The following is a 110679-nucleotide window of genomic DNA, read 5'->3' on the forward strand; positions in this document are numbered from 1 at the left end:
CCCCTATGCCTGGCCTCTAGTCTTGGCCCACATTCCAAGAACAAGAGGTACACCCCATGACGGCTCCCCTGAGCGGTATCAAGGTGATCGAGATCGGGACCCTGATTGCCGCGCCGTTCGCCGCCCGGCTGATGGCCGAGTTTGGCGCCGAGGTGATCAAGATCGAAGCCATGGGCCAGGGCGATCCGCTTCGCAAATGGCGAAAGCTGCACGAAGGCACGTCGCTGTGGTGGTACCTGCAATCGCGTAACAAGAAGTCCCTGGCGTTGGACCTCAAGTCCCCGGAAGGCCTGGGCCTGATCAAGCAACTGCTCGGCGATGCCGACGTGCTGATCGAAAACCTGCGCCCCGGTGGCCTGGAAAAACTCGGCCTGGGCTGGGACGTGCTGCATGCCCTCAACCCCAAGCTGACCTTGGTGCGTATCTCTGGCTACGGCCAGACCGGTCCTTATCGTGACCGCCCTGGTTTTGGTGCCATCGGCGAGGCCATGGGCGGCATTCGCTACACCACCGGCAACCCGGATTCGCCTCCGGCGCGGGTAGGGGTGAGCCTGGGGGATTCCCTGGCATCGTTGCACGGTGTGATCGGTGCGCTGATGTCGCTGCTGCGGGTCAAGACCGGGCAGGGCGATGGGCAGATTGTCGACGTGTCCCTGGCCGAAAGTGTGTTCAACCTGATGGAAAGCCTGGTGCCCGAATACGACATGCTCGGCCATGTGCGTGAACGCAGCGGCGGTGCCTTGCCGGGCATTGCGCCGTCCAACACCTACCTGACCGCCGACGGCGCTTATGTGGTGATCGCCGGCAACAGCGACCCGATCTACAAGCGCCTGATGACCACCATTGGCCGCGCCGACCTGGCCGAAGCCCCCGAGTTTGCCCACAACGATGGCCGTGCCGCCAAGAGCGGGTTGCTCGACGCCGCGATCACCCACTGGACCAGCAGCCTGCCCATCGATCAGGTGCTCAGCGCCCTGGAGGCCGCCGGCGTGCCAGCCGGGCGTATCTACTCGGTGGCCGATATCGTCAGCGACCCGCACTATCAGGCGCGGGAGATGTTGCTCGATGCCCAGTTGCCGGGCGGTGTCTCGGTGAAGATGCCCGGCATCGTGCCCAAACTCTCCGAAACGCCCGGCGGCGTGAATTGGCAAGGCCCCACACTAGGCCAGCACACCGACGCAATCCTCGACGGCCTGGGCCTGACCGGCGCCGATATCCAACGCCTGAAAACCTCGGGAGTGGTGCAATGATTTCTGATTATTCCGACGCGCTGATCGTGCAGGAAGTGTCGCCGCGCGATGGCCTGCAGATCGAGCCGACGTGGGTTGAGACCGCAGACAAAATCGCCCTGATCGACCAGCTTTCCCGCGCCGGTTTTTCGCGCATCGAAGCCGGCTCGTTTGTCTCGCCCAAGGCCATCCCGGCGTTGCGCGATGGCGAGCAGGTGTTCCAGGGCATCACGCGCACCCCAGGCGTGATCTACGTGGCGTTGATCCCCAACCTCAAGGGCGCCCAGCGTGCCATCGAGTCCAGCGCCGATGAATTGAACCTGGTGATGTCCGCCAGCCAGACCCACAACCTGGCCAATATGCGCATGCGTTGCGAGGCGTCGTTGGCGGCGTTTGGCGAGATTGTCAGCTTTGCCGCCGACCATCCGGTACGCCTCAACGCCAGCATTGCCACCACCTTCGGTTGCCCGTTCGAGGGCAAGATTGATGAGGACCGTGTGGTGCAAATCGTCGAGGCTTATCAAGAGCTGGGCATCCAGGGCATCAGCCTCGCCGACACCACCGGCATGGCCAACCCACGTCAGGTGGAACGCTTGGTAAAACGGGTGCTGGAGCGTGTATCTGCCCGTGATTTGACCCTGCATTTCCACAACACCCGTGGCTTGGGGCTGTGCAATGTGTTGGCCGCCTATGAAGCGGGTGCACGCCGTTTTGATGCGGCGCTCGGCGGCCTGGGCGGTTGCCCGTTTGCGCCGGGGGCTTCGGGGAATATCTGCACCGAAGACCTGGTGAACCTCTGCGAAGAAGTCGGTATTGCCACCGGCATCGACCTGCCGCATCTGCTGCACATGTCCCGCCGATTACCCGCCTTGCTGGGGCATGAATTGCCCGGCCAGGTGGCCAAGGCCGGACGTAATTGCGACCTGCATCCACCCCCGGCGTACATCGCCACGTTGTAACGCCGCACCAGACAACAAAAACAATCGGGCGCCTGTGAGCAGCCCGCTGGAGAGAAAGCATGAGCACTAATACGTTAGAGGCTGGCGCGCGCCCGGCCGCCGAGATCGATGCCGAAAAAGCCCTGGTCAGCAAAGTCGCCTGGCGCCTGATGCCGCTGATCATGGTGTGTTACCTGTTCGCGTTTTTTGACCGCATCAACATCAGCTTCGCCAAGTTCCAGTTGCAGGCCGACCTGAGCCTGAGCGACACCGCCTACGGCTTGGGGGCCGGGTTGTTTGTGGTGGGTTATGTGATCTTTGAAGTGCCGAGCAACATGATGCTGTACAAGGTCGGTGCCCGGCGCTGGATTGCACGGATCATGATGTCGTGGGGCCTGGCCACAGCGGCGATGGTGTTTGTCACTGCCGAATGGCAGTTCTATGGCCTGCGCTTCATCATTGGCGCGATGGAGGCGGGGTTTGCGCCCGGCGTGCTGTATTACCTGACCTTGTGGTTCCCGCAGCACTTCCGTGGGCGGATCACGTCGATGCTGTTCCTGGCCTCGGCCTTTGCCGGCCTGGTGGGCGCGCCGTTCTCCGGATTGGTGCTGGAGCATCTCGACGGCGTGTTGCAGATGCGCGGTTGGCACTGGTTGTTCCTGCTGGGTGGCTTGCCTTGTATCGGCCTGGGCTTTCTGGTGCTGACGCTGCTCAAGGACCGTATCGAGGATGCGCATTGGCTAACGTCTGCCGAGAAGGCCTTGCTGTCGAGCCGTATCGCCAAGCATGAGCCGAACCAGCACGGGGGTTCGCTGTTGTCGGCGATCCGTATTCCGGGTTTCCTGATGCTTGGTTTCATCTACTTCCTGATCCAGGTGGCGTCCTACGGACTGAACTTCTGGGCGCCGCAATTGATCCGCAGCGCGGGTACCCAGAGCCCGGTCATGATCGGCCTGCTCACCGCCATTCCTTATGTGTGCGGTGCCATCAGCATGGTGGTGATCGGGCGGTTGTCGGATGCCACCGGTGAGCGCCGCAAGTTTGTCTGTGGCCTGGTGGTACTGGGGGCGGTGGGTTTCTTCAGCGCGGGGATCTTTGCTGATCACACCACGTTCCTGATCATCGCCCTGGGCATGTTGGGTGCGGGCATCATCGCGTCGATCCCGACGTTCTGGACCTTGCCACCCAAGCTGCTGGCCGGCGCCGGTGCGGGCGCAGCGGGCGGGATTGCGGTGATCAACACCTTGGGGCAGTTCGGCGGCATCGTCAGCCCAGTGATGGTGGGGCGCATCAAGGACCTTACCGGCAGCACCACCCCGGCGCTGTATGTGATTGGCGTATGTGCCCTGTTGGCGGCAGCGTTGTTGCTATGGGGCCTGCCGCAGAAACTGCGCACCCTCGACAAGGGCTGATCAGCCGGCCGTTACCAAGGCGCGGGCAGGCGTGGCGCTGAACTGGATCAACGCCACCCCGCCGATCAACAACAACGCCCCCAACACGCGGGGCGTTGTCAGTGTGCGCTCTGCCAAGCCGAACAGGCCGAAGTGGTCCAGCACCAGCGAAGCCAGAATCTGCCCGGCCATGGCCAGCGCAATAAACCCCGATGCGCCAAGCTTGGGCAGCAGCATCAGCGCCAGGGAAATAAAACACACACCAAACGCACCACCGGCCCACATCCACAGCGGCGCCTTGCTGACAAACGCCAGGCTGGGCAACGGTAAACGCAGTGCCAGGATCACGGGCAACAATACGATGATGCTCACCAGCAGCGACGCCAACGTAGCCCACAAAGGATGGCCCAGCCCACGCCCCAGGTTGGCGTTGATCGCACTTTGAAACGGCACCACCGCCCCGGCGATCACCGCCAGCGCTAACACACCTGCCCAATGCAACGTCGTCATTGCAGTTTCTCCCAGAGGTTTTGCTGGACTCTATGGCATTCGTCACGCAAATTTAAATTCCAAGTTCTTATGCCGAGCATGCAGCTGATGAATGATCTGCGCCGCATCGACCTCAACCTGCTGGTGATCCTGGATGCCTTGCTCACAGAGCAGCACGTCACCCGTGCCGCTGAGCGTCTGCACCTGAGCCAGCCGGCGGTGAGCCACGCTCTGGCGCGGCTAAGGGATTTGCTCGGGGACCCTCTGCTGGTGCGCCAGGGCGGCGGGCTGGTACCGACCGCACGGGCGCTGGAGCTGGCAACACCGCTGGCCGAAGCGCTAGCCCATGTGCAGGCGCTGCTGGCACCCAACCGGTTTGACCCGGCATCGGCCAAGCGCCGGTTTCGTGTGGCGATGTCGGACTACAGTGCGGCGATTTTCCTACCGGGTTTGGTGCGCACCTTGCGTCGGGAGGCGCCCGGCATCGACCTGCAAATCATCCAGGCCAGCCGCGAAGGCATGATCGACGGCGTGCTCAACGGCGATCTCGATCTGGCCGCTGGCGTGTTCCCCGACAGGCCCGTCGAACTGCGCACCACGCCGCTGTTCGAGGAGCATTACACCTGCCTGGTGGACCGCGACAGCCTGCCGAATGATGGCTCGTTGGATCTGGCTACGTACCTGTCCCGTCCCCATGTGCTGCTGGAAATGCGCGGCAGCGGCACGCCGGAAATCGAACGGGCGTTGACGGCGATTCGTGAGCGTCGACATGTGGCGATCAGCCTGCCGCACTGGGGCGTGGCGCCGCAGTTGATCCAGGGCACAGACTTGATTTTGACGGTGTCGTCACGGGGCTTGCTCAACATCGATCACCCAGATCTGGTGAGCGTGCCGCCGCCGTTTCATATCCCATCGTTTGCGGTGGAACTGGCATGGCATGCGCGCCGGGGTGGGGATTCGGGGTTGCAGTGGTTGGTGGGGCGGGTGGAAGGTGTGTTGTCTGAAGATCACCGGTAACCTTGAAGATCACAGGCTGCCGAGCTGACGACCGTTCGTCGCACTGGCAAGTTTTTTCTAAACCTTTGCCGCCCTGAAAATTCGAATTCAGGGCGGGGAGTGTTCCCACGCCCTTATTTTTGCCCTGGAGGAACCCATCATGAGCCGCATGGCTATCCGGTTACGCACCGCCAGTTTCGCGATGCTGCTGGGCCTCGGCGCCAGCAATGCTTTCGCCCAGTCGCCGGCTGAATTCATCGAGCAGGCTTCGGCCAAAGGGATGGCCGATATCGAAACCAGTCGCATGGCCCACGCCAAAACCTCGTCCCAGGAAATCAAGGACTACACCATCGAGGTGATCAACGAGCGCACCTTGGCTAACCAGCATCTGGCCGCTATCGCCAAGAAGCTCGACTTACCGGTGGCACCGCGCGAGAAGATCGTCGACAAAGCTGAAACCCTGATGCCCGAGCTCAAGGACGGCGACTCGTTTGACGCCGCCTACACCGCGCAGCAGGTCAAGGAAAACGAAGACGCCATCGCCCTGTTCAAGCAGGAAGGCGCAGCCTCGGATGTGCCGGAAATAAAAGCACTGGTGGATGAGACGCTCCCCAAGCTGGAAGAGCGCCTGCAAAAAGCCCGCGCCCTGGCGTCGACCTACGGTAAAGGTCATCAAGGCGACGGTTGATCACCTTACTTGAAATAAAAAACGGCAGTTGGATGTGCTCCAACTGCCGTTTTTTTACGCCTGATTCAAATCGGTCTTGCTCGGTTCGGCATCATCGGCGGTAAGCCCGCAGCTGCTGTTGAGGTTTACGGTGCCGGTATTGCCGATGCTGCGGTATTCCTGGCGTAGTTTTTCCAGCTCTTTGCGGTCCAGGCCGTCCAGGCTGAGCACGGCATTCTGCGCGTCTTTGGATACGCGCAGCAGTTCGTCGATCTTGATATGCAAGATGTCGTTGTCGCGGTTTTGCGTGTTCTGGATCAGGAACACCATCAGGAAGGTGATGATGGTGGTCGAGGTGTTGATGATCAGCTGCCAAGTGTCGTTGTAGTGGAAATACGGCCCGCTCAGGCTCCATACCAGGATCAATATCACCGCTGCGTAAAACGTCCGTGGGCTGCCGGCCCAGCGGGACAGGGATTGGGAGACTGCGGAGAATTTCATGACCGTTTTCCTTGAACAGGGTGGGTGATGAAAGTATGGACCGCAGGGAATCTTTGAAATTTCTTTTTACAAATACTCGAGCGAGTGGCGTTGAGTGCTGTGGCTCAGAAGGCCAACTGCGCTTGGCCCGTGCCTTCCAGTGCGAGCAGATATTGCTTGGCTTGCAGGCCTCCGGCGAACCCGGTCAGGCTGCCTGATGCGCCGATCACCCGATGGCACGGCGCGATGATCGAGATCGGGTTGCGCCCATTGGCCGCGCCCACTGCACGCACAGCTTTCGGATTGCCGATCTGTTGGGCGATCTGGCTGTAGCTGCGGGTTTCACCAAAGGGGATGGTGAGCAGCGCATGCCAGACCTGTTTCTGGAAGTCGGTGCCGTCGAAATCCAACTCCAGCTCGAAATGATTGCGCGTGCCGGCGAAGTACTCCGTCAACTGGCGCTCGGCTTCCAGTAGCACCGGGCTGTCGTTGGCTTCGAACAACTCTCCAAGGCGGACGCGGTTGGCGCGTTCGACTTCCCACAGGATCGCGGCGAGTTTGCCATTGCGCGCCACCAACGTGAGTTGGCCGACGGGGGAGGGCATGAGTGTGTATTCGTATGACATGGGCGTAATCCTTGAAGATGTACGGTGCCACTATCCATCGTGCAAGCGCTTGGGAAAACCCGTTTCTTGCGGTCTAAATTCTGCGGCTGTCAAAAGCGCCAGTGAATCCAACTGCCCGACCCATAGGCCCAGGCAACATGGACGATAAACCATACTATCGAAGGCGGCGACAGCAACACCCATGAGAAGAAATTGAGTAGCGCTAGGGCCCCAGCACTGATGGCCACTCCTCGGCTGGTATGTTGCCATGCATACCAGGCGCCATAGAACGACCCTGCAAGGGTTGCGATCGAAGGTAGGCCTCTCAGGTCGAACGGAATTTGCATAAACGGTAACAGCAGCGGGATGATCAGCACGAACCCCACGACTTTCCTGACGGCTTGCCTCGAAGCTTTTTGGACAGGTGTGCGCATCCTGATTCGTCCTGTGGATGGATAGGGCACGTTACATATTAATAGTCTGAATCCCTCGTGCTTGTAGGCGCTGACTGAATCACTGTTCCTTCTGAAGCACCTTCAATGCCGCCGACGCCAGAAACCCCGACCGGCTTTTTTCTTCTGGATGCTGCAGTACGTACTCGTCAATACGGTTCAACAAATACCCAGGCAACGTGATGTTGAGCTTCTGCGCCTTGCCCAAATACTTGGTGACATCAATGTCCACTACCGCCCAGGTACAGCCGGCGTACTGTGGGTTGGCGGCATGCAGGGTGACTTTCTGTGCGTTGGGAATCGGCGCGCCGTCTTCGGCGAGGATCTCGAAGTGCCCTTCGATGGCTTCGCGGGCCATGGCCATGGCGTCGTCCAGGTCATCTCCGGCGGAGTAGCAGCCGGGAATATCCGGTACTTCCACGCCCCAGGCGTGGTCGTCGTCGCCGGTTGAAATTGCGATGGGGTAAAGCATGTCTGTTGTCCTCCACGGACGGTTAACTCAACAGAGCCTGTTTCAAAATACTCTTGGCGGTCTTGTCCAACAGGTCCTTCTTTGGATGGGGAATCGTCACCAGCCCGGGCTTTGTCGGATGCTTGAAGTGATGGTGGCTGCCCCGGATGCGCACCAGATACCAGCCATCTGCAACGATGTGTCCTATCAAATATCGGCTATCCACAGCACCTCCTTGTGGTGTGTGTTGGTGGTGACTATAACCACTGAAATTAATTTATCAACACTCTACCTACCGGTGGTAGATGACCGGTATTTCGATAGGCAGTAGATGCAGTGTATGAGCGCGCAGGAATGGCGCCTGGGAGAGGTTTTGCGAGGTTTTGCATTGCGTTACAGGGTGTGTAGGCCGTACGCAAAGGTGAATCTTAAGACGTTGCCTACATGACCATCGGAACGCCGTGGGTTGTGCGCCAGAAGCTCGCTACTTAAGGTTTGTCGGGTGCTCAATGGCAACTGTGCACAGGCCCCTAAAGCGTGTCGGTATCCCGAAAGCTGCCCGGCCTGCTCACCTGTGCGCAGCTGCCGCCTTCATCAAATCAGCAAATTGAGCGCATAAAAAAACCGGCCACCAAGGGCCGGTTTTTTATGTATCCCTCGCCTAGAAACTACTTGGCACGAGATCAGAATCTGAGTGGAGCGGGTAGAGGGGGTCTAATGGGCAACGTGGTGCGCGGGTTTCAGGGCTTTTTTTCGGTTCGCTATACAAGCCGCTATACAAGAATTTTAGGGTCGGCTGACCCAGTGCCGTCTGTCATGACACCATGCGGCTGGAGTGATGACGGTCCGTGGATGGGTTATTTTAAATATAAGCGACTTGCCTATACTTTTGCTTATGAAAACGATCTTCTTCGAAACCACAAGCTTCACCGCCAGGGTCGGTGACTTCCTGACTGACGATGAGTATCGCCAGCTTCAGACCGAAATTCAGGTGAAAGCTGCGATTGAGGCAGAGCTGAAAAAACGAGGTAGAAAATGAAAAAGCGCGATCTGTTTGCGGAACTGATGCCGGGTGTTGGCGAGATGGCTGAACACCGGCAGGGGAAGATTACGCTTCGTCAGTACGAAGTGGAGGCCCTTGCTCCGCCAGAGGTGACGGCTGCTGAGATCATTTCCATCCGTGAAAAGCTGCACATGTCACAGCCCGTATTCGCCCGGCAGATCAGGACCAGTCCTGACACGCTGAAAAACTGGGAGCAATCGAAGTCCAAGCCCAATGCTCAGGCTGCGCTGTTGATTAAGCTGGTTGAGCGCTTCCCGGATATGGTTGAGCGGCTGAACGCTGTTTGAATGTTTAGCCCAGCGCCCGGCCTTGTGTCGGGCTTTATCTAGGGCGTTTATCCGGTGGTCGCTTGCGCCTGCCGATCACGTTGTTCCTTCTTGGCTGCGATCCACTGCTCAATTTCCGCAAGATCAAAACGCACCTTCGCCTGTCGTGCATCGCTGGTCTTGATGGGTTTTGGAAAGGTCTTGTCCCGCACCCTGAGTTTGTTCAGGCCGGAGATGCTTTGCATCCCCAGCATTGCCTGAACCTCGGGGTTTCCGATCAGTTGGGTGTGTGGTCGTGATTCCATAATGCGATACCTCTATTCAAGCCCAATTCGAGCGCCTGACGTTTCTCCGATCACAGTGCCTGATGTCCATTTCTCAATTGCGTTTTAGATGTCGACGAAAACAACGCCTCTGCCAAAACGTTGGTCTAGCTATTGCGCTTATATCGGCCCATCAGTTGGTCCAGCTCTTTGATCGCTGCGTCTCGTTGTTTGTCGATGTAGTTAGCCAAGTCGCTCAGGTGAATTCCTAATGCGGATTTCTGGGAGCGCCCCCCTAGCCGGACGATAGGCAGATCCAACTCGCCTGCCAATTGCTTGCGTTTCGCTTGTTCGTAGCTCAGGTTCAAATAGTCCCGACAAACAGTTTCCAAAGGGATGACGGCTTGGCCGTTGTATTGGGCCATCAGCATGAACAAGGTGTTCATAGCCGATTCTCCTGTCCTGCAATGCTGTTTGGTGGAGGCGCGCAAGAATCTAGATAGTCCGCCAGGTCATGCAGATAAATCACCGGCGCAGATCTGATAGACCCATGCAGCCGGGTATACCTGACAGGAATGCGACCGGAGTTGATCTCATGCAGCATGTACCGGTCAGTCTTGATGTGCGGAAAGTACCGCTGACGCACAGCCGACAGCGTGGGGCAGGGTGTGCTCCATTCGCGGCGTAGTTGGTCGAGGGTTGGGCTCATGTTGTTTACCTCCCGTCATCGCGCTCCTGGGCGTTGACGTGCAGTGGTTTAGGCGGCATCGCCACCCCAGGGATCAATGTCATCCTGGTAGACGATAGGCATTGGTGGTTTTGGCCCATTTGAACGCTGGCCGCTGATGATCAGTAATTGGCCGATGCGCTTTTGAAGGGCTTCAATCTGGGCGCGCTGTGAGACGGCCGGGTGAAGGTACACCTGCGGTGATTTCAGTTTTTTAGTGTTCATGATCGCTACACCTCAAGCAGCGAAGTGATGATGGCTAAAAATTAGGATCACTAATTTATACTGTCAACTGCGCTTTCAGTGCGAGTTGTATAGGTCATGGGGAAATGTTGCCGGTTTGGCTGAAAGATTTTTCTGATCATCGCGCTAGATAAGCGCTGAATACCAGAAGACCTTGCCGAGAATTCGGATATTTTTCGAAACAAAATCGCCGTCTCGATTTTCCTCAGGGTACTCATCGCTGTTGTAACTGCGCAGTCGCAATCCGTTTGCTGGCAGTTTGTAGACTAGGCGTAGTCGGAGCTGGCCACTGTAATCGAGGAGGTACATCTTCCCGTCATGGATCTGTGTTGCAGAGGTATCAATTGCAACTCGGCTACCTTCGGGCAGCACTGGTTCCATACTGGTGCCTTCAACAAAGAATCCCGCCACAGATTCAGGCGTGATTTTCTTCAAGTACAGGTCGCGACGGCTGCAAGGCATCGTTCTTCCGCCACCCAGCTTGACCACGGAGCCCTTACCGTCGGCGCGATTAACCTCGTGATAGAGGTCGACTTCGATATCACCAAAAGCCAGTGGGATTTTGTTGTTTAAGCCAGAGGGTGGTGGCGAGTTCACGTCGGTTTCACCCAGGGCACGAAGGAAGGAAGCGCCGATGTTAGTCGGCAGAGTGCCAATGTTGAAACCTTCAGTCGGGACGTCGGGGAAGAGGCGGGTGCTGACCTCGGTGGGTTGAAACTCCAATAGGGCGGCGAATTTCAGCAGCGCTGGCATGTTTAAAGGAATCCTCCCTGTCATGTACTGGCTGACGACGCTTTGCCCCTCCCAGCGACATTTTTCCCCTAGCTTTTTCTGTGTCAGAGCTGGATACAGACGCTTTCGGTCCTTGTAAATTGCAAGCAGGCGAGCGGCTTCTTCGCGAATGTGTTCTGGCTGATCTGACATAGGCTAAAAATATAAGGGCGGCTTATTTCTGCATACTTTTACATCCTGGGAGTTGAGATGTAAAAGAAGGATTACTAATATTCATAGTCCAAAACCATTCGAGGCACTGAGGAATGGACGACGATTTTGGTATTCCACTGAAGGATTTTGCTCAGGGTCGCACCCAGCCGGAACTCGGAAAGCTGCTGGGCGTTTCGCAAAGCGCAGTGTCACAGATGCTGAGCTCGGGTCGTGATATCCGCATTCAGATCGATGAGCAGGGCCGCTACTTGGCCTACGAGATTCGACCTGTCGGCGGGCGTAGAAAGTCTACGGCCGCGTAGGGTTGTGCGATGCAACGGCCAACATCCTCTGACTGGGCAAAGCGCTACGTTGAACTGTTCAACCTAGCCCTCGTCCCCATTGAGCCTCGTCAGAAAGCGCCCAAGGGCAATGCCTGGAATCAACCAAGTGGCTATCTCACCGACGCCCAGGAGGCTGCGGACTTCTGGCGTGACCATCCAAAACACAACATGGGCGTGGTCCTGGGGCCGAGCCGTCTGTGTTCGTTGGACGTGGATGATGTGCAGTGGACGCGGCAAGTTTTGTTTGATCAGTTGGGCCTTGATCTGGATGAGATGGCGAACGCCTTCCCGTGCGTAATTGGTAACCCTGCTCGTATGAGGATTCTGTTTCGTGTGCCGGACGAAGTGGAGCTCAGCCGACACGCGTTAGCGTGGCCACGTGAAAACGATCCTGATGGTTCGAAATTCAAAAGCGCCATCGCGATGGGAAAAGAAGCCAAGGCTTCAGGGGATCAAGCTGCTGAAGCGGCGGCGAGGACGCTTGCCGACAAATACAAGGCGTTCACGGTGTTTGAGTTACGAGGCGGGCTCGTTCAGGACGTGCTGCCACCCTCCATTCACCCCGGAACAGGCAAGCCTTACCTCTGGAAGAACCCACCGTCGGCTGATGGTTTTCCGGTGTTGCTTCCAGAGCTGCTCAAAGCTTGGCAGAACTGGGAGCTGTTCAAGCGTGATGCCGATGCAAGTTGCCCGTGGAAGCCCAGAGCAAACCTGCCTGTACTCAAACCAAAGCAAACTGAGCCAAGAGCCGGTCCCTCGGTAATCGATGAGTTCAACAGAGCCCATGACGTCGAGGTAATGCTGGCCGATCACGGCTACACCAAACATGGGCGAAAGTGGCTCTCCCCGCACAGCAGCACAGGCTTGCCTGGTATCACGGTGACTGACGGCCGTGTGTATTCGCATCACGCGTCGGACCCGCTCGCCAACGGCCACCAGAACGATGCTTTCGCGGTGTATTGCCTGCTTGAGCACGACGGTGACGTATCGCGGGCGGTGAAAGCAGCCGCGAAGCTGTTAGGTCTAACGCCTACAGAAAAAGCTCCAAAATCGCGCAAGCGCCCGAGCGCTGTCCCCGTCGAAAGTGATGATTGGAGAGCGCTTCTACGGCGCACGGAGGAGGGCGCCTTACGGTCCCAGCTCGCCAATGCTTATTTGATCCTCAAGTACACACCCGAATGGCAGGGCGTCCTTGCCTACAACGAATTCGCCGACCGCATCGACAAGCTCAAGCCTCCTCCTACACCCGACGGTGAAAAAGGCCCATGGCAGGATGTCGATGCCAGCAAGACGCTGGTGTGGCTGCAAATGGTGTGGAGCCTGCACCTGCGCAGCAGTGCTGTCGCCGACGAGGCCGTGCGGATGGTTGCCTGGGAGCATCGCTTTCACCCCGTACGCAATTGGCTTGAGTCCCTACCGCCTTGGGATGATCAGCCCCGCCTGGAGATGCTGTTGCCCACGGTGTTTGGCGCCGATATCAACCCCTACACCGCGCACATCGGCCAATCCATTCCTGTGTCCTCGATTGCGCGGATCTTCATTCCAGGCTGCAAAGTCGACGAAATGGTGGTGCTGGAAGGCGGGCAAGGGCAGGGCAAGTCCTCTTGTATCGCTGAGCTGTTTGGTTTCGAGTGGTATCTGGAAACCAGCGAGCCACCGACCAACAAAGACTTTTACGTGACCATGCAGGGCAACTCTGTGGTCGAGATCGGCGAGATGCAGAGCTTCTCCAAGGCCGATATCAACCAAGTGAAAATGGCGATCACTCGGCGCGATGACAAATACCGTGCGCCCTATGATCGCCATGCGCGCAGCCATCCACGGCAGTGCATTTTCATGGGGACTACCAACGCCGACGCCTACCTCAGCGACCCTACCGGGGCACGACGATTCCTACCGGTGTTGTGCCGCAAGGCCGACGTCGCCTATATCCGGCAATGGCGTGATCAGCTTTGGGCTGAGGCGTTGCACTTGTACTGCACTGGCTTTCAATGGTGGAACTACCCGCAAGATCTGGCCCGCGAAGAGCAGGATTCCCGCTATGTGGAAGATCCGTGGGAGGAGCCAATTATCAAATACTTGGAAGGCCACGCACCGCAGCTTCATTACCCCGATGGGTTGTTTGGACCGATCAACGAAGTGACGGTCATGGGCTTGCTTAAACACGCTTTGCAAATGGACTTGGCGCGAATGAATAAACCGGAGCAGCGGCGGGTGGCAGACATCCTGCGACGGTTGGGTTGGGTGAAGGAAAAGCAAAAACGCGTCGCCGGAACCTTGGAGCGTATTCGCCCCTATGTCCGGCCAGTGGCGGAGGATCGAGCAGCGTAGATGTCACTGGCGTCACCGGCTGTGTCACCAGCTGATGCTCCGAAAAAGCGTTGTAGATCAACGGTGTCACCAATGTCACCAGTGTCACTGCGGCTTCGCGCACGCGTACACCGAAGTCCCGTCATCGGCTGTATACCGTGTAAATCCTTTTTAACTGGTGACAGTTGTGACACTGGTGACAGTTTTGAATTTAAAGGCGTTTTTACGTCACCAGTGCGTCACCAATGTCACCAGATCAATGAGCGAGGTGAAGACGATGATTCCTGAGATCGAAACCCTGATGCGCCATTGGGGAGAACAGACTCGACGCTGCAATGCGGAACGCAGTCTTGGTAGCCCGCTGGGTACGCTGATGCGCTTTGGTGGGCTGATGCCTCGTGGCACGCCGGGCGCGCGCGATTTGCTCGTTGGAGCTGGTCCCGATCACATAGCGAGGGAAGTCGAAGCGGCGTTGGCCTGGTTGCAGCATCAAGGCGAACAGGGCCAGCGGTTAGCCAAGTTGGCGAGCCTGCGCTACTTACCGGAGCGGGAGCTGTCTGTTGCTGAACAGATGCGCTTGCTTGGGTTAGAGGCGGCGGCAGATAGAACCTATCGCAATTGGGTGCAACGGATGCATGAGCGGGTCATGTCGGAACTGTCACGGCGTGCGGAGCGACGTGTTGCCTGACCATCCGTCTGGTGGCAATACTTCAACCCTGTATCGAGGCCGCACCAAACAGGCAGTAAAAAGAATGGCCGTTTTTTTCGCTTTGCTGGTTTTCCGCTGGGGCGTAGAACGTTGCTAGGTTGTACGCTCTGCGTCAGAGGCGTCACTCAACCGGCCAATGCGTTCAGCACATGCACCGGGTCATTATGGATCGCCTTCAGCAACGCCTTAGCTGGCCCCGTTGGGTCTCGACGCCCTTGCTCCCAGTTACGCAGCGTACCCAGTTGAACATCAATCAACGCTGCGAATTTAGCTTGGGTCAGCCCGGTCGCCTTACGAATTTCTTTGACCCGCATTGCGTCAACGTGAAACTCGCGGGAAGGCTCACGTTCACCGCGCAGGATCTCGTTCATTTCCTCAACGCTTTCCATCAGTTCATCAAAAAATTTGCTCATGGTTATCTCCAGTGTTCGATTGCAGCCTTCAACGATTTACGCTCGTCAGCGGTGAGTTCTTGCTGTTCGTTCTTGGGGTAGATCATCAAAAAAACGATCTTTGATGCCGAGACGAAGTGGTAGTAAATCACTCGCGCTCCACCTCGTTTGCCGTGGCCCTTGGCCGCGATCCGAATCTTGCGCACTCCGCCTGTGCCTTCAATTACATCACCGGCTGATGGATTCACGATCAGCACATTCTGAAATGCCATATAGGCATCGTCGTCGATCAGTTCTTTAACGCGACGGGTGAAACCTGAAGTCTCGATGAAAATCATAGCTAATGTACGCCATTGGCTTAGTTTTCGGCAATGCTAATCCCGTATACGTCAGCGTGCATCCGATGAGTTGTAACTGGTTTTTAACGAGTCTTGATGCATCGGAGGACTGTCGATATGCCATCCAGTAAAGACCCCACCGCGTGGGCCGTTGCCCTCGCATGGCTGGCTCAACATGCCCCAGTCATCTACGCCACCAGCTTGTCAGCATTGATTTCTGCGCTACGAATCATCTACCGAGGCGGCACCCAAAAAGCGGTTCTGCTGGAGTCGGTTCTCTGTGGTTGCATCACTCTGGCAATCCTCTCCGGGCTAAGCCTGCTAGGGCTCCCACAAGAGGCGGCAGCGTTCGTGGGGGGCATGGTTGGGCTACTCGGCGTCGACAAGGTGCGCAATCTGGCCGAGCGCTTCGCTGGTGCCAGAATCACCCGACGCGACGACGATGGATGAACACATCCGCCCAGCGCGGCTACGGCTACCGTTGGCAGCAGGCCCGCCTCGGCTGGTTACGACGCCATCCTCTATGTGTTGAATGCGAGCGCCACGGCCGTATCACCCAAGCTTCAGTCGTCGACCACATACACCCCCACCACGGCGACACGCAGCTCTTCTGGAACCGCACCAACTGGCAATCCCTCTGCAAACACTGCCACGACGCCCACAAACAACGCTTCGAAAAATCCGGCGTAATCCTAGGCTGCACAACCGACGGCCAACCCATCGACCCCAACCACCCATGGAACCAGGGGAGGGTGGGGTGAAAGTTGCGCAGCCTCCAGCTTCAAGACCCCGCCCCCCGGTTTCTATGCAGCGGCGGGAAAAATGAGGGGTGCCCCTTTCACGCACTAGGCGCTCCCTGGTGAAATCTGAGGTGAACAATGGCCGGTAATCAAAACTCTGGACGCCCAGCCAAGCCCGCCATCGTCCACCTGCTAAACGGTAACCCCAGCAAGCGCAACCGCGAACAACTGGTGCGCGAGCAGGCGAAACCGTTGGCGCCAGTAGAAGCCCCCGCGATACCCGATTGGCTGAGCGACGAGGCTCGCTCCGAATGGGAGCGCATCGTGCCCGACCTGGAATCCCTCGGCCTGATCTCCCGCCTGGACCGCCAAGCCATGGCACACTACTGCGAAGCTGTCGCCGAATACCGCTTCTGGACCCTGAAAATCCGCGAAATGAGCCAAGGCCAATCCCTGCGCGGCGACGTACAAACCTACCGCAGCGGCGCCCAGGACTTGTCGGTGTGGCGCAAGCTGCGCAACGACGCCGAGCGCCGTGCCAATGAAGCAGGCGCCAGGTTCGGCCTGTCGCCATTGGCTCGCCGCTCTCTGAAAGCACCAGCGCCTCAAGGCGAGCTATTCCCCAATGAGCAAAAGCGCATCGCGGACAGGTATTTCTGATCGCGTCAGCGCCTTTGCCCTGGAGGTTATCGAAGGTCGTATCGTCGCCGGGCCGGATGTTCGCCACACCTGCCAGCGTCACCTAAACGATCTGGAAAACGGCGCTCAACGAGGCCTGCGCTGGGATCAGGGCGCGGCCAACCGAGCCATCGGCTACTTCGAAGACGTCCTCTGCCTTAACGGCGGCGAGTACGAAGGCCAGCCGTTTTTGCTGCTGCCCTGGCAATCCTTCATCGTCGGCAGCCTGTTCGGTTGGAAAGGCCCGGACGGTTTTCGCCGCTTCCGCACCGCCTACATCGAAACCGCCAAAGGCTCCGGCAAGTCACCGCTGGCCGCAGGCATCGGCCTGTACGGAATGACCTCGGACGCCGAAGCCCGCGCTGAGATCTACGCAGCCGCGACAAAAAAAGACCAGGCGATGATCCTGTTCCGCGACGCGGTCTCGATGGTCGATCAGTCAGCGTTGCTAGCCGAACGCCTGGAGAAATCCGGTCGCGGCGAAAAGGTCTGGAACCTGGCCCACTTTGCCTCCGGCAGCTTCTTCCGCCCCATCAGCGCCGACGATGGTCAATCCGGCCCGCGCCCTCATATCGCGCTACTGGACGAGATCCACGAACACAAAACCCGTGTCGTGGTGGACATGATCCGCGCAGGCACCAAGAGTCGTCGCCAAGCGTTGATCGTGATGATCACCAACAGCGGCCACGACCGCACCTCGGTCTGCTACGAGTACCACGAGTACGGCCGAGCGATCTGCTCCGGCCAGCAACACGACGACAGTTTCTTCGCCGTCATCTGCTCCCTGGACGAAGGCGAAGACCCGTTCAAAAGCGAGGCCTGCTGGTACAAGTCCAACCCGAGTCTAGCGTTCGGCCGACCCGGCGATGCCAACGGCGGTCTGCCGGGCTTGAAGTACCTGCGCGAACAAGTCACCGAAGCGCGGGGTATGCCTGCCAAGGAGTCGAGTGTTCGACGGCTGAATTTCTGCCAGTGGGTGGATGCGGAGAATCCTTGGCTCTCGGCTGATGTCTGGCTGGCTTGCGAGGTCGATTTCGCCCTTGAAGACATCCCCCAGAACGAGCCCTGTTATGGCGGTCTGGACCTGTCCGGTACCCGCGATCTCACTGCTCTAGCGTTGTACTTTCCGCGATTGCGTAAGGCCCTGGTCGAGTTCTGGACCCCAAAAGATACTCTGAACGAACGCGCCCGCACCGACCGCGTGCCCTATGACGTCTGGCTACGCGAAGGCTACTTGCACGCAACACCCGGCAGCGCGGTGGACTACGGCGCAGTCGCCACACGTCTCGGCGAACTGGCCGCATGGTTCAACATCGTCGGTGTGGCATTTGATGCCTACCGCATCAAGTACTTCCTGCCGGAACTGGAAGCACAGGGCATCGACGTCCCGCTGTTCGCCCACGGTCAAGGCTACACAGTCGCCAAGGATTCCGGCCTCTGGATGCCGCGCTCCATCGAGCTGACAGAAACCTTGCTCACCGAGCAACGCATTCAGATCAAAGCCAACCCGGTATTACGCTGGAACGCCGCCAGCGCCGTGCTCGACGCTGATCAGAAGGACAACCGCATCTTCGCCAAACGCAAAAGCACTGGCCGCATTGACGGGGTGGTAGCGCTGGCGATGAGTATCGGTGCCTCCGAGCTGCAACTGGCAGAGGTCGGCGACCGTGACGGTTTCTTCAACAACCCGATCATGGTGGGCGTTTGACCGTGAAACATATGCTCTATCCACTGAGTGACACTTGATGTTGTAAGCTCAGGCCTGGTGAATCAAAGGGCTGAGTCAGGTATGACACCAGAAGAATTAGCTATCGAACATGCTGCTTTTGAGTACGCCAGAGCGAACCGGACAGCTCTGGCCCGTCAGATCGCCGACACCGAGATGTACTTCAGCGAAGAGGCACCCCTTACGGTATTCATGGCCGGATCGCCCGGCGCTGGTAAAACGGAAGTGTCGAAGGCTATGGCGCAAGGCTTGGATGAACAGTTAAGCCCTTATTCCAAGCGAGTTCTTCGTATCGATCCTGATGAATTTCGCAGCTTGATTCCTGGGTACGATGGCCGTAACTCTTACCTTTTTCAGCGCGCAGTGACAAAAATCCTGGAAAAGGTTCTGGACCGGGCTTTTGACAAGAGGTTGTCGTTCATTCTGGACGGCACCATGGCCAATTTTGAGGTCGCCAGACGAAATATCGACCGAGCCTTGGGAAACCGCAGAAAAGTCCAGATCATTTATGTTTATCAACTGCCAGAACTGGCGTGGCAATTTGTTCAGGCTAGAGAGCTTACGGAAGGCCGGAATATCCCACTCCCCGAGTTTGCCAGACAGTTTATCGCTGCCCGGAACAACGTCATTGAGCTTAAGCGCCTGTATGGGGAACAGATTCATATCGATCTACTGATCAAGAACTTTGTCGGCGTCGACAAATGGTCAGAGCTCGACGCAACTGCCGACGCGATTGACGCTCTGATTCCCCAGATTTATGATCAGGTTCAGCTCGTTGAGCTGTTAACAGAGGCACGAAATCAATGAGTACGGAAAAAGTTAGGAAAACCAGCGCATTGACTGAGTTTTTCACCAAAACGTCTGACGAAGACCGACGGGCGTTTTATATGGGCGTCATTGACAAAGCTAACGCCTCACAGCGCGAAGTCGTACAGAAAGCAGAGGCGATCAAAGCTGCGCGCGTTGCCGTTCAGGATTCTTGAGCTTCGCTTTCAACTTCAGGTACTGAGCTAATTCATCGTCAGCTAATAAATCCGGGCTCCCCATAAGAGCACCGGATTTTTTGTGCCTGCCATTCCTGGCTGGCCGAAGTCGGCGACCGCGAAGGCTTCTTCAACAACCCGATCATGGTGGGCGTCTGACCGTGAAACTTTGGAAACCCGGACGACTGCGCGCCGCCTTGCAGCAGTGGCTCGGCGTGCCCATCGGTCTAACCGACAAGGCGTTCTGGCAGGAGTGGTTCGGCACCTCCAGCAGCGGCAAAGCCGTTTCGGTCGATTCCGCTATGCGCCTGTCGACAGTCTGGGCCTGCGTGCGCTTGCTCTCGGAGTCGGTCTCCACCTTACCGCTGAAGCTCTACCGCCGACTGCCCGATGGCTCCCGCGAGCCCGCCACGGACCATCCGTTGTACCGTGTGCTGTGTCGCTCACCCAATATCGAAATGACCCAGCAGCGCTTCATGCTGATGGTGGTCGCCAGCCTCTGCCTGCGCGGCAACGCTTTCATCGAGAAGAAGGTCATCGGCTCACGCCTTGTGGCACTGGTGCCGTTGCTGCCGCAATGCATGACGGTCAAACGTCTGGACAGCGGTCGATTGCAGTACCTCTACAACGAGGCCCAGGGCCAACGCGAGATCCCGGAAAAGCATCTGGTGCACATCCGTGGCTTCGGACTGGACGGCATCTGCGGCATGTTGCCAATCACCACTGGCCGCGACATCTTCGGCGCCTCGATGTCGGCAGAGGAGGCCGCTGCCAAGGTCTTCGCCAACGGCTTGCAAGCCTCGGGCTTTCTCACCGTTGAAGGCGGCGCCGCGCAAGGTGCAGGCACCCTGACCAAAGAACAACGTGAGCTCCTGCGCAAGAGCCTGGAGGAATTCAGCAGCTCGAAAAACGCCGGAAAAACCATGGTGCTGGAAGCTGGCCTGAAGTACCAAGGCATCACCATGAACCCCGAAGCCGCGCAGATGCTGGAGACCCGCGCCTTCAATGTTGAAGAGATCTGCCGCTGGTTTCGCGTGCCGCCGTTTATGGTGGGACACATGACTAAGCAGAGCAGTTGGGCCGCGAGTGTCGAGGCACAGAACCTGCATTTCCTCACCAACTGCTTACGCCCGTTGCTGGTGAATATCGAACAGGAAATCAACCGCTGTCTGATCGATGAAAATGACGCGGAACAGGTCTTCGTCGAATTCTCTGTCGAAGGTTTGCTACGCGCCGACAGTGCTGGTCGCGCTGCTCTCTACATTGCTGGCTTGGACCATGCCTGGTTCAACCGCAACGAGGTCCGTCGCTTTGAAAACCTGCCACCGATCCCTGGCGGCGAAATCTTCACGGTCCAGGCTGCAATGATTTCTTTGGAGCAACTGGGCAAACAAAACGCCGCGTAACACGGAGTCCCCATGACCCAAAAAGCCCTGCCGCTCGCGCCGCAGTTGCAGCCGTGCGCCCAGCTATCCGGCGAGGTTCGGCCCTTGGCGCTGGAGCGTTGGAACCCATCCATCCGCGCCGCGAATGAGGATGAGCACAGCATCTCAATTTTCGACCCCATTGGCTTCGATCCTTGGACAGGCGAGGGCGTCACCGCGAAACGCATCGCCGCCGCGTTACGCACACTCGACGGCGCTGACGTTACGGTGAACATCAACTCGCCGGGCGGCGACATGTTCGAAGGCTTGGCGATCTACAACCTGCTGCGGGAGTATTCCGGCAACGTTGTAGTCAAGGTGTTGGGACTGGCCGCATCGGCAGCGTCGATTATTACGATGGCCGGAGACGAGGTACGCATCGCCCGCGCCGGTTTCCTGAACATCCACAACTGCTGGGTCGTTGCCATGGGCAACCGCTTTGACCTGATGGAAATGGCCGAGAGGTTGGCGCCGTTCGATCAGGCCATGGCGAATATCTACGCCGCCCGCACCGGCGACTCCCAAGACGCGATGCAACACCTGATGAACGCCGACAGCTGGATCGCCGGCAGCGCCGCCGTCGAGCAGGGTTTTGCCGATGACTTGCTTGCCTCTGACGCTATCAAGCAAGGCGCGAAACCCGCCGGCCTGCTGGCGCGCCGTTACCTGAACCGCTTGCAGTACACCCCTGTAGCTGAACTGGAACTCGCCCTGGCCCGGCTTCGGGCTGCCATCCCACTGAAACCGGGAGGATAAATCATGTCCGACACCACCCACGACCTGCTCAAACAGGTCTCCGCCGAGCTGGAGCGTGCTTCCAGCGCTTTCAGCAAACAGGCCGAGGAGGCCATGAGCGAAGCGCGTAAGGCAGGCGGTCTATCTGAACAAACGAAGGCTGCAGTCGATGAACTGGCGCTGAAATTCAACAGCCTGACCGAAGCCGAAATCCAACTGAAAACCCGGCTTGGCGAGATCGAGCAGGAATTCGCCCGGCTGCCCAGCCCGACGGCGTCCCCGTCTCAGGACAGCCTCGGCGCCTGCGTGGTCAAAAGCGAAGCCCTCAAAGCCTTCGCCTCCAGCGTCGAGGGCGGCAAGCGCATCAGCATTCCGGTGAATGCCGCGTTGCTTTCCAAGGATATTCCCGAAGGCGTCGTCGAACCCCAACGTCTCCCCGGCATCGATGCCTTGCCCAAACAACGCCTGTTCATCCGCGACCTGATTGCCCCAGGTCGAACCACTGCCCCGGCGATTTTCTGGGTGCAGCAAACCGGCTTCACCAACGCCGCCGCTGTTGTGCCAGAGGGGCAAGCCAAGCCCTATTCGGACATCAAGTTCGACATCAAAATCACCGCCGTCTCCACCCTGGCGCACATGTTCAAAGCCGCCAAGCAGATCCTCGATGACTTCACTCAACTGCAATCCACCGTCGATATCGAAATGCGCTACGGCCTCAAATATGTGGAAGAGGAGGAGGTGCTGTTCGGCGACGGCACGGGCAATCACCTGATGGGTATCGTGCCCCAGGCATCGGTGTATGCCCCAGCCTTTGCGGTGGAGCAGCAATCCGGCATCGATGACCTACGCCTGGCAATGCTGCAAGCCCAACTCGCACGACTGCCCTCCAGCGGCCACGTCCTGCACTTCATCGACTGGGCCAAGATCGAGCTGACCAAAGACACACTGGGCCGCTACATCCTCGCCAACCCTCTGGGCCTCGCTGGGCCTGTATTGTGGGGCCTGCCGGTGGTGGCGACCGAGGCCAGTGGGTTTGAAGGCAAGTTCCTGACCGGCGCCTTCCGTACTGGCGCGCAGTTGTTCGACCGGGAAGACGCCAATGTAGTGGTCAGCACCGAGAACGCGGATGACTTCGAGAAAAACCTGATCTCCATCCGCTGTGAAGAACGCGTCGCCCTGGCGGTGAAGCGCCCAGAGGCCTTTATCCATGGCCCATTCACGGTGCCTGCGCCAGAAGGGCGCCGACTCAAAGCGGCTTGATCATGAGCGTCATCGATATCGAAACCGCGATGCTCCATTTGCGAGCTGAACCGGTTGATCAGCCGTTGGTGCAACGCTATCTGGATGCTGCAGAAGATGCCGCGATGCAGTACGTGCAGCGGTGTTTCTTCGCCAGCACATCAGATCTGGAACAGGCCGTTCTCGCGGGTGATGCCGGGCACGACCCAATGCTGATCACCCCATCGATTCTCGCCGCCTGCCTGCTGATCCTCGGGCACTTTTACGACAGCCGTGTCGACCTGTTCAGTGAAACCGGCCGCACCGACTTGCCCACTTGCTCGCGATCCTTGCTCGCACCGTTCCGCCGAAATTTAGGTGTGTGATGCGTGCCGGTCGCTTGCGCCATCGGGTGACGCTCCAACGCCTGACTCGGGTGCAAGACGATATCGGCGGATGGATCGAAATCTGGCTGGACGTCGGCGAAACCTGGGCCGAGATCCGCCCAGTCTCCGGCAGAGCCTGGATGGCAGCAGCTCAGGAGCAACGGGAAGTGACGGCGGAAGTGTTGATCCGCCCGCGCCAGGGCATCGTCTCCGGCATGCGCGTGGTGAAGGGCGACACCTTCTACCTGATCGAAGCGGCCCTGCTGGATTACGCCCGATGCGAACTCAAGCTGATGTGCAAAACGGTGAAGGCCAATGCTTGATACTTCGCTACGCGTCATGGGCCTCGCAGAACTGGAAGCCGACTTCCAACGCCTGGCCAAAGCCACCTCCAACAAAGTGGTGCGCGACGCCACATTGGCCGGAGCCCGCGTAGCCCAGGACCGCACCCGTAAGAGCGCGCCCATCCGCAGCGGCAAACTGCAAAAACATATCGTTGCTAAACGCCTGCGCCAGCGGGCCACACCGGGTGCCGCCGTGGCGGGTGTCAGCGTGAGACGCCCGAAGAACTCACCGGCACCTTTCTACTGGCGCTTTCTGGAACTCGGCACCTCAAAGATGACCGCCAAACCCTTCATTCGCCCAACCTGGGACCGCAGCCTTCCTGATATCGAAGGCGCAGTGCGCAGCAAACTCGCCCAGGCTATCGACCAGGCACTGCTCGCCCGATGATCGAAACCGCCATCGCCGCCCGCATCGGCACGCTGGCCGACGGCCGCGTCTACCCGGAAATCGCCCCGGCTGACGCCGCGTCCCCACGCATCACCTGGACCCTGATCAGCGGCGGCGCAGGCTGGACGCTCTCCGGCTGGGACGGCTCAACCGACGCGCAAATCCAGATCGACGCCTGGGCGCTGAGCAAACGCGAAGCGATCCTCCTGGCCGAACAAGCCTTCGACCTGATGTCCGCCAGCGGCCCCGAGTTTTGCGTCAGCGAAGCGCTGCGGCTACCCGATGATTACGAGCCCGACACTCGCCTGTTCCGCGTGAGCTGGGAGTACACCCTGCAACCCTAGGAGGCACCATGGCCAGCCAGACGCCGACCAAGTCCAAGTACGTTAAATCCCAAGGCACGCAGGTCAGCGTGTCGAAAACCAGCACCACCGACCCTGCGGACGACACCCTGGAATTCGCTGACCTCTCGGTGACCATCAAACAACCGCAGTTCCAGGGCGGGCAGTCCGACGAGATCGAAACCACCACCCTGGCCAGCGACGCTAAGGAGTTCACCACCGGCTTGGCGGACAACGGCACCTTCAGCATGTCCGGCAACTGGAAGGCAAACGACGAGGCGCAAACCGTCTTACGTGAAGCGCGGGATGACGGTGAGCCGCGTGCATTCAAAGTGGTGTTCAAGGACAAAACCAGCTCGCTGTTTCTGGGGCTGGTGACTCAGTTCACCTGGGACGCCGCGCCGAATAGCACGGTGAATGGCACGTTCAATGTGCGGATCACCGGGGCGGTTAGCTTTGATACCGGCAATGGAGGTGCGTGATGCCGCGTGCAAGAACCAGCGATAGCGACCTGCGCGACAAAATCCTCGACCCCCTACGCAATTTCAAACATGAGAGCGTGCAGGTTGATGAGTGGGAGGGCGCCACGGTGGTGATTCGAGCGCTGAGCGCGGGTGATTGGTTGGAGTATCGACGGCGGGCGTTGGAGCAGGTTCGGCAGGCGCGTGTGGCGGCGGGGTTAAGTGAGGAACGGCCTGTTGGTGATGAGGGCGATCAACCCCAGGAGCCGCTGATTGAGGTGTTCAGTGTGCCGTTGTATGCGTTTGTTTTGGCTCGGACGTTGTTTGAGTTGTCGGGTCGCAGGTTGTTTGGTGATGACGATGTCGATGAATTGGCGGAGGCGTTTAGCCCTGTGCATGATCGGTTGGTGGCTAAAGCGTTTGAGTTGAGTGGGGTCAGTGTTGATGCGGGCTCATCTGATCCCGTGGACGCGGCGGGAAACGGATAAACGCTGAGCCGGAGTTGGGATTCCTCATGGCTTTGGCTTTGCGGCTCGGTAAGACCCTGCATGAGTTGGTGGGGCAATTGAGCGCGGAGGAGCTGTTCCTGTGGCAAGCCTACAACCGTGAGTCACCGATTAGTGATGTACGTGGCGATATGCAAACGGCCGTCCTGGCAGCCGCGATTTATCAGGCACAAGGTGTGAAAGTTTCGGCGTTTGACCTCATACCAAAATGGAGTTTTGGTGCCCAGGAGCAAGGTGCTCTGGACGATGGGGAAGTACAACTCCAGCGTTGCTTGGCGAGTTTTGATGAAGACGAGACTGACAGAGCAACGCCCCAACAGCCGTGAGATGCATCTGATTTGCTCGCTAGCCGTTGAAGCGTGCGAGAGCTGTTTCCTATATTCACGGGCCAAAGCCTTGGCATGAGGACAGGAGCAGCGCATGACTCTACTTACAAAACTGTACGCATTACTCGTGCCTCTGGCGTTCGTGCCAAGTTCATTTGCGATCATTGATGGCAAAGACGTTCCTGATGATCGCTACCCATTCATGGTGAGCGTCCAATCGACCCCTTTGACAGGCACCGGAACAGACGCCCGCAGCCGACATTGGTGTGGCGCAACCTTGATATCACCATCATGGGTGCTGACGGCCGCGCACTGCGTCGAAACTCAACCTAACGAGCCGGGCACTCCGGTCAAATCTTCAGATCTTCAAGTATTAGTGGGACGTACGAATTTGGTCGATGATCAAAAAGGAAGATTGGTCAGTGTAAGTGCCATTCACTTGCATCCCCGGTACGGCTCAAAAGAGCACAACAGTGATGCTTACGATGTGGCTCTCCTTCGTCTCTCGGACCCGGTGCAAAATGTACGACCTATAGCCCTGGCTGTAAGGCAGAGTACCGAGTATGAACAAGTGGGGCGCGAGTTGAGCGTAATTGGCTGGGGCGACGTAACGCCTCAGCCGGATGATGATTTACCTGATGCTCCTAACCCCAGCGTGTATGTGAACCGGCTACAAGAAGGGGTACTTCCCTACGTCCTTCACGAGGTCTGCGCGAGTATCAGTCCGAAGGCCAACGTTATGAACGGCTTGCAGATCTGTGCCGGTGGTACCGGAGTCGACGCCTGCCAGAGGGACTCTGGCGGCCCTTTGTTTGTGTCGAATGCAGACGGTGAATTTGAGCAACTCGGTGTCTTGAGTTATGGGCTCAGAGGCGGTTGTGGGACGGTAGGTTCGCCTTCGGTTTTTACCCGTGTTGCTTCAATAGATGTCGCTGATTTCATTGAGAGTGTTTGGACTAGGGACTAGCACTCAACCAAGGGAGAATGCTCGTGCGGTCGATCAGCAGGCGTTTTCTTTTGAGTTTTGGTGGGCTGTTACTTCTTGGCGTTTTCATTGTTGCTGTGGGCTTTTATCGCTTTGGCAACGACCCACGTCTTGCCTTCGTGCTGCTCGAAAACTGCGAGGCCGCCGTTCTGCGGCTGGTGAAGACGCCATCTGCAATGACACTACTCAACGCCCGGATCTACAAAGGCGGCAACCTGAGCATTAGCGAAGATGATCAGCGTGCCTTCAAAAGCAGCACCGCCTATGCCGAAGTGGTTGCCCGAGGCGACGGGCGCTTCTTTTATCCGGCAGTCAATCTGGAAATCGAGGCGCTCAACTCCTTCGGGGTGAAGCAGGTCGATACCGTGCTGTGCCGCTATGGCGGAGTGGAGTATAAAAACGGAGCCTTGCTCAGTCTGCGGTTGATGACCTTGGATCTTGGTTCCGGAATTCTTCGAAACCCCTTTGTGTACAACAATGCGAAGTTTGCTGAGTGGGCGAAACTCGGGATCATCGATGTGGCGAGCGTTGATGAGTTCACCTGGACTGAACACTGGCGGCACTTCTTTGATCTCAAGATCAAAGTGGTGGATCTGGACGGGGAGGTGTGATGCCTAATCGTTGGAAGTACCCATGGCCGGACAAACCTTACGCTCCCTAATCGTCAGCGTCTCCGCCGAAACCAGCGCCTACCAACGCGAAATGGCCCGCGCCGGTCGAGTAGGGCGCGACTACCTACGCGCCGTCACTGCCGGCAACCGTGAAGCCTCCATAGGCTGGCGCGCTCAGGAAGCTGCAATCCGTGCCCAGGAGCGAGCCCTCGGTTCACTCTCCGGCACCGTTGGCAGTTATGTCCGCGTAATGGCCGGAGCTCTGGCCGTCGGCAACCTGATCGCCATGGCCGACCAATGGGGCCAAATCGCCTCCCGCCTTCAACTCGCCACCGACTCCCAGGCCGACTTCGCCGAAGCCCAATCCCGTTTGATGGACATCGGCCGCGTCACCTTCAAAGCCTTCTCCGAAAACGCCGAGCTTTTCATCCGCACCGCTAGCGTGCTCAAGGACTACGGCGGTACCGCCGAAGACGCCTTGAACATGACCGAAGCCCTATCGCTGGGCCTGACGGTCAGTGGCACCAAGGCCCAGGCCACGGCCTCGGTGATTGATCAGGTCAGCAAGTCCCTGGAGCGCGGAAAGTTGCAGGGCGACGGTTTCAACGCGGTGGTCACGCAGGCGCCGCGTCTGTTGCAGGCGTTGCAGGATGCCCTCGGCAAGAACCGCGATGAGCTGCGCTTGATGGCGTCCGAGGGCAAGTTGACGGTGGATGTCGTCGCCAAGGCCTGGGTCAGTCAGATCGACCGCATGCGCAAGGAAACCGACGGCATGGCAACCTCGGTGGCGGATGCGGGGCTGCGTCTGCGTGATGCCTTTATGCAGTACATCGGCACTGCTGACAGCGGCTCGCAGGTCACGGCGAAGTTGGCGCAGGCGATCAATTATGTGGCAGACAATCTGGGCGCACTGTCGGCCATCGCCGTCGGCACTGGGTTGGGCTGGATCACTCAGACGGCAGCGGAAAGCATCAAGGCGCTGTATCAGCAGGTAGACGCGGCGCGGCTGGCGTATTCGGCTGAGTTGGGCCGTGCGCGGGCGGCGTTGGATACTTCGGCGATGATCGCGCGCGTGACCCAGGCCGAGGTGTTGTTGGCCGAGCAGCGTGTGGCTGCGGCGGTGACGGCGCAGCAACTCAACACCGCAACACGGGCGCTGACGGCAGCGAAGCTCGCGGATCTGGAGGCTTCTCGCGCTGCGACAACGGCTCAGGCGGCTTATGCGGCTGCGAGTTCATTGTCGGCGCGGGCGATGTCGGGTGTCGCGGCGGTGCTGGGTGGGCCGATGGGGTTGGCGTTTCTGGTGGGGACCACGGCCACCAGTTTTCTGTTGTTCAGTGACAATGCGGACAAAGCCCGCGTTTCAACGGTGGATTTGCAGCGTCCTTTGGCCGAGCTGCGCAAGGAGTGGGAGGCCCTGAGCAATGCCCAGCGGCGTCCGATTTTCAAGCAGTTGCTCGACCAGCAGAACGAAGCGCGCAAGGCCGCTGAGCAAGCACTCCGCGATATTCGCCAGCGCGCCCAGTTGTTGGATAAATGGGGCGATAGCTACAGCGCCAATCCCTTTGCCAGAGACCGTGCGGTGGCGGCGTTTCGGAACGCGATAGCTGGCGGGCAGGATATCGATGCGGCGACTCAGGCGCTGATCAAGGCCATTGGGCCGAGTCAAAAGCTGCGTGATCAAATCGAAGGCCTGGCCGGTGCCTATGCCCGCAGTCAGCAGCAGGCCGATGAGGCAGGCAAGCGTATCGACGCGTTGGACGGCATATTGCGCAACGCCCAGAGCGCCGCTGAAGGGGTCAGCACGGGACTGCAAAGCATCAAGCCACCAGATGCCGAGCTGACCGCTGCGTGGGAGCGGCGTATCAACAATTTGGTCGAGCAGATGGCCCGTCTGCGGGACAGCTCGGCCCTTGGTGAAATCAATCGACAGGCCGATCGGGATCAGCTCAACCAGACCGAAGCCGGTCGCGCATTACTCGCCCGCGCACAGGCCGTCGCCCAACTCAAGGACGCGCAAGAGGCAGCTAACCGAGCCCAGGAAGAGGCGAACCGTCAAGCTCGCCAAGCCGCTGAAGCCGCCCAGCGTGAAGCGCAAAGGCTTCAGGATAGTTACGAGCGAACCCTGCGTTCATTGCGCGAGCAGCTCCAGCTAAGCGATCAGAAAACCGAACGCGCCCGCATTGAGTACGAGATCAATCAAGGCTCACTGGCTCAGCTCGATCAGTTGAAAAAAATCAAGCTGCAACGGGCGGCGTTGGCGGTTGATCAACTCAATACGCAACGCGGCTATCAGGACCTGTTGGCGGAGATTCAGCAGCAGGAAGACAACCTGCTGGTCAGCACACGTAAGCGCTTTGCCGAACTCGACCGACTGCAAAAGCAGGGCGGTTTATCGGCGGATCAGTACCGCACCGCAGCCGATGCAATCTCTGGTGCATCGGTCGGCAAAGCGCCGGCCTTTATGGGGCTGGACAGCTCCGTCGGTGGCCCAAGCGCTGAGCTGATTCGCCTCACCGAAGTGGAGCGAGAACTGCAGCAATGGCGCGACAAAGAGCTGGAGCGTCAGCAACTGTTCTTCGACCAAAAACTCACCAGCGAGCAGCAGTACCTGGACCGAGTTGCCGAGATCAACCAACAGAACAATGACCGGCTCGCCGCGATTCAAGACGCCTATAGCTCTGCCACACTCGGCGTGTTTAGCGAACTTACCGGTAACGCAGCCGACCTGTTCAAGCAACTCGCCGGTGAAGGTTCGGCAGCGTACAAACTGCTGTTTTTCGCCAGCAAAGCAGCGGCCATGGCCCAGGCGATCATCAACACCGAAGTGGCAGCGACCAAGGCTCTGGAACTGGGGCCAGCCGGTCCGGCAGCGGCGGCGTTGGTTCGGGCGCTGGGCTATGCCTCGGTGGGCATGATCGCCGCGACTACCTTGGTCGGCATGGCCCACGAAGGCATCGACACGATTCCGAAAACCGGCACTTGGTTGCTGCAACAGGGCGAGCGTGTGGTGGACGGTCGCACCAATCGCGATCTCAAACAATTCCTGGCCCAGGCACCGCCCGGCAGTGCGCAGCCAATGCCTTCGGTTAGCGTGAACATCAACGTCGATGCGCGGGGCAACAGTGCAATGTCCGTCACCTCCCACGCGGGCGCCCAGCAGTTCGCGCAGCAGATGGGACAGGCGATTGAAGAGGCCGTCCGGCAAGTCATCCGCCAGGAACAACGGCAAAACGGTTTGCTCGATGTCTCTGGCAGACAGTTTAGGTGAGCTGCGTTATCCAGGCGTTTGCCAACTCAGCGCCGCTGCAAAGTCCGGAAAATCATCCAGACGAAGAAGCTTAAAACCGCGTTCGGTCACTTCAGCAGGTACGTTTAGGCCGTAGTCATCAGCAGCAGACACATTGCGAATGCCAAAGCGCTCCATGTCTTTGATTGATACCGTCCATTCCTGGGCTGCTTTGAGCTGCTGCCCCATGACCGTGATGCGATCATCCATGCCGATTTTCTTGAAGAGCGCGTTTTGCCTCACTTTGGCGTCTTCGACATAGCGAATTGCTTCGCCCCGCAGGCTTTCTAACAAGGCTATTTTGTCTTTCTCAGATAACGCGGCGCCGTCCTCGAATTTGATGTCCTCAAGGGTAGGGCCTGCCATCAGACCTTCTTGAATGGGTGATCCGTGCCAAATCACGACAGCGCCGGATGTGACCTGTTTGTGTTTGCCAGCAGGGAAGACGTAATTGGCGCAAGAAGAGGCGCAGAGCCGTTTGACGATCACATCAAGTTCTGCGGCCAATACGATCTCGGCGAGATCCATTCCGACGTTGACATCACCGCCACCGGAATCAATTACCAGTTTGGCGACGGTTCCGTTCGACGCTTTTACCAGGTCGGCCAGCTTGGCGACGGCGTCGGTATTCAGATCGCCGGTGTAATGAACGGCGTCACCGGTAACCTCTACCGTCACTGGCGAGGCTAAAGCCAATGCAGCCGGAACGGTGGTGAACAGGGATATTACGAGCAGTGCTTTTTTCATTGTGTATAGCTCGCTGCGAGAGTTGACCGCAGGAAAACTACCACTGACTCGGCGCTGGTTGCCGCACCCTTGACGAGGGAGTTGATTCAAAATGCTTCTTGAGCGGCGTACGTTTTTATCAGTGGCTCATGTGCGGTTTAGATGAGATGGAAACGTTCACTTGGCCCGTGCGCCTTGGCTCATCCGGGCAGATCGAGCAGCGCGTGCAGACCAATGAGTTTGGCGACGGCTACGTGCAGGTGATCGGCGTTGGCCTCAACAATCAAGCCGAAGCCTGGGACGTTTCCGTGACCGGTGTGCTGGCCAAGATCCAGCCGGTGCGAGCATTCCTCGATCTGCATCGCGGCTCACGCTCTTTCCAATGGACACCACCAGGTGGCAACGCAGCGCGTTTTCGCGCAACCGGATACCGCCTGCTGCCCCACGGCAAAGGTATCTACACCCTGAGCTGGACCTTCCAACAAGTCTTCTACCCCTGACTCGCCATGGCCATCAACACCGACGTCCAACTGCTGGAGCCGGGTGACGCAGTGCGCTTGTACGAAGTCGACGCCACCCACCTGGGCGGCGACCTGATGCGCTTTCACGGCCACATGCAGGACGGCACGATCATCTGGCAGGGCCAGGCCTATGAGCCGATCAGCATCGAAGCCAAAGGCCTTGACCTCAACGGGGACGGTCGCCCCGCACTGCCAACGCTGACAGTCGGCAACGAAATCGCCGGTATACGTGGCGCCCTCTCAGCGCTGTGCCTGCATCTGGACGACCTGGCCGGCGCCAAAGTGACCATCCGCGAAACCTTCCGCCATTACCTCGATGCCGCCAACTTCCCCGAGGGCAACCCGCAGGCCAGTGACCAGCAGCGGGTGATGAGCTGGTTTATCGAACAGAAAACCGATGAAGACGAGATGCAGCTGGAGTTCCAACTCTCCAGCCCTGCGGACTTGCAGGGCATCAAAGTCCCCACGCAACAAATCACCAGCCTGTGCCGCTGGGCCTGCATGAACCAGTACCGAGGCGAGGCCTGCGCGTACATCGGCACGGCGTTGTTCACCAAGCACGACGAACCCACTGATGACCCCGCACAAGACCGCTGCGCCGGGCGCTGGCGCAGTTGCAAGGTGCGCGGCAACACCGCGCGGTTTGGTGGGGCGCCGGGTTCGAGTTTGATTATTCGGAGGTAGCCATGCGAATCAGCCGCGCCCTGGAGGCGCAGATGCGGCAGCACGCCGAGGCAAGGTATCCGGAAGAGGCGTGTGGGTTGTTGATCCGCACCGGCAGCGGTCGCGTGTATTGGCCGTGTCTCAACGCTGCTGCCAGTGCCTCGGAGCATTTTTTGATCAGCCGCAATGCCTGGTGCGAGGCCGAGGATCAAGGCCAGGTGCTGGCGGTGGTGCATAGCCATAACAACGGCAGTGCTCGGCCCAGTCAGGCGGATCGGGTGAGTTGTGAGTTGCATGAGTTGCCCTGGGCGATTGTGGCTTGGCCGGGTGGCGAGATCGGTTGGCTCAAACCCGAGGGCTACACCGCGCCGCTATTGGGGCGCGACTTCACCCATGGCGTGTTGGATTGCTACACGCTGATTCGCGATTGGTATGCGCGGGAGTGGGGGCTGACCTTGCCTGACTACCCGCGCACCGACCGTTGGTGGGAGGACAAACACGGCCCGAGCCTCTACCAACATCACTTTGCCGAAGCCGGGTTTGTGCAGGTCGACAATCCCCAGCGCGGCGATGTGCTGATCATGGAAATCGGCCGTACCTATCACCCCAACCACGCGGCGATATTTTTAGGCACGGACGGTTCGCTCTCCAGCGAACGGGCGCCCGATTTGGGTGGCAGTGGTCCGTTTTTTATTCATCACCTGTACGGGCGCAGTTCGACCCGCGAGGTGTATGGACCGGATTGGGCGCAGCGCACGCGGTTGATACTGCGACATCGCGAGGCACGCTTATGAGCCAGCGCACGGTGCGGTTGTATGGCGTGCTGCGTAAGCACTTTGGGCGGGACTTTCCGCTGGAGCTGTCCAGCCCCGCCGAGGGCATCAGTGCGTTGTGCTATTTGATGCCGGGCTTTGAGCGCTTTCTGCGGGATGCCGAGTCGCGAGGGTTGGTGTTCTCGGTGTTCGCCGGCCAACGCAATCTGAGCGAGCAGGAATTGCCCCTCAGCACTCGCGACGACAGCGTGATCCGCATCGTGCCGTTGGTGGTTGGCAGTAAAAGTGCGGGGCTGTTCCAGACCATCCTCGGCGTCGCGTTGGTGGCGCTGGGGTATTTCAGCTTCGGCACCACGTCACCTTGGGGCATGGGCCTGATCGCAGCGGGCACCGGCGCGGCTGTCGGCGGTGTGATGCAGATGCTTGCACCGATCCCGAAGCCGGGTCTGGGCCGAGACGAGGAGGGCAATCGCGCCAGCTACGCGTTCGGTGGCGCGGTCACCACCGTCGCGCAGGGTAATCCGTGGCCGGTTTTGTATGGTGAGCGCGAGATTGGCGGCGCGGTGTTGAGTGGCGGCATCTACGCCCAGGATCAGGTCTGACGCGGCCATGGGCAGTTATGTCGTCGGCGCCAAGGCTGGCAGCAGCAAGCCCAATCGTCCCTATATCGCCAGCGACAGCGCACCCTCCATCGCCACCGCGAAACTGTTATACGCCTTTAGCTGGGGCGAAATCGTCGGTCCGGTAGATGGGCTGAAATCCATCAAGCTGGACGGCACGCCTCTCCAAGCTGCCGATGGCACCGTGAATTTCCCTCGGGCGCGTTGGCAGTTCCGCTCGGGCACCTTGAATCAGGATCGCCTGGTTGGCTTCCCCGAAATCAACAACGAGATCGTCATCGGCGTCGAACTGCGCTCCGAGGCGCCTTGGGTGCGTTCGGTCAGCAATGACGAGATCAATGCCGTGCGCTTGCGACTGTCCTGGCCCCAGCTCCAGGCGCAGGACGCCAACGGCAATATCAACGGTTACCGCATCGACTACGCGGTGGATATCGCCACCGATGGCGGCGCTTATTTGCCAGTGCTGACCGCCTTCGTCGCACGCAAAAACACCACCAAATACGAGCGCTCTCATCGCCTGGAATTGCCCTCAGGTAGCGAGTGGACCCTACGCGTCCGCAGGCTGACCCCCAACCAAAACAGCAGCCTGATCGCCGACATGATGCGCGTCGAGTCGATCACCGAAATCATCGACGCCGAACTGACTTACCCCCTCACCGCCGTGGGCGGCATCGAATTCGATGCCGAGCAATTCAACAACGTGCCCAAACTCTCGGCCCTGATGCGCGGCCGCATCCTGCGTGTGCCCAGCAACTACGATCCGGAAACCCACACCTACATCGGCATCTGGGATGGCACCTTCAAACTCGCCTACAGCAACAACCCCGCCTGGGTCTGGTACGACCTGGCGCTGCACTCCTATTACGGCCTCGGCGAGCGGCTCAACGCGGCGATGGTCAACCGCTACGCCTTGTACCGCATCGCCCAGTGGTGCGACCAAATGGTCCCGGACGGCAAGGGCGGTACCGAGCCGCGCTTCACCTGCAACCTCTATCTGCAAACCCAGGAAGAGGCGTACATCGTCCTCGAAGACATCGCCTCGATCTTCCACGGCATGGCCTATTGGGACGGCAGCCAGATGGTGGTCAACGCCGACATGCCGCAAGACCCGGTCTACAACTTTCATCGCGGCAACATCATCAGCCTCAAATACCAGGGCGTGCGCAAACGGGATCGGCATACGCGGGCGATGGTCAGTTGGGACAATCCCGACAACAGCTTTGAGACCGAGCAGGAGCCGGTGTTTGTCGAGGACGGCATCGCGAAGTTCGGGATTCAGGATTTGCCGCTGGGCGCGGTGGGTTGCACCAGTCGCGGGCAGGCGCAGCGGGCGGGGATGTTTGCGTTGGTCAGCGAGCAAACGCAGACACGCCCGGCGACGATGCGTGTTGGCCTGGATGGACAGATACCGCGTCCGGGGCAGTTGATTCGTTTGAGTGATGAGCTGCTGGCGGGGCGCGCCAATGGTGGGCGGGTGTCGGCGGTGGCGGGGCGGGTGGTTACGTTGGATCGGGATGTGGAGATTCCGTCTGGGTCGCGGTTGATTTGCAACTTGCCCAGTGGTGCGTCCGAGTCGCGGTTGATTGCGCGGGTGAACGGGCGTGCGGTGACGGTTGCCGCCGAGTACAGCGAGCTGCTGCTGCCGGAGTGCGGTTGGGTGATCGATGCTGATGACCTGGCGACCCTGCAATTCAAAGTGCTGAGCATCACGCGACCGGAGTGGCAGCAGTTCCAGCTCACGCTGATCCAGCATGAACCGGGCAAATACGATGCAGTGGACTACGCGAGCAAGATCGACCCACCGCCGGTGACCGTGATTCCACCCGGCGTGCAGGCGCCGCCCAGTTCCGTGCTGATCACGCAAAGCATCTCCACACAACAAGGGCTGGCGGTGACCACCATGACCATCGCCTGGCACGCCGCTGAGTATGCGGTGGGCTATGACGTTGAGTGGCGGCGCGGCGCCGGGGATTGGGTACGGATTCCGCGCACCGGAGAACTGTTGGTGGATGTAGTGGGCGTGTACTCCGGCCAGTACCTGGCGCGGGTGCGGGCGGTGAATGTGCTGGATGTCTCCTCCATACCGGCCAGCTCGGTGTTGACCACCATTGAGGGCAAGATCACGCCGCCGCCTTCGGTGGCGTTTTTGCGTACCCAAGACAAGTTGTTTGGGATTGATTTGCAGTGGGGCTTCCCTGCCGGGGCTGAGGATACACAGCGCACAGAGGTTTGGTCCTCGCAGGTGCCCGCGTTTGAAAATGCACAGAAACTTGGCGACTTCGCTTATCCGCAGGCTGCGCATGACTTGCAGGGGCTGGCGGCGGGGGCTCGGTTCTACTTCTGGGCTCGGTTGGTTGATCGCACTGGCAATGTCGGGCCTTGGTATCCCGTTGGCAATGGTCTGGCCGGACAAGCCAGCGCCGAGGCCGGGCCGATTCTGGATTTGATCGCGGGGCAGATTGGCGCCAGCCAGCTGGGTCAGGAGTTGCTGGGTGAGATTGGATTGATCACTGGCGATGGGCCTGGCTCGGTGAACGACCGGCTGGAGAAGACCCGAGAGGAGCTGAAAGAGCTTTTCAGCGAGGTGAGCGATGCCTTGGCGTATGACGAAACCAAGGCCTATTCGGCGGGGGAGATTGTTCGCCTGGGCAGCCGCCTGTTCCAAGCCAGAGAACCGGTGCAAGGCGTGGCCCCACCCGATCCCGATTATTGGCTGGACATCGGCACCGTTGCCGAGACCGCTGATGCACTGGCCTATCAGGTCGAAGCGAACTCCAGCAGCATCGAACAGCAGGGCGAGCAGCTCATCGCCCAAGCCCATCAACTGAATACCGTCGTCGCCTCAGTGGATGATGCGGTGGCTTCGGTGCAGCAGGTCAGCCAAGCCCTGGCCAGCACGGATGACAAGCTCCAGGCCATGTGGGCGGTGAAGATGGAGCTGAACCAGGACGGGCAGTATGTGGCTGCTGGGTTTGGGTTGGGCATCGAGAATACCGAGGCCGGGCTGCAAAGCCAGTTTCTGGTGAGTGCGGATCGGTTTGCCATGGTTAACACCTTGGCGGGTGGGCAGGTATTCACGCCGTTTGTGGTGCAGAACGGGCAGATGTTTATCAATCAGGCGTTCATTGAGAACGGCTCGATTACCAACCTGAAGGTAGCCGCTGCTGCGATTGGCTCCGCGCAGATACAGAACCTGGCAGTCACCAGCGGGCATATTCAGGATCTCGCGGTGGATACGTTGAAGATTGCAGGTCGGGCTGTGACGCTGCCTGTTTCTTACTATGCGGCTGAGATGATGACTATCCGCCCCTCGGGAACGGCGCTTAATTGGCAGCCGGTAACTTCGTTGAGTTATGTCGGTTCTGGAGAGTCAACATTGCTCAATTCAACTATCCAGTTTTCTTCCAATGGAAGCTTCGCACATTGGCGGCTTGTGGTGAATGGTTCAATTTTGACTTCAGGGTTAATGAGTGGTGTTAGCACCACTACAGGCGATCCGCGACCGTTCAATACACATGCGATATCAGTAATAGTCGGTATTGCCGGTACGGTGACAGCTCAGTTGCAATGTACGCCAGCGGCGGGCGGATATTACATTCTTTGGGTTGCAAATCGGGCGATGACGATTCTGGAGGTTAAACGATGAATATCGTTGAATATGATCTATCCGGGAGAATTCTCTCAGTCATTTCGTACCCCAACGCTGATCAGGCAGTGATGGAACTCTATTCCGGTCGATTGTTTCTTGCGCATGAGGCTGTGATCGACCAGTCGAGAGATTACATAGACGATTGCACGCTAGTGGCCAGGCCACCTAGCTCTGTCAGCCTGAACGGGCAGTCGCTTAAGGGGGTGCCCGTGGATGCGTTGATATGGGTTGACGATCAATGCTATTTGGCCGACGGAACCGATGTGGAAATAGGCATAAGCCAGAAAGGTGTTTATCAGATAAAAGTACAAGCGTGGCCGTTTTTAGACTTCGAGACGGTATATGAGAATTGAGCACAAAATAAGTTACAAAAAACTTCGTGCGCAGAATTATCCTCCGATAGAGGATCAGTTGGACATGTTGTGGCACGGAATGCATGAAGGGAAACTGTCTAAAGTTGAACCCTTTTACTCTACGATCAAACGGATAAAAGAAACCTACCCAAAAGACGGGGTGGTGCCATGAATAAAATAATCGTGATCGCTACAGTTCTATTGTTGGCTGCTTGCTCTGGTTGGAGGGAATATGCTGTAAGTAATAACTGTCAGGCGACAGATCAAACGTTGCAGAAGCCTCGTGCCGAGATGTCGAGCATGTCGTATATGGCCATGGGGCGAGACTTTATGACCATCCCAATGAGCCCCTCTACGATTTATGTAAGGTATGAAAGCTACAGGCTTTATCAGTGCGATAACGGACCAATTTGGGGGCCAATGTAACCGTGTGACTCCAGTCGAGGCCGAAAATGAACATCACCGAGAAACAGCTGCAGCAAATCTTCCCCAACGCCCGCGAACAAGCGGGCGTTTTTGTGTCCGTACTGAACGATGCCATGGGGCGTCGAGAGATCAACACCCGACAGCGCCAGGCAGCATTCCTGGCGCAGATTGGCCACGAGTCGGGGCAACTGCGGTATGTGCGGGAGCAGGGGAACGACACGTACCTGAGCCGCTATGATACCGGGGCTTTGGCGAAACTGCTGGGCAACACACCAGAGGCTGACGGTGATGGCCAGCGCTACCGAGGGCGCGGGCTTATCCAGATAACGGGCCGACGTAACTACCTCAGATGCAGCTTGGCGCTGTTTGAAGATCTGCGCCTGCTCAAGCAGCCGGAGTTGCTGGAACAACCTCAATGGGCGGCTGAATCGGCAGCTTGGTATTGGTGGGCGAATGGGTTGAATGCATTGGCTGATCAGGATGATTTTGTTGGCATCACCCGGCGCATTAACGGTGGCACGAATGGTCTGGAGGCGCGTATCGACCTGTGGATCTGGGCAAGGGCGGTTTTGTGCTGAATGCGCGGGGAGTCGTTCTGGTTGTCTTGTTTGTCATCTGCGCCGCTGGCGGGTGGCAAATCCAGACTTGGCGGTACGAACGGAAACTGGCCGAACAAGCACAACTCCACACTGAAACGCTCAAAGAGCTGGCCTTCGCCTCATCATCACAGCATCGCAGCGAATTCGACAAACGCTACGCCCTGGAGCAGCGCCTGCAAGCCAACGACCAAACCCACCAGAGGGCTCTGACCGATGCCAAACAACGCCAAGCACGCCTTATGGATCGCCTGGCTACCGCTGATTTGCGGCTGTCAGTCATCCTCGCCCAGCCGCCCTTTGTCAGAGGTGATGCAGTGCCTGCCGCCACCGGTGCCGGCGGGGTGGTTTATGGAGGAGAGAGAGCCGAACTTGACGGAGCGTTTGCTCAACGAATTGTCAGGATCGCCGAGGAAGGGGATGAGGGACTGATTGCGTTGGCGGGGTGTCAGGCATATGTGCGAGCAACGAGTTATGCCCGCAATACACCTGACAATGTTGTTAGACCGCTTCTTGCGCCTCCTCAAGTTCTTCCTGAGGCTCAAACTCAAGTTGGTGGCGCGTCCACTGCTGCGCAATGACCGGATTCTCTAGAATCTGCTGTTCAAGTCGGATGGTTTCGCGGAACTCATGTGCATCAGCCGCCATGGTCCAATGGGTTTCGACTCCCAGGCTTTCCAGTTCGGCGCGAATCTCCGTCAGCTCCAACCGGAAAAACTCTTTCCGTGGATTAACCTTGTTCATCTGACGACGCAGGAAGTGGCGGTGCAAAGTCTTTTCAAGGCCAGGAGCGTCATCACTGAAGATCATTGCGTGCACGTCAAACTCAAACGGTACGCTGGCATCGCCAAGTTCGCGGATACGGTCCTTGGGCTCCAGGCGCCGGGTCATGCCAATCTTGAACACTTCCTCACCGAAAGATCCAATGTTGGAAATCACATACACGTGGCCGGCTCTGGTCTGCTGGGCCATTGATAGCGCACGCTGGTTCTTTTCCTCGGCAACTTGGAGTTTGCTTTCCAGTTCCCGAAGTTTGGCCTCGTATTCGGCACGTTGAGCATCGTTGGCGGTAGCGACCTGCTGAAGAACCTTGTCCATCGCCTTTTTGATGGTTTCTTCTTCTTTCGCGGCGTCTTTTATTGCGCGTTCAAACTCGCGACGTGCTTTTTCTTCCTCCCGAATTTGTTCGCGCAGTTGCCGTTGCTCTTCGCGTTCCTGGTCTTTCAGCGCTTGTGCGGTGGCTGCCCACTTGAGCTCTTCAAGCCGGGAGGCGAGGTATTCGTCAGTAATCCGAGCGTTTCTAAAGGCTGTGCCGTTATGGTTGACCAGCGCGAAGGCATCCCGGATTTCCTGCTCCAGCTTACCGTGGTTATCAGCTTTGTTCCTTGAGAGGATCGAATCGACTTTGCCGTTAAAGGCATCGATAACAAAACGGATCGCCGTTCCCTTTCGATTGGCTTCAGCATAATCACAGTTTGCGGCCCTACCGGATTTGACCATCGAGCGAGTTGCATCGCGGGCGGCTTTGAGCTTTTTCCCCGCGTCAGTAAAGGCGAACTCTTCGGCTAGGTCATCCAGCAGGTTATAGGTTGGAACGATGTACGCGTCACCATAACCCTCGACAATGTTTTTCATTGCTTTGGCGGTTTCTGCAAATTCCTTGGCTCGGTTCATTGCTGCGTAGGCTTCGCCGGCAATTTCTTCGGCTCGCTTGTTGGCCAACTCGATAATCCGGTCAGCAGCCAACCTGGCTTGCTCCAGCTTCTCTTCGGATTGCTCGATTCTGGTTTTTGCAGCGAGATTGGCGCTTTGGCGTTCCTGGGCGGCGTCTTGTTTGGCTTTAGCCAACTCAAGTTCCGCTTCGAAAATGAGCTTTTTAGCCCATTCTTCCGCGTCGATGATGCTTTGATATTTCGATAGAGCAGCAACACGGCTTAGCAGGTCGAGGTTTTCCTGTTGCTGCCGGGCGATTACTTCTTCCCGTTGACGCAGGTCTCCTGTCAGCTTGGCAATAATCTTTGCGGCTTTGAATCGAAGAGTCAAAAGCGCAAGGATGCAAGCGGCAGCAATGATGAGCAGTAGCTCCATGTGATCCCTCACAGATGGTCTGATTGAATATTGGAGCTGGACGCTATCCTTTAGCCACTACTGTGTCCACACACATTCTGATTCAGATTTTTTCTCTGTTGAGATTTGTGCCAGTTAGAGCTGGGCACGAAATGTAAGGAGAGCGATCAATCCGGATGCAGCAACATCCCGACTGACCGCCAAACCCGCAGACCAAGCCTGCAAGTCCAGCCAAGGCTCCCCGCTTTGCGCGCAAAGCACAGCGAGCCTAGCACCTGTTTCTGCACACAGAGAAGGCTTGCACATGACGACTCCCATCATCCCCTGGATGGGCGGCAAACGCCGCCTGGCCGACCGCCTCATCCCACTGTTCCCACCCCACGAGTGCTACGTCGAAGTCTTCGCTGGCAGCGCTGCCTTGTTCTTCCTACGCCCCCAACCCGCACCTGTTGAAGTCCTCAACGACATCAACGGCGATCTCGTGTGCCTGTACCGCGTCGTACAGAACCACCTGGAAGAATTCGTCCGCCAATTCAAATGGGCGCTCAGCTCCCGGCAGGTATTCGAATGGCAAAAGATGACCCGCCCGGAAACCCTCACCGATATCCAACGTGCGGCCCGATTCTTCTACCTCCAACACCATGCCTTCGCTGCCAAAGTCTCCGGCCAGACCTTCGGTACGGCAACGACAGCGCCACCGATCAACCTGCTACGAATCGAAGAAAACCTTTCCGCCGCATGGCAGCGGCTCGCCGGAACCTATGTGGAAAATCTGCCATGGCTCGACTGCGCTCAGCGCTACGACCGGCCACACACCTTCCACTACATGGACCCACCGTATTGGCAGGTCGCAGGCTACGGTGTGGAGTTTTCCTTTGATCAATACGAACAGATGGCCGAATTTATGCGTCGCTGCGAGGGGAGGGTGATGGTCAGTATCAACGACCACCCGGATATCCGGCGGGTGTTTGATGGCTTTCACTTTGAGACTCTGGATGTTCGATACACCTCAGCTAACCAGCGCCAAGCGACGACAGAACCGACCGGTGAGCTGGTGATCATGAACTGGGAGCCTGAGGTACTGGGCGGATTGTTTTGAACCAAGCACAAATCGGATAGCCGCTCTTTAGCGAGACGGCTACCCGGGTTGGATTGCTGTTAGCTCGCAGATGGGCTCTCTCGTTCCAGTACCATTTCGATCAGTAGTCGAGCGTCCTCAATCAGTTGAACGGCACCGAAGGCTTGCTGGCGCGGTACCTCATCCAGATTGAAAACGCATTCGTAGGCGATCGCGGTGGCTGATTGGAGAAACTCACTGGCGTGAACGAGCGCTTTTTCGGTGGTGATATCCGAGCGGACGTTGAAAAGGCCCTGTGAGGTATCTGCGATGTTGTCGTTGGTGTTCATAGGCAAACCTCCCGTTGCGGGTGGCGGTTTTTATCACGTGCGGATGGGGATTTCCGTCGACTCAATAAGCTGACGGAAAATTCCGATATGTGTAACAGACTATTGATTAGACGTAGTGGGCGGTGCCCTGGCGCGAAAGGGGGATAAGTCATCTCCATACCCTCGGACAGTGATAACCCTGTCACCCGCCGTTCTGACACGGAATGGGTGGCAGACCGTACGGGGGTCAGAAAACCGGCGTCCGAGGGAACCGGCCAGGCCGAAGCCTGCCCCGCACGGCCCGCCATAGCAATGCAGCGGCAAGATGCTGAGGCACCTGGCTGCTAGAGAAGGGCGTTACCGCGCTTCGGACGTTCGGGGTTCTGACTCCCGGCTGCAATAGTTTACTGCAGCGGATTTAGCGTACCGTCGCGGAACGCTCCCATCAAGGGGGAGAATGGCTCCTCTAAGTACCGGCACTAGTTTTTAACGCTGACGTTGATTACATCGTAGAGAGGGGGGCAAAGGTGAATACTGGAATTCCTAAAAGCTTGACCTCGATCAGAGCTCATAGTGTTTGCTCTCTGCGATATTAAAATGGCATCATGACACTGGTAACGTACCGCTGTTTTCTCAGCTGAACCAAAAAACTGATTAATCAAATTATAAGTTTTGGAGTGACGTGCTCGCATGGAAGAAGTATGCAGTGTGACTGACGTATTTGGATTGCGTCGAGATGTCCTTTCTTATGTTGAACGTGATCATGTAGATAAGTTGTTTAAGATCGCACTTCAAACAGATAAACAAATACTTGTATATGGTGCTTCGAAGCAGGGCAAGACTGCCTTAGTAAATAAGCACTGTCCGCCAGAGCAAACAATAACTTATCAACTTACTCCTGAGACGCAACTCGTTGATATTTATCAGTATGTCCTAAGGGAGGCGGGGGTTCTAATACGTACCGAATATACCGAGGGTGAGGGCGGTAGTGCATCGATTAGTGTGAAGGCTAAAATCAAGGCTACATTTGCGATATTTGCAAGTGGTGAGGCGGCTTTAGATGGTGGGGCAGGGCTGAATTATTCTCAAACAAGCAGAAGTCAAGAGTTGCCATTTAATATTGAGCAGCCTCAGCAAGTGTCAAGTCTTTTAAAGAAAGTTAAGAATAAAAAAATAATAGTGCTCGATAATTTTCATTATTTAACGCTAGAAACCCAGAAAGCATTTTCATTTGATTTGAGAGCTTTTCAAGAGTTGGGCGTTAGATTTATAATTTTGGGTGTTTGGCGCGAGCGGAATAGGATGCTCCAATTTAACGGTGATCTCCTAGATCGAGTCAAAGAAATTCCTGTTGAGCCTTGGAGTCACACTGACTTTGAACGCATTCTAGCAAAAGGAGAGTCTTTGCTGAATCTAGAGTTCTCGAAAGAAATTGCTAGTGATTGTTGTGAGCTTTCATTTTCGAGTGTTGGTGTGTTCCAAGACTTGCTTCAAGGCGTATGCTTAGCTGCGGGCATATATTCGAAGTTAGAAAAAAAGGTAGTTGTCGATCAAAGTTCAGCTCTAAGATTAATTGTGCATGAGAAGGCGGAAAGTTACGGAGATAGGCACAAGCGATCCTTTGAGTCTATCGCATCATGCACCAAACAGTCCGGGGGGATGGAGAGATATTACTATACAATAATAGATATTATTTTGGAGGGAGGGTTTGCAGCAATTGAAAACGGAATAACGCATGATGCAGTATTTGATAAGATTGTGAGTCGCTCGCAGGGAAAGGCACCAGGAAAGGTGATGATAAGAAATGCTTTAGGGCAGCTGCATAAAATACAGTCTGAAAAGTCGATCACTCCGCCAATTCTGTATTTTGATGAAAACACAGATACATTAAGTATTTCTGACTCAACCTTATATTTCTTTTTGAAAAACTCTAATTTGAAAGAGTTCAGAACTAGGCTGAAGTCTTCTTATGGTGGGAAAATTTAAAGAAAGTTAGTTTAGGTAATGGCTGACAGTTGCTAAGATTTTTTGTAGACGCTGTCAGTGTTTTCTTGTTTGTAGGCTGAGCATGCAGTCTTGGTTTACCATTCATAACGAAAGACTAGTGATGTTGTGAAGGTTAGTGCTTAGCTAAATAATTTTTCATTTTGATTGTGGTGTAACAAAGTGGCGAAGGTCACTAAGTCTGTCTATGCTCTGATATTATTGTTGAATAGTAGAGAGCTTGTAAAAGGGGCGGCCAAGAACTGTGTTAGTAAATGCGTGCCGCTGCTCGAAAACTACTAGTAATGGACTTTCGATTTGCTTCTGCATCTTAATGTAAGTGTCATGGATGTGGAAACTAAGTCGGCGAGTCTTCGCTTGGAGGATTGTAATTAAAGGGAAAGCAATAAGGATGCGCGTGTTACGGCAATTTTTAATTTTTTGGAGGAAGAAGCTGAAAAGTGATTGATGCCCTAATGAGGGCATCAAAAATAATTTTATTTACAAGAAGCAAGCACTTCGAGCTATGTAATTGATTAGGGGTAAATCGCTTGTTGTTCGCGCCTATGAGCACGCGGAGGCTTCGCAGCCTGAAGGTGAATCACCTTTTTTTATTGCTTCTTCAGGGAAAAGAGCCGGAGGGATACGGGGTAGACCTGGACGTTGGCCATATGCTGCATATCGCTGGAATAGTCTTGTACTGAACGGGGCTAGTAATCGACCTATTCGCTCAGGCTGTATTGTATTCCATTGTTTTATTTTTAAATCGTTAAAATTAAAAGAAATTGTTCTGCCTTCGTACATTGCAAAAATTGTCGCCTGGTTATCCCTCTCAGGTAGATTTCCTAGTAAATTGCTCACACCGTCCAGCGGGTTTTGAATTTCACGACCTTTAAGTAAATATAATTCTGGATTGCTCGTCTTTCCTTTGCGAATAACTAAGTCGCATTCCGCTCTTACATTTACGTAATAAGTCGGGCTTCCAGTTTGGTTTTGTACTAAAAATACGTCGCCTGGCACCGGTCTCGATGGCTCAATTCGCTCATTTCTAACAAAGCGCTCACCTTCTAGTACTTTCATTATTGCAGAGGTGTATTGCTCTGGATTAGTCTTTTGTGCGTCAGTGGCTAACTGTTCAAATCCAGCTAAGTCTATGTTAAGGGGCTTCATTCTAGAGGTTACTAGGCGAGTGATTAAGCGCCCAAGTTCTTCTGACGGATCTATTCCGTCAGCAGCAAATGTCTGCCATAGGATTACAGGCCAGAATCGACTGCGATCATGAAAGTCTACAAAGAGTGCGTTAAGTGCTTCAAGATGATTTTTTTCCCAATTCTTTAATGCTATAACGGATGGTACTTCTTGCGCCCAATCGTTTAGTATTTTATAAACTTGGTCGCCTACATCTGATTTGTTTTTTACTAGTATGTGTGATTCTTGTGCATTGCAATATAGTTCTTGATGTAGCTGTAGCACAGCTTCTACCTCAGCTACACTATCGTTTGTGAATATGAAAACTGGCGCATGTCGGTGCTGTGCGAGTCTCTTCAGAAAGTCAATGTTAAGATCCGCTTGGCTATTTTTCAAACCAGCCGGCATGTTAATCCCTAACATCGTAGTTGAGCTGGTGGGTGGCTCCCCTAGTGCATTAGCTACCGCCGTTCCCGATAAATCCCAATCCATAATGAAAAAGGCGGCATTAGCAAAATTGCCTAAGTCAACATCTTCATTTGGAAGGGCGTCAAGTGTGATGACATGTCCGCCACCATCTCTAATCGATTTTACAATTGTAGTTATTTTGTCTCCACCAACATGCACCATATCGTCGATGACCACAGCGACGCCTTTGAAAAGGCCTTGATCAATATAATTCATTAGTTTTCGTCCTTGATAAAGGTTACTGCTATGTTCGCGCCGCCTAAGATGGAATCGGACCGTTCCGCTATATCGATTGTATAATCTTGCCGCTCAAGGAGTTGCTTGGCAATATAGAGACCCAATCCTCTGCCATCTTCACCTTTTCCAGAATAAAAAGGTTCAAAGATATAAGGGATGTCCTCTTGCCTAAAGCCAGGGCCGCTATCTGCAAATATTAATTGGCCATTTGTTCCATCAAGTAGTACCTCAATTTTTCTAGGGTGATTAGTACCTTGCAGCCAGTAGACGGCGTTGTCAAATAGGTTAAGGAATAGTTGTAAAAGCACTGCCTCAGTGGTTTTTGCTACTAAAGGTGATCCAGTGTTTTCTATAGAGAACTCTATTTTTTCTTTGTTTAGCGTAGTTGAATATATTTTATAAACTTTTTCTAGCGTGTCTTCAATTCTTATGGATTTTTTTCTTTGCTTGCTAGATCCAAATAGTTGTTGCATGTCTTTCATTTGCATTTCTACGAATGAGAGAAGTCCACGAATGGAGCTTAACTCGCGCTGCAAAAACTCAGGGTCCAATATGTCGCCACGATTGGCCTGTTTTAGAAGTGCATCTAGAGCAGACGTCGATCTGGCCATTGCTAGCATCAGGTCGTGTGATGCGGCCTCTACGGACAGCCCGACACCTGCAAGATGTTCTGTTGTTTCCGCACGTTGAACAAGATATCGCTTTTCAGCTTTATACTGTCTATTCGCTTCGCTGATTTTTTTCTGAGCATCTATTTTACTGCCATTTTCTATTGCTTGAGATGCCTCATCAAAAGATTTTTGTACAGCTTCTTTTTTGAAAGTGTCTACATCATCTTTTTTCTTTTTTTGTATTAGATGAGTTCCATACGGGGTTTTCCTTACCCAAGCAAGAAAAATCTGTAGTAGCGCTCTAAAGTCGTCGGTTGCGTTTCCTACATCAACCAGGCCTTCTCGACTTGTTTTGTCCTGAAGATGCGGGTTGCCAGACTGTGAGATGTTTACATATCCTACAACTTGGTCATTGCTAAGAAATTCGCTAGCTCTGACTGTACCTCGACGAACGTCAATCAACAGCCAGTCATCATCAGGATCGCCGTAGGGATATACTCGAATACCATCACGATAAAGATAGATTCGATGTTCTTTGATAAGTTTTCGGTCTTGGTCATCAAGTTCGAATTTTGCTGCAGCATCAGGGCTAAAGTCAAATACGTAAAATTTGAACTTGAATGAGCCAGACTCCGTTCCTCTACTTTCTAAAATCTCCCCATTCTTACCGAAATGATCTCTAAATACTTTTAGACCCGTTATCCGTGCGTCACTCAAAGATATCGTGTCCCGCCTGCCATTGAGTGCGAAGTCAAAGCATCGTTGTTCTTGTACGTAGGACCCCTCGATGTTTAGGACTGTTCGGCTCTCTAGCAGTTCACCAAGCCGATCTTTTCGCTGCTCGGCAAATGGTTCAAATTCATTACCTCTGTATATGAATACTTCAAACTTGTCGTCTCTTTTTCCAGATTCCGTTGCTTCGATTTCTTCTTCGGATGATTTAAAATCAAAAATTGACTGTAGTCGAGCCAAGTCTTCATAAACTTTGGCAACTTTACCTTTCGACCAAATCCCTGGTAAATGGGAGATTTCAATCTTTGTTCCATAGGGGCGGCGCTTGACTACTGTTGCACCCATTCGAATCGCTTTAGGAATTATTATTTCTGCGGGAGAATTTTCTCGGAGAGTCAAAGCTAGATCGTCAAGGAATAGAGCCTTGTCGTTCGCATCAATGAAATCGTTTTCAAATTTTGACACATCAAGGCCGAGAATGAATTCAGAATCGTTTCCTATGGCTCGAGTAGTAATGGATACTTTTTTGCCAATTTTTAGCAAAGCAAATCGACCGATTCCTTTCTCCCCTTGAATAATCCGGCCTCGCTTTGTCGTTGCTGTAGTCTTCTTTCCGACCAATTTGACGGGAGTAGCAGGATTTGCCCAATGATTGACTATGACGTCATAGGTCATTCCTCGACCATTATCCTCAATGATTATTTTTGAATCTGAGGAAGCTTGAAAGTCTGAGCTAAAACCTTCGAATGTGACCTTTACCCACGTTGCATCTGCATCGTATGCATTTTTAATCAGCTCAACTAGAGCTACCCTCTCGTTTTTAATTAACTGATCGCCCAGCATTGTAAGTAGTCGAGCGTATGGGCGGATTTTTAAAGTGGTAGGCTTAAATTTTGTCATGGTTGGGCTATGATAATGAATTCGTTAGAGTAAGTTTGTTTGTCGGTTATGATTTTACTGAATCGGCCTGTACCGTCCCGGTAGGGGGTAGAACATTTGTTCGTAATTCGTCTTTTGGCGACGTTGATGCTCTTGTATCCAGCATTGAGCAGTGATTCGGTAAAGTGTGAAGCATTGTCAATTTCTACTCCGTGATATCGAGTATTGCCTATAATGAACACGGCTAGTCCATTGGGAGATAATATTTCTTTACTGCGACTAGCTACTAGTTGCATGTCTATGTAATAGTTGGCTACTGCTTGGGATGCTCTGCGATCTTTGTTGAATAATGAAAAAACAATTTGTGTGCCAATAGCATTTAGATTTTTTATTTCTCTTTTTAGGTTGATATTGTGCTGTTTACTTCCAATTGATCCAGCTCTTAAATCTCGGTGGTCGGAAGCGAATCCTAACCACATAGAAGAAAGTTGATGTATGTCTGCATATTCGTACGAGGTGACGTATGGTGGGCTGGTAATTATCAGGTCAACGGTGTTTCTTGGGACTTCTACCTCAAGGATGTTTCCTAAGGTGATTTTTGATTTATTTTGAGGTTGTTTTGTTGTTTGATTAAAAGCGGTTGTGAATTTTTTATATTGTGTGATGAACGCTTTTAGAGTTTCTATTGGCTTTTTGTTGAGATCTAGGGTGGGTTTTATAGAGCGTTGTTTCCACTGAGAGCAAGGCTTTAGAATTGCGGAGAATAAGCAGTGGTATACTTCTCTATATTTTGTGTTGTTAGGAGTGTTCTGGTTAATGCAGTTTAGTAGCTTTGAAAGTGATGTGAGGTTTTTTGGGGAGTACCATCTTTTTAAATTTTCTTGTGCGTTTACCGGCAGCGCATTGAGCTCAGAGGTCTGTTCAAAGGACGATATTATTTTTGAGAAATAATATTCAAGAATTAGAGGGTTGAAATCGTTGCTTTTAGTTTTCGCGATGAGAGTTGCTACTGGGTTGATATCGCACCCCCAAAAGTCGAGCCTCTCTCTACGAGCTTCATATGCGACCGTGCCGCACCCACAAAAGATGTCTGCAATCAACCTAGGTCTTTTCCCAACTTTCCTCATATATTCGAGTGCGCGGCCCGTTAAAAAAGCTGGAAATTTGGCGGGGTAAGAATGAATCTTATGGATTTTCGGCTCTGTTACCTCAGGGACATCCCACAAGGGATTATGGGGGGCGTTCATCAGTCGAAATCGCTTGATATGATCTACATCCGTGATAGTTAAAAACTTTTCGTCCATGTTGCCTCCGCGGCACGTGGTTCAGGTAACCACCTTCGGGCATGATGCCGTTATGATATCGTTTTTCGCAATACACTGGCAGGCACTGCCAGTCTCATGGGCTCTTAGATCAACTTCGGTGAAATAAGTCAAGCGTTTTTAGGGTTTTTTGACTTTAAGTCTTCCGTTTTGTCTTTTTGACTGCGTCCTCGATTGGTATCCTGTACCTTACGCTTCGAAATTTACGTTCTTCATGTAGCTATTTTTAACCCTGTTTTGGGTTTTTGGCTGGAAGCCCTAGTCGCATTGATCTTCCGTTATTTTTATCTTATTTTTGGGCAACATAGATGCAGATTCGAAATGTACATCCTTTTCCCGCGCGCATGGCTCCAGAGCTAGCTCTGAATTCCTTGCAGGCTTTGGCAAAGGGGAGCACGATTTTGGACCCTATGTCAGGCTCGGGCACTGTCTTACGCCAAGCTGCTGAGCTTGGTCATCATGCTGTTGGTTTCGATATGGACCCGCTTGCGGTACTGATGAGCAAGGTTTGGACCGCTCCAGTAGATAAGGCAGATGTGGAGCAGGAGATGCTTGCCGTTCTTAAAGATGCCTCTCTGCTGGACCCCGAAAGCTGTGTCCTTCCATGGCAAGATGAAGAAACACTACGTTTTATTTCTTATTGGTTCGATACGCCTCAACAACATGCTTTGTCCGCGCTTGCATTTGCACTGAATGTACGACGAAGCCGGGTCGGAAGCGTTAAGTCTGAAGCTGTTTTGAATGTTCTCCAAGTTGCTTTAAGCCGTATAATCGTTACAAAGGAGCAGGCCGCGTCTTTAGCTCGTGACACTTCTCACAGTAGGCCTCACAGGGTTTCTCTGAAATCCACCTATGATGTATTTTCTAATTTTTCGAAGTCGGTTCAGCAATTAGTTCGGCGTCTCGACTCTCAGCCAAATCAGATTGTATCGGTAAATGTTGGCGATGCGCGGGCAATCAAACTTAATGATTGTAGCGTGGACGCAGTTGTTACCTCGCCGCCATATCTCAATGCGATTGATTATATGCGTGGGCATCGAATGTCACTGGTTTGGTTAGGGCACTCTATTAGTGAGTTGCGATCAATTCGTTCTAATTCTGTCGGAGCTGAGCGTGCCGCAGACAAGCAAACTGATACTCGAAGTGATGAAGTTGTAAAGGCTATGTGTGATGTGGATTTATTGCTTCGTCGTCACCAAATGATGATTCACCGATACGCAATTGATTTGATTGAAATGTTGGGTGAGGTTTCTAGAGTTTTAAAGGTGGGAGCGCATGCTACCTATGTAGTTGGCAACTCTTGCCTTAAAGAGTCTTTTATCCGGAACTCTGATGGTGTGGGCAGGGCTGGTGAAGTTGCTGGACTGATTTTAATCAATAGCGTAGAGCGTGAGTTGCCTATGGGGAGCAGGTATCTACCTATGACTATTAACGGTTCTCTGTCTAAGAGGATGCGCACTGAAACTGTTCTGACCTTCAAGAAGGTCTAGCTTCATATAATGTGCATTATTTCGGGCGGAGTGCGTTGCGTCATTGTGAGATAGCTTGAGAGCATTCAAGTTAATACTCTTCGGGTATCACTTTGGGGTAAACCTCAGCCCTACACAGGCTTTCCCATGCCATGCAGAATAGATGGACTGAAGCTGCCTTGGGGGCCGCTCCAAAGCGTTCGAATCCCTATCCATGTCAGGTAGCTATGTTTTCCTTGGAAAGCTTAATAGGGTCTTTCCATTCGATTTCGAAATTCACTCGTCCTCTCAGCTAAGCTCCCTGCTTCCAATGCTTCAAGATAATCCGCATACCACTGCACCATCCTCTGCCGCTGCGGCAGAAATACCGCCTTGTCATACACCCCCTTCAACCCCGGCTTCTTATGCGCCAGGTGCATATCCCGCCAATCCTCCGGCCACCCATGCTCCGAGAGCAACGTGTCGCACGTATGCCGACTCCCATGCCCAGTCATACGCCTTTTATAACCAATCAACGCAAAGCACTTATTAATCGACCCGTCAGAAATCACCGGCACCTTTTCCCCACTGGACGGAAACAGGTACCGCGAACAACCGGTCCGCTTCTGCAGCTCCCTGAGTAGTTCAACCGCCTGAGTAGGCAACGGCACCAGATGATCCCGCTTCATCTTCATCTTCGCCCCAGGAACGCTCCACAATCCGTTATCCAAGTCGAACTCCGCCCATTCCGCCCAGCGCACCATCCCCGGCCGTGACGCAGTCCACACAGTCAGCCAAGCCGCCGTTTTCACAATGGCGCCGCTGTCTGACGCACGCAGCGCCTTGAGAAAGTCTGGCAGCTCCTCTTCTAACAAATGCGGATACTGATTCTCCGGCGGCGCCTTCTCGGCAATGGCAAGCAGATTGCTGGCAGGATTGTTTTCAGTCATACCCTTAGCGATGGCCAGCGCAAATATCTGATTCACCCACACCCGCACCTTTTCCGAAGTGTTATGCGCCCCACGTTTCTCGATGCGCGCTTGCAGGTTGGCGCAGTCACCACGGGTGATGTGATCAAGCGGTTTATGCCCAAGGGCAGGAAGGATGTCGTTCTTCAACGCGCCGTTAATGCCTTTGAGGGTTTTCTCAGCGCGACCATCTTTGATTTTCTTTTCCAGCCACAAATCAGCCGCCACTTTGAACGTATTGGCCTCCGCGACGGCCTGTGCCGCTTTCAGGGCAGCTTTGTGCGTAATGGGGTCTACGCCATCAGCATTAAGCTTCAGCGCAGCACGCGCCTTTTCTCGGGCGTATTTGGCGCTGACATCAGGATAGGTGCCCAACCCATGCCAGCCCCATTTCCCATTGGGCTTTTTGTACCGCAGCACCCAGCGCTTATGACCAGCACTGGTCACAAGGAAGTAGAGGCGGTCAGCCCCGTAGTTTTGGTAGTAGTCCTTCGCCTCAGGCTCCAATGCAGCCAACACCGTATCGGCCAAAGGCAGGCGCTTGATATCAGTACGTTTCATGGCGTTTGTATAGCGTGGTTCGATCTAACTCCACTATACAAACCGCTATACAAAAAATTCCAGACTGAAAAGACAAACGGCGGAGTGCGAGGGAACGTATGGAATCGCTGAAAGCCCCGTATTGACTGGGCTGGTCGCTGATGTGGAAATTTGGGGGATGATGCGGAAAAACGAGGGAAAAGCAGAAGTGGAGCGGGTAGAGGGAATCGAACCCTCGTCGGAAGCTTGGGAAGCTACTGTTCTACCATTAAACTATACCCGCTCAGAGCGGCTGACTTTGTACCAGATGTTCGCAGGGATTTGAAGTTTTTCTTCAAAAATGTGTGGGTTACGTGCCTCACGCACGCTTGTGTTGGAGCTGGCTTGCCTGCGATAGCTTCACTTTGGTATGCCTGCCACACCGAGGTGCCTGCATCGCGGGCAAGCCCGGCTCCCACATAAGCGGGCGTTTGCCGGGTTGTTCATTTCAAATCGCAAATGCATGCTGTGTCTGGCCCTGGTGGTAGCGTAATCGGCTGATTTGCCGCTCTGGTCTCAGAAACCCCACCACTGCCTCGCGAGTATCCCGGCACGCCGCTTTGTGTTCCATGTCCAAAAAGTGCCCCGTGGCCTGTACGGTGCTGAAGCTGCTTTTGGCCACGTGCTGGCCAAACAGCTTGGCATCCTGGGCGCTGGTGTATTCGTCCCATTCGCCGTTCAAGAACAACACCGGTATATCAATCTGCTTGGCGGCCTTGAGGTAGCACAAACGGTCGCTGTTAAGCACTTGGCTGATATGGAAGTGCATCTGCCCATATTCATGCTCGGCCAGGCTGCTCACATGTTTGTAGTTGAAGCGCTTGAACAGCGACGGCAAGTGCTTGCCGATGGTGCTGTTGACCAGGTGGCCGACGCGGTCGCGGTCGAGGTTGCCGAGGTAGTCGACGCCACGTTCCAGGTAGTCGCGCATCGGTGCATTGATCACCGGTGAGAACGAACTGATCACAGCCTTCTCCACGCGCCGTGGGCGGTGGGCGAGGGCGACCAGGGTGGCGGCGCCGCCCCAGGAGAATGACAGTACATGTTCGGCGGCGAAGTGGTCGATGAGTTCCAGGAGGATCTGGCCCTCGACTTCCTTCGTCAGCATTTTCTCGTGGCGGTTATGTATTTTTGACCGGCCCGCGTAAGGCTGATCGTACAAGACCACATTGAACTGTGGGTGCAGGCTTTTGACGGTCTGGGCGAAGGATGCCGTGGTGGCCATGGAGCCATTGACCAGGATGATGGTCTTTTCAGCCTTCTCCGCGCGATAGAACTCCGTGTAAACCCGATACTGACCCTGTATATCCAACACAGCGATTTCTGGCCTCATGTCGTAAGACTCCTGGCAAGCGGGTAGTGCGCGCAGATAACGGTGCGCGCGGATAACTCTGCACGAGCTTTGTGACAGGTAGGCATACGCCTGAAAGGAAGGCCCATGTCGATCCGGTGAAGGCTGGCCGACGGGTGTTGTTATGGCGGGCATTTTGCCGAAGGTGCCCGCAGATCAAGCCTTGCGGACGGGCAAAGTGTTTCTTGGAGGTATAGGCGACTCGCCAGTCATAATTTGGCTGGTGATTTTGATTCAAGCAGCAGAGATGCCACCTCGCAAGGCGACAAAGCGGTTTTTTGCCATCACCGGCCGAACGGTCGTCAGACCTGTCGGATTTCGTCGTCAGTCAGCGCCCGGTATTCGCCCGGTGCCAGGTTCGCATCTAGGACCAGCGCGCCCATTTGCTCACGATGCAGGCCGATCACCTTGTTGTCGAAATGCCCGAACATGCGTTTTACCTGGTGATAACGCCCTTCGATGATGCCCAGTCGTGCAGTGGTCGGCCCCAGCAATTGCAGATCGGCGGGTTGGGTGGTGAGGTCTTCGAATGCGAAATACAGGCCTTGCGCAAAGGTGGCCGCGTACTCGGGGCCAATCACATGTTCTGTCTCAACCAGGTAAATCTTGGGCAACTTGGTCTGCGGTTGCGTCAGGCGCCGCGACCACTGGCCATCATTGGTGATCAGCATCAGGCCGGTGGTATTGAAATCCAGGCGACCAGCGATATGCAGTTGGTCTTTGTCCGGCTCATCCAGCAGGTCGAGCACAGTGGGGTGCTGCGGGTCCGACGTGGCGCTTACACATCCCTTGGGTTTATGCAGCATGAAGTACCGCGCCAGCTTGCCGGCCTGCAGCACCTCATCATCAACGCGCACTTGGCTGAATTCGCGTACTTCATGGTGAGGGTCGCTGACCGTCATGCCATCCACCTTCACCCGTCGCTCAACCAGCAACAGGCGCACTTGTTTGCGATTGAACCGAGGGAGGTTGCTGAGGAAGCGGTCAACGCGCATTTTGATTTTTCAACTGCTCGTCAACCTTGGCGCAACGCGGGCACAGGCAAGCAGTGTTGCGCAGTTCGTCGGGCAGCGCTTCAAGCACTGCCGGGTCGATGGTGACGCTGTAGCACCAGCAGGCTTGATCGGCAGTGCGCGGGTCGGCCAAGGAACAGTCGTTGCGGGCACCGCAGGCGGGGCAGAGGGTTGGCGTGGTCATCGGTCAATTCAGGCTTGAAGGTGCAAGGCCCGGGTGAGCCCCGGTCTGCCTTGCACGATACAGCGCAGCTGCGACGCAGGCTACTTACAGCTGGAACTTGCTCACCAGCACATTGAACGAGGTGGCCAGGCGCGACAGGTCTTGGCTGGAGGCGTTGGTCTGGTGCGCACCGGCGGCGGTCTGGGTGGACAGGTCCTGGATGTTCAGCAGGTTGCGGTCCACTTCACGGGCCACCTGGGCCTGTTCTTCGGAGGCCGAGGCGATCACCAGGTTGCGCTCGTTGATCTTCGCCACGCTGGCGGTGATGCGCTCTAGCGCTTCACCGGCATTCTGCGCCAGGCCCTGGGTGTTGTTGGCCCAGGTCAGGCTTTTGTTCATGGCGGCCACGGCATCATCGGCGCCGACTTGTACTTCGCCGATCATCTTCTCGATGTCCACCGTGGAGGTCTGGGTGCGATGGGCCAGGGCCCTTACTTCGTCGGCCACCACGGCAAAACCGCGACCTTGCTCACCGGCCCGTGCGGCTTCGATGGCGGCGTTGAGGGCCAGCAGGTTGGTCTGGTCGGCGATGCCACGGATCACATCGATCACCTTGCCGATCTCACGGACCTGGCCGGCGAGGTCGGCGACCGACTGCGTCGAATCGTTGATCTCGCCCACCATGGAACGCATGCCGGACACGGCCTGTTCCACTTGCTGGCGGCCGTCCTCGGCTTCGGTGGTGGCCTGGCGTGAGGCTTCGGAGGTGGAGACGGCGTTGCTGGCCACTTCATCGACCGCCGCTGTCATCTGGTTGACGGCGGTGGCGGCTTGTTGGATTTCGTCGTTCTGGCGGGTCAGGCCACGGCTGCTTTCATCCGTGACCGCGCTGAGTTCTTCGGCGGCCGAGGCGAGTTGGTCGGAGGCGTTGGCGATTTCCACCAGGGTGCTTTTCAAACCGCCCTGCATATCCGCCAGCGCCAGCAGCAGGTGCCCGGCTTCATCGGTACGGTTGGTGACGATGGCTTGGGTCAAGTCGCCCTTGGCAATGCGCTGGGCGCTCTCCACCGCTTGGGCGATGGGGCGGGTGATCAGGCGGGTGATCAACACACCGATTATGATCGCGATGATAAAGGCCAGCACGATGCCGCTGATCATCCAGGCGAACGCGCTGCTGCGCAGGTTATCGGCGGCGATGGCGCCCTCTTGGATCTGGCGGTTGTTGGAGTCGATCATCACGCGGATCAGCTCGCGGGCCTGGCGGAACAATTCGTTGTTGGTGGAGTTGAGTTGGCTGCGGGCTTGTTCGACCTGGCCGCCGTCGAGCATCGCGATGACACGCTCGGAGTTGCTGATGTAGGTGGGCCAGATCAGGTCGAGCTTGTCGCCGGCCGCCCGTTCGTGGTCTTCCAGGGGCGTCGCGCGGTAGGTGGCGTAGGCCGCCTGGCTGCGCTTGAGTTCGTTGCTGATGTCTTGGCGCACGCGGTCGCGGTCTTGCGCGGCGACGTCGCCTTTGCTGGCATCCATCAAGCGGTACAGGCCACGGTTGTGGGCAACCAGGCCGTTGAGGGTGGCGGCCGTATTACTGACGGAAACCAGGTTGTTGGAGAAGGTCAGTTCCAGGGCCGTGGCAAGCCGCGCGACCCCTTTGATACCCAGCAGGCCAACCCCGAGGGTGACCAGTGCACACATAAGAAACGAAAGCAGCAGCTTGGTGGCGATTTTCATGGCTCGAATCCGGCGATGTTAGCGAAGGACGCACGCTAGAGCCTCCCTGGCCTGGTGCAGTGTCATTGTGACATCATCGCAACCGGCAAAGTTTCGAGCCACATAAATTTACTGAATCGATAAAGCTTCTTGATAGGCACACCCTATCCAGGCGTGGCTTTATGGGGCTGTGTCCGTTCATCTACATAGATGTATCAAGCTGTTACTGAAACGCACCAGATTCGGTTTTTGCTGTCAGATGTTTCGTCATTTGGTGAAAGCTGAATGCCGCCCCCCAGCGTCGCTGGTGGTGCTCTTTCGCGGTCCAGGAGGCCGCCATGTATCGACGACTGCTGCTCAGCGCTTTACTCGGTCTAACCCTTTCGGCTTGTGTGCCCTACTACGATGGAGGCCAGAGCTACTATCGATCCGAGGTCTACACCTCACCGGCGCCGGTGTACTACTACGGCGGTGGCACGGCGTATCAATACCGCCGCGATTACTACCCTGCACCGCGCTACTACGCGCCACAACCGCGTTACTACTCGGCACCGCGCTATTACCAGCCGGCACCGCGCTACTATCCGGCCGGACCCCGCGCCGGGTATCGCCCGTATCCGAACCAGGGCTGGGGCGATCACGGTGGCAATGGTGGGCACGGACGCGGTTCCGATCATGGAGGTGGCCGCGGCGGTCACCGTTGACGGGCCTGTATTGCAAGCGGCGCATGAAGCGCCGCTTTTTTGTGGGTAAACGTTTTAGTAGTCCGACAAGTCCGCCAGCGGGTGCCGGCCTTCCCACGCCTTGTGAAAGTGCGCTTCGACCACCGCTTGTGGGACGCTGTTGATGTCGGGCCAATGCCAGTGAGGCGTCTGGTCCTTGTCGATCAAGCGCGCACGCACCCCTTCGCTGAACTCCGGGTGACGGCAGCAATTGAGGCTCAAGGTGTATTCCATCTGGAAGACCTGAGCCAGGGACAGGTGGCGCGCACGCTGGATTTGTTCCCATACCAGGTGCGCCGTCATCGGGCAGCCTTCGCTCAAGGTTTTGCCGGCACGCTTGAACAGTGGGTCACTGTGCTCGCGCAGTTGGCTCAAGGCGCGCCAGGCACACTGCACATCGCCCACGTCCAGCCAGTCGTCGATCTGCGCGCGGCGCGGCAACCACTGCGCCTCCGGTTGCTGGCCCACGGCTTCCTGGGCCAGCGCCTTGAGCAGGCTGTTGAGCTGTAGGGCGGTCTGTTCCTGCCAGTTCAGTTGCAACAGGCCGTCGAGCAACTCGTCTTGTTGATCATCACGCAGGAAGCGATCGGCCAGGCCCAGGTCCAGGGCATCGCGCCCGTTGATATGGGCGCCGGTCAGGCCGAGGAATAAACCGAGTTTGCCGGGCAGGCGCGACAGGAACCAACTAGCACCCACATCGGGGTAAAGGCCGATGCTGACTTCGGGCATGGCCAAGCGGCTGCTCGGCGTAACGATGCGCACCGCCGCGCTTTGCAGCAGGCCCATGCCGCCGCCCAGCACGTAGCCGTGGCCCCAACAGATCAACGGTTTGGGGTAGGTGTGCAGGCGATAGTCGAGGCGGTATTCCGCAGCAAAAAACTGCGCGGCCAAGTCGGGTACGACACCGGGTTGTTCAAGGCAGGCCAGGGCCAGGCTGCGCACTTCGCCGCCGGCGCAGAAGGCCTTGGGCCCATTGCCGCGCAACAGCACACAGACGATGTTCGGGTCTTTGGCCCAGACATCCAGGCGCTCGCCCAAGGCCAGGATCATCGGCAAGGAGAGGGCGTTGAGGGATTTTTCAGCGTCCAGGCTGGCGATGCCGATGCGGGCACCGTCGCTGCCGGTCAGCTCTTCGAAGTGCAGGTTCATCGTGACCTCATTCGGGGAAGTGAAGGATCAGTATGATCTCTTGGTAGGAAACTGCCGGTTGTGTGTCAGATCAATTGACAAGCGGGGTCGGCTTTCCTAGGGTTCGCCTCATTCTTTTTTACAAGACAATTCAACCATGACCGAAGACGACCGTATCAAACTCGAACCCAGCTGGAAACACGCCCTGCGGGATGAGTTCGAGCAGCCGTACATGGCCCAGTTGCGCGAGTTTTTGCGCCAGGAACACGCCGCCGGCAAAGAGATCTACCCGCCCGGCCCGCTGATTTTCAACGCGCTCAATTCCACACCACTGGACAAGGTCAAGGTGGTGATCCTGGGGCAAGACCCGTACCACGGCCCCGGCCAGGCCCACGGCCTGTGCTTTTCGGTGCAACCGGGCGTGGCGACGCCGCCATCGCTGGTCAATATCTATAAAGAACTCAAGCGTGACCTGAACATCGACATCCCCAACCACGGCTGCCTGCAAAGCTGGGCCGACCAGGGCGTGCTGATGCTCAACACCACCATGACCGTGGAGCGCGCCAACGCCAATGCCCACGCGGGCAAGGGCTGGCAGTTCTTTACCGATCGGATTATCGAAGTGGTCAGTCAGCACCAGCCGCATCTGGTGTTCCTGTTGTGGGGCGCCCATGCCCAGGGCAAGCAGAAGCTGGTGGATGCGACCAAACACCTGGTGCTGACTTCGGTGCATCCGTCGCCGTTGTCGGCGTATCGGGGGTTTTTGGGTTGTGGGCATTTCAGCCGCACCAACAAGTTTCTTGAGCAGAATGGCGAGACGCCGATTGAGTGGCGGTTGCCGCCGGTCTAACGGCTGACCAATCCAATGTGGGAGCAGGCTTGCTCCCACATTTGGATCCTTACAGGGCTTTAAATATTTTCTGGCTGGCGATTCCAACGCCTGAACAACGGCTCCGCCAAAAACAACACAAACAACAACCGCATCACCTGCATCGCTGTCACCAGTGGCACCGACAGTTGCAAGGTCTCCGCCGTCAAACTCATCTCGGCAATCCCGCCCGGCATCATGCCCAGCGTCAGCGAGCGCAGGTCCAGGTGGGTCAGGGCACTCAAGCCCACCGCCGCCAGCGTGGCCAGGGCCATGGTCAGGGCCGTACCGAGCAAGGTGCGCGCCATAAACGAAGGGGCGCGGCGGAAGAACTGCCGGTTGAAGTGGCAACCCAAACCACTGCCGATCAACCATTGGCCGATCTGGCTGCCGCCATCGGGCAGGCCGATATGCAAATCCCACACGACGCTGGCGGTCGCGCTCACCAGCAGCGGCCCGAACAGCCACGGGTTTGGTTGACGCAAACGCTGCCAGCCCCAGGCCACCAGCGCACCCAGCGGAAATAGCATCAACAACCACGGCCAACTCACCGGTGCGGGATGAAACTGCGGTGTACCCCCTTCAAGCACGTATTTGAAGATCGCCGGCACACACAGCACCACCACCAACACCCGCAAACTCTGCCCCGCCGCAACGCGACTAAGCACCGCGCCATTGCGCGCGCCGAGGTTGACCATCTCACCGGAGCCGCCCGGCATGCTGGAGAAAAACGCCGTAGCGCGGTCTTCACCGCTGCGCCGCATCAACCACACGCCGACAATGCTCGACAGGCTGGTGACCAGCGCGCCGAAGAAGATCAGCCCGAAGTGGCTCATCACCTGCTCAATCACCACCGGGGTAAAGTGCAGCCCGATCCCAATCCCCACCACCCATTGGCCGCATTTGCGCCCGCCGGGGATTTCCGCCAACTGCCACGGCGTGAGGCAGCGCACCAGGATGATCGCCAGCAACGAGCCGACCATGTACGGCAAAGGCCAGCCAACGAGGCTGGCCAGGTAACCGCCGGCCAGGCCGACCAGCGGTGTTGCCCACCATTGTTTAAAGGTGACCTCAGACATCGGCCACGGCACGACGCTGCAGGGAACGTTTGCGGTAGATGCGTACCAGCGGGAACATCAGCATCAGCGCGGTCAGCACCCACACACCAAAGGTGATCGGGCTCGACCAGAGGATGTCCAGTGCGCCATTGGAGATCGACAGCGCACGGCGCAGGTTCTGCTCCATCAAACCGCCGAGGATAAAGCCCAGCAGCACCGGCGACAGCGGGAAGTCGAGTTTGCGCAGGATGTAGCCGAAGATGCCGATACCCACCATCAGGAACAGGTCGAAGGTGGTGGCATGCACAGCGTACACACCGATCGCGGTGATGATGGCGATCACTGGCACCAGCGCCCAGTTCGGCACAGCGAGGATGCGGGTGAAGATGCGGATCATCGGAATGTTGAGGATCACCAGCATGATGTTGGCGATAAACAACGAAGCGATCAGGCCCCAGACGATGTCCGGTTGCTGTTGGAACAGCAGCGGGCCCGGGGTGATGTTGTACAGCGACAGCGCGCCGATCATCACCGCTGTGGTGCCCGAGCCGGGTACGCCGAGGGTCAGCATGGGTACCAGAGCACCGCAGGCAGACGCGCCGATCGCAGTTTCCGGAGCAGCCAGGCCGCGCATGTCGCCTTGGCCGAATTTGCCGCTGGCACCGGCCAGGCGTTTTTCGGTCATGTAGGCAACGGCCGAAGCCAACGTAGCGCCAGCACCGGGCAATACGCCCATGATGAAACCCAGCAGGCCGCAGCGGATGTTAACCACGAAGACAGCGGACGCTTCCTTCAGGTTGAACATCATCCGTCCGGTGGCTTTCACGGCTTCCTGGCCACGGTGGGTTTTTTCCAGCAGCAGCAGGATCTCGCTGATGGAGAACAGGCCCAGCACCAACACCACAAACTGGATGCCATCGGTGAGGTGGATGTTGTCGCCGGTAAAACGGTACACGCCGCTGTTGGCGTCGATGCCCACGGCCGACAGAAACAGGCCAATCAACGCGGCGACAAAGGTCTTCAACGGCTTGTCACCGGCCATGCCGCCCAGGCAGACAATCGCGAACACCATCAGGACGAAATATTCCGCCGGCCCGAAGGCAATCGCCCATTTGGCCAGCAGCGGCGCAAACAACACCATGCCGCAGGTGGCGATAAACGCACCGATGAACGAACTCCATGCCGACAACGACAGTGCCACACCGGCCAGGCCTTTACGGGCCATTGGGTAGCCGTCGAGGGTGGTCATTACGGTGGAGGCTTCGCCCGGAATGTTCAGCAGGATCGAGCTGATACGGCCGCCGTATTCACAGCCCAGGTACACGGCTGCCAGCAGGATCAGCGCCGATTCCGGCGGCAGGCCCAGGGCAAACGCGATAGGGATCAACAAGGCCACGCCGTTGATCGGGCCCAGGCCCGGCAGCAGGCCGACCACGGTGCCGATCAAGGTGCCGCACAGTGCGGTCACCAGGTTATACGGGGACAGTGCAACGCCGAAGCCCTGGCCCAAATAGCTGAAAGTATCCATATCAGTTCTCCAGAACGTCGAGCAGGCCCAGGGGCAGCGGTACATCCATGGCTTTGTCGAACAGCAGGTACAGGCCGATGGCCATGAGGCTGACGATCACCACGCTCGGCAACCAGCGGCCGCCATACAGGCGCGCCATGGGGATGCCGATCAGCATGCTGCTGAGGATGAAGCCCAGAGGCTCGAAGGTGCCGGCGAACACGATCAGCAAGCCGACGCAAATGCCGATCTTGATCAGGGTCTCGCGGTCCAGCGCGGGTTCTTCTTCGGTGTGCTTGGTGGGCTGCGGGCGAATGATCATGTAGATCAGGCCCAGGCTCATCAGGCCGAGCATCAGCAACGGGTAGGCACGCGGCCCCACCGGTTCGTAGGAAAATGCAGCCTGATACGGCCAGGCCATCAGCGCGAGGCCGGCACAGACCAATAACATCACGCTGGCGAAAATGCGTTGTAAAAGCATAGGAAACTCCTAGGCCGCTTTTGTAGGAGCGAGCTTGCTCGCGAAGAACGAAAGAACACCGCGTTTATCCAGGCAGCACGCGTCATCGTTGACGTTTTTCGCGGGCAAGCCCGCTCCTACAGAGGGGCGATTACTGGATCAGGCCAAACTCTTTGGCCAGCACTTTGTAGTCAGCCACTTGTTTCTTCACGTAGGTGTCCAGCTCCGGGCCGGTCATGGCGAACGGGAACAGCTCGCGCTGGTCACGCAGCTTGTCGAACTCGTCGGAGGCCAGCAGTTTGTCGAAGGCTTCTTTCCACCAGGCGTAGTCGGCATCGCTGACTTTTGGCCCGAGGTAGAAGCCACGCACCACTGGCCAGACGATGTCGTAGCCTTGCTCTTTGGCGGTGGGAATATTCTTCATTTCCGGCTCGTCCAGGCGCTGTTCGGAGAACACTGCCAGCAAGCGCATGTCACCGCTCAAGATGTGCGGCATGGAGTCGGAAATGTCGGTGCTGCCCACCTGGATATGGCCACCGAGCAGGGCGGTGGCGATTTCACCGCCGCCTTCGAGGGCCACATAGCGCAGCTCACGCGGGTTGATTCCGGCGGCCTTGGCGATCAGGGCGGTTTGCATCCAGTCCTGGCTGCCGACGGTGCCGCCGGAACCGATGACCACGCTGCCTGGATCTTTCTTCAGGGCTTTGACCAGATCGTCGAGGGTCTTGTAGGGCGAATCGGCTTTCACCGCGATGGCACCGTAGCTGGTGCCGACCGCTGCCAACCAACGCACGGCGCTTTCATCGAAGCGGCCGAACTTGCCTTGGGCCAGGTTCAACAGCGAACCGCTGGACCAGGCCACAAGCGTGCCAGCATCCGCCGGGCGCTGTGCAACCACGGCGTTGTAGGCCACCGCACCGACGCCGCCGGGCATGTAGGTCACGCGCATCGGCTTGCTCAGCAGTTTCTCGTTGACCAGCGCGCTTTGCGCCAATTTGCAGGTCAGGTCAAAACCACCGCCGGGGGAGGCCGGGGCGATGCACTCAGGGCGCTTGGGTTCGTCGGCGGCCAGCAGTTGGCCGGCGAACAGCATGCAGCCGGCGGCGAGGGCCAATTTACGCAGTGAAAGAGTCATTTTTTATCTCCGTCTTTGTTGTTATGAGTGGCTACTTACCAAAGTGCGACGCTGTAACTGACCAGCAAGCGCATTTCATCGGCATCACGGGCTGAATAGTTAGAGCGATACGTGGCATTGCGCAGGCGCACGGCCACATCCTTGAACGTGCCGCTTTGCACCACGTACTTGATCTCGCTGTTACGCTCCCACTCTTTGCCGGTGTCGCCGTTCTTGAGCTTGATATTGTCACCCGAGAGGTAACGGCTCATGAAACTCAAACCGGGAATACCCAGCTTGACGAAGTCAAAGTCGTAGCGCGCCTGCCAGGAGCGCTCCTCGGCGCCGGCAAAGTCGTTGATCTGCACGAAGTTGACCAGGTACGGGTCGCTACCATCCACGTATGGGAACGCGCTGTCGCCGGACATGTGCTGGTAGCCGGCGCTGAGCTTATGGCCATTGAGGGCATAGCTGAACAGGCCGTTGAGGGAGGTGTTGTCGATCTTGCCGCCACGGGCGCTGCCTGTGTCATCACTGATGGCCAGGCGCAGGTCGGTGGAGAAGGTGCCAGGGCCCATCGGGAGGGCGGCCACCAGGCCGAGGAAGTGCTGGCGGTACACGTCGTCGAGCTGGGCAAAGTGGTAGCTGCCGGTGATCTTGTCGGCAAACTTATAGTCGGCGCCACCGAAGTTGAAGTGCTTGCCGGTGGCGGCGCTGGAGAAACGGCTGTTCTTGTTGTTGAGGGCGATGTCTTCGTAGTTGCTGTCGTCGCGGTCCTTGGCTTTGTCCAGGCGGCCGCCGGTGAACACCAGGTTCTTGAATTCCTTGGAGGTGATCAGGCCACCGTTGAAGGTCTGCGGCAGGATACGGCCGTCATTGGGCTTGAGGATCGGCAGTTCGGGGATCAGCGAACCGATCTTCAACTCGGTGGCGGAGATCTTCACTTTGCCAGTCAGGCCCAGCTTGGAGTACGAGTCGGCGGCGCGGCCATCGTCGTGTGTGGGCAATAGGCCAGTGCCGGTGCGGTCGGGGCTGGAGTCGAGCTTGACCCCGAGCATGCCCAGCGCATCCACGCCAAAGCCGACGGTGCCATCGGTGTAGCCCGATTGCAGGTTGAGCATGAAGCCCTGGGCCCATTCGTCGCGCTTGGATTGCTGGGCGCTGGTGCCATCGCGGAAATCGCGGTTGAAGTACATGTTGCGGGTTTCCAGGGTCGCGCTACTGTCTTCGAAGAAGGCAGCCTGGCTAAGCGGCGCAAAGCCGGCAAGGGCAGCGGCACTGGCGAGGGCGGTCTGGGTGAGGCGAGAGAAACGCACAGGCGGGAGAGCCTGGGGCTGTGTCGACAGCATCGTGGTGTACTCCGTTATTGTTCTTATTTTGGCGAAAACGCTTCGAGGCGTTTTTCGGGCGCGACGGATCAGGTCGCTGGGCAGGCATGACCTACCGTGGCTGGATGCTAAAGGGCGAACCTTTCACTAACCTTTCAAACGCCTTTCAATGTTTTCGGGCTTCACAGGGCAGGCGGCGCCTGTAAACTGCCCGGCAAAGTGTGGCGTTGACCACTCCTGAACGAGGTAGAAATCCATGCGTGTCCTCCTGGTTGAAGACCATCTGCAGCTTGCCGAAAGTGTCGCCCAGGCGCTCAAGAGCACGGGTTTGACCGTCGATGTATTGCACGACGGCGTGGCGGCGGACCTGGCCTTGAGCAGCGAGGAATACGCGGCGGCGATCCTCGATGTGGGGCTGCCGCGCATGGATGGTTTCGAGGTGCTGGCGCGTTTGCGGGCCCGCGGAAAAAACCTGCCGGTGCTGATGTTGACGGCGCGCAGCGATGTAAAAGACCGCGTGCACGGCCTTAACCTCGGCGCCGATGATTACCTCGCCAAGCCCTTTGAACTGACCGAACTGGAAGCACGGGTCAAGGCGCTGTTGCGGCGCAGCGTGTTGGGTGGCGAGCGCCAGCAGGCCTGTGGCGTGTTGGTCTACGACTTGGACACACGGCGCTTCACGGTCGGGGGTGAGCTGATGACGTTGACGTCTCGCGAGCAAGCAGTGCTTGAAGCGCTGATTGCCCGTCCTGGCCGGGTGATGAGCAAGGAGCAACTGGCGTCCCAGGTGTTCGGCCTGGATGAAGAAGCCAGCCCTGATGCCATCGAGATCTACGTACACAGGCTGCGCAAGAAACTCGACGGCCAACCCATTGCCATCGTGACGTTCCGTGGCCTCGGCTACTTGCTGGAAGCCCGCGATGCATAAGCCCAGCAGCCTGCGCTGGCGGCTGCTGTGGAACCTGGCGCTGTTGCTGGTGCTGTTGATGTTGGCCAGCGGCATGAGTGCCTACTGGAACGGCCGCGAAGCCGCCGATACCGCCTACGACCGCACGCTGCTGGCATCGGCGCGTACCATCGCCGCTGGCTTGACCCAGGTGGATGGCACCCTTAGCGCCAACGTGCCGTATGTGGCCCTGGACACCTTCGCCTATGACAGTGCCGGGCGCATTTATTACCAGGTCAATGACATCGACCAGAAGCTGATCTCCGGCTACGAAAACCTCCCCGGCCCGCCGCCGGGTACGCCGCGCACCGATGATTATCCGGCGCTGGCGCGTTTCTACGATGCCGTGTACCAGGGCCAGCCGGTGCGGGTGGTGAGCTTGCTCAAGGCCGTCTCTGAGCCGAACATGAACGGAATGGCGGAAATCCGCGTGGCCGAAACCGATGAAGCGCGCGTGAGCATGGCCCGCAGTCTGATGGCCGATACCCTGTTGCGTCTGGGCATGCTTGCCGTGGGGGCATTGTTGCTGGTGTGGTTTGCCGTGAGTGCCGCACTGCGCCCGCTGGAGCGCTTGCGTACGGCGGTGGAAGAACGCCAGCCGGATGACCTGCGCCCGTTGCCGCTGGTGGAAGTCCAGCACGAGTTCGGCCCGTTGGTGCGCTCGCTTAATCACTTCACCGAGCGCCTGCGTGGCCAGTTCGAGCGTCAGGCGCAATTTATAGCCGACGCTTCCCACGAATTACGCACGCCGTTGGCAGCCCTCAAGGCCCGCTTGGAACTGGGCCTGCGTGCCGAAGACCCGCTGGTCTGGCGCAGCACCCTGGAAACCGCTGCCCAAGGCACCGACCGCCTGACCCATCTGGCCAACCAGTTGCTGTCCCTGGCGCGCATCGAAAACGGCGCCCGGGCGATTGCCGAAGGTGGCGCGCAGTTGCTGGATCTTAGCCAGTTGGCCCGTGAACTGGGTATGGCCATGGCGCCATTGGCCCATGCGCGCGGCGTGGCCCTGGCATTGGAAGCCGACGAGCCGGTGTGGCTGCGCGGTGAGCCGACACTGCTGAACGAGTTATTGAGCAACCTGGTGGACAACGCCCTGGCCCACACGCCTCCGGGCGGCAATGTGATCTTGCGGGTGACGGCGCCGGCGATATTGGAAGTCGAAGATGACGGCCCCGGCATTCCAAAGGATGAGCGCGATCGTGTGTTCGAGCGTTTCTATCGCCGCAGCCAGCAGGGCATGGGTTCGGGCCTGGGCTTGGCGATTGTCGGCGAAATCTGCCGGGCGCACCTGGCGCAGATCAGCCTGCACGATGGCGAGCAGGCGGGGTTGAAGGTGCGGGTCAGTTTTATCGCCGGTTGATCAATAGAACATCGAGCGGGCTTCATCCAACTCGGCGCGCAAGGCCTCGCTGTAGGGGTCGACCCGCAGTTTCTTAAGTGCCGGCAGGGTGGAGACGGGGAAGTCCGCCAGCGGATGATCGGTGCCGCGATGGCAATACAGCACGGCGATCTGCACCAGGTCGATGTAGTCGAGGCTGGCCGAATCCCGTTCCAGGTTCAGGTACTGGCCGGGCAGGCTGGCGAGCATTTCGGGGAAGTCCCAGCCGCGCAGTAGCTTGTCCCCCAGCAACGGGTGAATGCTGTCGATCACATGGTTGAGGCTGACCGGATCGGAGAGCAACTCGTAGTGGTCTTCGGCGTATGTGAGGATCGGCAGCACGCCGATCTGGTGCACCAGGCCGCCGAGGGCCGCCTGGTCTGGCTTGAGCTGGCTATGGCTGCGGCACAGGGCGTAGCTCACGCCGGCCACCTCCAGGCTGCGGCGCCATACGTCACGCATCTTTTGTTCCACCGCTTCGGAGCGGGCGTGGAAGATCTGCTCCATCACCAGGCCAATCGCCAGGTTGCTGCTGTAGTTGGTGCCCAGCCGGGTGATGGCGGTGTGCAGGTCGGTGACTTCCTGGGTTGCGCGCAACAACGGGCTGTTGACCACTTTGATCAGGCGTGCCGACAGCGCGGTATCGCGACCGATCACTTTGCTCAAGTGGCTGATGCTGATCTCCGGGTCTTCGGCGGCCTGACGGATTTCCAGGGCCACTTCCGGCAAAGTCGGCAGAACCAGGTCATCGTTGTCGATGGCCGTAACCAAAGCCTGTTGGACTTTTTCCGCCAGCTTGTTCATTCATGCTCTCTAGGGTGTTGCAAAAAGGTACGGCGACTAACGCTGGATCTCTCGATCACGGTCGAGCGTGTAAGGCAGGTCGAGCAGTTGCAGGCCGGGGCCTTCCAGTGTGCCGAGGTGCACATCGCCACTATCGGCTGCTTCGGCTTGCAACACGGCCAGAAGTTCAATCACTTGGTCAGCTTTTGCCGCGATGACCACCTCGCCGATCGAGCTGTTATGGCTGGGTGAAAACAGCGGGGTGCCAGGCTCGGGCATCTCGGCCGAGTTGAGGCTCAGGCGGTACAGGCGGCGCTTGAGTTTGCCCAGGTACTGCATGCGCGCAACGATTTCCTGGCCGGTGTAGCAGCCTTTCTTGAAACTCACGCCGCCGACGGCTTGCAAGTTGAGCATCTGCGGGATGAACAGCTCGCGGGTTTGCGGCATGACCTGGCCGATGCCGGCGCGGATCTGGCCTAGCAGCCATTCATTCAGAGGTTTTTCGTCGAGATGCGCGGCCAATTGGCTGCGTACGGTGTCGGCGTGCTCGGCTGGAATCCAGAGCTCGGCACGACCTGGAGATACGCGTATGGCGACCAAGGTCTCGGTGCGCACAACGCTGTCGGTCTCGGCAGGCAGCTCAAGGCCAAGGCTGGCCAAGGCCTGATCGGCGTTCACCAGGCCAAAACGTACCCAGGCGGCGCTTTCGTCAGTGAGCTTGGATTTGGAGAACACGGCGTATTTCTTCAGGTCTGCCAGTTGCGGTTCCAGCAACTCGGTGGCCATGGCCAGTAGCACGCCATCACCTTGCAGCAGGATGCGAAAGCTCGACTGCATGCGCCCTTTTTGCGTGCAGCGCGCGCCAAGGCTGGCCTGGGTATCGCTGAGGTAATTGAGGTTGCAGGTCAGTTGCCCTTGCAGGAACTTGGCAGCATCGGAGCCGCGGACGGCGAGAACGCCTTCGTGGGACAGGGGGCAGAAGAACGCAGAGTCAGCCATGGGTCATCGCAGGTCAAAAAGTCATGGGTGCATCATAGAGGGGCGCCCGGCAAATGGATAGTTTCCGTATGGGGCGACCAAAGCCGACTGTTCCACTGCCGTCGGGCCTGTATACTTGCCGCCTATTTGAGGAGCGCTCCATGGTCGAAGATGTAGAAATCAATCGCCTCTACTGGCACAGCCGTCGCGGCATGCTTGAGTTGGATGTGTTGCTGGTGCCTTTCACCAAAGAGGTGTATGCGACCCTCAACCAGGTGGATCGCGACCTCTACGTCCGGCTGCTGACCTGCGAGGACCAGGACATGTTCGGCTGGTTCATGGAGCGCGCCGAATCGGAAGATCCGGAGTTGCAGCGCATGGTTCGGATGATTCTGGATCGTGTCCAGCCCAAGTAACCCCCTCTTTGAATGCCGCTGGCAGGCCTCGCGGCTGTTGCTGGCGGCGTATCTCTTTGCCCAACTGTTCGCATTGGGTGCGCTGTTGTCGCTCGACCTGCCTTATTCAAGCCTTGGCCTGTTGGTGTGCCTGACGCACGCGGCGTGGGTATTGCCGCGTCATCTGTTGCTGACTCACCGCTCGTCGATTCGTGGCTTGCGCCGTGACGAGGATGGCTGGCAGTTGTTCAGTGACGAGCGGGGCTGGCACGCCGTGCAGCTGCGCCCTGATAGCTTGGCGTTGCCGCTTATTGTGGTACTGCGTTATCGGCTGCCGGGTGAGTGGCGGGTACGTTCGGTGTGCGTGCCGAAGGACTCGCAGGCCGCCGATGTGCATCGGCGCCTGCGGGTGCGCTTGAAGTTCAGCCGCCGTAGGTGGTTGGCACCAGGATAGTGTCGCGTGCCTCGGGCAGCATCTCGGGGTAGTCGAGGGTGTAATGCAGGCCTCGGCTTTCCTTGCGCTCCATGGCCGAGCGGATCATCAGTTCCGCCACTTGGGCCAGGTTGCGCAACTCGATCAGGTCGCGGCTGACTTTGTAGTTGCTGTAGAACTCATCAATCTCATCGAGCAGCATGCGTACCCGATGCTGGGCGCGTTGCAGGCGCTTGGTGGTGCGCACGATGCCCACGTAGTCCCACATGAAGCGCCGCAGTTCATCCCAGTTGTGGGCGATGATCACGTCTTCGTCCGAGTCGGTGACCTGGCTGGCATCCCAGCGGGGCAGGGCATCGGGCACGGGGACGTGCGGCAGTTGATCGAGAATGTCCTCGGCTGCCGAGCGTGCATAGACGAAACATTCGAGCAGCGAGTTGCTGGCCATGCGGTTGGCGCCATGCAGCCCGGTGAAGCTGGTTTCGCCAATAGCGTAAAGGCCGGGCACATCGGTGCGGCCGTGCTGGTCGACCATCACGCCGCCGCAGGTGTAGTGCGCGGCCGGCACCACCGGGATCGGGCCTTTGGTGATGTCGATGTTGAACGCCAGGCAGCGTTCGTAGACTGTGGGGAAGTGGGTCTTGATGAAGGCTTCGGGTTTGTGGCTGATGTCCAGGTACACGCAGTCGATGCCCAGGCGCTTCATTTCATGGTCGATGGCGCGGGCGACGATGTCCCGTGGGGCCAATTCGGCGCGTGCGTCGAAGCGCTGCATGAAGCGTTCGCCGTTGGGCAGTTTCAGGTGGGCGCCTTCGCCGCGCAGGGCTTCGGTAATCAGGAAACTCTTGGCCTGCGGGTGATACAGGCACGTGGGGTGGAATTGGTTGAATTCCAGGTTGGCCACCCGGCAGCCCGAGCGCCAGGCCATGGCGATGCCGTCGCCGCAGGCACCGTCGGGGTTGCTGGTATAGAGGTAGACCTTGGCCGCGCCGCCTGAGGCGAGGATGGTGAAGCGTGCGCCGTAGGTGTCCACTTCGCCACTGGCGCGGTTGAGCACGTAGGCGCCGAGGCAGCGCTCGCCTTCAAGGCCCAGGCGTTTCTCGGTGATCAGGTCGACGGCGACGCGTTGCTCCAGCAATTGGATGTTGGGGCGTTGGCGGGCTTGTTCGAGCAGGGTCTTGAAGATGGCAGCGCCGGTGGCATCGGCGGCGTGGATGATGCGTCGATGGCTGTGGCCACCTTCACGGGTCAGGTGGAACTCGAAACCGCCGTCGTCGCTGCCCGCATGTTCATCGCGGGTGAAGGGCACGCCCTGGTCGATCAGCCATTGAATCGCCTCGCGGCTGAGCTCGACGGTGAAACGCACGGCCTCTTCATTGCACAGGCCGCCGCCGGCATTCAGGGTGTCTTCGACGTGGGACTGCACCGTGTCGGTGTCGTCCAGCACGGCGGCAACACCGCCCTGGGCCCAGAATGTCGAGCCGTTGGCCAGGTCGCCTTTGCTCAGTACCGCAATCCGCAGGTGGCTGGGGAGGGTCAGTGCCAGGCTCAAGCCAGCTGCGCCGCTACCAATCACCAGAACATCGTGTTGAAACTGTTGGCTCATTTGAAGGATTCCGCAAAAAGCGATCCGAAGAGGTGGCGCAAACAGGACGCCTGGATCGGCGAATCAAAGGGTCACACGGGCCACTAGTATATAGAGGGGCTGAGCGGCACAATAGCCGGGCATTCGTGGCAATGTGAGATTACGGTGCACGGCTGGGGTAAAATCGGCCAGTTATTGAAGCGGGAACTTTTTGCATAAGCCCCGACTCAATAGCAGGTTGCCCGAAAGCTGGGAAAACGTTGAGTTTATTGGCCCGTCGGGAGCATTGGACGCGTCAGAAAACCGGCGACAAGATTATTCGCGCAGCCGGCGTTGCCCGCGCTGCGTTTTTCGTGTGTGCCAAATCAGTGCGTGCCGGAAACTTGCTTGAAGGGGGAGAACTTTTGCGAAAAGACCGAGTCTATGTTTGCAAGCCTGATCGTTTAGTTATGCAAGCCTCCTTCAAGTACTACGAGGAGTGTTCATGCTAACCCAGGAAGAGGATCAGCAGCTGGTCGAGCGCGTTCAACGCGGCGACAAGCGAGCTTTTGATCTGCTAGTGCTGAAATACCAGCACAAAATTCTCGGGTTGATCGTGCGGTTTGTGCACGACACCCATGAAGCGCAGGACGTTGCACAGGAAGCCTTTATCAAGGCCTACCGTGCACTAGGCAACTTTCGCGGTGATAGTGCGTTTTATACGTGGCTATACCGCATCGCCATTAACACGGCGAAGAACTATCTGGTGTCTCGCGGACGCCGCCCACCGGATAGTGATGTAAGTTCAGAAGATGCAGAATTTTACGATGGTGATCACGGCCTCAAAGATCTCGAGTCGCCGGAGCGTGCATTGCTGCGCGACGAGATCGAAGGCACCGTTCATCGCACAATTCAGCAACTGCCAGAAGATTTGCGTACGGCGTTAACTTTACGTGAATTCGATGGTCTGAGTTACGAAGACATTGCGAGCGTCATGCAGTGTCCGGTGGGGACTGTAAGGTCACGGATTTTCCGGGCCCGGGAAGCCATCGATAAAGCCTTGCAACCGTTGTTGCAGGAAAACTAAAGACAGCGGCGACAGCCAAGAGAGGAACCGCCATGAGTCGTGATGCCCTGCAGGAATCGCTGTCCGCAGTGATGGATAACGAAGCGGATGAACTGGAACTTCGTCGAGTGCTTAATGCATTTGATGACGCCGAAACCCGTGATACCTGGTCTCGTTACCAAGTCGCTCGGGCGGTGATGCACAAGGATCTTCTAATCCCTCGTCTGGATATTGCTGCGGCCGTTTCTGCTGCACTGGCTGATGAAGCCGTTCCGGCAAAGGCTGCTCGTGGTCCATGGCGTAGCCTGGGTCGCCTGGCGGTTGCTGCCTCGGTGACAGTTGCAGTACTGGCCGGTGTTCGCCTGTACAACCAGGACGAAATTGCCGGTGCCGAACTGGCCCAGCAGACTCAGCAACCGGTTATGGCCGGTCCGCAAGTCAAAGGTCCAGCGGTATTGGCCGGCTACAAGGAAAGCTCGGACACTACAGGTCCCATGGCCAACGGTGTCTTGCAAGGGCAATCCGGCTGGCAGGACCAGCGTCTTCCAGGCTACCTGCGCCAACACGCACAGGAATCGGCCCTGAAAGGCACTGAAAGCGCTCTGCCTTATGCTCGTGCTGCAAGCCTGGAAAACCGCTAATCCGTAAGGAGCTCTATGCGCGCCATACCGCTCCTTACGCTTTTGCTCAGTGGTTGGTTTGCACTCCCCGCCCACGCCGACGAAGCCCAAGACTGGCTGACTCGACTTGGGCGTGCAGAGCAACAGCAAAGCTTTCAAGGTACGTTCGTCTACGAGCGTAACGGCAGTTTTTCTACCCATGACATCTGGCATCGCGTCCAGGATGGTCAGGTTCGCGAGCGGCTTTTACAGCTCGACGGTTCCGCCCAGGAAGTCGTGCGTGTGGATGGCCGGACTCAATGCGTCAGCGGCACCCTCGTCGCCGGCATTGGCAATTCCCGTGATGCACCATCACGTGCGCTTGATCCGCTAAAACTCAATGAATTCTATGAACTGGCCGTCATCGGCAAATCCCGCGTGGCCGGTCGCAATGCGGTGATTGTTTCAATCACACCCCGTGACCAGTATCGCTATGGGTTTGAGCTGCACCTGGATCGTGATACGGCGCTGCCACTCAAGTCGCTGTTGCTCAATGACCAGGGGCAATTGCTGGAACGTTTCCAGTTCACGCGCTTGAATACCTCTATAACGCCGGATGATCGCGACCTGCAGCCCAGCAGCGAATGCACACCTATCACTTCTGCCAAGGGCAACGCAGCAGAGTTAGCGACTACCGAGACTTGGCACATGGAATGGCTGCCGCCAGGTTTTCAGCTGACCAATCGCAGTGCGCACCAGGACACCCAGACCAAAGCGACGGTCGATAGCCTGATGTACGAAGATGGGCTGGCCCGTTTCTCGGTGTTCCTTGAGCCGATCAACGATGCGAGCGTCACGGAAACCCGCACCCAATTAGGGCCTACGGTTGCTGTATCGCGTCGACTGAATACGGTGGATGGCGAAATGATGGTGACGGTCGTTGGCGAAATCCCTATCGGCACCGCTGAGCGCATCGCGTTGTCGGTGCGCGGTGAGAAAAAGTCATCCGCCAAGCCGTGAGTCGTTAATCCTATGTTCATCCTGAGCTTTCACTGTAGGTCCGTGCCAGGTTGGCTGCCGAGAGCATGAAATGACTGGATCAGCATTTTCACTTGCAAAAATCTCCCATGTTTTTTATAGGTCAGGGCTTGTCGGCTCTGGCCTTGTTTTGTTCGCGGAACAAAGATGTCGGTGGCAGTTTCCGGCGTTTCTTGAACCCTGTCGCTCAACCCTGCTCGTCGTAACGGGAGCTGTATGTCGATACCACGCTTGAAGTCTTACCTATCCATAGTCGCCACGGTATTGGTGCTGGGCCAGGCCTTGCCTGCGCAAGCGGCCGAACTGCCCGACTTTACCCAGTTGGTCGAGCAAGCCTCGCCAGCCGTGGTAAACATCAGTACCACGCAAAAACTGCCGGACCGTAAAGTCTCCAACCAGCAAATGCCAGACCTGGAAGGCCTGCCGCCGATGCTGCGCGAGTTCTTCGAGCGTGGCATGCCTCAGCAGCGTGCCCCGCGTAGCGGTGGCGGCCAGCGTGAGGCGCAGTCCCTGGGCTCGGGCTTCATCATCTCGCCGGATGGCTACATCCTCACCAACAACCACGTGATTGCCGATGCCGACGAGATTCTTGTGCGTCTGGCTGATCGCAGTGAGCTGAAAGCCAAGCTAGTGGGCACCGACCCGCGTTCCGACGTGGCGTTGCTCAAGATCGAAGGCAAAGACTTGCCTGTACTCAAACTGGGTAAATCCCAGGACCTGAAAGCCGGCCAGTGGGTAGTGGCCATTGGTTCGCCGTTTGGTTTTGACCATACCGTGACCCAAGGCATCGTCAGTGCTATCGGCCGCAGCCTGCCGAACGAAAACTACGTGCCGTTCATCCAGACCGACGTGCCGATCAACCCGGGTAACTCCGGTGGCCCATTGTTCAACCTCGCGGGCGAAGTGGTAGGTATCAACTCGCAGATCTACACGCGTTCCGGTGGTTTCATGGGGGTATCGTTCGCCATTCCAATTGACGTAGCGATGGACGTTTCCAACCAACTGAAAACGGGTGGCAAGGTCAGCCGTGGCTGGTTGGGCGTGGTCATTCAAGAAGTGAACAAAGACCTGGCTGAATCCTTCGGCCTCGACAAACCGGCCGGTGCCCTGGTCGCGCAGATCCAGGACGATGGCCCAGCGGCAAAAGGTGGCCTGCAAGTCGGCGACGTGATCCTGAGCATGAATGGCCAGCCAATCGTCATGTCGGCTGACCTGCCGCACCTGGTTGGCGCCCTCAAGGCCGGCAGCAAGGCCAAGTTGGAAGTGATCCGCGAAGGCAAGCGCCAAAACGTTGAGCTGACCGTTGGTGCGATCCCTGAAGAGGGCGCGACGCTGGATGCCTTGGGCAATGCCAAGCCAGGTGCCGAGCGCAGCAGCAACCGCCTGGGCATTGCCGTGGTTGAGTTGACCGATGAACAGAAGAAGAGCTTCGACCTCAAGAGCGGCGTGGTGATCAAGGAAGTGCAGGACGGTCCTGCCGCCTTGATCGGCTTGCAGCCAGGTGACGTTATCACTCACCTGAACAACCAAGCGATCAACACCACCAAGGAGTTTGCTGACATCGCCAAGGCGCTGCCGAAGAACCGTACGGTGTCGATGCGCGTGCTGCGTCAGGGGCGTGCCAGCTTCATTACCTTCAAACTGGCTGAATAAGCTACTCGGCCAATAAAAAGCCCCGCCTTCGTTTAACGAGGGCGGGGCTTTTTTGTGGGTGATGCGCTAGCTCATCATCCCTTTGACCAAGCGTTCCTGTTCGATCAGCTCACGTTGGCGTGCGTCGATACGCGACGATAGCGGGAAGTTGTTGCCGGCACGGCGTTTGGCAAAGTCCAATTGTTGAATAGCCTGCTGGAAGTCGCCGACCAACGCAAAGTACTCGGCCCGGGCTTGGTGCAGGCCGATGATGTTGCCAGACAGCCCGCGTGTTTCAGCGACCTGATACCACACGTCAGGATCATCCGGACGCGACTTGAGCAAGCCGTCCAGGGCCTTTTCTGCATCGGCGGTGCGGTTCTGCTTGAGTAACAGATCTACCCGGATCTGGTTCAGCGGGTAGTTGCCGGGATACTGGGTCAGCATTCGATCGGTACGCTGCTGGGCATCGGGCAGGTGGTTGCTGTCGATCTCCAACTGGATCAGTGCCAGGTTGTAGGTGATGTCGTTCGGCGCAGTGGCAAGCAGCGCTGTCAGGTTTTCCCGCGCTTGCTTGAACTGCGAGCCCTTGATTTGCGCTATGGCCAGGCCGTAGCGCGCAACGTCATTTTTCGGGTTCTCGTCCAGTTGCGCCTGGAAGCGTTTAGCGGCGAGGCCTGACGTGTCTTCGTATTGCAACTGCACCCGTGCGCGAATCAATTGATAGCGCAGGCTGTCTTCCTTGCCGCCAGGTTTGGCTTGCTCGGCGCGGTTGCGGGTGTCGGCGATTCGAGACTCGGTCACCGGGTGGGTCAGCAGGAATTCCGGCGGTTTGGCGTCAAAGCGGTATTGGCGCCCCAACCGTTCAAACATGGACGGCATGGAGCGCGGATCGTATCCGGCCTTTTCCAGGTTGAGGATGCCGATGCGGTCTGCTTCCTGTTCGTTCTGGCGGGAGAAGCGCCGCTGTTCCTGGATTGCGGCCGCCTGGGTGCCGGCGATCGCGGCAATACCGGCATCGCCGGCGCCGGCAGCGGCCGCAATGATGCCGCCGAGCAGAGCTGCCATCATCGGGATCTGCATGCGCTGTTGAGCTTCTACGCCACGGGCGAAGTGCCGTTGGGATAAGTGCGCCAATTCGTGAGCCAGTACCGAGGCGTACTCGCCTTCGGTCTGCGCGTTGAGGAACAGGCCACCATTGACCCCGACAATCCCGCCCGGCGCGGCAAAGGCGTTCAACTGCGGGCTGTTGATCAGGATGAACTCCAGGCGCCGGTCATTCACCTGGCTGGTTTCCACCAGTTTGTACACGCTGGTTTCGACGTAATCCTTGAGCTGCGGATCGTTGAGCTGCGAGACCTGGCCCCGCAAGTAGGCCAGCCATGCGCGGCCCAGTTGGTATTCCTGTTGTGGCGAGACAATGGCAGAACTGGCGTCGCCAAGTGACGGCAGGTCGTCGGCGAAGCCTGGGGAGGCCAGCAGGCAAGCCAGCGTCAGCAGGGTGGGGCGCAAAAAAGTCATGCACAGAGCCTTTCGACAAAGAGCTTACTGTAGCCGGACACTGAGCTTCGGACCAGATATTCTAAGCAGCCTAAATGCATGCCCGGAGTAAAACCATGACCGACGCTGTAGCCTTCGATGCCGAACTCGATGCCAGTGGCCTCAATTGCCCGTTGCCTTTGCTTAAGGCCAAGCTCGAGCTCAATCGATTGGCCAGTGGCTCAGTGCTTAAGGTGATTGCCACCGACGCGGGCTCCCAGCGGGATTTTCGCACCTTTGCCAAGTTGGCCGGGCATACCCTGTTGCATGAAGAAGACGCCGCCGGTGTGTACCGTTACTGGTTGCGCAAGGCCTGAACCGTTTGCCCACCATCACCCGAGGTTGATTGATGTTCAAAGTGTTACGAGACTGGATTCAGCGCTACTTCTCCGATGAAGAAGCGGTGGTGCTGGCGGTCCTGCTGTTCCTGGCCTTTACCGCCGTGCTCACCTTGGGCGGCATGCTGGCGCCGGTACTGGCGGGGATGGTGCTGGCGTACCTGATGCAAGGTCTGGTCACCACCCTTGAGCGTTTGCGCCTGCCAGGCGGGGCCGCGGTGGGGCTGGTGTTTGCCTTGTTCATGGGGCTGCTGGTGCTGTTTATCGTGGTGGTGTTGCCGTTGCTGTGGCATCAACTGATCACGTTGTTCAACGAATTGCCCGGCATGCTCGCCAAATGGCAATCGCTGTTGCTGCTATTGCCAGAGCGTTATCCGCACCTGGTGTCGGACGAGCAGGTATTGCAGGCGATCGAAGTGGCGCGCGGTGAGATCGGAAAATTCGGGCAATGGGCGCTGACGTTTTCCCTGTCCAGCTTGCCATTGCTGGTCAACATCATGATCTACCTGGTGCTGGTGCCCATCCTGGTGTTCTTCTTCCTCAAGGACCGCGCCATGATCGGCCGCTGGGTGCGTGGCTATTTGCCGCGCGAGCGGGCGTTGATCACCCGGGTCGCCGAGGAAATGAACCGGCAAATCGCCAATTACATCCGTGGCAAGGTGATCGAGATCATCATCTGTGGCGGCGTGACCTACATCGCTTTCATTGCCTTGGACCTGAACTACGCGGCGCTGCTGGCATTGTTGGTGGGCGTGTCGGTGGTGGTGCCGTATGTGGGCGCGGTGGTGGTGACGGTGCCGGTGACGCTGATCGCGCTGTTCCAGTGGGGGTGGAGTGATCAGTTCATCTACCTGATGGCGGTGTATGGGATTATCCAGACCCTGGATGGCAATGTGCTGGTGCCGCTATTGTTCTCGGAAGCAGTGAACCTGCACCCGGTGGCGATTATTTGTGCAGTGTTGTTGTTTGGCGGGCTATGGGGGTTCTGGGGGGTGTTCTTTGCGATTCCCCTGGCGACGTTGTTCAAGGCGGTGCTGGATGCGTGGCCTCGGCAAGAGCCGGTGGTAGCACCGCTTTTGTAACTGCAGGACCTTCTGTGGCGAGGGAGCTTGCTCCCGCTGGGCTGCGCAGCAGACCCCAAAAACCTGGGAGCGCTTCGCACTCCAGCGGGAGCAAGTTCCCTCGCCACAATTTATGCCTTGTTCAGCGCCTGTGCCGCCGCCAAGACGGCATCCACATGCCCCGGCACTTTCACGCCACGCCATTCCTGACGCAGCACACCGTCCTTGTCGATCAGGAACGTGCTGCGATCCACGCCCAGGTATTCCTTGCCGTACAGCTTTTTCAGCTTGATCACATCAAACAGTTGGCAAACCGCTTCGTCCTTGTCGCTGATCAGCTCGAAGGGGAATTCCTGTTTGGCCTTGAAGTTTTCGTGGGACTTCACACTGTCGCGTGACACACCAAACACCTCGGTGTTGGCGGCTTTGAACGCGGCGTACTGGTCACGGAAACCCTGGCCTTCGGTGGTGCAACCCGGGGTGCTGTCCTTCGGATAGAAATAGATCACCACTTGTTTGCCCTTGAGGGCCGCGAGGCTGAAGGTTTGGCCACTGGTGGCCGGTGCTTCGAAATCCGCTACGGGTTGGTCGATGACAACCGCCATGGGTACTTCCTTACATTGGGTTCTGTGGGCGCCATGGTTCGATCAGGGCGTCGAGGTTCAGCGCATCGGCAAAGTCCAGGAACTGGTCGCGCAGCCAACTGATTTGCACGCCGGCCGGCAAGGTCACGGTGAACGTGGCATTGAGCATGGTGCCGCCGGTTTGCGGGGCCTGATAGGTGTCGCAGGTCAGGTTCTCGAGTTCGACGTTATGGTCGATAAAGAACTGGCACAGCTCGTTGACGATGTCCGAGCGGTAGGCCGAACTGACGTAGGCCACATAAGGCAGCGCCTGTGGGCGGTTCTCCAGGGCGGCGCTGCGCACCACGTTGACGGTGAAATCGTGTTTCTTGGCCAGGCCTGGCAGGCCGGTTTCCAGGCGCGCCAGGGCGTCCCAGGTGCCGGAGATCTGCAACACCAGCGCGCTGCACTCGCCGTGGCGGGTGAGGCGGGAGGTCACGACGGCGCAGCGGTTTTCATGGCTGGCGCGGCACAGGACGTTGGTCAGCTCCATGGGGTTGGCGCCGAGGGCACTGATAACAAGGAATTGTTCGCGAACTGTGGGGGTGGACATGCAGCCTTCCTAAAGCGATGAGCGGTCGATACTTTGAGGGCTGTATCGATCAAAGCATGAAGGGTAGCGAAAAGCGCCGCCAAGGGATAGGAGGTGGCGTTTTCATTGCGTGATCGGCTTGATTTTGCCCCGCCCAAACCGCTGCTTTGGCCCAATGATGGCATTGCCTGTCGTTTAGTTGCACCAGAACGCATCCTCAGGCGGTACTTCGCTTGTGCAAGCATCTTGGCGCCAGTACCATTACGGCTCTCTTTTTCCGGCAGGAGCGGTTGCATGATTGCGGGCAGTATGGTGGCACTGGTCACACCCATGGATGCACAAGGTCATCTCGACTGGGACAGCCTTGGCAAACTGGTGGACTTCCACCTGCAAGAAGGCACCAACGCCATTGTGGCGGTCGGCACTACAGGTGAGTCGGCCACCCTCGATGTGGAAGAACACATCCAGGTCATCGAATTCGTAGTCAAGCGTGTTGCGGGCCGCATTGCCGTGATCGCCGGTACGGGCGCCAACTCGACGCGTGAAGCGATCGAGCTGACCAAGAACGCCAAGAAGGCCGGCGCCGATGCGTGCCTGCTGGTGACCCCGTACTACAACAAGCCGACCCAGGAAGGCCTGTACCAACACTTCCGCACCATCGCCGAAGCCGTTGATATCCCGCAGATCCTCTACAACGTGCCAGGCCGTACCGCTTGCGACATGCAAGCAGCGACCGTGATCCGCCTGTCTACTGTGCCGAACATCATCGGTATCAAGGAAGCCACCGGCGACCTGCAGCGCGCCAAGGACATCCTGGCCGGCGTCAGCAGCGACTTCCTGGTGTACTCCGGTGACGACGCCACCGCTGTCGAGCTGATCCTGCTGGGCGGCAAGGGCAACATTTCCGTGACCGCCAACGTGGCCCCGCGTGCCATGAGCGAAATGTGCGCGGCCGCCATCGCTGGCGACGCCGTGACCGCCCGTGCGATCCACGAGAAGCTGATGCCGCTCAACAAGACACTGTTTATCGAATCCAACCCTATCCCCGTGAAATGGGCGCTGACTGAAATGGGCCTGATGCCGGACGGTATCCGTCTGCCGCTCACCCGTCTCAGCGAAGCCTGTCACGAACCGCTGCGACAGGCCCTGCGCCAGTCCGGCGTCCTGGTTTAATTGAGGAAGCACTACGCATGAAGCGATTGGCCGGACTTTCCGCACTTGCCTTGATTATCTCCAGCACCAGTGGCTGCGGTTGGATCTGGGGCCCGGAAGGCTACTTCCGCGACCGCGGTAGCGATTACCTGGAAGCCCAAGCAACCAAACCGATGCAACTGCCGCCAGACGTCAACGTCGCCAAGCGCCTTGACCCGTTGCTGCCGATCCCGCGCAACGTGGCCGACGACACCACCAAGGGTGAGTACGTGGTGCCACGTCCACAGCCGATCTCGGCCGTGGCGGATGCCAGCGACTACAGCCTGCAGAAGAGCGGTGACAACCGCTGGATCGTGGCTCAGCGCCCACCTGCCGAAGTCTGGCCGGTGGCTGTGCAGTTCTTCCAGGACAACGGTTTCCGTATCGACCAGCAACGCCCGCAGACCGGTGAGTTCACTACGGCGTGGCAGCAGGGCAGCGAACTGTCCGCCACCATGGCCAAGCGCTTGCAGTCCGGTGGTGTAGCCGCCGACAGCGAAACTCGTGTGCGTGTGCGCATCGAGCCAGGCGTGCAGCGTAATACCAGTGAAGTCTACGTGGTGAGCGCCGAGCGTCCTGCTGGCAGCACGGCCAATGTGGATTTCACCAACCGTTCGGTCAATACCGGTGTCGATTCGGCATTGGTCGACGAGATGCTGGCCAGCATGAGCCGTATCTCCGAGAAGGGCGGTTCGGTTTCCCTGCTCGCCGCACGTGATTACGACACCCCGAGCCGCGTCAGCCTCACCGAGGACGGCAGCGGCAACGTGGTGCTGAACCTCGGCGAAGACCTGGACCGTGCATGGGCCAGCGTCGGTCGCGCCCTGGAGCAAGGCCCATGGCGTGTTGAAGACATCAACCGCAGCCTGGGCCTGTACTACATCAACGTGGCTGAAAAAGCTGAGCGTAAAGATGAAGAGCCAGGTTTCTTCAGCAAATTGTTTGGCAGTGCGCCGACCAAAGAAGAGATCGAGACCCGTGCCGAGCGTTACCAGGTTCGTTTGAGCAAGGTGGGCGAAAGCGTGCAAGTCACCGTCGAGAAGAACATCAACACCGTTGCTCCCGCTGAAACAGCGCGCAAAGTGTTGGGCGTGATTCAGGACAACCTGGGCTGAGCCAATGCGTTTTGCTGTTCTCGGTAGCGGTAGCCAAGGGAACGGCACGCTGGTCGCCCACGACGACACGTATGTACTGGTGGACTGTGGTTTCTCGTTAAAAGAAACCGAGCGGCGCCTGCTGCGCCTGGGGGTTCACCCCTCGCAGCTGAGCGCGATTCTGGTGACCCACGAACATGCCGACCACGTGCATGGCGTGGGTTTGCTGTCTCGGCGCTACAATCTTCCGGTGTACCTCAGTCGCGGCACCTTGCGCGGGATGCGCAAACCCATTGAACCCGCAGGCTTCCTGGCCGGTGGTGAGCAACTGCAAATTGGTGCGTTGAGCATCGATGTGATTGCAGTGGCGCACGACGCCCAGGAGCCGACGCAATATGTATTCAGTGATGGTCAGCGGCGTTTCGGCGTGCTCACCGACCTGGGTTCTTACTGCTCGAAGGTGCTGGACGGTTACCGCGATCTCGATGCGTTGATGATCGAGTCCAACCACTGCCGAGACCTGCTGGCTCGCGGTCATTACCCCTACTTTCTCAAGCAGCGGGTGGGTGGCGAACTGGGACATTTGAACAATCACCAGGCGGCGTACCTGGTGTACGAGTTGGGTTGGCAAGACCTGCAACACCTGGTCCTGGCCCACTTGAGCAGCAAGAACAACCTGCCGACGCTTGCCCGGCAATGTTTTGTCGACACCCTAGGGTGCGACCCGGACTGGCTGCAACTGGCCGATCAAGATTCAGGGCTCGACTGGCGACACATCGCCTAGCCCACCTCACTCAAAGCGGAGCCCATCATGGAAAAACGTGAAGAACTCTACCGCGGCAAAGCCAAGTCGGTTTACAAGACCGACGACGCCAACCGCCTGATCCTGCTGTTTCGCAACGACACCTCGGCGTTCGACGGCAAGCGCATCGAACAGCTTGATCGCAAGGGCATGGTGAACAACAAGTTCAACGCCTTCATCATGCAGAAACTCGAAGAGGCCGGCATTCCGACCCAATTCGACAAACTGCTGGGCGACAACGAGTGCCTGGTCAAGAAGCTCGACATGATCCCGGTCGAATGCGTCGTGCGTAACTACGCCGCCGGCAGCCTGGTCAAGCGCCTGGGCGTTGAGGAAGGCCTCAAGCTCAACCCCTACACCTTCGAACTGTTTCTGAAGGACGACGCCAAGGGCGACCCGTTCATCAACGAATCCCACGTCGTGGCATTCGGTTGGGGCACCGCTGAGCAACTGGCGCGCATGAAGGAGTTGTCCCTCAAGGTCAACGACGTGCTGAGCAAGCTGTTCGACGACGCCGGCCTGCTGCTGGTGGACTTCAAACTCGAATTCGGCGTATTCCACGACGGCTCCATCGTCCTGGGCGACGAATTCAGCCCGGACGGCTGCCGCCTGTGGGACAAGGACACCAAGAAGAAGATGGACAAAGACCGCTTCCGCCAAGGCCTCGGTGACGTGATCGAAGCCTACGAAGAAGTCGCCAATCGTCTTGGTGTACCGCTTTAATCGACGCAAGCATCTGATAGCACGGAAAAAAATCTCGCACCGAGCTTTGCTTTCCTGAGTCACGCTGTTATGATGCGCGCCGTTGGAGAGATGCCAGAGTGGCCGAATGGGACGGATTCGAAATCCGTTGTACCTTCACCGGTACCTAGGGTTCGAATCCCTATCTCTCCGCCATTACATAGGAAAAGCCCCGTAGCTGAATAAGCTACGGGGCTTTTTCGTTTCTGACGTTTGGTTTAGGGCAAAGATAAGTGACTGGGGTTTCTTTTACGTAGCCGGTCGACGCCACGTTCTGAAAAACGATTCTGGCTTTCACTTCGCTGCAATGCGGAACGCAGTCTTGGAAGTCCGCTGGGTACGCTGATGCGCTTTGGTGGGCTTGTGCCTCATGGCACGCCGAGCGAGAGGGGTTTGCTCGTTGGAGCTAGCTGGTCCCGATCACACTACGCCGTAGGTTGCGGCGGCAGTGGCCTGGTCGCAGCATCAAGACGAGCAGGACCGGCGGTTAGCCAAGTTGGTGAGCTTGCGTTACTTGCCGGAGCGGGAGTTGTCTGTTGCTGAGCAGATACGGCTGCTGGGCTCGAAGCTGAGAGATAGAACTTATCGCAATTGGGTGCAACGGATGCATGAGCAGGTCATGGTGGAACTGTCACGGCGTGCGGAGCGACGTGTTGCCCTGATCATCTGTCTGGAGTAAATACTTCAACCTTGTATCGAGGCCGCACCAACCAGGCAATAAAAAGCATGCCCGTTTTTCGCTTTGCTGGTTTTCCGCTGCGGCGTAGAACGTTGCAAGGTTGTGCGCTCTGCGCACTCAACCAGCCAATGCGTTCAACACATGCACCGGGTCATTGTGGATCGCCTTCAGCAACGCCTTAGCTGGCCCGGTTGGGTCTCGGCGACCTTGCTCCCAGTTACGCAGCGTACCCAGTTGAACATCAATCAACGCTGCGAATTTAGCTTGGGTCAGCCCGGTCGCCTTACGAATTTCTTTGACCCGCATTGCGTCAACGTGAAACTCGCGGGAAGGCTCACGTTCACCGCGCAGGATCTCGTTCATTTCCTCAACGCTTTCCATCAGTTCATCAAAAAATTTGCTCATGGTTATCTCCAGTGTTCGATTGCAACCTTCAACGATTTACGCTCGTCAGCGGTAAGGTCCTGCTGTTCGTTTTTGGGGTAGATCATCAAAAAAACGATCTTTGATGCCGAGACGAAGTGGTAGTAAATCACCCGCGCTCCACCTCGTTTGCCGTGGCCCTTGGCCGCAACCCGAATCTTGCGCACTCCGCCTGTGCCTTCAATTACATTACCGGCTGATGGATTCACGATCAGCACATTCTGAAACGCCATATAGGTATCGTCGTCGAGCAGTTCTTTGACGCGACGGGTGAAGCCTGAAGTTTCAATGAAAATCATCGCTAATGTACGCCATTGGCTTAGTTTTGGGCAATGCTAATCCCGGATCCGTCAGCGGGCATCCGATGAGTTGTAACTGGTTTTTAACGAGTCTTGATGCGTCGGAGGACTGTCTATAATGCCATCCATTAAAGACCCTACCGCTTTGGCCAATACCCTCGCATGGCTGGTTCAATACGCTCCAGTCATCTACGCCACAAGCCCTTGAGCATTGATTTCTGCGCTAAGAATCATCTACCGGGGCGGTACTCGAAAACCCAAAGTCTTTTAGGTGTCCCCACTCCACGTTAAAATCCAAAACCATTGAGATAGAAAGCTTGAAGCGGCCTCCTGGGTCGCTTCAAAGCGTTCGAATCCCTAGCTCTGCGCCATTACATAGAAAAAGCCCCGTAGCTGAATAAGCTACGGGGCTTTTTTGTTTATCAGTATTTCCACCTGCTTCCTTTGGACAACTGGCGGACGCTGTCTCCTCGCTCATCACGATCACGGCTACAGGTCATCGATAGAAGTCCTAATCCGTTGAGGCGCTGCCAAGCGCTCCTGAACGGTAGCCTGTAAGCCTTCATCGTCTTCAATCATCAAGGCCGGTTCGAACGGTAATTGAGACTTTAGCGGGCGCTTTTTATCTGTTTCCTTCACCGTCTCCCTCGGCCTCTTCCTTGCCTCAGCTTCTGTCACGTATTCCCCAGTAACCGCATCACGATACCTGCTTGGCATAAACGCTCCTTATCAGCCCGTCGCCACCTTGGCGACTCTTTCGAGGCTAGTTCAGGCGCTTGGGTGCACAAGCTTCAGTGTGTGTGCGCTCATTACCGAGCCGAAAAAAAGCCTGCTGAACACAATGCCCAGCAGGCTTTTTAGCGGAGCCTGTTTCGATCAGGCAGCCTGAGCCACCAAGCTATTACTCACCTTACGCCCCAACACCAACACCGTCACAAACCCGGCCCCCACCAACGCCGTGGCCAGGCTCAGCAGCACCGCGCTGCCCATCTGGTCGACGATGCGGCCGCCGAAGAACGAGCCCAGTGCAATGATCACCTGGAACAGGGCGACGAACAGTGGCATGCCACGTTCCACATCCTTGGGCGCCACCACAAACATCCAGATACTGGCGCAGGCCGGGAAGGCGCCGAAGGCGAAGCCCCAGAGTGCGATCAACATCGAGGCGCCGGTCATGCCGGTGGCGAAGTGGGGGAACAGCGCGGTGCTGGTGCCGATCATCAGCGCTACCAGCAACAGGGTGTGACGCACGCTGCGGTTGGCGGCGAAGCCGGCGAACACGTTACCCATCACTCCCGCCACGCCGTAGAGCAGCAACAGCGAGCCAATGGTCGGGCCATCGAAGCCGGAGCTGTTTTTGAAGAACGGCGCCACATAGGTATAGGCCGCAAAGTGCGCCAGGCCAATCAGCAAGACGGCGATCAACCCGACCCGCGCTTGGGGGTTGATAAATAACGCAGGCAGGTCTCTTACGAGAATGGCCTTTTCCGGGTTGAGACGAGGCAGCAGGAATACTTGCGCAAGCAACACCGGCACGCCGACCAATGCGGTGACCAGGAACGTCATGCGCCACCCCATCAGGCCACTCAGCCAAGTGCCTACGGGCACGCCGAGTACGGTGGCCAGGGTCACGCCCATCATGATGATCGAGGTGGCCTTCGCTACACCCACGCCTTTGGGGGCGAGGCGGCCGCTGAGGGCGATGGCCGTTGCCCAGAACCCGCCGATGCTGATGCCCAGCAGTACGCGGCCGAACAGCAACAGGTTGAAGTCGCTGGCATAAGCCACGACCGAGTTGGCGATGATCATGATCAGCGTCAGGCCGATCAGCAGGTAGCGACGGTCCATGGTGCCAATGAAAACCGACAGCAAAGGCGCGGCGAGGGCGGCCATGATGCCAGGTAGAGTCACCATCAGGCCGGCATGGCCGGCACTGATGCCAAGGTCACTGGCGACGTCGTTGAGTACGCCCACCGGCAGAAACTCACTGGTCACCAGGGCGAAGGCACCCACGGCGACCGAGAGGATGGCCAGCCACTGCTGTTTGACGCTTTGTTGATTATGCTCGGGGCGGCCGTGCGGGGCCTGTGTGGCACTTGGCATGGTGAGGGTTCCAAGGTGAATGTCGCCTGAGGCCAGGCGAGGGGAAAGGATTGGGGAGCGATTATAGGAACCGGGGTGGGTAATCGCGCAGGCGCTCGTTTCGATAGTAATCATCAGTGCAATCGATGCGATGCCAGGCTTGCGTGATATCTTTATGCTATCACGCGTCGTGATGGTCACGGAGGATGGTATGAAGAAGCTGTCGTTGCTGGGTTTGCTGGTGGTATTGGCCGTTAGCCCGCTGTATGCGATGGGGTGTCCGAAGGGCACGCATCCGGTTGGGGGGACGGGGTCGCATCATAAGGGTGGGACCTGCCAGTAGGTCGCTTGTGTCATTACCCTGCGAGATTCAAGAGACAAAAAAGCCTGCCGAGCCCAATACTCTGCAGGCCTTTACGTACGGTTGTAGATGATCAGCCTGCATCTTCCGTTAGGCATGTTTTACTGGCTTGATCAGGCTTTCGGCGGGAATTCCAAACATTTCGTGCAGCTTCCAGATCATCGGCAATGTCAGCGCTCGTTTTCCATTCAACACTTCATAAACCCGATTTTGACGACCAATCGCAGGCACTAGATCAGCTGCCGATAGCCCGGATTGTTCCATCCTGAAACGAATGGCATCGATCGGACTAGGGAGGTCTACGGGGAAGTGCTTTGCTTCATAGGCCTCGATCAGGGTGATCATCACATCAAAATAATCACCTTCGGGCGTGCCGGGTTCGGGCTCATTGTCAAATAGCGGGGAAACAGACTTGAGTGCGTCCCTGTAGTCCTGTTCGGTGTGGATAGGTCGGATTTTCATGGGTTACTCCGTTTCAACGGTATCAGCGTCAATAGCGTCGTACTGCTTATGCATGCCGATGAACTTGATGTAGAGGGCGCCGTAGCGGTAAGCCACCGCGACCACCAGCCGGTAGTCGTTACCTTTGATGTTGAATACGACTCTTCGGCTCTTGAGGATGCTCGCGCTGCGAAATTGGTCTTTGATGTCAGTCGGTGCTGACCATGCGGCGTTTTTTGCCTCGTCTATCCAGGCCAGCAGGGATTGTTCTGAGTCCGGGTACTTCTGCCAAAACGTCTTAAGTTGGCTGATCGCGATAATTCTCATTGGGAGATCCTAGTCCCGTAGTGGGACTTGTGCAAGCAGAGGCTGCTGTGACTGTTATTCCCTTCGTCCGCGGCGATCTCGTTTCCCGGTGGGCTCCTCCCTAAAGTCCGTACCCGTGCGGCCGAAATGCTCTCATACGATGTCGTATCCCAATAAGAGAGCCCCCCGAAAATGTCCCTTCGCAGCCTGTCCATCGCCCGCCGTGCGGGTCTGGGTTTTGCCCTGATTGCTTTGCTGGTGGCCCTGCTGGGTTTTTTTGCGCTCTCGAACATGGCCAGCATCCGCGCCAATGCCGTGCAGGTTGAAAGCGGGTTGGTGCCGAAGATGCGGATGGTGTCGGATATCCGCGAAATCATGCTGCGCATTCGTACGATCTCACTGCGCATGGCGCTGGACCCGAACCCGGCGGGCATCGCGCAATACCGTAGCCAGATGGACACCCGCAGCCAGGACCTGACAAAGCGGCTGGCCGACCTCAATGCCGTGATCGACACCCCCGAAGTGCGCACGCTATACGACCAGTTCCAGGTGTCGCTGCGCCAGTACCAGCAGGGGCTGGCCCAGTCGTTTGTGCTGGCCGACAAGCAGCAGAGTGCCGAGCTGAACAAGCTCTTGTTGGTGGACATGAAAACCGTGGTCGATGGCTCCGGTGCCCAACTCAATGCCCTGGCCGACTATTACAACGCCCAGATCAACCAGCAGGGCCAGGCGGCCGAGTCGCAGTACAGCCGTTCGCGCACCATGGTGTTTGGCTTTGTGATCCTGGCAGGCTTGAGTACAGTGGCCCTGGCCTTGTTGCTCACCCGCAGCATCGTCGGGCCGTTGGGGCAGGCGATGCGCGCGGCGGAGAACGTTGCTAAAGGGGATTTGACCCAGAACGTCGAAGTCACGGGTAACGATGAAGTGACCCGCCTGTTGGTGGCGCTGCAGTCCATGCAAGGCAGTCTGCGCAATACCTTGCAACTGATCCGCCAGTCCGCCGCACAAATGGCGGCGTCCGCCACCGACCTCAATAGCATTACCGACCAGAGCAGCCGCAGCCTGCAAAAACAGACCGCCGAAATTGAACAGGCCGCCACGGCGGTCAACGAGATGACGTCCGCTGCCGACGAGGTTGCACGCAATGCGGTGTCGACCTCCGAATCCACTCGCCTCTCCAACGAGACCGCGCGCGAAGGCCAGCATCGTGTGGGTGAAACCGTCAGCGCGATCCAGGCCCTGAGCAGCAACATCGGCGAAACCTCGACCCTGGTGCAAAACCTGGCCGAGCAGTCGCGGGATATCGGCAAGGTGCTGGATGTGATTCGATCCATCGCCGAGCAAACCAACCTGCTGGCCCTCAACGCCGCTATCGAGGCGGCGCGTGCGGGCGAGTCGGGCCGCGGCTTCGCGGTGGTGGCCGATGAGGTGCGTGCGTTGGCCCATCGTACCCAGCAATCGACCCTGGAGATCGATCAGATGGTCACCGCCATGCGCACCGGTTCCAACGAGGCGCTGGTGTCGATGCAATCGAGCACCCAGCGCGCCACCGACACCTTGACCCTGGCCGAGGGGGCTGGGGGCGCCTTGAGCCAGATCACTGAGTCCATCGACCAGATCCACCAGCGCAACCTGGTGATCGCCAGCGCCGCCGAGGAACAGGCCCAGGTGGCCAAAGAGGTGGACCGCAATATCGTCAATATCCGCGACTTGTCTGCGCAGTCGTCTTCGGGCGCTGGGCAGATCAATGGTTCAAGCCATGAACTGGCGCGGTTGGCCGTTGCGCTCAACGAAGCCGTGGCGCGGTTCCAGCTGTAGTTACTCGGGCGTCAGTTCCAACACCCGGTCCCGCCCGCCCTCAGCCAACAGATACGTTCCCCGCCCCGTCGGCACAATCGACTGGGGCGCCTTCAAGAATGAAAGAACCGTCTGTTGGCGCCCCTGCTTATCAATCAGCAACAACCGCGCGCGGTGCGTGGCGTCTTCATTGATCCACAAGCCGCGCTCATCGCACATCAGGAATGTCGGCTGGTTCAGGTTGCTCAGCACCACAGGGTCGCTGCCGTCGGCGGTCAGCTCGCGCACCACGCCCTTTTGCTTCTCGTTGTAGAGCAGGCGCCCGTCGGTGCAGCGCACAATGGCTTCGCCTTCCTGCACCTGGTCGCGCAGCACGGTCAGGGATTGGTCGCTCCAGCGATAACGCAGTAGGCGCCCAGCCGGCTTACGGTCTTCGATGGCGTAGAGGTCGTCGCCCTCAACCCACAAGCCTTGCACGCTGTCACCTTGGAACAGTTCGGTGACCACCCCGTCCTTGTAGAAGCTTACGGGCAAGTCGGCAGACTCCTGGCTGAACACCCACCCGCCGTGGGTGGGGACGATGCCGTCGGGTTTTGACAGGTTGGCCACCACCACCTCACGCGACCCGTCGGGGTGGATGCGCACGATGCTGCCCTTACCTTTGTCGAGTTCCTGGCTGACCATCAGCGAGCCGTCGGGCAATGGCATCAACGAAGCGGCCTTGGGCACATCGTGGTGCACCACCTGAACGCGCCAGCCGCTGGCGGCACTGACAGGATAGAAGCTTTGCCAGGCAAAGAAGCCCAGGGTGGCGACGCACAGCAGGCCAAGGGTGTACGCACAGAAGCGCAGCGCCGGGTGGGTTTTGCGAGGTAGGGTCATTGATCAGTGCCAGCAGTCAGTCGGAGGAAAGTCGCAGGGGCGACCACCCTACCAAGGCTGACGCTGAACTTCACCCATGGGTGCATAGGTATCGACACAACGATCAAACCTGACCAACCCCAAAGCTCTGGCTCTGGCTCTGGCTCTGGCTCTGGCTCTGGCTCTGGCTCTTGATTTGGCTTTGGATCTTGATCTCAGGCGCCCCGTTAACCACGCTGGCCGAACGCAGGCTTGAATCCGTGGGTAACCCGGCAGGACGCCGGGTTAGCCGCCCCGCGCCATGGATGGCGCGTGGCGGCGGCCCACGGATTCAAGCCGGAGTGAGGGCACACCGAGCCTAGGCGAGGTGCCGAGTGGTGGGGCAAGAGCCCTTTTGGTTACTTTTGGGGCTCTTTTCCAAAAGTGACTCGCCGTAAGGGCGAAACCCATATCAGCCATCACCGAAACAACGGATATGTACTCCGCCCAAACCCCTTCAGCGCCTAACGCACAGCTATCGCAGGCAAGCCAGCTCCCACAGGTCCAGTGCAACACTAAAATTTTTATTTGATTGCAGTTAACCCGTGCTGCTTGAAATAAATCACCAAAAAAACAACAGATTGTGGTTATAGGTATTATCTTTCAGGTTTTTTCTAATAAAGATAGCAAGTAGCTTTTGCCTGTTTCGTTTAGTGTTTGATCCACTAAACGCGGGTGGAACGGCGACGTCGGCCATCAACCTTCGTCACTGCCGGAAAATGGAGAATTCCCGAGATGAACGCACATACCCCATTGGCGGCCCTTGCAGGTAACTATGGTCATGGCGACATCGTAGCCGCGCATCGGCATGAAGAGGGTCAACTGGTCTATGCCATTAACGGTGTGATGCTGGTGTCGGTCGTCGGGACCACTTGGGTGGTGCCTTCGGCGCATGCGCTTTGGGTCCCTTCGGGGGTGGAGCACCAGATCCGCATGACCGGCGAGGTGCGCATGCGCACCTTGTTGATCTCACCGGGCGCGCACCGGGCGTTGGCAGAGGAATGCCACGTTCTCAAGGTTTCGCCGTTGCTGCGCGAGTTGATCATCGCCGCAGCCGATGAACCTGACACTGCACCGGCCTTGTTGCGCCATGCGCAGATTGTCGACCTGATCTTCTCGGAGCTCGACAGGGCGCAGAGGGTGCTGGCGCATGTGCCGATCCCTGATGAGCCAAGGCTCAAGTCGCTGTGTGCCGACTTTATCGACAACCCTTCGCAGGAGTCGAAACTGGAGAGCTGGGCGGTGCAACTCAACATGAGTTCGCGCACCTTGGCGCGGCTGTTCCAGAAAGAACTGGGCATGACTTACGGCGAGTGGCGCAAGCGCACTCGGCTGCTGCTCAGCCTGCAACGGCTGGCCAGCGGTGTCTCGATCCTGGAAGTGGCATTGGAGCATGGTTACCAGAGCCCAAGCGCGTTCACTGCAATGTTCAAGCGCACAATGGGCTACACGCCGAGCAACTTCCGCCTGGTCTGATACTCCCCGCCCCGTGGCCGCCTGCGATAAGGCGATCTACTGGCACGTTGTCCAAATCGAAACGATGGTTGTCTGGAACACGGGAGATACGCAGCCCAGTGCTCTCTTAACCTGCGCCTCTACTTGGCATTCTGGGTTTTTTCGATGGGTTCGCCTTATTTCTGTACACGACAGGGTCGTCTTTCGCTGCTGGGTGTGGCGGTCGGCTTGCTGGCAGGTTGTTCCTCTTGGGTTGCTCATACACCCGCACAGCCACACGCGCAGCCCATCAATGTCCTGAGTCGTCTGCCGCAGGGTGTTTCGGCCCAAGCGTTACCCGACCATTGGTGGCAGTTGTATAACGATCCGCAACTCGACGCGCTGGTGCAGCAGGCATTGCTGCACAACCGCGACCTGGCGGCGGCCCAGGCCCATGTGCAATCGATGCTGGCCGGGATCATGCAGGCCGATGCCGAGCGGTGGCCGTCGACCCAGGCCTCATTGGGCGCCGAGTACGGCAAGACGGCCGATGATCAGACCCTGGCCAAGGCTACCGATAGCCACGCACCGTCACAGTGGGCGTTCAACCCAGGCGTTGAACTGGCGTATCAAGTGGACGTCTGGGGGCAGGTTCAGCGCAGCATCGAGCGGGCCCAGGTTCAGGCGGCTGCCGCCCAGGACGCCGAAGACGTGTTGCGCATCACGGTGGTGACGCAGACCACTCGCGCCTACGTCAATACCTGCGCCCTGGGCGCGCGGGTCAAGGTCCAACGCCATTCGCTGGAGGTCGTGGGGCACAGCTTGGCGTTGATCGACCGCCAGCGTCAGGCCGGTGTGGTCACCGATCTGGAATACACCCGCATGCAGGCGTTGCAGGGCGAAACCCTGGCGCTGCTGCCGATGTTGCAAGCACGCCGGCAAGCGGCCCTGTACGAACTGGCGATGCTCACCGGCGTGGCCGACCTGGAACAAGGCGCTGGCGCGGCCTCCTGTGAGGCGGTACCGCAACTCAATGCCGAACTGCCGGTGGGCGACGGCTGGCAATTACTCACGCGTCGGCCCGATATTCGCCAGGCCGAGCGAGCGTTGCAGGCGGCCACGCTCCAAGTGGATATCGTCCAGGCCGACCTGTATCCGAAGGTGACCTTTGGCGCTTCAGTGTCCTCATCCGCCAACAAACCCCATGAGTTGGCAGACAGTAGCGCGGTGATGTTTGGCATCGGCCCGCTGATTTCCTGGCAATTCCCCAACTGGCGTGCCAATCGCGCGCGGGTCAACCAGGCCAAGGCGTTGGAGCAGATGGAGGTGGCGACATTCGAGGCCCTTGTGCTCAAGGCGCTCAAGGAAGTACGCCAAGCCCTTGCGTTGTACGACGGCGAGCGTCAGCGCCACGCCGCCTTGAGCCAGGCCCTGGAGAGCAGCCGTCAGGCCTACCGGCTGGCCCAGTTCAATTACAGCGCCGGCGCTATCGACTTTCTCGACGTGCTCGACAGCGAGCGTGAACTGATTCGCTTGCAGGCCATACGTGCCGATGCCGATGGCCAGCTGTTGCAGCGCCAGATCAGCCTGTTTCGCGCGCTGGGTGGCGGTTGGCAACCTTCCGCTGCCGCTACCCAGACCGTTGCCCGCAGCGCAGCTTCCGTCAATCTTTCCGGTACCCAGCCATGAATATCGCTGTCGATGAAAAAAACGTTGTTCAGGATGAGCACCTCATTCAGGCGCGCAAGCACCGGCGCAAACGCAACCTGATCCTGCTGGGAGGCGTTGGGCTGTTGATCGCAGCGGTGGCGTTCGGGGTGTACTGGATGACCGTGGGGCGTTATCTGCAACAGACCGATGATGCCTATGTGCGTGCTGATTGGGTTCCCATCAGTGCGAAGGTCTCCGGGTATGTGGCCCAGGTGCTGGTGGAGGACGATCAACCCGTCAAAGCGGGGGATGTGCTGGTGCGCATCGAGGCGCGTGACTACCAGACCCGCTTGGCGCAGGCCCGTGCGCAGCTGGCTGAAACCCAGGCCTCGGTGGCGGCGCAACAGGCCAACCTGCACGTCACCGACAGCCTGATCGCCGAGCAAAAGGCCGGCGTTGCCCAGGCCCAGGCCCATACCCGCAGTGTGGCTGCCGAGCTGCACCGCGCAAGCCTCGACCAACGCCGCTACGACGGCTTGGTGCGCGAACACGCCGCCAGTGCCCAGCGCCTGGAAACCGCGGCCGCCAGCTACTCCCAGGCCAATGCCGCGGTAGACATTGCCAAGGCCATGCAACGTCAACAGGAAGCCCGGTTGACCGTTGCCCTCAGTCGGCGCCAATTGGCCCAAGCGTCCGTTCAGCAACAGATTGCCCGGCGCAGCCAGGCCGAGGCGCAGTTGGACCTGGCGACCCATGCGCTGCAAGACACCCTGATCCGCTCGCCCATCGACGGAGTCGTGGGGCAGCGCAAGGTGCGCACTCGCCAATACATCGCCCCCGGTTTGCCGCTGCTGGCGGTCGTGCCCTTGCAGCAAGCCTATGTGGTGGCCAATTTCAAGGAAACCCAATTGCGCGACATGCGCGCCGGCCAGGCCGTAGCTATCAGCATCGACAGCTACTCGGGGCGCAAGCTCAAGGGCCATGTGGTGAGTTTCTCGCCAGGTTCCGGGGCCGTGTTCGCACTGTTGCCATCGGATAACGCCACCGGCAACTTCACCAAGATCGTGCAGCGCTTTCCGGTGAAAATCGTGATCGATGAGCATGACAAAGGCGGGCCTATCCTGCCGGGCATGTCGGTGATCACCACCGTTGATACGCGGCCAGCCAAGCAGGGTGCGGCACATGACTGAAGTCGCTGAAAAGGCCGTCGCCTTTCGCGCCTGGGTGGCGGTGATCGGCGGATTGTTCGGCTGTTTCATGGCCGGCATGAACGTGCACGTGACCAGCGCCGCGCTGCCGGAAATCGAAGGCTCCCTGGGGGCGACATTCGAGGAGGGCTCGTGGATCTCCACCGCGTACCTGGTCGCGGAAATCGTGATGATTCCGCTGACTGCCTGGCTGGTTCAGGTGTTCTCCCTGCGCCGCGTGATGCTGGTGGGGTCGTTTGTGTTTCTGGTGGCGTCTATTGCCTGCTCCTGGGCACCCAACCTGGAAGTGATGATCATCATTCGGGTGATCCAGGGCGCCGCTGGCGCGGTGCTGATCCCCTTGTCATTCCAACTGATCATCACCGAGCTGCCGCCCAGCAAGATTGCCATGGGGATGGCCTTGTTTGCCTTGTCCAACAGTGTTGCCCAGGCCGCCGGACCGTCCATTGGTGGCTGGCTGACGGATGCTTATTCCTGGCGCTGGATTTTCTACCTGCAACTCGTCCCGGGTGTGCTGTTGCTGCTGGCGGTGGCATGGTCCATCGATGCCAAACCCATGCAGTTGGGCCTGCTCAAGCGCGGCGACTGGGGCGGGATCCTGGCGATGATCGTCGGCCTGGGCGGCTTGCAGATCGTGTTGGAGGAGGGCGGGCGCAAGGACTGGTTTGGCTCCGATTTTATCGTGTGGATGTCCCTGATCGCCGGCATCGCCCTGCTGTACTTCGTGCTTTCGCAATTGTATGGCAGCCGCTCCTTCATCAACCTGCGTCTGCTCAAACGCTACAACTTCGGGGTGGCCAGCGCGGCAATGTTCATTTTTGGTGGAGCGACCTTCGGCCTGGTATTCCTGGTGCCCAATTACCTCTCCCAGATGCAGGGCTACAACGCCCGGGAAATTGGTATCAGCCTGATCGCCTACGGCATGGTGCAATTGGTGCTGGCGCCGTTCATGCCACGCCTGATGAAGTGGCTCAACCCGAAACTGATGGTCGCCAGCGGTTTTTTTATCATGGCCCTGGGCTGTTACCTCGGTGCGCACCTGGATGTCGATAGTGCCGCCAACGTGATCATTCCTTCCACGGTGGTGCGTGGCATCGGCCAGCCACTGATCATGGTGGCGCTGTCGGTGCTGGCGGTGTCCGGCCTGGCAAAAGATGAAGCCGGCTCCGCTTCCGCCTTGTTCTCGATGTTGCGCAACCTGGGCGGGGCGGTGGGTACCGCCGGGTTGACGCAGGTCGTCGCCATGCGCGAGCGCTTTCACTCTGAGCGGGTGGGGGAGTCGATCACGTTGTTTTCCCCATCCTTGCAGGAACGCGTGCAGGCCAGCATGGCCGACAGCGAAGCGTTTATCTTCAACCAACTGTTACCTGCCCAACAGCAGGTGCTGGAGGGGCTGATCCATACCGTACGTCGTGAGGCGTACTTGATGGCCTACAGCGATGCGTTCTACCTGTCGTGTATCGCGTTGATCGTGTGTGGTGCGGCGGCCTTGGCATTACGTGACGCCAGAGCCTAAGGCTGTGATTGCAGACCCTGGCGAATCTTCTCGAGCAATTCATTGATATGAAAAGGCTTGGTGATCAGGTCCATGCGTTCACCGAGAAAGTCTTGCCGGTTTGCCGCATTTTCGGCGTACCCGGTCATGAACAGGATCGGCAGGTCGCTGCGCAGTTCACGGGCGACATCCGCCAGTTCCCGGCCGGTCATGTAGGGCAGGCCGACATCGGTGAGCAGCAGGTTGATCGTCGGGTCGGCTTTCAGGTACGCAATCGCTTCGTCACCGTCCGCTGCCAGGCTGCAGTGGTAGCCCGCGTCGATCAACACTTCGGCAACAAAGCCGCGTACGGACGGCATGTCTTCGACCACCAGGATGTGCTCGCCATGGGTCACTCCCTGCGGCGTCAATGTCTTGATGGTCGGGTTGGCGGGGCCATCCGCTGCGGGCAGCATGATGGTCACTTCGGTGCCTTGGCGGGTCACGCTGCGGATCTGTGCGTCGCCACCGGACTGGCGGGCAAAACCGTAGATGGTCGACAGCCCCAGGCCCGTACCCTGGCCGATGGGCTTGGTGGTGAAGAACGGATCGAAGACTTTGTCGATCACGCTGTGCTCGATGCCCACGCCGTTGTCCCGGACCGACAGGGCGATGTAGGGGCCATTTTCGAGCTTGAGGTTGCCGTTGGAATACGCCGGGTAAGTGGTGACCCAGATGTTGCCGCCTTGTGGCAGGGCATCCCTGGCGTTGATTACCAGGTTCAATACCGCGCTTTCCAGTTGGATCGGGTCCACCATGGCCACGGCCGGGTTGGTGGTCAGCTCCAGCTTCAGCGCAATGTTTTCGCCAATGGTGCGCACCAGCAATTCCTCCAGGGAACGGATATGCGCGTTGATATCGATGGGGCGCGTGTCCAACGGCTGCTGGCGGGCGAAGGCAAGCAGCCGGTTGGTCAGGCCAGCGGCGCTCAGGGCAGAACTCAGGGCTGCGTCGGCGTAACCCAGGACTTTATCGGTGCGCTGGCTTTCGATGCGCCTTTTGATCAGTTCCAGGCTGGTGATGATGCCGGTCAGCAAGTTGTTGAAGTCATGGGCGATACCGCCGGTGAGCTTGCCCAGGGCGTCCATCTTCTGAGCCTGGAGCAGTTGCGCTTCGGTGCGCGCCAACTGGCTGGCCGCGTTGGCCAGTTCGGCCTGCTGGTGGCGTTCGCGATGGCGATGTTCGGTCACGTCCTCGACAAACACCAAGCTCAGGTCGGCACGGCGGTAGGGCGAAATCTGCCATTCGGTTTCACGCACCTGCCCGTCGACCTTCATCTGCAACGTGCCTTTCCAGCGCTCACCGGCCGATAGGCGCAGGCACAGTTCCTGGATCACCGAGTACTGATCGGCTGCGAAGCATTCGAGCAGGGCGTCGGGGTTGAGGTTGTCGTGAATCAGTTGGGCGAAGGCGTGGTTGCATTCGTGGACCTTCAGGTGCGCGTCCATCACCGCGATCGGCGCGCTGATATTGAAGAAGATCTCGCGAAAACGGGCCTCGCTTTCACGCAGCGCATATTCGGTATCCCGTACCCGCAGCAGGGTACGCAAGGTCGCCAGCAACACCTCGGGATCGATAGGGTGAATCAGGTAGGCGTCGGCACCGGCGTCCAGGCCGGTAATGATGTCGCCGGTCTCGATGGAGGCGGCCGAAACGTGCACCACGGGCAACAAGGCGGTGGCCGGGTCGGTGCGCAGGCGGCGCACGATATCGAAGCCGCTCATGTCCGGCAGGTTCACGTCCAGGATCAGAGCGTCGATGGGTTCCGAGGCGATCAGGTCCAGGCCTTCCTGGCCCGTGCCGGCCTCAAGCACCTGGTAATGATGACGTTCAAGGCGCCGCCGCAGGGCGTAGCGCGTGGCCGCGTTGTCGTCGACGATCAGCAGTTGAATCTCACGTTTCATCGACGTTCTCGCAGGCAAGGGAAAAAGGAATGATCACAAAAAACAGCGAGCCCACGCCCGGCGTACTTTCCACCCCCACCCGACCACCGAGCAGTTCGCCAAAGCGCTTGCACAACGACAGCCCAAGGCCGGTACCGCGCAGGCGTTTTTGCAGCGGTGAGTCGATTTGGGAAAAGTCCTCGAACAGGTTGTTATGCAGCTCTACGGGTATACCCAGGCCCGTGTCCTGCACCGCAAAGCGGATCTCGTGTTCATTTTCCATGCACGCCGACACCCGCACTTCGCCGTGCTGGGTGAACTTGAGGGCGTTGGAGATAAAGTTGCGCAGGATCTGCGCCAGCTTCTTGTCATCGGTATAGAGCTTGGGCAGGCCGGCCGGTTCTTCGAAGATCAGGTCTACAGACGACGCATCGGCTATCGGTCGGAACATCCCGCGCAAGGCCGAAAACAGGTCGAACATGTCGAACCACGCCGGGGAGATGGTGATGCGCCCGGCTTCGATCTTGGCCAGGTCGAGCAGGTCGTCGACCATCTCGCGCAACTCCCGTGCGGAACTGCGGATGAAGCCCACCTGGGTGTGCTGTTCCGGGCTCAACGGGCCGTCCAGCTCATCGGCCAGCAGGCTGGTGATGCTCAGGATCGACCCCAGCGGGGTGCGAAACTCATGGCTCATGTACGACAGAAAACGGCTCTTGAGGTCCGACGCCTGGCGCAGTTGGTCGGCCTGGGTGTCCAGCTCGGCATACAGCGCCAGCACGCCCTGGTTGGTCTCGTCCAATTCCGTGCGCAGGGCGTCTGCTTCTTGGCGAAGACGCTCGATTTGCGCGGTGAGCGAGGCGGTGGTGTCAGCCATCAATGGCCTCCAAGGCAATCACGAAGACGGTAACGTCATCCCGGCCACGGCAAAAATCACGGTGCAGGATGGCGGCGATCAGGGCCGGGTGACGGTGGGCGAGCCCGGGGTAATCCGAAAGATTCCAGCGTGATTGCAGGCCGTCGCTGTACAGAATCAGCAACTGGCCTGCCACCTGAGCGTAGTCGAAGGGGTGTGCCTTGCGAAACTGCACGCCGACGATGCCAGGGTGGGACGCCAACCCGCGCGACTTGTCTGGGCCGATCAGGCTGGCGCCGATGTTGCCGACACCGGTAAAGCGCAGGTTATCGGCCACGGCATCGTACTGGGCCACGGCCATGGCGCCGCCACGGGTGCCGCCCATGGCGGTATGCATGTCGTTCATCAACACCGTCGCATCCACGAAGGCTGCCTGTGCGAACACCTGCTCCCCAGCCTTGGCGGCTTGCTCTGCCTGCTCGCCATGGCCCAGGCCGTCGGCGACCAGTACGCTGAAGCGCCCCGGTTCGATTGCCAGGTGCCAGGCATCGCCGCAGTGCGGGTCGTTGTGCAGGGAATGCTGGCTGACGCCGTAGCGGATATCTTTCACTGGCGTGTTACGTGGCCATAGCCGGGCCAGGATCGCCGTGCCTCGCGAGTCGGCGTGCACATCGAAAACCTGGGCCTGGCGTGAGATGGCGCCCAGGCCAATGCCTTGGGTGCCACCCGTGGAAAAACCGTCCACCAGGCAGTTGTTCAACTCAAACCCCTGGCCACGGTCGACCGCCAGCAGCTCCACACCACCGTTGCCAGTGGCGCGCAGGTGCAGCGCGCCGTGGTCGGCATGCTTGAGGATATTGCTGGCCAGTTCCGTGGCCACCAGGGCCACGCGGCCGGCATCGGTTTCGTCAAAGCCCAGCTGTTCGGCGAGCTTCTGCGCCACGCGCCGGGTGTGGCCGATCTGGCTTACCTCTTCAATCAACAAGACGTGCGTCAGGGCACTGGGAATGTTCAGGCCCATCGGGTGATCGTCACGCGGGTGCCTTTGCCTGGTGCGGTGTCCAGTTCAAATTCTTCCACCAGGCGCTTGGCCCCGGTGAGGCCCAGGCCCAGGCCGCTGCCGGAGGTCCAGCCGTCGGTCATGGCCAGCTTGAGGTCGGGAATCCCCGGGCCCTCGTCGCGAAAGGTCAGGCGCACGCCGGTGCGGTGGTCTTTCTCGATCACCGCCCAGTCCATATACCCGCCACCGCCATACACCACAGTGTTACGCGCCAACTCGCTGACCGCCGTGACCAGCTTGGTCAGGTCGATCAGGCGCATGCCGCAGTCCTGGGCCAGTTTGCGTACCAATTGTCGAGCCAGCACAACGTCCTGTTCTATCAGCACGGGATGGGTGCCGTTGCTGGCTTGGGTCATGAGTGTTCTACCCGGTCGCGCAACAGTTTCATGCCGCGCTCAACATTCAGCGCAGTGGCTACACCCGGCAAGGTCATGCCCAGTTCCACCAGCGTGATGGCGACAGCTGGCTGCATGCCTACCAAAACGGTCTGGGCGTCCATGATGCGCGACAGGCCGGAGATCGTGCCGATCATGCGGCCGATGAACGAGTCGACCATGTCCAGCGCCGAGATATCGATCAGCACACCGCGCGCCGAAGTGCGGCTGATGCGCTCCGACAAGTCGTCCTGCAGAGTCAGTGCGAGTTGGTCGTGCATGTCCACTTGAATGGTCACGAGCAAGAAGTCGCCCATTTGCAAAATAGGGATGCGCTCCATACTCAAACGGCCTTGGTAACGGTGACGCCCAGGCGCTTGAGGGACAGCGCCAGGGCGTCCGCCAGGTTGGCCTTTGTGATCACGCCTTGCAGGTCGAGGCCCAGGTGGACGATGGTCTGGGCAATTTGCGGGCGCACACCGCTGATGATGCAGTCGGCGCCCATCAGGCGGATGGCCGTCACGGTTTTGAGCAGGTGCTGGGCCACCAGGGTGTCGACGGTCGGCACGCCGGTGATGTCGATAATGGCAATTTCCGCGCCGGTGTCGACGATACGTTGCAGCAGCGACTCCATGACCACTTGGGTGCGTTGGGAGTCCAGGGTGCCGATCATCGGCAGTGCCAGCACGCCATCCCACAACTTGACCACCGGCGTGGACAGCTCCAGCAGTTCTTCCTGCTGACGCTTGATCACCGACTCGCGTGATTTTTGGAAGGTACGGATGGTGTGCATGCCCAGTGCGTCCAACAGTTCGGAAATCTCCCAAATCTGTTCGGCCAGTTGCGCCGGTTGCTCGGCGTATTCGCGTTGCAACAGGGTGAACAGCGGGCCTTTAAGCGCAAAGATGAAACTGGCGGTTTGCTGGGAGTCATGCCCGAGCAGTGCGCGGCTGTGGGAGAGCTTCTCGAGGAACACCCGAGTCTGCGCCCAGTTTTCCTGGTTGATGTTTTGCGAGCCGCCTTGTTGCAGCGCATCGGTCAGCAGGCTGAGAAACTCATTGGCCTGCTGTTTGATGTCATCTTCTTTCAGGTTGCGGGTGGCTCCGGAGGTTTCAAGGCTTTTTACCCAGGCTGTCGACAAATCAGACTTGCTGGCTTGTAGCGCCGTAACGGTGTTCGCGTGAAGTGTTGCCATGGGATGAAGCTCCTTGAATACCTGTGAGATGCAGCGCAATTTATACTAATTCGAACTGTTTTAAATTGTTTCGGGTGGGCCCGGCAGCTAATGCACACGGGCGCGCTGCGCGATGGCAGTGGGGCTCGGTTACTATAGTTATACTCCCTCGATCAGCCAGTGACCCTCCGTGATCATCAACTTCGACCTCAACGACCTCCAAGCCTTCCGCGCCGTCGTGGACAAAGGCAGCTTTCGCGGTGCCGCCGAGGCGATTCGTATCTCCCAGCCGGCGCTGAGCCGGCGTATCGAAAAGCTCGAATCGGCCCTGGACGTGAAGCTGTTCGAGCGCACGACCCGGCGTGTGAGTCTGACCATGGTGGGGCGCGCTTTTCTCCCACAAGTGGAAAGAATATTGGATGACCTGGACATTGCCTTGATGGGCATCAGTAATGTGGCCTCCACGCGCATGGGCAACGTCACCATCGCCTGCGTGCCGTCCACGGCGTACTACTTCATGCCCCACGTGATCTCCGAATTCCACAAGCTGTACCCGAAGATTCGCCTGCGGGTGCTGGATGCCAGTGCCGGTGAAGTGTGCAACGCAGTGGAAAGTGGCGAGGCGGATTTCGGCGTGAGCTTCAGCGGTAGCCTGGCCGATGAAGTCGAGTTCGAGCTGTTGTTGCAGGAGCGCTATGTGCTGGCCTGCCGCCGTGACCACCCGCTGGCCGGGCGCGACAGCGTGCCCTGGGCCGAAGCCTATGAGCATGACTACATCACCGTGGACAAGACCTCGGGCAACCGCTTCCTGCTGGACCAGGCCCTGCGCGGCGTTCGGGTGAAAAAACCGAGTATCTGCGAGACCCACCATGTCACCACGATGATCGGGCTGGTGGAGGCGGGGTTGGGGGTGGCGATGGTGCCGTCGATTGCGATGCCGGCGATTGAACACCCGATCCTGGTCAGCGTGCCGCTGGTGGAGCCCCAGGTAATGCGCAATGTGGGCCTGATAAAACGCCGCGGGCGGACATTGCCGCCAGCGGCGCTGGAGTTGGAGCGGTTGGTGCGCGAGATGCCGTTCCGGTCAGCGTGACACCGAGTCCAGGCCGGTGGATTGCACCACCGGTTGCGCCTCGGGCGAGGCCAGGTACTGCAACAGGGCCTTGGCCTGTTCCGGGTGTTGGGCATTGACCGGAATACCCGCCGCAAAGCGTGTCACCGATTGCACGTCTTCCGGGATCTTGCCGACGTACGTCACCCCCGGCACCGGCAACAGTTCCGCGACCTGCTGCAAGCCCACCTCGTAGTCACCCTTGGCGACCTGTTCGGCCACCGGGATACGTTCGATCATGGTGCCTTTGGCCGGCATGCCGAGTTTCTTGAACAGCTCTTTCTCGACATACACACCGCTGGCGCTGTCCGAATACGCCACGGACTTGGCCTGGCTCAGCACTGCCTTGAGTTCGGCATCGGTGCTGATGGCGGGCTTGGGCGCGCCTTGCTTGACCACCAGGCCGATGCGCGAGTCTGCCAGTTCCACACGGGATGCCTTGTCGACTTTGCCTTGTTTGATCAAATCGTCCAGGGCATAGCCGACCATGATCACCACGTCGGCGTGTTCGCCACGGGCCAGGCGGTTGGGAATCGCTTCCGGCGCCTTACCCATGGACGGGCCGAGGATAGTGTCGAGCGTATCGCCGCTGTGCTGGGCGTACTGCGGGCCCAGCAATTTATAGGCGGCAGTGAAGCCGCCGGAGGTCATCACCTTGAGTTCTTCGGCCTGGGCCGTCAGCGCCAATGCGCCGAGGGCCAGGGCCGTCAGGGTGTTGAGCAGCGGGCGCATCATGCGGCCCCCTGGATCACCTGGCCACGCGCGTTCGCGTGGCGATACAGCGCCAGGGTCGAGCACAGGGCGCAGGCTGCCGCGAACATCATCCAGTAGGCCGGCGAGGCCTTGTCTCCGGTGATGTGGATGAACCAGGTGGAGATCGCCGGGGTGAAGCCGCCGAAGATCGCGGTCGCCAGGCTGTAGGCCAGGGAGAAGCCCGCCACGCGCACTTCCACCGGCATGATCTCGGTAAGGGCCGGGATCATCGCGCCGTTGTACATGCCATAGAGGAAGGAGAACCACAGCAGGGTTTCCAGCATATGGGCAAAGCTCGGTGCGTTCACCACGTAGGACAGGGCTGGGTAGGCAGTCAGCACCGTCAGCACGGTCATGGCGATCAATACCGGCTTGCGGCCAAAACGGTCACTCAACGTGCCGCCGATAGGCAGCCAGACAAAGTTCGACACCGCCACCAGCAAGGTCACCAGCAGCGCATCGGAGGTGCTCAGTTGCAGCACGGTCTTGCCGAAGGTCGGTGCGTACACGGTGATCAGGTAGAACGCGGTGGTGGTCATGGCCACCATCAGCATGCCGCCGATGACCACGGTCCAGTTCTTTACCAGGGTAGCCAGCACTTCGCGCATGGTCGGGCGATGCTTGCGGTTGGCGAACTCTTCGGTTTCCTGCAGGTTGCGCCGCAAGATAAAGATGAACGGGATGATTACGCAGCCGATGGCGAACGGAATGCGCCAGCCCCAATCGGCCACCACGGCAGGTTCCATCCACACGTTCAGGCCGTAGCCCAGTGCGGCGGCGACCACGATGGAGATCTGTTGGCTGCCCGACTGCCAACTGGTGTAGAAGCCTTTGCGGCCAGGGGTGGCCATTTCCGACAGGTACACCGACACACCGCCCAACTCCGCGCCGGCCGAGAAGCCTTGCAGCAGGCGGCCCAGCAGCACCAGCGCAGGCGCCCATAGGCCGATGGTGTGATAACCCGGCACCAGCACGATCAGCAGCGTACCGCTGGCCATGATCGACAGGGTCACGATGAGGCCTTTGCGACGACCGACGTCATCGATGTAGGCACCCAAAATGATTGCGCCCAACGGACGCATCAGGAAGCCCGCGCCGAACACGGCGAAGGTCATCATTAATGACGCAAACTCATTAGCGGCGGGGAAGAACGCGGCAGCAATGTAGGTGGCGTAGAAACCGAACAGAAAGAAGTCGAACTGTTCGAGGAAGTTGCCCGAAGTAACGCGGAATACCGCACCAACTTTCGAGCGGGCAGAGTCGGGCCGGGTAGGGCTAGTCATGGTTTTGTGTCTCCAGCGTTCTTTTTAAAGTGCTTGTTTCGCCTAAGACCGAGAATAGTGGCTGACACATTTAGAAATGATAAGTGACAAATTTGGATTGATTGATGCGTGCTGACTATCAATCGGTGGTGCCGTTGAAAATGCCGGCGCTGTTCTATGCTTGAAGTTGCGACCCATTCTTAAGAACAGGAGATGGACATGACTGACGAGCAGAAACCAAGGGAAGCGCCAAAGGGTGAGCAACCCCGGCGACGTGAGGAAGAAAAGCCACAGACCTGGAAGCATCCAGATGACGGGAAGGAGCTTTCCGAACGGGACCAGGAGTTTCCTTTCAAACACTGATCCGTCAGACGGTGAAGGTCATACCTGTGGGAGCGGGCTTGCCCTAATACCAGTCAGTTAAGGGCGAACGCAGTACCTGCGGCGAGGGAGCTTGCTCCCGCTGGACTGCGCAGCAGTCCCAGGCTTTTTAAGCAAAGAGCTGGGGTCGCTTCGCGACCCAGCGGGAGCAAGCTCCCTCGCCACACTGACGGTGTTTGCCCTTAACTGACTGGCATTAGGGCAAGCCCGCTCACTACAACGGTATCGGGGTGCCTGTGATCTTGCGCAACAGGGGCAACACCTGCGCGCCCACATGAATCGCCTCTTCCAAATGGGGAAAACCCGACAAGATAAAACTGTCCACCCCCAATTGGTGATACTCNAATATGTATCTGACCCTCCGCCATCGCAGGCAAGCCAGCTCCCACAAAAGCCAGCTCCTACTTGGTTTCAATGTTCAGCCTTGAATCGGCGTGCACAACTCGACGAGCGTGCCATCCGGGCAACGCACATAAGACACCACCTGCCCCCACGGCTTGGCACTCGGTGCCGCCAGCTCGGTGGCGCCGTGCGCAATGGCCTTGGCATGGGCGACCAGCACATCCTCGGTCACAAACCCCACTTCCATACCCAGCGGCTGCCGAGAGGTGTGCGCCTCGACATGCCCGCCCTTGAAATTCATCTCCCCCAATTCATGGGCGGCAAACGACAGCGTGGTGTCCCCGGTTTCCAGCTCGCCATAAGTGCCTGATTCATGCAGGAAGCGGCGGTTTAAACCAAAGGCTTTCTCAAAGAAGGCCAGGGAGGCAGCCACGTCGGGTACGTAGATGATGGTGTAGGCAAATTTCATGGTTGAGCAGTCCTTGCTAAAAACTGAATGGGCATTGAGTTATGAAAGCAGCAACGAAAGGGGAAACCCCCATGCCTGCACCAGGAACGCGATCACCGCTGCCAGACACAGGCCGATAAACACGCGCAGCAATGTCCTTGCGGTGGGGTTGGCGATGACTTGGACAACCCAGAGACAGAACCCGGCCACGACAATGGTCAAGGCGAGAATAAACAGCACGGTGGTGTTCCTGCGACCTTCAAGAGCTGATTTATAGTCCCAAAGCCGCCCAATGAACAGTGTGCACATAGACGCAGCCCCGTGGCCTTTCTACACTGCGGCTTGTCTTGGGGAAGGGGCAGGCGCCGATGAATCGCAATGAATTACGCAAGGCCGACATCAACCTGATGGTGGTCTTCGAAGCACTGATGCTGGAGCGCAACGTGACGCGGGTGGCGGAGAAGCTGTTTCTGGGCCAGCCGACCATCAGCTCAGCCCTCAACCGCCTGCGCACCTTGTTCAATGACCCGCTGTTCATACGCGTCGGCCACCGCATGGAGCCCACCGCGCGCGCCGAGGAAATCATCCAGCACCTGTCGCCGGCCCTGGACTCGCTGTCATCGGCCCTGAGCCTGACCCACGACTTCGACCCCTCCATCAGCACCATGACCTTCCGCATCGGCTTGTCCGATGACGTCGAGTTCGGCCTGTTGCCGCCGCTGTTGCGCACCCTGCGCCGGGAAGCGCCGCAGGTCGTCTTTGTGGTGCAGCATGTGGATTACTGGCGCATTCCCGACTTGCTGGCCTCGGGTGATATCACCGTGGGAATCACCCAGACCCGTGGCCTGCCGGCCAATGCCAAGCGCAAGCTGTTGCGCCATATCCATCCGCGAATTTTGCGCGCCGACCCATCGGACACGCCGCTGACCCTCGATGAGTACTGCTCGCGCCCCCATGTGCTGGTGTCCCACACTGCCAACGTGTCGGGGTTTGCCGATGAGTGGCTGGCAGAAATTGGCCGCAAGCGCCAAGTGGTGTTGTCGGTGCCGCAGTACAGCGCGCTGCCGGCACTGCTGGCCGGCACTGACCTGATCGCCAGCCTGCCGGACTACACCGCCGAGGCCATGGCCGTGTCGGGTAACCTGTTCTGCGAGCCGTTCCCGTTCGAGACGCCCACGCTGGATTTGTCCATGGTCTGGCTCAGCCACGTGGACACCGACCCGGCCGAACGCTGGGTGCGTTCGCGGCTGGAGGCGTTTATGAGTGATCGCGGGTTGGGGAACAAGGCCTGAGGCTTTTATCCGTGATATATCTACGAATCTTCCTACGTGAACCTCGGAGACACCCATGCCCCACCTGCATCTGGAATACACCGCCAACCTGACGCAACTGGACACCGACAAGGCCCTGTTGCGCCTGAACCATGCGCTGGTGGCCTCCGGTCAGTTCGGTGCCGAGTTCGATATCAAGAGCCGTGCCCTCAAGGTCGAAAGCTTTCGCGTCGGCACCGGCCTGAGCGAACGTGGCTTTGTCGCGGTGCGCCTGGCCTTGCTCAGCGGGCGTTCGGCCCAGATCAAAAAGCAGTTGTCAGAGAGCCTGCTGGCGGTGCTGCAGGATATCGGCGACTGGCCTGAAGGCGTGCAGGTGCAACTGAGCGTCGAGATAATGGACATAGATCGCGACACTTACAGCAAAGTCGCCATCGGCTGACCCGCTCACTACAACAATCCTTGGTCTGCGCAGACTTTTACCACCTGCTCACGAAACCACGTATTGGCACTGTCCTGTTCACTGCTTTCATTCCACTGCATATCCAGGGTAAAGCCTGGCAAGCCATTGGGCGCTTCGCAATGCCCGAACACGGTGGCGGGTGCCAGTAGCTTTTGCACGCGGCGCGGCAAGGTGACGATAAAGTCGGTGCCGGTGATCATCTTCAACGCTGCCCCGTAGCTGTTGGCGCGGGCGATCACCTGGCGCTTGTGGGCCTGGCGGGTGAGCCAGCCGTCAATCATGTTGGTGTCGGAGGTCCATGGCGTGGGGAACACATGGCGCCGCTCCACAAAGGATTGCAGGCTGAACGCTGGCTCCCGTGGCGCCGAGCGTTTGTCGAACACACAGACCAAATCGTCCTCCAAGAGCATCTGGGTCTTGAAGTCTTTGTGGGCACGGTGAAAGTGCGGGCCGAAGCAGATCACCAGGTCGAGGCGGCCTTCGCGCAGGTCATCGGCGGGGATGTCGGTTTCCAGCTTTTGTACATTGACGATCACCGGCAGGTCGGCACGGTCGAAGTGCTTCAGCAGGCGCGGCAGGATCAATTGCTCGAAATACTCCGGGGCGCACACATTGAAGGTCACGGCCTTTTGCGTCGGGTCGAACGCCTGGCCACCGGCGTGGCACAGGTTGATGCTTTCGAGGATCTTCTGCACATGGCCATACATGCTGGTGGCCTTGTAGGTCGGGCGCATGCCCGCCCGGGTGTTGATAAACAGCTCGTCTTCAAAGCTGGTGCGCAGCTTTTTCAGGCTGTAGCTCACGGTGGACTGGCTGACGAACAGCGTTTCAGACACCTCGGTAACGCTGCTCTGGTCATAGACGGCGATAAACACCATCAAGTCCTGCATATCGAGTTTTCTGAGCAAGTTACTGTTTAACATCGGTTTCGTCCGTAAACCCGTTGTACCGAACTCAGTACAAGACAGCGCAAAAGCTTAACGGAACGGTCGTACCATAAGAAGGCTCTGTAGGTCGTTTCTATGTTTCGTGTGAGACAAATACTGTTTGCAACACGACCTCAGCGGATATGCCGAGCGTACTGCTCAGGGTTGAAGCGCGTGACCATCAGCAGCATCACCACGACCACTGCGGTCAGCGACCACCAGGCCCATTCAAAACTGCCCAATTGGTCGCGGATCATGCCGGCGATCAATGGCGACAGGCCGGCGATCAGGTAGCCAATCCCTTGCACAAACGCGGTAAGGCCACCGGCGCGACGCGGGTTGTCCAGGTGGTCGAGGGACAGGATCAGGCTCATCGGGAACAGGCCGCCGATGCCCAGGCCCAGCAGGCAGGGCCACAGCAGGCTCAGGTGTTGTGGGCTGAGGATCAGGCCGCAGAAGCCCAGGATGATCAACACCAGCAGTACCGCGACCACCGTGCGTTTATCCTTGCGACGGTTGGCGATGGCCGGCGTGACCAGGCCGGATAGCACTTCCATCGCCGTCAAAAAGCCCAGCAGCAACCCGGCATTCTGTTCGCTCCAGCCCAGTTCCACGTAGTACGGCGCCAGCCACGCGAGTACACAGGTGTAGGACGCCGTCCCCAAGCCAAAGAACATCGCCAGCAGCCAGGCGCGGCGGTTGCCGAAAAACGATTCTTGCTGAGTGGAACCGGCCTGCGTCAACGGCGGCAATGCCGCGCGCTGCGCGTACCAGAACACCAGCGCCAACCCGGCGAGCACCGCCCACACTGCCAGGCCGATACGCCAACTGCCAGTCTGCACCTGCACGAACGGCGCGAACGACGCCGCCAGCGCCGCACCGCCCATGATGGCGGTGACGTACAGCCCCATAAACAGTGAAACGTTGTCGCTGAACCGCGACTTGATCAGCGCCGGCATCACCGCCTGGATCAGCGCAATGCCTACACCGGCCGCGATGGCGCTGACGATCAGCTCCAACGCCGAATCCAGGAACAACCGCGACAACGTGGCCACGCCAATCACCAGCAGCGACAGCACAATGCTGCGGTGCTCGCCAAAGCGCTTGGCCAGGCCCATGCCCAGGAACATTGCTAAACCCATGGCCATCACCGGCAACATGGTCAGCAGCGCCGCCGTGCTGAAACTCAACGGCACATCGCCCCGGATCGAAGACAACAACGGGCCCACGGCAGCCATGGAAGGGCGCAGGTTAAGGGCGATCAGCACGACGCTGATCATCAGCCAAACGGCGGTGGCGGGTTTTGCGTGAACGGTTTCCATGGGCAAGCCTTGAGTGAACAAGGGCGAATCAGGCCATGGGTCGGGCAGGGCGGCAAATGAGAAAGTCGCAAGACCTATCTAAAAATTGCGGAAGTTGACACAACACAAATCAAAAGGTGGGAGTGGGCTTGCTCGCGAATGCGGTGTGTCAGTCTACTTATCCATTGGCTGGCACACTGC

General features: G+C 58.0%; 119 protein-coding genes, 2 tRNA genes and 2 pseudogenes. 67 read left to right on the forward strand and 56 right to left on the reverse strand.

Going from position 1 to position 110679, the window contains the following annotated elements:
• Positions 1-56: 56 nt before the first annotated feature.
• From ACLD1Y_RS18970 to ACLD1Y_RS18980, 3 genes are read left to right on the forward strand one after another with little or no spacing between them, the layout of a single operon-like run.
• Positions 57-1250, forward strand: coding sequence for a CaiB/BaiF CoA transferase family protein (locus tag ACLD1Y_RS18970; RefSeq protein ID WP_429479370.1), 1194 nt, complete (start codon positions 57-59; stop codon positions 1248-1250).
• Entirely contained in the window at positions 1247-2188 is a 942-nt protein-coding gene (locus ACLD1Y_RS18975) for a hydroxymethylglutaryl-CoA lyase (RefSeq protein WP_429479371.1), read from the forward strand. Before ACLD1Y_RS18970 ends, ACLD1Y_RS18975 begins: the two co-directional genes overlap by 4 nt.
• 59 nt (positions 2189-2247) lie before the next feature.
• On the forward strand, positions 2248-3579 hold the full coding sequence (locus tag ACLD1Y_RS18980) for an MFS transporter (protein WP_122675891.1): 1332 nt from the start codon (positions 2248-2250) through the stop codon (positions 3577-3579).
• Here the strand turns inward: ACLD1Y_RS18980 and ACLD1Y_RS18985 are convergent, their stop codons facing one another.
• A complete protein-coding gene (locus ACLD1Y_RS18985; protein WP_429479372.1) occupies positions 3580-4068 on the reverse strand; it encodes a DMT family transporter in 489 nt (162 codons plus the stop codon).
• A 78-nt stretch (positions 4069-4146) separates the two neighbouring features.
• Here ACLD1Y_RS18985 and ACLD1Y_RS18990 point away from each other — a divergent pair, with 78 nt between their 5' ends.
• Together ACLD1Y_RS18990 and ACLD1Y_RS18995 are read left to right on the forward strand one after the other, a co-directional pair.
• Positions 4147-5064, forward strand: a complete 918-nt coding sequence (locus ACLD1Y_RS18990) for a LysR family transcriptional regulator (protein WP_429479373.1) — start codon at positions 4147-4149, stop codon at positions 5062-5064.
• 139 nt (positions 5065-5203) lie between these two features.
• Complete coding sequence (locus ACLD1Y_RS18995; protein ID WP_016975135.1) at positions 5204-5731, forward strand: DUF4142 domain-containing protein; 528 nt, start codon at positions 5204-5206, stop codon at positions 5729-5731.
• Positions 5732-5785: 54 nt separating this feature from the next.
• Here ACLD1Y_RS18995 and ACLD1Y_RS19000 read toward each other — a convergent pair whose 3' ends face one another.
• From ACLD1Y_RS19000 to ACLD1Y_RS19020, 5 genes are all read right to left on the reverse strand, one after another.
• Positions 5786-6211, reverse strand: coding sequence for a low affinity iron permease family protein (locus ACLD1Y_RS19000; RefSeq protein ID WP_429479374.1), 426 nt, complete (start codon positions 6209-6211; stop codon positions 5786-5788).
• 104 nt (positions 6212-6315) lie between these two features.
• Entirely contained in the window at positions 6316-6816 is a 501-nt protein-coding gene (locus ACLD1Y_RS19005; protein WP_429479375.1) for a methylated-DNA--[protein]-cysteine S-methyltransferase, read from the reverse strand.
• Positions 6817-6905: 89 nt separating this feature from the next.
• Complete coding sequence (locus ACLD1Y_RS19010) at positions 6906-7229, reverse strand: hypothetical protein (protein WP_429479376.1); 324 nt, start codon at positions 7227-7229, stop codon at positions 6906-6908.
• Positions 7230-7308: 79 nt separating this feature from the next.
• A complete protein-coding gene (locus tag ACLD1Y_RS19015; RefSeq protein WP_429479377.1) occupies positions 7309-7719 on the reverse strand; it encodes a type II toxin-antitoxin system HicB family antitoxin in 411 nt (136 codons plus the stop codon).
• A gap of 22 nt (positions 7720-7741) precedes the next feature.
• Positions 7742-7924: a type II toxin-antitoxin system HicA family toxin gene (locus ACLD1Y_RS19020; RefSeq protein WP_003189411.1), complete on the reverse strand. Its 183-nt coding sequence runs from the start codon at positions 7922-7924 to the stop codon at positions 7742-7744.
• A gap of 609 nt (positions 7925-8533) precedes the next feature.
• Here ACLD1Y_RS19020 and ACLD1Y_RS19025 point away from each other — a divergent pair.
• A complete protein-coding gene (locus tag ACLD1Y_RS19025) occupies positions 8534-8737 on the forward strand; it encodes a hypothetical protein (protein ID WP_429479378.1) in 204 nt (67 codons plus the stop codon).
• Positions 8734-9048 (forward strand): helix-turn-helix domain-containing protein, encoded by a 315-nt coding sequence (locus ACLD1Y_RS19030; RefSeq protein ID WP_429479380.1) that lies wholly within the window; start codon positions 8734-8736, stop codon positions 9046-9048. The genes ACLD1Y_RS19025 and ACLD1Y_RS19030 overlap by 4 nt, the downstream gene beginning before the upstream one ends.
• Positions 9049-9095: 47 nt before the next feature.
• On the opposite strand, the gene ACLD1Y_RS19035 is transcribed toward ACLD1Y_RS19030, so the two are convergent.
• The 5 genes from ACLD1Y_RS19035 to ACLD1Y_RS19055 all read right to left on the reverse strand — a co-directional run bounded on the left by ACLD1Y_RS19035 (position 9096) and on the right by ACLD1Y_RS19055 (position 11013).
• Positions 9096-9332 carry a helix-turn-helix transcriptional regulator gene (locus ACLD1Y_RS19035; RefSeq protein WP_429479381.1) on the reverse strand — a complete coding sequence of 79 codons (237 nt, stop codon included), beginning with the start codon at positions 9330-9332 and terminating at the stop codon, positions 9096-9098.
• A 125-nt stretch (positions 9333-9457) separates the two neighbouring features.
• Complete coding sequence (locus ACLD1Y_RS19040; RefSeq protein ID WP_429479382.1) at positions 9458-9736, reverse strand: pyocin activator PrtN family protein; 279 nt, start codon at positions 9734-9736, stop codon at positions 9458-9460.
• Complete coding sequence (locus ACLD1Y_RS19045) at positions 9733-9999, reverse strand: pyocin activator PrtN family protein (RefSeq protein WP_429479383.1); 267 nt, start codon at positions 9997-9999, stop codon at positions 9733-9735. Before ACLD1Y_RS19045 ends, ACLD1Y_RS19040 begins: the two co-directional genes overlap by 4 nt.
• Positions 10000-10047: 48 nt before the next feature.
• Positions 10048-10242, reverse strand: a complete 195-nt coding sequence (locus ACLD1Y_RS19050; protein ID WP_429479384.1) for a hypothetical protein — start codon at positions 10240-10242, stop codon at positions 10048-10050.
• 144 nt (positions 10243-10386) lie between these two features.
• On the reverse strand, positions 10387-11013 hold the full coding sequence (locus ACLD1Y_RS19055) for a S24 family peptidase (protein WP_429479385.1): 627 nt from the start codon (positions 11011-11013) through the stop codon (positions 10387-10389).
• Between the two features lie 284 nt (positions 11014-11297).
• Between ACLD1Y_RS19055 and ACLD1Y_RS19060 the strand changes: the two genes are divergently transcribed.
• The 3 genes from ACLD1Y_RS19060 (at position 11298) to ACLD1Y_RS19070 (ending at position 14526) form a co-directional block, all read left to right on the forward strand.
• A complete protein-coding gene (locus tag ACLD1Y_RS19060; RefSeq protein ID WP_429479386.1) occupies positions 11298-11507 on the forward strand; it encodes a Cro/CI family transcriptional regulator in 210 nt (69 codons plus the stop codon).
• 9 nt (positions 11508-11516) lie between these two features.
• On the forward strand, positions 11517-13859 hold the full coding sequence (locus tag ACLD1Y_RS19065; RefSeq protein ID WP_429479387.1) for a VapE domain-containing protein: 2343 nt from the start codon (positions 11517-11519) through the stop codon (positions 13857-13859).
• Between the two features lie 166 nt (positions 13860-14025).
• Entirely contained in the window at positions 14026-14526 is a 501-nt protein-coding gene (locus ACLD1Y_RS19070) for a hypothetical protein (protein WP_429479388.1), read from the forward strand.
• A gap of 146 nt (positions 14527-14672) precedes the next feature.
• Here ACLD1Y_RS19070 and nadS (ACLD1Y_RS19075) read toward each other — a convergent pair whose 3' ends face one another.
• Both nadS (ACLD1Y_RS19075) and ACLD1Y_RS19080 read right to left on the reverse strand, forming a co-directional pair.
• Positions 14673-14960, reverse strand: a complete 288-nt coding sequence (gene nadS / locus ACLD1Y_RS19075) for a NadS family protein (RefSeq protein WP_016975178.1) — start codon at positions 14958-14960, stop codon at positions 14673-14675.
• A 2-nt stretch (positions 14961-14962) separates the two neighbouring features.
• Positions 14963-15277 (reverse strand): type II toxin-antitoxin system RelE/ParE family toxin, encoded by a 315-nt coding sequence (locus ACLD1Y_RS19080; protein WP_429479389.1) that lies wholly within the window; start codon positions 15275-15277, stop codon positions 14963-14965.
• Positions 15278-15394: 117 nt separating this feature from the next.
• Between ACLD1Y_RS19080 and ACLD1Y_RS19085 the strand changes: the two genes are divergently transcribed.
• The 19 genes from ACLD1Y_RS19085 (at position 15395) to ACLD1Y_RS19175 (ending at position 30400) form a co-directional block, all read left to right on the forward strand.
• Entirely contained in the window at positions 15395-15727 is a 333-nt protein-coding gene (locus tag ACLD1Y_RS19085; RefSeq protein ID WP_429479390.1) for a phage holin, lambda family, read from the forward strand.
• On the forward strand, positions 15724-16038 hold the full coding sequence (locus ACLD1Y_RS19090; protein ID WP_429479391.1) for an HNH endonuclease: 315 nt from the start codon (positions 15724-15726) through the stop codon (positions 16036-16038). Before ACLD1Y_RS19085 ends, ACLD1Y_RS19090 begins: the two co-directional genes overlap by 4 nt.
• 117 nt (positions 16039-16155) lie before the next feature.
• Entirely contained in the window at positions 16156-16677 is a 522-nt protein-coding gene (locus ACLD1Y_RS19095; RefSeq protein ID WP_429479392.1) for a phage terminase small subunit P27 family, read from the forward strand.
• Complete coding sequence (locus ACLD1Y_RS19100; RefSeq protein WP_429479393.1) at positions 16643-18403, forward strand: terminase large subunit; 1761 nt, start codon at positions 16643-16645, stop codon at positions 18401-18403. The genes ACLD1Y_RS19095 and ACLD1Y_RS19100 overlap by 35 nt, the downstream gene beginning before the upstream one ends.
• Positions 18404-18484: 81 nt before the next feature.
• Positions 18485-19228: a zeta toxin family protein gene (locus ACLD1Y_RS19105; RefSeq protein WP_429479394.1), complete on the forward strand. Its 744-nt coding sequence runs from the start codon at positions 18485-18487 to the stop codon at positions 19226-19228.
• Positions 19225-19404 carry a hypothetical protein gene (locus ACLD1Y_RS19110; RefSeq protein ID WP_429479395.1) on the forward strand — a complete coding sequence of 60 codons (180 nt, stop codon included), beginning with the start codon at positions 19225-19227 and terminating at the stop codon, positions 19402-19404. The genes ACLD1Y_RS19105 and ACLD1Y_RS19110 overlap by 4 nt, the downstream gene beginning before the upstream one ends.
• Positions 19405-19565: 161 nt before the next feature.
• A complete protein-coding gene (locus tag ACLD1Y_RS19115; RefSeq protein WP_429479396.1) occupies positions 19566-20810 on the forward strand; it encodes a phage portal protein in 1245 nt (414 codons plus the stop codon).
• A 12-nt stretch (positions 20811-20822) separates the two neighbouring features.
• Positions 20823-21584, forward strand: coding sequence for a head maturation protease, ClpP-related (locus tag ACLD1Y_RS19120; protein WP_429479397.1), 762 nt, complete (start codon positions 20823-20825; stop codon positions 21582-21584).
• 3 nt (positions 21585-21587) lie between these two features.
• Positions 21588-22823, forward strand: a complete 1236-nt coding sequence (locus ACLD1Y_RS19125; protein WP_429479398.1) for a phage major capsid protein — start codon at positions 21588-21590, stop codon at positions 22821-22823.
• A 2-nt stretch (positions 22824-22825) separates the two neighbouring features.
• Entirely contained in the window at positions 22826-23167 is a 342-nt protein-coding gene (locus ACLD1Y_RS19130) for a head-tail connector protein (RefSeq protein WP_429479399.1), read from the forward strand.
• Positions 23167-23490 carry a phage head closure protein gene (locus ACLD1Y_RS19135; protein ID WP_429479400.1) on the forward strand — a complete coding sequence of 108 codons (324 nt, stop codon included), beginning with the start codon at positions 23167-23169 and terminating at the stop codon, positions 23488-23490. Before ACLD1Y_RS19130 ends, ACLD1Y_RS19135 begins: the two co-directional genes overlap by 1 nt.
• On the forward strand, positions 23483-23899 hold the full coding sequence (locus ACLD1Y_RS19140) for an HK97-gp10 family putative phage morphogenesis protein (protein WP_429479401.1): 417 nt from the start codon (positions 23483-23485) through the stop codon (positions 23897-23899). Before ACLD1Y_RS19135 ends, ACLD1Y_RS19140 begins: the two co-directional genes overlap by 8 nt.
• Complete coding sequence (gene gp17, locus ACLD1Y_RS19145) at positions 23896-24243, forward strand: tail completion protein gp17 (RefSeq protein WP_429479402.1); 348 nt, start codon at positions 23896-23898, stop codon at positions 24241-24243. The genes ACLD1Y_RS19140 and gp17 overlap by 4 nt, the downstream gene beginning before the upstream one ends.
• Before the next feature lie 8 nt (positions 24244-24251).
• Positions 24252-24722, forward strand: coding sequence for a phage tail tube protein (locus ACLD1Y_RS19150; protein WP_429479403.1), 471 nt, complete (start codon positions 24252-24254; stop codon positions 24720-24722).
• Positions 24722-25189, forward strand: coding sequence for a phage tail assembly chaperone (locus ACLD1Y_RS19155; protein ID WP_429479404.1), 468 nt, complete (start codon positions 24722-24724; stop codon positions 25187-25189). Before ACLD1Y_RS19150 ends, ACLD1Y_RS19155 begins: the two co-directional genes overlap by 1 nt.
• A gap of 26 nt (positions 25190-25215) precedes the next feature.
• A complete protein-coding gene (locus tag ACLD1Y_RS19160; RefSeq protein WP_429479405.1) occupies positions 25216-25533 on the forward strand; it encodes a phage tail assembly protein T in 318 nt (105 codons plus the stop codon).
• Positions 25534-25627: 94 nt separating this feature from the next.
• Positions 25628-26500 carry a serine protease gene (locus tag ACLD1Y_RS19165; RefSeq protein WP_429479406.1) on the forward strand — a complete coding sequence of 291 codons (873 nt, stop codon included), beginning with the start codon at positions 25628-25630 and terminating at the stop codon, positions 26498-26500.
• A 23-nt stretch (positions 26501-26523) separates the two neighbouring features.
• Positions 26524-27129 (forward strand): hypothetical protein, encoded by a 606-nt coding sequence (locus tag ACLD1Y_RS19170; protein WP_429479407.1) that lies wholly within the window; start codon positions 26524-26526, stop codon positions 27127-27129.
• Positions 27130-27151: 22 nt separating this feature from the next.
• Positions 27152-30400, forward strand: a complete 3249-nt coding sequence (locus tag ACLD1Y_RS19175) for a tape measure protein (protein ID WP_429479408.1) — start codon at positions 27152-27154, stop codon at positions 30398-30400.
• Between the two features lie 6 nt (positions 30401-30406).
• Here the strand turns inward: ACLD1Y_RS19175 and ACLD1Y_RS19180 are convergent, their stop codons facing one another.
• Complete coding sequence (locus tag ACLD1Y_RS19180; RefSeq protein WP_429479409.1) at positions 30407-31165, reverse strand: hypothetical protein; 759 nt, start codon at positions 31163-31165, stop codon at positions 30407-30409.
• Between the two features lie 146 nt (positions 31166-31311).
• Here ACLD1Y_RS19180 and ACLD1Y_RS19185 point away from each other — a divergent pair, with 146 nt between their 5' ends.
• The 8 genes from ACLD1Y_RS19185 to ACLD1Y_RS19220 all read left to right on the forward strand — a co-directional run bounded on the left by ACLD1Y_RS19185 (position 31312) and on the right by ACLD1Y_RS19220 (position 39326).
• Entirely contained in the window at positions 31312-31644 is a 333-nt protein-coding gene (locus ACLD1Y_RS19185; RefSeq protein WP_429479410.1) for a phage tail protein, read from the forward strand.
• 6 nt (positions 31645-31650) lie between these two features.
• Positions 31651-32349, forward strand: coding sequence for a phage minor tail protein L (locus ACLD1Y_RS19190; protein WP_429479411.1), 699 nt, complete (start codon positions 31651-31653; stop codon positions 32347-32349).
• A 2-nt stretch (positions 32350-32351) separates the two neighbouring features.
• Positions 32352-33122, forward strand: a complete 771-nt coding sequence (locus ACLD1Y_RS19195) for a C40 family peptidase (protein ID WP_429479412.1) — start codon at positions 32352-32354, stop codon at positions 33120-33122.
• On the forward strand, positions 33119-33703 hold the full coding sequence (locus ACLD1Y_RS19200) for a tail assembly protein (protein WP_429479413.1): 585 nt from the start codon (positions 33119-33121) through the stop codon (positions 33701-33703). The genes ACLD1Y_RS19195 and ACLD1Y_RS19200 overlap by 4 nt, the downstream gene beginning before the upstream one ends.
• A 7-nt stretch (positions 33704-33710) precedes the next feature.
• On the forward strand, positions 33711-37367 hold the full coding sequence (locus tag ACLD1Y_RS19205; RefSeq protein WP_429479414.1) for a host specificity protein J: 3657 nt from the start codon (positions 33711-33713) through the stop codon (positions 37365-37367).
• Positions 37364-37723, forward strand: coding sequence for a hypothetical protein (locus ACLD1Y_RS19210; protein WP_429479415.1), 360 nt, complete (start codon positions 37364-37366; stop codon positions 37721-37723). Before ACLD1Y_RS19205 ends, ACLD1Y_RS19210 begins: the two co-directional genes overlap by 4 nt.
• A 452-nt stretch (positions 37724-38175) precedes the next feature.
• Positions 38176-38727, forward strand: coding sequence for a glycoside hydrolase family 19 protein (locus ACLD1Y_RS19215; RefSeq protein ID WP_429479416.1), 552 nt, complete (start codon positions 38176-38178; stop codon positions 38725-38727).
• A complete protein-coding gene (locus ACLD1Y_RS19220) occupies positions 38697-39326 on the forward strand; it encodes a lysis protein (RefSeq protein ID WP_429479417.1) in 630 nt (209 codons plus the stop codon). The genes ACLD1Y_RS19215 and ACLD1Y_RS19220 overlap by 31 nt, the downstream gene beginning before the upstream one ends.
• Here the strand turns inward: ACLD1Y_RS19220 and ACLD1Y_RS19225 are convergent.
• Positions 39247-40833, reverse strand: coding sequence for a DUF4041 domain-containing protein (locus tag ACLD1Y_RS19225; RefSeq protein ID WP_429479418.1), 1587 nt, complete (start codon positions 40831-40833; stop codon positions 39247-39249). The two genes, ACLD1Y_RS19220 and ACLD1Y_RS19225, sit on opposite strands and share 80 nt — an antisense overlap.
• Positions 40834-41116: 283 nt before the next feature.
• On the opposite strand from ACLD1Y_RS19225, the gene ACLD1Y_RS19230 reads away from it, so the two are divergent.
• Complete coding sequence (locus tag ACLD1Y_RS19230; RefSeq protein ID WP_429479419.1) at positions 41117-41911, forward strand: DNA adenine methylase; 795 nt, start codon at positions 41117-41119, stop codon at positions 41909-41911.
• Positions 41912-41970: 59 nt separating this feature from the next.
• Here the strand turns inward: ACLD1Y_RS19230 and ACLD1Y_RS19235 are convergent, their stop codons facing one another.
• Positions 41971-42219, reverse strand: coding sequence for a DUF6124 family protein (locus tag ACLD1Y_RS19235; protein ID WP_429479420.1), 249 nt, complete (start codon positions 42217-42219; stop codon positions 41971-41973).
• Positions 42220-42906: 687 nt separating this feature from the next.
• On the opposite strand from ACLD1Y_RS19235, the gene ACLD1Y_RS19240 reads away from it, so the two are divergent.
• The gene (locus ACLD1Y_RS19240) at positions 42907-44184 is read left to right on the forward strand and encodes a hypothetical protein (RefSeq protein ID WP_429479421.1); all 1278 of its coding nucleotides are present in this window, start codon (positions 42907-42909) and stop codon (positions 44182-44184) included.
• A 561-nt stretch (positions 44185-44745) separates the two neighbouring features.
• Here ACLD1Y_RS19240 and ACLD1Y_RS19245 read toward each other — a convergent pair.
• From ACLD1Y_RS19245 to ACLD1Y_RS19255, 3 genes are read right to left on the reverse strand one after another with little or no spacing between them, the layout of a single operon-like run.
• A complete protein-coding gene (locus ACLD1Y_RS19245) occupies positions 44746-46053 on the reverse strand; it encodes a hypothetical protein (RefSeq protein ID WP_429479422.1) in 1308 nt (435 codons plus the stop codon).
• Positions 46053-48317, reverse strand: a complete 2265-nt coding sequence (locus ACLD1Y_RS19250) for an ATP-binding protein (RefSeq protein WP_429479423.1) — start codon at positions 48315-48317, stop codon at positions 46053-46055. Before ACLD1Y_RS19250 ends, ACLD1Y_RS19245 begins: the two co-directional genes overlap by 1 nt.
• Positions 48314-49600 carry a hypothetical protein gene (locus ACLD1Y_RS19255; RefSeq protein WP_429479424.1) on the reverse strand — a complete coding sequence of 429 codons (1287 nt, stop codon included), beginning with the start codon at positions 49598-49600 and terminating at the stop codon, positions 48314-48316. The genes ACLD1Y_RS19250 and ACLD1Y_RS19255 overlap by 4 nt, the downstream gene beginning before the upstream one ends.
• A 326-nt stretch (positions 49601-49926) precedes the next feature.
• On the opposite strand from ACLD1Y_RS19255, the gene ACLD1Y_RS19260 reads away from it, so the two are divergent.
• Positions 49927-51108 (forward strand): hypothetical protein, encoded by a 1182-nt coding sequence (locus tag ACLD1Y_RS19260; RefSeq protein ID WP_429479425.1) that lies wholly within the window; start codon positions 49927-49929, stop codon positions 51106-51108.
• A gap of 224 nt (positions 51109-51332) precedes the next feature.
• On the opposite strand, the gene ACLD1Y_RS19265 is transcribed toward ACLD1Y_RS19260, so the two are convergent.
• The 6 genes from ACLD1Y_RS19265 to ACLD1Y_RS19290 all read right to left on the reverse strand — a co-directional run bounded on the left by ACLD1Y_RS19265 (position 51333) and on the right by ACLD1Y_RS19290 (position 56868).
• Complete coding sequence (locus ACLD1Y_RS19265; RefSeq protein ID WP_429479426.1) at positions 51333-52595, reverse strand: tyrosine-type recombinase/integrase; 1263 nt, start codon at positions 52593-52595, stop codon at positions 51333-51335.
• A 188-nt stretch (positions 52596-52783) separates the two neighbouring features.
• Positions 52784-52857 (reverse strand) — tRNA-Gly (locus ACLD1Y_RS19270).
• A 204-nt stretch (positions 52858-53061) separates the two neighbouring features.
• Positions 53062-53946 (reverse strand): alpha/beta fold hydrolase, encoded by an 885-nt coding sequence (locus ACLD1Y_RS19275; RefSeq protein ID WP_429479427.1) that lies wholly within the window; start codon positions 53944-53946, stop codon positions 53062-53064.
• Positions 53947-54266: 320 nt separating this feature from the next.
• Positions 54267-54959: a pseudouridine synthase gene (locus ACLD1Y_RS19280; protein ID WP_429479428.1), complete on the reverse strand. Its 693-nt coding sequence runs from the start codon at positions 54957-54959 to the stop codon at positions 54267-54269.
• A complete protein-coding gene (locus tag ACLD1Y_RS19285) occupies positions 54949-55161 on the reverse strand; it encodes a cysteine-rich CWC family protein (RefSeq protein WP_429479429.1) in 213 nt (70 codons plus the stop codon). Before ACLD1Y_RS19285 ends, ACLD1Y_RS19280 begins: the two co-directional genes overlap by 11 nt.
• Positions 55162-55245: 84 nt before the next feature.
• The gene (locus ACLD1Y_RS19290) at positions 55246-56868 is read right to left on the reverse strand and encodes a methyl-accepting chemotaxis protein (protein WP_429479430.1); all 1623 of its coding nucleotides are present in this window, start codon (positions 56866-56868) and stop codon (positions 55246-55248) included.
• 317 nt (positions 56869-57185) lie between these two features.
• Between ACLD1Y_RS19290 and ACLD1Y_RS19295 the strand changes: the two genes are divergently transcribed.
• Positions 57186-57551 (forward strand): hypothetical protein, encoded by a 366-nt coding sequence (locus ACLD1Y_RS19295; RefSeq protein WP_429479431.1) that lies wholly within the window; start codon positions 57186-57188, stop codon positions 57549-57551.
• Positions 57552-57605: 54 nt separating this feature from the next.
• On the opposite strand, the gene ACLD1Y_RS19300 is transcribed toward ACLD1Y_RS19295, so the two are convergent.
• Positions 57606-58718, reverse strand: coding sequence for an enoyl-CoA hydratase/isomerase family protein (locus tag ACLD1Y_RS19300; protein ID WP_429479432.1), 1113 nt, complete (start codon positions 58716-58718; stop codon positions 57606-57608).
• Positions 58719-58854: 136 nt separating this feature from the next.
• Between ACLD1Y_RS19300 and ung the strand changes: the two genes are divergently transcribed.
• Positions 58855-59547 (forward strand): uracil-DNA glycosylase, encoded by a 693-nt coding sequence (gene ung, locus ACLD1Y_RS19305; RefSeq protein ID WP_429479433.1) that lies wholly within the window; start codon positions 58855-58857, stop codon positions 59545-59547.
• A 59-nt stretch (positions 59548-59606) separates the two neighbouring features.
• Here the strand turns inward: ung and ACLD1Y_RS19310 are convergent, their stop codons facing one another.
• From ACLD1Y_RS19310 to ACLD1Y_RS19330, 5 genes are all read right to left on the reverse strand, one after another.
• Complete coding sequence (locus ACLD1Y_RS19310; protein WP_429479434.1) at positions 59607-60644, reverse strand: AbrB family transcriptional regulator; 1038 nt, start codon at positions 60642-60644, stop codon at positions 59607-59609.
• Positions 60637-62151 (reverse strand): tripartite tricarboxylate transporter permease, encoded by a 1515-nt coding sequence (locus ACLD1Y_RS19315; RefSeq protein WP_429479435.1) that lies wholly within the window; start codon positions 62149-62151, stop codon positions 60637-60639. Before ACLD1Y_RS19315 ends, ACLD1Y_RS19310 begins: the two co-directional genes overlap by 8 nt.
• Before the next feature lies 1 nt (position 62152).
• A complete protein-coding gene (locus ACLD1Y_RS19320) occupies positions 62153-62611 on the reverse strand; it encodes a tripartite tricarboxylate transporter TctB family protein (RefSeq protein WP_038848178.1) in 459 nt (152 codons plus the stop codon).
• Positions 62612-62741: 130 nt separating this feature from the next.
• Complete coding sequence (locus tag ACLD1Y_RS19325; RefSeq protein WP_429479436.1) at positions 62742-63725, reverse strand: Bug family tripartite tricarboxylate transporter substrate binding protein; 984 nt, start codon at positions 63723-63725, stop codon at positions 62742-62744.
• A 35-nt stretch (positions 63726-63760) separates the two neighbouring features.
• Complete coding sequence (locus ACLD1Y_RS19330) at positions 63761-65053, reverse strand: OprD family porin (protein WP_429479437.1); 1293 nt, start codon at positions 65051-65053, stop codon at positions 63761-63763.
• A 235-nt stretch (positions 65054-65288) separates the two neighbouring features.
• On the opposite strand from ACLD1Y_RS19330, the gene ACLD1Y_RS19335 reads away from it, so the two are divergent.
• Positions 65289-65960 (forward strand): response regulator, encoded by a 672-nt coding sequence (locus ACLD1Y_RS19335; protein WP_010212220.1) that lies wholly within the window; start codon positions 65289-65291, stop codon positions 65958-65960.
• Positions 65953-67338, forward strand: coding sequence for a sensor histidine kinase (locus ACLD1Y_RS19340; protein WP_429479438.1), 1386 nt, complete (start codon positions 65953-65955; stop codon positions 67336-67338). Before ACLD1Y_RS19335 ends, ACLD1Y_RS19340 begins: the two co-directional genes overlap by 8 nt.
• Here ACLD1Y_RS19340 and ACLD1Y_RS19345 read toward each other — a convergent pair whose 3' ends face one another.
• Complete coding sequence (locus ACLD1Y_RS19345) at positions 67339-68160, reverse strand: HDOD domain-containing protein (protein WP_429479439.1); 822 nt, start codon at positions 68158-68160, stop codon at positions 67339-67341.
• 36 nt (positions 68161-68196) lie between these two features.
• Entirely contained in the window at positions 68197-69138 is a 942-nt protein-coding gene (locus ACLD1Y_RS19350; RefSeq protein ID WP_429479440.1) for a YgfZ/GcvT domain-containing protein, read from the reverse strand.
• 140 nt (positions 69139-69278) lie between these two features.
• On the opposite strand from ACLD1Y_RS19350, the gene ACLD1Y_RS19355 reads away from it, so the two are divergent.
• Positions 69279-69533 carry a succinate dehydrogenase assembly factor 2 gene (locus ACLD1Y_RS19355; protein WP_014717362.1) on the forward strand — a complete coding sequence of 85 codons (255 nt, stop codon included), beginning with the start codon at positions 69279-69281 and terminating at the stop codon, positions 69531-69533.
• The gene (locus tag ACLD1Y_RS19360; protein WP_429479441.1) at positions 69517-69966 is read left to right on the forward strand and encodes a protein YgfX; all 450 of its coding nucleotides are present in this window, start codon (positions 69517-69519) and stop codon (positions 69964-69966) included. Before ACLD1Y_RS19355 ends, ACLD1Y_RS19360 begins: the two co-directional genes overlap by 17 nt.
• Here ACLD1Y_RS19360 and nadB read toward each other — a convergent pair.
• A complete protein-coding gene (gene nadB, locus ACLD1Y_RS19365; protein WP_429479442.1) occupies positions 69935-71551 on the reverse strand; it encodes an L-aspartate oxidase in 1617 nt (538 codons plus the stop codon). The two genes, ACLD1Y_RS19360 and nadB, sit on opposite strands and share 32 nt — an antisense overlap.
• 463 nt (positions 71552-72014) lie before the next feature.
• Here nadB and rpoE point away from each other — a divergent pair, with 463 nt between their 5' ends.
• The 4 genes from rpoE (at position 72015) to ACLD1Y_RS19385 (ending at position 75865) form a co-directional block, all read left to right on the forward strand.
• On the forward strand, positions 72015-72596 hold the full coding sequence (gene rpoE / locus ACLD1Y_RS19370; RefSeq protein WP_003172477.1) for an RNA polymerase sigma factor RpoE: 582 nt from the start codon (positions 72015-72017) through the stop codon (positions 72594-72596).
• A gap of 32 nt (positions 72597-72628) precedes the next feature.
• Positions 72629-73216, forward strand: a complete 588-nt coding sequence (locus tag ACLD1Y_RS19375; RefSeq protein ID WP_003172479.1) for a sigma-E factor negative regulatory protein — start codon at positions 72629-72631, stop codon at positions 73214-73216.
• Positions 73217-73231: 15 nt separating this feature from the next.
• Positions 73232-74194 (forward strand): MucB/RseB C-terminal domain-containing protein, encoded by a 963-nt coding sequence (locus ACLD1Y_RS19380; protein WP_429479443.1) that lies wholly within the window; start codon positions 73232-73234, stop codon positions 74192-74194.
• A gap of 234 nt (positions 74195-74428) precedes the next feature.
• On the forward strand, positions 74429-75865 hold the full coding sequence (locus ACLD1Y_RS19385) for a DegQ family serine endoprotease (RefSeq protein ID WP_429479444.1): 1437 nt from the start codon (positions 74429-74431) through the stop codon (positions 75863-75865).
• A gap of 66 nt (positions 75866-75931) precedes the next feature.
• Here ACLD1Y_RS19385 and ACLD1Y_RS19390 read toward each other — a convergent pair whose 3' ends face one another.
• Positions 75932-77365, reverse strand: coding sequence for a M48 family metalloprotease (locus ACLD1Y_RS19390; RefSeq protein ID WP_429479445.1), 1434 nt, complete (start codon positions 77363-77365; stop codon positions 75932-75934).
• A gap of 95 nt (positions 77366-77460) precedes the next feature.
• On the opposite strand from ACLD1Y_RS19390, the gene ACLD1Y_RS19395 reads away from it, so the two are divergent.
• Both ACLD1Y_RS19395 and ACLD1Y_RS19400 read left to right on the forward strand, forming a co-directional pair.
• Positions 77461-77700: a sulfurtransferase TusA family protein gene (locus ACLD1Y_RS19395; RefSeq protein WP_242168788.1), complete on the forward strand. Its 240-nt coding sequence runs from the start codon at positions 77461-77463 to the stop codon at positions 77698-77700.
• Between the two features lie 32 nt (positions 77701-77732).
• Positions 77733-78803 (forward strand): AI-2E family transporter, encoded by a 1071-nt coding sequence (locus ACLD1Y_RS19400; RefSeq protein ID WP_105696796.1) that lies wholly within the window; start codon positions 77733-77735, stop codon positions 78801-78803.
• A gap of 110 nt (positions 78804-78913) precedes the next feature.
• Here the strand turns inward: ACLD1Y_RS19400 and ACLD1Y_RS19405 are convergent, their stop codons facing one another.
• Together ACLD1Y_RS19405 and ACLD1Y_RS19410 are read right to left on the reverse strand one after the other, a co-directional pair.
• Entirely contained in the window at positions 78914-79387 is a 474-nt protein-coding gene (locus ACLD1Y_RS19405; RefSeq protein WP_429479446.1) for a peroxiredoxin, read from the reverse strand.
• A 10-nt stretch (positions 79388-79397) separates the two neighbouring features.
• Positions 79398-79958: a glycine cleavage system protein R gene (locus ACLD1Y_RS19410; protein ID WP_003172487.1), complete on the reverse strand. Its 561-nt coding sequence runs from the start codon at positions 79956-79958 to the stop codon at positions 79398-79400.
• Between the two features lie 273 nt (positions 79959-80231).
• Between ACLD1Y_RS19410 and dapA the strand changes: the two genes are divergently transcribed.
• The 5 genes from dapA (at position 80232) to ACLD1Y_RS19435 (ending at position 83921) form a co-directional block, all read left to right on the forward strand.
• On the forward strand, positions 80232-81110 hold the full coding sequence (gene dapA / locus ACLD1Y_RS19415) for a 4-hydroxy-tetrahydrodipicolinate synthase (RefSeq protein ID WP_429479447.1): 879 nt from the start codon (positions 80232-80234) through the stop codon (positions 81108-81110).
• A gap of 17 nt (positions 81111-81127) precedes the next feature.
• A complete protein-coding gene (gene bamC / locus ACLD1Y_RS19420) occupies positions 81128-82243 on the forward strand; it encodes an outer membrane protein assembly factor BamC (RefSeq protein WP_429479448.1) in 1116 nt (371 codons plus the stop codon).
• A gap of 4 nt (positions 82244-82247) precedes the next feature.
• Positions 82248-83006 carry an MBL fold metallo-hydrolase gene (locus tag ACLD1Y_RS19425; protein WP_429479449.1) on the forward strand — a complete coding sequence of 253 codons (759 nt, stop codon included), beginning with the start codon at positions 82248-82250 and terminating at the stop codon, positions 83004-83006.
• Between the two features lie 27 nt (positions 83007-83033).
• Positions 83034-83747, forward strand: coding sequence for a phosphoribosylaminoimidazolesuccinocarboxamide synthase (gene purC / locus ACLD1Y_RS19430; protein WP_003172493.1), 714 nt, complete (start codon positions 83034-83036; stop codon positions 83745-83747).
• 84 nt (positions 83748-83831) lie between these two features.
• Positions 83832-83921, forward strand: a tRNA-Ser gene (locus ACLD1Y_RS19435).
• Positions 83922-84561: 640 nt separating this feature from the next.
• Here ACLD1Y_RS19435 and nadS (ACLD1Y_RS19440) read toward each other — a convergent pair.
• The 5 genes from nadS (ACLD1Y_RS19440) to ACLD1Y_RS19460 all read right to left on the reverse strand — a co-directional run bounded on the left by nadS (ACLD1Y_RS19440) (position 84562) and on the right by ACLD1Y_RS19460 (position 88377).
• Positions 84562-84849, reverse strand: a complete 288-nt coding sequence (gene nadS / locus ACLD1Y_RS19440) for a NadS family protein (RefSeq protein ID WP_016975178.1) — start codon at positions 84847-84849, stop codon at positions 84562-84564.
• A 2-nt stretch (positions 84850-84851) separates the two neighbouring features.
• Positions 84852-85166 (reverse strand): type II toxin-antitoxin system RelE/ParE family toxin, encoded by a 315-nt coding sequence (locus ACLD1Y_RS19445; RefSeq protein WP_429479450.1) that lies wholly within the window; start codon positions 85164-85166, stop codon positions 84852-84854.
• A gap of 876 nt (positions 85167-86042) precedes the next feature.
• Complete coding sequence (locus ACLD1Y_RS19450) at positions 86043-87269, reverse strand: MFS transporter (RefSeq protein ID WP_429479451.1); 1227 nt, start codon at positions 87267-87269, stop codon at positions 86043-86045.
• Between the two features lie 430 nt (positions 87270-87699).
• Positions 87700-88071: a helix-turn-helix domain-containing protein gene (locus ACLD1Y_RS19455; RefSeq protein ID WP_429479452.1), complete on the reverse strand. Its 372-nt coding sequence runs from the start codon at positions 88069-88071 to the stop codon at positions 87700-87702.
• A 3-nt stretch (positions 88072-88074) separates the two neighbouring features.
• Complete coding sequence (locus ACLD1Y_RS19460) at positions 88075-88377, reverse strand: type II toxin-antitoxin system HigB family toxin (protein WP_429479453.1); 303 nt, start codon at positions 88375-88377, stop codon at positions 88075-88077.
• A gap of 171 nt (positions 88378-88548) precedes the next feature.
• Between ACLD1Y_RS19460 and ACLD1Y_RS19465 the strand changes: the two are divergent.
• A pseudogene (locus ACLD1Y_RS19465) lies at positions 88549-89316 on the forward strand (MCP four helix bundle domain-containing protein); the annotation flags it as partial.
• 48 nt (positions 89317-89364) lie between these two features.
• Positions 89365-90174 (forward strand): methyl-accepting chemotaxis protein, encoded by an 810-nt coding sequence (locus tag ACLD1Y_RS19470; protein WP_429479476.1) that lies wholly within the window; start codon positions 89365-89367, stop codon positions 90172-90174.
• Here ACLD1Y_RS19470 and ACLD1Y_RS19475 read toward each other — a convergent pair whose 3' ends face one another.
• Positions 90175-91035: a hypothetical protein gene (locus ACLD1Y_RS19475; RefSeq protein WP_429479454.1), complete on the reverse strand. Its 861-nt coding sequence runs from the start codon at positions 91033-91035 to the stop codon at positions 90175-90177.
• A 753-nt stretch (positions 91036-91788) separates the two neighbouring features.
• On the opposite strand from ACLD1Y_RS19475, the gene ACLD1Y_RS19480 reads away from it, so the two are divergent.
• The 4 genes from ACLD1Y_RS19480 to ACLD1Y_RS19495 all read left to right on the forward strand — a co-directional run bounded on the left by ACLD1Y_RS19480 (position 91789) and on the right by ACLD1Y_RS19495 (position 96861).
• Positions 91789-92529, forward strand: a complete 741-nt coding sequence (locus ACLD1Y_RS19480) for an AraC family transcriptional regulator (protein WP_429479455.1) — start codon at positions 91789-91791, stop codon at positions 92527-92529.
• A 144-nt stretch (positions 92530-92673) separates the two neighbouring features.
• Positions 92674-94176 (forward strand): efflux transporter outer membrane subunit, encoded by a 1503-nt coding sequence (locus ACLD1Y_RS19485; RefSeq protein WP_429479456.1) that lies wholly within the window; start codon positions 92674-92676, stop codon positions 94174-94176.
• Positions 94173-95327: an HlyD family efflux transporter periplasmic adaptor subunit gene (locus ACLD1Y_RS19490; protein ID WP_429479458.1), complete on the forward strand. Its 1155-nt coding sequence runs from the start codon at positions 94173-94175 to the stop codon at positions 95325-95327. Before ACLD1Y_RS19485 ends, ACLD1Y_RS19490 begins: the two co-directional genes overlap by 4 nt.
• A complete protein-coding gene (locus tag ACLD1Y_RS19495; RefSeq protein ID WP_429479459.1) occupies positions 95320-96861 on the forward strand; it encodes an MDR family MFS transporter in 1542 nt (513 codons plus the stop codon). Before ACLD1Y_RS19490 ends, ACLD1Y_RS19495 begins: the two co-directional genes overlap by 8 nt.
• On the opposite strand, the gene ACLD1Y_RS19500 is transcribed toward ACLD1Y_RS19495, so the two are convergent.
• Genes ACLD1Y_RS19500 through ACLD1Y_RS19525 form a run of 6 tightly spaced genes read right to left on the reverse strand, consistent with a single transcriptional unit; the run spans position 96858 to position 102244 of the window.
• A complete protein-coding gene (locus ACLD1Y_RS19500) occupies positions 96858-98783 on the reverse strand; it encodes a response regulator (protein WP_429479460.1) in 1926 nt (641 codons plus the stop codon). The two genes, ACLD1Y_RS19495 and ACLD1Y_RS19500, sit on opposite strands and share 4 nt — an antisense overlap.
• Positions 98773-99636, reverse strand: coding sequence for a sensor histidine kinase (locus ACLD1Y_RS19505; protein WP_429479461.1), 864 nt, complete (start codon positions 99634-99636; stop codon positions 98773-98775). The genes ACLD1Y_RS19500 and ACLD1Y_RS19505 overlap by 11 nt, the downstream gene beginning before the upstream one ends.
• Positions 99629-100636, reverse strand: a complete 1008-nt coding sequence (locus ACLD1Y_RS19510) for an ATP-binding protein (RefSeq protein ID WP_429479462.1) — start codon at positions 100634-100636, stop codon at positions 99629-99631. The genes ACLD1Y_RS19505 and ACLD1Y_RS19510 overlap by 8 nt, the downstream gene beginning before the upstream one ends.
• Positions 100627-101031 (reverse strand): ATP-binding protein, encoded by a 405-nt coding sequence (locus tag ACLD1Y_RS19515; protein ID WP_429479463.1) that lies wholly within the window; start codon positions 101029-101031, stop codon positions 100627-100629. Before ACLD1Y_RS19515 ends, ACLD1Y_RS19510 begins: the two co-directional genes overlap by 10 nt.
• Positions 101028-101390: an STAS domain-containing protein gene (locus tag ACLD1Y_RS19520; protein ID WP_426134271.1), complete on the reverse strand. Its 363-nt coding sequence runs from the start codon at positions 101388-101390 to the stop codon at positions 101028-101030. The genes ACLD1Y_RS19515 and ACLD1Y_RS19520 overlap by 4 nt, the downstream gene beginning before the upstream one ends.
• Before the next feature lie 2 nt (positions 101391-101392).
• On the reverse strand, positions 101393-102244 hold the full coding sequence (locus ACLD1Y_RS19525) for an STAS domain-containing protein (RefSeq protein ID WP_429479464.1): 852 nt from the start codon (positions 102242-102244) through the stop codon (positions 101393-101395).
• 169 nt (positions 102245-102413) lie between these two features.
• On the opposite strand from ACLD1Y_RS19525, the gene ACLD1Y_RS19530 reads away from it, so the two are divergent.
• Positions 102414-103316: a LysR family transcriptional regulator gene (locus ACLD1Y_RS19530; RefSeq protein WP_429479465.1), complete on the forward strand. Its 903-nt coding sequence runs from the start codon at positions 102414-102416 to the stop codon at positions 103314-103316.
• On the opposite strand, the gene ACLD1Y_RS19535 is transcribed toward ACLD1Y_RS19530, so the two are convergent.
• Together ACLD1Y_RS19535 and ACLD1Y_RS19540 are read right to left on the reverse strand one after the other, a co-directional pair.
• Positions 103308-104066 (reverse strand): substrate-binding domain-containing protein, encoded by a 759-nt coding sequence (locus ACLD1Y_RS19535; RefSeq protein WP_429479477.1) that lies wholly within the window; start codon positions 104064-104066, stop codon positions 103308-103310. The genes ACLD1Y_RS19530 and ACLD1Y_RS19535 overlap by 9 nt on opposite strands.
• Entirely contained in the window at positions 104066-105370 is a 1305-nt protein-coding gene (locus ACLD1Y_RS19540; protein WP_429479466.1) for an MFS transporter, read from the reverse strand. The genes ACLD1Y_RS19535 and ACLD1Y_RS19540 overlap by 1 nt, the downstream gene beginning before the upstream one ends.
• A gap of 198 nt (positions 105371-105568) precedes the next feature.
• Between ACLD1Y_RS19540 and ACLD1Y_RS19545 the strand changes: the two genes are divergently transcribed.
• The gene (locus ACLD1Y_RS19545; RefSeq protein WP_429479467.1) at positions 105569-105712 is read left to right on the forward strand and encodes a hypothetical protein; all 144 of its coding nucleotides are present in this window, start codon (positions 105569-105571) and stop codon (positions 105710-105712) included.
• 232 nt (positions 105713-105944) lie between these two features.
• Here ACLD1Y_RS19545 and ACLD1Y_RS19550 read toward each other — a convergent pair.
• The 3 genes and pseudogenes from ACLD1Y_RS19550 to ACLD1Y_RS19560 form a co-directional block, all read right to left on the reverse strand.
• Positions 105945-106079: pseudogene (locus tag ACLD1Y_RS19550) on the reverse strand (alkanesulfonate monooxygenase); the annotation flags it as partial.
• A 69-nt stretch (positions 106080-106148) separates the two neighbouring features.
• Entirely contained in the window at positions 106149-106541 is a 393-nt protein-coding gene (locus ACLD1Y_RS19555) for a VOC family protein (RefSeq protein ID WP_429479468.1), read from the reverse strand.
• A gap of 39 nt (positions 106542-106580) precedes the next feature.
• Positions 106581-106760, reverse strand: a complete 180-nt coding sequence (locus ACLD1Y_RS19560) for a hypothetical protein (protein ID WP_429479469.1) — start codon at positions 106758-106760, stop codon at positions 106581-106583.
• Positions 106761-106888: 128 nt separating this feature from the next.
• On the opposite strand from ACLD1Y_RS19560, the gene ACLD1Y_RS19565 reads away from it, so the two are divergent.
• Together ACLD1Y_RS19565 and ACLD1Y_RS19570 are read left to right on the forward strand one after the other, a co-directional pair.
• Positions 106889-107812, forward strand: a complete 924-nt coding sequence (locus tag ACLD1Y_RS19565; protein ID WP_429479470.1) for a LysR family transcriptional regulator — start codon at positions 106889-106891, stop codon at positions 107810-107812.
• A 55-nt stretch (positions 107813-107867) separates the two neighbouring features.
• Positions 107868-108230: a 5-carboxymethyl-2-hydroxymuconate Delta-isomerase gene (locus tag ACLD1Y_RS19570; protein ID WP_429479471.1), complete on the forward strand. Its 363-nt coding sequence runs from the start codon at positions 107868-107870 to the stop codon at positions 108228-108230.
• An 8-nt stretch (positions 108231-108238) separates the two neighbouring features.
• On the opposite strand, the gene ACLD1Y_RS19575 is transcribed toward ACLD1Y_RS19570, so the two are convergent.
• On the reverse strand, positions 108239-109174 hold the full coding sequence (locus ACLD1Y_RS19575) for a LysR substrate-binding domain-containing protein (RefSeq protein ID WP_429479472.1): 936 nt from the start codon (positions 109172-109174) through the stop codon (positions 108239-108241).
• A gap of 137 nt (positions 109175-109311) precedes the next feature.
• Positions 109312-110499, reverse strand: a complete 1188-nt coding sequence (locus tag ACLD1Y_RS19580) for a cyanate transporter (RefSeq protein ID WP_429479473.1) — start codon at positions 110497-110499, stop codon at positions 109312-109314.
• Between the last annotated feature and the right edge of the window lie 180 nt (positions 110500-110679).

Source organism: Pseudomonas sp. 18175, assembly GCF_050432925.1.
Classification (GTDB): domain Bacteria; phylum Pseudomonadota; class Gammaproteobacteria; order Pseudomonadales; family Pseudomonadaceae; genus Aquipseudomonas.

Coding starts and splice junctions, on each gene's coding strand:
- ACLD1Y_RS19265 (WP_429479426.1), bottom strand. CDS start 52,595: ATGAAACGTACTGATATCAAGCGCCTGCCTTTGGCCGATACGGTGTTG.
- ACLD1Y_RS19230 (WP_429479419.1), top strand. CDS start 41,117: ATGACGACTCCCATCATCCCCTGGATGGGCGGCAAACGCCGCCTGGCC.
- ACLD1Y_RS19250 (WP_429479423.1), bottom strand. CDS start 48,317: ATGACAAAATTTAAGCCTACCACTTTAAAAATCCGCCCATACGCTCGA.
- ACLD1Y_RS19505 (WP_429479461.1), bottom strand. CDS start 99,636: ATGGCTGACACCACCGCCTCGCTCACCGCGCAAATCGAGCGTCTTCGC.
- ACLD1Y_RS19380 (WP_429479443.1), top strand. CDS start 73,232: ATGCGCGCCATACCGCTCCTTACGCTTTTGCTCAGTGGTTGGTTTGCA.
- ACLD1Y_RS19195 (WP_429479412.1), top strand. CDS start 32,352: ATGCGAATCAGCCGCGCCCTGGAGGCGCAGATGCGGCAGCACGCCGAG.
- ACLD1Y_RS19510 (WP_429479462.1), bottom strand. CDS start 100,636: ATGGGCCTGAACATTCCCAGTGCCCTGACGCACGTCTTGTTGATTGAA.
- ACLD1Y_RS19015 (WP_429479377.1), bottom strand. CDS start 7,719: ATGCTTTACCCCATCGCAATTTCAACCGGCGACGACGACCACGCCTGG.
- ACLD1Y_RS19010 (WP_429479376.1), bottom strand. CDS start 7,229: ATGCGCACACCTGTCCAAAAAGCTTCGAGGCAAGCCGTCAGGAAAGTC.
- ACLD1Y_RS19130 (WP_429479399.1), top strand. CDS start 22,826: ATGAGCGTCATCGATATCGAAACCGCGATGCTCCATTTGCGAGCTGAA.
- ACLD1Y_RS19495 (WP_429479459.1), top strand. CDS start 95,320: ATGACTGAAGTCGCTGAAAAGGCCGTCGCCTTTCGCGCCTGGGTGGCG.
- ACLD1Y_RS19295 (WP_429479431.1), top strand. CDS start 57,186: ATGTATCGACGACTGCTGCTCAGCGCTTTACTCGGTCTAACCCTTTCG.
- ACLD1Y_RS19385 (WP_429479444.1), top strand. CDS start 74,429: ATGTCGATACCACGCTTGAAGTCTTACCTATCCATAGTCGCCACGGTA.
- purC (WP_003172493.1), top strand. CDS start 83,034: ATGGAAAAACGTGAAGAACTCTACCGCGGCAAAGCCAAGTCGGTTTAC.
- ACLD1Y_RS19235 (WP_429479420.1), bottom strand. CDS start 42,219: ATGAACACCAACGACAACATCGCAGATACCTCACAGGGCCTTTTCAAC.
- ACLD1Y_RS19500 (WP_429479460.1), bottom strand. CDS start 98,783: ATGAAACGTGAGATTCAACTGCTGATCGTCGACGACAACGCGGCCACG.
- ACLD1Y_RS19515 (WP_429479463.1), bottom strand. CDS start 101,031: ATGACCCAAGCCAGCAACGGCACCCATCCCGTGCTGATAGAACAGGAC.
- ACLD1Y_RS19225 (WP_429479418.1), bottom strand. CDS start 40,833: ATGGAGCTACTGCTCATCATTGCTGCCGCTTGCATCCTTGCGCTTTTG.
- ACLD1Y_RS19135 (WP_429479400.1), top strand. CDS start 23,167: ATGCGTGCCGGTCGCTTGCGCCATCGGGTGACGCTCCAACGCCTGACT.
- ACLD1Y_RS19480 (WP_429479455.1), top strand. CDS start 91,789: ATGAACGCACATACCCCATTGGCGGCCCTTGCAGGTAACTATGGTCAT.
- ACLD1Y_RS19525 (WP_429479464.1), bottom strand. CDS start 102,244: ATGGCAACACTTCACGCGAACACCGTTACGGCGCTACAAGCCAGCAAG.
- ACLD1Y_RS19330 (WP_429479437.1), bottom strand. CDS start 65,053: ATGCTGTCGACACAGCCCCAGGCTCTCCCGCCTGTGCGTTTCTCTCGC.
- ACLD1Y_RS19150 (WP_429479403.1), top strand. CDS start 24,252: ATGGCCAGCCAGACGCCGACCAAGTCCAAGTACGTTAAATCCCAAGGC.
- ACLD1Y_RS19080 (WP_429479389.1), bottom strand. CDS start 15,277: ATGATTTTCATCGAGACTTCAGGTTTCACCCGTCGCGTTAAAGAACTG.
- ACLD1Y_RS18970 (WP_429479370.1), top strand. CDS start 57: ATGACGGCTCCCCTGAGCGGTATCAAGGTGATCGAGATCGGGACCCTG.
- ACLD1Y_RS19110 (WP_429479395.1), top strand. CDS start 19,225: ATGAGTACGGAAAAAGTTAGGAAAACCAGCGCATTGACTGAGTTTTTC.
- ACLD1Y_RS19060 (WP_429479386.1), top strand. CDS start 11,298: ATGGACGACGATTTTGGTATTCCACTGAAGGATTTTGCTCAGGGTCGC.
- ACLD1Y_RS19275 (WP_429479427.1), bottom strand. CDS start 53,946: ATGAGGCCAGAAATCGCTGTGTTGGATATACAGGGTCAGTATCGGGTT.
- ACLD1Y_RS19090 (WP_429479391.1), top strand. CDS start 15,724: ATGAACACATCCGCCCAGCGCGGCTACGGCTACCGTTGGCAGCAGGCC.
- ACLD1Y_RS19185 (WP_429479410.1), top strand. CDS start 31,312: ATGGAAACGTTCACTTGGCCCGTGCGCCTTGGCTCATCCGGGCAGATC.
- ACLD1Y_RS19520 (WP_426134271.1), bottom strand. CDS start 101,390: ATGGAGCGCATCCCTATTTTGCAAATGGGCGACTTCTTGCTCGTGACC.
- ACLD1Y_RS19395 (WP_242168788.1), top strand. CDS start 77,461: ATGACCGACGCTGTAGCCTTCGATGCCGAACTCGATGCCAGTGGCCTC.
- nadB (WP_429479442.1), bottom strand. CDS start 71,551: ATGAGCCAACAGTTTCAACACGATGTTCTGGTGATTGGTAGCGGCGCA.
- ACLD1Y_RS19045 (WP_429479383.1), bottom strand. CDS start 9,999: ATGAGCCCAACCCTCGACCAACTACGCCGCGAATGGAGCACACCCTGC.
- ACLD1Y_RS19205 (WP_429479414.1), top strand. CDS start 33,711: ATGGGCAGTTATGTCGTCGGCGCCAAGGCTGGCAGCAGCAAGCCCAAT.
- ACLD1Y_RS19320 (WP_038848178.1), bottom strand. CDS start 62,611: ATGCTTTTACAACGCATTTTCGCCAGCGTGATGTTATTGGTCTGTGCC.
- ACLD1Y_RS19105 (WP_429479394.1), top strand. CDS start 18,485: ATGACACCAGAAGAATTAGCTATCGAACATGCTGCTTTTGAGTACGCC.
- ACLD1Y_RS19405 (WP_429479446.1), bottom strand. CDS start 79,387: ATGGCGGTTGTCATCGACCAACCCGTAGCGGATTTCGAAGCACCGGCC.
- ACLD1Y_RS19210 (WP_429479415.1), top strand. CDS start 37,364: ATGAATATCGTTGAATATGATCTATCCGGGAGAATTCTCTCAGTCATT.
- ACLD1Y_RS19350 (WP_429479440.1), bottom strand. CDS start 69,138: ATGGCTGACTCTGCGTTCTTCTGCCCCCTGTCCCACGAAGGCGTTCTC.
- ACLD1Y_RS19335 (WP_010212220.1), top strand. CDS start 65,289: ATGCGTGTCCTCCTGGTTGAAGACCATCTGCAGCTTGCCGAAAGTGTC.
- ACLD1Y_RS19375 (WP_003172479.1), top strand. CDS start 72,629: ATGAGTCGTGATGCCCTGCAGGAATCGCTGTCCGCAGTGATGGATAAC.
- ACLD1Y_RS19190 (WP_429479411.1), top strand. CDS start 31,651: ATGGCCATCAACACCGACGTCCAACTGCTGGAGCCGGGTGACGCAGTG.
- ACLD1Y_RS18995 (WP_016975135.1), top strand. CDS start 5,204: ATGAGCCGCATGGCTATCCGGTTACGCACCGCCAGTTTCGCGATGCTG.
- ACLD1Y_RS19340 (WP_429479438.1), top strand. CDS start 65,953: ATGCATAAGCCCAGCAGCCTGCGCTGGCGGCTGCTGTGGAACCTGGCG.
- dapA (WP_429479447.1), top strand. CDS start 80,232: ATGATTGCGGGCAGTATGGTGGCACTGGTCACACCCATGGATGCACAA.
- ACLD1Y_RS19545 (WP_429479467.1), top strand. CDS start 105,569: ATGACTGACGAGCAGAAACCAAGGGAAGCGCCAAAGGGTGAGCAACCC.
- ACLD1Y_RS18990 (WP_429479373.1), top strand. CDS start 4,147: ATGCAGCTGATGAATGATCTGCGCCGCATCGACCTCAACCTGCTGGTG.
- ACLD1Y_RS19180 (WP_429479409.1), bottom strand. CDS start 31,165: ATGAAAAAAGCACTGCTCGTAATATCCCTGTTCACCACCGTTCCGGCT.
- ACLD1Y_RS19490 (WP_429479458.1), top strand. CDS start 94,173: ATGAATATCGCTGTCGATGAAAAAAACGTTGTTCAGGATGAGCACCTC.
- ACLD1Y_RS19055 (WP_429479385.1), bottom strand. CDS start 11,013: ATGCCAGCGCTGCTGAAATTCGCCGCCCTATTGGAGTTTCAACCCACC.
- ACLD1Y_RS19120 (WP_429479397.1), top strand. CDS start 20,823: ATGACCCAAAAAGCCCTGCCGCTCGCGCCGCAGTTGCAGCCGTGCGCC.
- ACLD1Y_RS19255 (WP_429479424.1), bottom strand. CDS start 49,600: ATGGACGAAAAGTTTTTAACTATCACGGATGTAGATCATATCAAGCGA.
- ACLD1Y_RS19260 (WP_429479425.1), top strand. CDS start 49,927: ATGCAGATTCGAAATGTACATCCTTTTCCCGCGCGCATGGCTCCAGAG.
- ACLD1Y_RS19445 (WP_429479450.1), bottom strand. CDS start 85,166: ATGATTTTCATTGAAACTTCAGGCTTCACCCGTCGCGTCAAAGAACTG.
- ACLD1Y_RS19095 (WP_429479392.1), top strand. CDS start 16,156: ATGGCCGGTAATCAAAACTCTGGACGCCCAGCCAAGCCCGCCATCGTC.
- ACLD1Y_RS18985 (WP_429479372.1), bottom strand. CDS start 4,068: ATGACGACGTTGCATTGGGCAGGTGTGTTAGCGCTGGCGGTGATCGCC.
- ACLD1Y_RS19425 (WP_429479449.1), top strand. CDS start 82,248: ATGCGTTTTGCTGTTCTCGGTAGCGGTAGCCAAGGGAACGGCACGCTG.
- ACLD1Y_RS19535 (WP_429479477.1), bottom strand. CDS start 104,066: ATGCGCCCGCTGCTCAACACCCTGACGGCCCTGGCCCTCGGCGCATTG.
- ACLD1Y_RS19140 (WP_429479401.1), top strand. CDS start 23,483: ATGCTTGATACTTCGCTACGCGTCATGGGCCTCGCAGAACTGGAAGCC.
- ung (WP_429479433.1), top strand. CDS start 58,855: ATGACCGAAGACGACCGTATCAAACTCGAACCCAGCTGGAAACACGCC.
- ACLD1Y_RS19310 (WP_429479434.1), bottom strand. CDS start 60,644: ATGTCTGAGGTCACCTTTAAACAATGGTGGGCAACACCGCTGGTCGGC.
- ACLD1Y_RS19410 (WP_003172487.1), bottom strand. CDS start 79,958: ATGTCCACCCCCACAGTTCGCGAACAATTCCTTGTTATCAGTGCCCTC.
- ACLD1Y_RS19160 (WP_429479405.1), top strand. CDS start 25,216: ATGGCTTTGGCTTTGCGGCTCGGTAAGACCCTGCATGAGTTGGTGGGG.
- ACLD1Y_RS19355 (WP_014717362.1), top strand. CDS start 69,279: ATGGTCGAAGATGTAGAAATCAATCGCCTCTACTGGCACAGCCGTCGC.
- ACLD1Y_RS19300 (WP_429479432.1), bottom strand. CDS start 58,718: ATGAACCTGCACTTCGAAGAGCTGACCGGCAGCGACGGTGCCCGCATC.
- ACLD1Y_RS19165 (WP_429479406.1), top strand. CDS start 25,628: ATGACTCTACTTACAAAACTGTACGCATTACTCGTGCCTCTGGCGTTC.
- ACLD1Y_RS19005 (WP_429479375.1), bottom strand. CDS start 6,816: ATGTCATACGAATACACACTCATGCCCTCCCCCGTCGGCCAACTCACG.
- ACLD1Y_RS19245 (WP_429479422.1), bottom strand. CDS start 46,053: ATGAATTATATTGATCAAGGCCTTTTCAAAGGCGTCGCTGTGGTCATC.
- ACLD1Y_RS19030 (WP_429479380.1), top strand. CDS start 8,734: ATGAAAAAGCGCGATCTGTTTGCGGAACTGATGCCGGGTGTTGGCGAG.
- ACLD1Y_RS19475 (WP_429479454.1), bottom strand. CDS start 91,035: ATGACCCTACCTCGCAAAACCCACCCGGCGCTGCGCTTCTGTGCGTAC.
- nadS (WP_016975178.1), bottom strand. CDS start 84,849: ATGAGCAAATTTTTTGATGAACTGATGGAAAGCGTTGAGGAAATGAAC.
- ACLD1Y_RS19065 (WP_429479387.1), top strand. CDS start 11,517: ATGCAACGGCCAACATCCTCTGACTGGGCAAAGCGCTACGTTGAACTG.
- ACLD1Y_RS19540 (WP_429479466.1), bottom strand. CDS start 105,370: ATGACTAGCCCTACCCGGCCCGACTCTGCCCGCTCGAAAGTTGGTGCG.
- ACLD1Y_RS19040 (WP_429479382.1), bottom strand. CDS start 9,736: ATGAACACCTTGTTCATGCTGATGGCCCAATACAACGGCCAAGCCGTC.
- ACLD1Y_RS19325 (WP_429479436.1), bottom strand. CDS start 63,725: ATGACTCTTTCACTGCGTAAATTGGCCCTCGCCGCCGGCTGCATGCTG.
- ACLD1Y_RS19400 (WP_105696796.1), top strand. CDS start 77,733: ATGTTCAAAGTGTTACGAGACTGGATTCAGCGCTACTTCTCCGATGAA.
- ACLD1Y_RS19155 (WP_429479404.1), top strand. CDS start 24,722: ATGCCGCGTGCAAGAACCAGCGATAGCGACCTGCGCGACAAAATCCTC.
- ACLD1Y_RS19050 (WP_429479384.1), bottom strand. CDS start 10,242: ATGAACACTAAAAAACTGAAATCACCGCAGGTGTACCTTCACCCGGCC.
- gp17 (WP_429479402.1), top strand. CDS start 23,896: ATGATCGAAACCGCCATCGCCGCCCGCATCGGCACGCTGGCCGACGGC.
- ACLD1Y_RS19460 (WP_429479453.1), bottom strand. CDS start 88,377: ATGAGAATTATCGCGATCAGCCAACTTAAGACGTTTTGGCAGAAGTAC.
- rpoE (WP_003172477.1), top strand. CDS start 72,015: ATGCTAACCCAGGAAGAGGATCAGCAGCTGGTCGAGCGCGTTCAACGC.
- nadS (WP_016975178.1), bottom strand. CDS start 14,960: ATGAGCAAATTTTTTGATGAACTGATGGAAAGCGTTGAGGAAATGAAC.
- ACLD1Y_RS19100 (WP_429479393.1), top strand. CDS start 16,643: ATGAGCAAAAGCGCATCGCGGACAGGTATTTCTGATCGCGTCAGCGCC.
- ACLD1Y_RS19000 (WP_429479374.1), bottom strand. CDS start 6,211: ATGAAATTCTCCGCAGTCTCCCAATCCCTGTCCCGCTGGGCCGGCAGC.
- ACLD1Y_RS19215 (WP_429479416.1), top strand. CDS start 38,176: ATGAACATCACCGAGAAACAGCTGCAGCAAATCTTCCCCAACGCCCGC.
- bamC (WP_429479448.1), top strand. CDS start 81,128: ATGAAGCGATTGGCCGGACTTTCCGCACTTGCCTTGATTATCTCCAGC.
- ACLD1Y_RS19455 (WP_429479452.1), bottom strand. CDS start 88,071: ATGAAAATCCGACCTATCCACACCGAACAGGACTACAGGGACGCACTC.
- ACLD1Y_RS19570 (WP_429479471.1), top strand. CDS start 107,868: ATGCCCCACCTGCATCTGGAATACACCGCCAACCTGACGCAACTGGAC.
- ACLD1Y_RS18980 (WP_122675891.1), top strand. CDS start 2,248: ATGAGCACTAATACGTTAGAGGCTGGCGCGCGCCCGGCCGCCGAGATC.
- ACLD1Y_RS19035 (WP_429479381.1), bottom strand. CDS start 9,332: ATGGAATCACGACCACACACCCAACTGATCGGAAACCCCGAGGTTCAG.
- ACLD1Y_RS19470 (WP_429479476.1), top strand. CDS start 89,365: ATGGCGGCGTCCGCCACCGACCTCAATAGCATTACCGACCAGAGCAGC.
- ACLD1Y_RS19085 (WP_429479390.1), top strand. CDS start 15,395: ATGCCATCCAGTAAAGACCCCACCGCGTGGGCCGTTGCCCTCGCATGG.
- ACLD1Y_RS19125 (WP_429479398.1), top strand. CDS start 21,588: ATGTCCGACACCACCCACGACCTGCTCAAACAGGTCTCCGCCGAGCTG.
- ACLD1Y_RS19200 (WP_429479413.1), top strand. CDS start 33,119: ATGAGCCAGCGCACGGTGCGGTTGTATGGCGTGCTGCGTAAGCACTTT.
- ACLD1Y_RS19175 (WP_429479408.1), top strand. CDS start 27,152: ATGGCCGGACAAACCTTACGCTCCCTAATCGTCAGCGTCTCCGCCGAA.
- ACLD1Y_RS19345 (WP_429479439.1), bottom strand. CDS start 68,160: ATGAACAAGCTGGCGGAAAAAGTCCAACAGGCTTTGGTTACGGCCATC.
- ACLD1Y_RS19450 (WP_429479451.1), bottom strand. CDS start 87,269: ATGCCAAGTGCCACACAGGCCCCGCACGGCCGCCCCGAGCATAATCAA.
- ACLD1Y_RS19315 (WP_429479435.1), bottom strand. CDS start 62,151: ATGGATACTTTCAGCTATTTGGGCCAGGGCTTCGGCGTTGCACTGTCC.
- ACLD1Y_RS19565 (WP_429479470.1), top strand. CDS start 106,889: ATGAATCGCAATGAATTACGCAAGGCCGACATCAACCTGATGGTGGTC.
- ACLD1Y_RS19580 (WP_429479473.1), bottom strand. CDS start 110,499: ATGGAAACCGTTCACGCAAAACCCGCCACCGCCGTTTGGCTGATGATC.
- ACLD1Y_RS18975 (WP_429479371.1), top strand. CDS start 1,247: ATGATTTCTGATTATTCCGACGCGCTGATCGTGCAGGAAGTGTCGCCG.
- ACLD1Y_RS19555 (WP_429479468.1), bottom strand. CDS start 106,541: ATGAAATTTGCCTACACCATCATCTACGTACCCGACGTGGCTGCCTCC.
- ACLD1Y_RS19285 (WP_429479429.1), bottom strand. CDS start 55,161: ATGACCACGCCAACCCTCTGCCCCGCCTGCGGTGCCCGCAACGACTGT.
- ACLD1Y_RS19485 (WP_429479456.1), top strand. CDS start 92,674: ATGGGTTCGCCTTATTTCTGTACACGACAGGGTCGTCTTTCGCTGCTG.
- ACLD1Y_RS19280 (WP_429479428.1), bottom strand. CDS start 54,959: ATGCGCGTTGACCGCTTCCTCAGCAACCTCCCTCGGTTCAATCGCAAA.
- ACLD1Y_RS19390 (WP_429479445.1), bottom strand. CDS start 77,365: ATGACTTTTTTGCGCCCCACCCTGCTGACGCTGGCTTGCCTGCTGGCC.
- ACLD1Y_RS19290 (WP_429479430.1), bottom strand. CDS start 56,868: ATGAAAATCGCCACCAAGCTGCTGCTTTCGTTTCTTATGTGTGCACTG.
- ACLD1Y_RS19575 (WP_429479472.1), bottom strand. CDS start 109,174: ATGTTAAACAGTAACTTGCTCAGAAAACTCGATATGCAGGACTTGATG.